The sequence below is a fragment of the Mycobacterium sp. NGS11 genome, from assembly GCF_059813315.1.
Genome location: NZ_JCALEJ010000006.1, coordinates 1 through 113607 on the forward strand (window position 1 = coordinate 1; position 113607 = coordinate 113607).

A 113607-nucleotide genomic window follows, 5' to 3' on the forward strand; every position below is an offset into this window, starting at 1 on the left:
GCAGGCCGGCGGCCCGCGCCGCGCCGTCGGCTATCCGGGCCAATCGTCTCCGCCCCGCGTGCCCCAGCCGCCGACCGAACGGCCCGCTCAGCCGGCGGCAAAAGGCCAACTGACCGAGATCGGAGCGGAGGCACTCGAAGCCGCGCAGTTCGATAGCACCAACCTGCGGCGGGCCGTGCAGCGGTCGCGGTCGACGCTCGCTGCGCCACCCACGGGCGCCGCCGTGATCGGTCGCGCCGAAGACAGCGACGTCGTCATCTCGGATGTCTTGGCGTCGCGCCATCACGCCTACTTGGTCTCCAGCGCGACCGGCACGGAGATCCACGACGCGCACAGCATCAACGGCACCTTCGTCAACGGCACCCGAATCTTGTCGGCGCCGCTGACGGAGGGCGACGTGGTCACCATCGGCAACGTCGACCTGGTGTTCAACGGCGAGATCTTGCTCCGCCGCGCCGAAGCGGCCACCCGCACCGGCGGGCTGGAGGTGCGCGAGGTCGACTTCGACGTCGACGGCAAACGGTTGATCCAGAAGGTATCCATGACGGCCAGGCCCGGCACGCTGACCGCCCTCATCGGTGGGTCCGGTGCCGGCAAAAGCACGTTGTCCCGGCTGATCGCCGGGGCCACCTGTCCCACCTCCGGCTCAATCACCTTCGAGGGCCACGACATTCACGCCAGCTTCGCGTCCTTGCGCAGCCGGATCGGGATGGTGCCCCAAGACGACGTCGTGCACCGCCAGCTGACCGTGACCCAGGCGCTGAGTTATGCGGCCGAGTTGCGGCTGCCGCCCGACACCAGCAAGCAGGACCGCGCACAGGTGGTCGCGCAGGTCATCGAGGAACTCGGGTTGACCAAGCACGCCGACACCCGGGTGGACAAGCTGTCCGGCGGACAGCGCAAGCGTGCCTCGGTGGCACTCGAGCTGCTCACCGGGCCGTCCCTACTGATCCTGGACGAACCGACGTCCGGCCTGGATCCGGCGCTGGACCTTCAGGTCATGACCATGTTGCGGCAGCTGGCCGACGCAGGTCGGGTGGTGTTGGTGGTGACGCACTCGCTGAGCTACCTCGATCTCTGCGATCAGGTGCTGCTGATGGCGCCCGGCGGCAAGACGGCGTATTGCGGCCCGCCCGACGAAATCGAAGCGACCATGGGAACCACCAACTGGGCCAAGATCTTTGGCATGGTCGGCGCGGACCCCGACGAAGCCAACCGCCGTTTTCTGGCCCAACTCAAACCACCCCCGGCCGCAGCCGAGGCGGACAAGCCGGCGGACCTGGGCGCCCCGGCCCGCTCCAGCACCCGCCGCCAGTTCGCGACGATCGCCCGCCGCCAAATTCGGTTGATTTTCGCCGACCGCGCCTACTTCATCTTCCTGGCGCTGTTGCCGTTTGTGATGGGCGCGCTGGCGCTCACCGTTCCGGGCTCGACGGGTTTCCGCGTCGCCGATCCAAACGGTGACGGCTCCGATGAGCCGGGCTCGGTACTGATGTTGCTCACCATGGCCGCCGTCTTCATGGGCACCGCGCTGACGATCCGCGACCTCATCGGCGAGCGCCCGATCTTCCGTCGGGAACAGGCGGTCGGCCTGTCCACCAAGGCGTACCTGCTCGCGAAGATGGCCGTGTTCTCCGTGTTCGCCGTCGTCCAGTCGGCGATCGCGACGACCATCACGATTCTGGGCAAGGGAGCACCGACGCGGCCGGCGCTGCTCCTCGGCAGCGCCACCCTCGAGCTGTACGTCGCGACCGCCGCGATGTGCGTCACCGCGGCGATGATCGGGTTGGTGCTGTCCTCCCTCGCCCGCTCCAACGAACAGATCATGCCGCTGCTGGTGGTTTCGCTGATGCTGCAGTTGGTGCTGTGCGGCGGGATGATCCCGGTCACCGACCGGCTCGGTCTCGACCAGATGTCGTGGGCGGTGCCCTCGCGCTGGGGTTTCGCGGCGCAGGCCTCGACCGTCGACTTGTGGACGATCGAGCCCGGACCGCTCGCCCCGAAAGACAGCCACTTCAAACACACTGCGCAGGCCTGGCTGTTCGACGTGGGCATGCTGGGGGTGCTGACGGTCGTGTACGCGAGTTTCGTGGGTTGGCGCAGCCGGCTCAAGCGCCATTGACCCACGTATCCGCTAGATGAAGTCCAACGCCTCGACCGTGGCCACCGGGCCTTCATGGGTGGGCCGGTTCGCCCCACCGATGCAGTAGACGGTGTTGCCCACCGTGGCGACCGCCTCGGCGTGGCGCGGAGTTGGCATGGGCGGCAACGTGTTCCACGTTCCATTGGCGATGTCGTACATCTCGGCCACGCCCACCACCTGCGTCGGTTGCTCACCGCCGACCGCCAGGATTCGGCCGTCGATCAAGGTGGCGCCGTAGCTGCCGCGAGGGGTCGGCATGTCGACCAGCTTGGTCCACGTCCCGGCCTGCGGGTCGAATCGTTCGAACGCCGCGGAGTTCTTGTCGGACGACAGGAACCTCCCGCCGACCGCGTACACGTAGGTTCCGTCGGACACCGCGGCCAGATGTTCACGCGGGGTGGGCATGTTGGCGGCGTCGTGCCACGAGCTGCCGTCGAAGACCTCGGTTTGGCCGACCAGCTGCTTGGCGTTCTGCCCGCCGACGACTACGAGTTTGTCGCCGACCGCAGCGGCGGCCAGCGCCGCGCGAGGGTGACCGAGGCTGGGCAACTCCACCCACTTGCCGGCGCGCAGCGCGAACACCTTGGCGGACGCCTGCGTGAGGTCGCCGCTGGCGCCCCCGAGCACCACCACCTCGCCGCGATAGGTTGCCGCCGCGGCGTGATGCAGCGGGACGGGCAATGCGGGTTGCGGCTGCCAGATGCCGGTGCGGGGGTCGTAGCTTTCGACCGTTTGCAGCGCGACCCCGTCGCGCAAGCCGCCCACGATCCAGATCTTGTCGTCGAGCACCGTCCACGCCGTCATCAATCTCGCCGTCGGTGCGTCGGGCAGGGAACGCCACTGCGCGGCCGGCTGCATTCGACGCGGCGGTAGTTGCAGCGCCTCCGCGGACGAGGTCGCTTGGCCGTCGCCGACATCGCTCGACCCGCCGATCGAGTACACGGCTTGCCCCACCGCGGCGACCGACATGCCGTGCCGCGCCGTCGCCATGTCCGGCAGGCCCGCCCACGTGTTGGTCGTCAGATCGAGCACCGACACGCTCTTGAGGACCTGCCCCGCCGACTGCCCCCCGACGGCGACCAGGCGCCGGTCGGCTATTGCCACGCCCAGGTCTCCGCGCGGTTGGGGAAGGTCCGGCAACCGCGTCCAGGTTTTCGCGGCAGGGTCATACGCCTCGACCGTCGCCAGCTCGGCGGTCCCGTTGGTGCCGCCGACCGCGTACACCACCTTCCCGTCCGACGCCGCGGCCAGCATCTGGCGGGGGGTCGGTATGGGGGTGCCGAGGGTCCAGGAATTGCCGTCGAAGATCTCGACGGTGTTCAGCAGCGCGCCATTCGAGTCGACCCCGCCGCTGACGATGATGCGGTCGCCCACCACCGCCGCCGCCGCTGCCGCCCGGGGCTGCAGCATATGGGGGAGTTCAACCCAATGGCTGTTGACCACCCGCCAAACCTGGTCGCTGGCAACCTTTTGCGCGCCCGCGGCGCGCCAGCCCCCGAGGACGATCGGATTGCCCTGCCACGTCACCGCCATCGCGTGTTGTACCGGAACAGGTAGATCGTCACCGCTTTTCCAGCTGTCGATGACCGGGTCGTAGCCCTCGTGGTTCGGGACGAGCGCACGGTTGCTGCCCATTCCGCCGAATATCCAGATGGTGCCGTCGGCTTGCGTGGTCGCCGCCGCTTGGCGAGCGATGCGGGCATTGGTGATCGGCTGCCATTTCACCGGTTGGCCGCCCGGTTGGTTCGCGGTGGTGCTGTGCTGCTTGTTGCCTTGCGAAAGCAGTACGTAGACACCGATGCCCAGCACCAGCACCGCCACCAGGATTCCCACGGCGATCAGTGGCGCCGTTACGCGGTTGCGCTTCTTTTTCGACGAGCCCATCCATGCCACCGCTCCGGCGGCCAGTCCGCGGCGCCCGACCGCGGGTGGGTCCGCCGGCGGGGCGATCGCCTCGGTCATGCTGGTGGCTTCGGCAATCGCTTGGGTCGGCTCAGATGTGTTCGGCGGGGCCGAATTTGGTCTGCGGGCGTCTACAAAGCGGCTGCGAGGACCGGAGGGTTGCGGACCGGTGGGCTGTGACGGCGACGCCGTATTCCCACGGCCTTTCAGCGGATTGATCAGCGAGGTGGCGTTTTCCGCGTCGGCACTGCGCGGGCCCGGCTTGGCGATTCTTGGCGGCCTTTGGGTCGACGCGCCCGCTTTACCGCCACGCCCGGCCGGCGATTGGGTCCGCGTCTCCGACAGACCCGCCGAGGTGCCCACCGTGCGTCCCGAACCGGCGGAGGCAGTGATGGCCATCGCATCGGGCTTGAGTCCGTTGCGGCGCTGCGTCTCCTGCAACCCGCGACCGAAATCCGCTGCTGATGGCGGGCGTTCCTCCGGGTCGGGCGACATCGCCATCTCGATCGCCGAGCACACCGCGTCCGGGATTCCGTTATGACGCAAGTCCGGGATCCGCGTGTTGTTGATCCGCGTGTAGTGGGCGAGCAGGTCTTCGTTTCCGCGGCGCTCGTAGGCGGCGTTACCGGCGATCAGCGCATAGATCGTGGCGCCGAGCGAGTAAACGTCGCTGCCAACCGTCGCGGGCTCGCCCGTCATTATCTCGGGCGCCAGGTAATCGATTGTGCCGGAGAACAATCCGGCCGCCGTCTCGTATCCGCCGGGGACGTGGGCGGTCCCGAAATCGGTCAATTGCGGTTCGCCGTAGTCGTTGACGAGTACGTTCGCCGGCTTGATATCGCGGTGCAGGGTGCCGCTCAGGTGTGCGGTTTCCAGCGCCCCGCACAACTTCACACCGATCCGCACGGCTTCGGGCCAGGCGATGGGTCCCTCGCGCTGCACCCGTAAGCCCAGCGAACCCGCGGGGCAGTACGACATGACGATGTAGGGACGGCCCTCGGGGGTGACGCCGACCCGCAGGATGTTGACGATGTTCGGATGCCCGGAGAGCCCACCCATCGCGTAACCCTCACGGAGAAATCGTTCGCGGCCCGCGTCATCGCTGAATGGCGGCAGCACCTTGATCGCAACGTTGCGCCCCAGCGCGGTCTCGCGACAGCAATACACCACTCCGGCGGCGCCTCGAGCGACCTGGCGCGCGTTGTCGAATCCGGCAGCGGCTAACTCCGCCACGACCTCGCGCCGTCCCGACGCCGGGGCGCGAGTCTTGGGTCTTTCAGCCATTACCTGGCCTCAACTTCCCAGGGATTTACGAATCGGGTCAAGCGTAGCGAACATCCGCGCGTCGTCCGGGCGGTTCAGGCGACGATCTTGAGAGGCGAGCGGCGCTACGATTTCTCCGTTGGCGTCGCCCCTGGTGAGTAGTTAGCGGGCATCCGTCGTCGACAGCGGCTGACGTTCGACGGAACGCCCGAGGACGACCTTCGCCGTGATCACACCCAACTTGGCCATGCCCAAGTACGTCGACGGGTTGAACAGCGTCGGCCACACCGTGCGGGTTTTGTGTTCGTCGACGGGCCGATCGGCGAATCGGTCGCGCAGCCACCTCAGCGTCATGGGCGCCGACAGTGGATGCAACAGCAGATGCCCACAGAACCGGTCGCGGTGATAGGTGACCGCCGCGCCGAGGCCTTCGTATTCGTCCACCAGCGCATCGATGTCGTCGACGCTGATGATTCCGTCGTGCACCGCCTGCACGACCAGCACCGCGGGTTTGGGCCTGGACTTGCCGAGCTTGGTCGCATCGAAGATGTGGCGCACGTCGGGTAGGTCCCACAGCTCGTCGGCCGTCATGTCGACGTAGGACCCGATGTCGACGTTGCGGAAGCGCCACACAGCCTGGGCCGTCGACATCGTCTGCAACTCGTCGAGCAACGCCTTGCCCTCGTTGGTCGCGTGCTCATCGACGACCCTCTGCGCGCCGGGGAAGACTTGCGTCAGCGCGGAGATCATCAGCGCGGCGAGGCCGGCGAAGAAGCTGCCATTGAGGCGGCGCGCCACACTGCCCGGGTCGCCGACGGGCGAACCGAGAACGGCGCCAACGATATTGAGCTCCGGTGCATACCGCTCACAGAGTTCGGCCGCCCACGCCGACGCCAGCCCTCCTCCCGAATATCCCCACAGACCCACCGCTGCAGACGGTGACAATTCCAAGCGCTCGCACCGCATCGCGGCCCGCAGCCCGTCCAGAATTCGGTAGCCGGGCTCGACCGGAGCGCCCCACATGCCGTGGCAACCTTCGTGATCGGGTACGCAAACCACCCAGCCCTCGGCCAGCGCGGCCGTCACCAACAAGTACTCGGCTTGGACGAACGCACCGATCGGTCCCGCGCCGCGGCGCATCGCAAACGAAGGGAAGCAGCGCGACGCAACAGCGTCGATCGCGCATTGGTAGGAGAGGACCCGATCAGCGACGTCCGACTCGCGCCGCGACGGGACAAGCACCGTCGTCACCGCGACTTCCGGTTCTTCGTGCAGATTCGTGGTGCGGTAGAGCAACTGAGTGGCCTTCACCGGCTGACTGATGAGACCCAGAAATCCGATCTGCACGTCGCGCGAGCGCAACACCGTCCCCGGCTCCGTGTGCTCGTAGCCCTGTGGCGCTCGGTAGAACGGATCATCGTCGGGTGAGATCGGACGTTCACCGCGTCGAAGCTCATCGTGTGGCGGGCTTGCGACTTTCACCGGCGTGGCGGAATGGCTATCCATTGATGTGGCGACCCCCTGGGCATATCGCAGGCGGGGCGCGCTCGCGCCGCCCGCGGTTTTGCATTACCCGCGATGCCCGTGTTCAACCCTGTTTGCGGTCGATCAATTTGTTGGGCTACCACGCTTTAGACCGGATTGGTCAACGCATCGTCGGTGAATCCGTAATATCGCGTCATGAGGCTTGTCGCGAGAACACCGGGCGAGCATCGTGTCTTCAACTTTGCGGCCGCCGGCCTGCTCGCCGCGGCTTTGGTGATCACCCTGGCAGCCATGCATTTTCCGGTATCGGCGCTGATTCCGGCGGCATCGGCGGCGTGCCCCGATGCCGAAGTGGTTTTCGCTCGCGGCCGAGAGGAACCACCCGGCGCCGGCGCAGTCGGCGACGCATTCGTCAATTCACTGCGTGGCAAGACGCGTATGTCGCTCGGCGTTTATGGAGTTAACTACCCCGCCAACATAACCACCGTCGGTGGCGCCAACGATATGAGCGCCCACGTGCAATTCATGGCCTCAAGTTGCCCGAACACCCGGATAGTGCTCGGCGGCTATTCGTTGGGGGCCGAGGTGGCTGATCTCGTGACCGGGGGCCGCGCGGCATTCGGGTTCACCAACCCACTGCCGCCAGGCGTGGATCAGCACATCGCGGCGGTCGCTTTGTTCGGTAACGGCACTCGGCGACTCGCCCCTGCCTTCGCCGGTAAGACGATCGACCAGTGCGCGGCCGGCGATCCCATCTGCGGGAGAGGAACGAATTGGCCGTCGCATCTGCAGCCCTCATACATCGACTCCGGATTGGTGGATCAGGCGGCTAGCTTCGTCGCCGGCAAGTTATAGGTGAAGCGTGCGGTGGGCTGCGCCAGCCGCGGGCTAGATTCGGCTCGTGCGCAGGACCATTGACTGGGACGGCGACGCCGTCACGATCATCGACCAGACCGCCTTACCGACGGAATACCGCGTTGTCAGTCTGCGCACCGTCGACGAGCTGATCGACGCGATCCGCCGCCTGGCGGTGCGCGGCGCCCCGGCGCTCGGCGCGGCGGGGGCGCTCGGCGTCGTGCTGGCGGCCCGCGAAGGAGGCGACATCCGGGCTGCGGCCGAGCGAGTTGCGAAAGCGCGACCGACCGCCGTCAACCTCAGCTGGGGGGCCGCGCGTGCGCTCGAGAAACTCGACGACGGCGCCGAAGCCGTGCTCGCCGAAGCGCTGAAAATCCTCGACGAGGACGAACGTCTCAACCGTGCGGCATCCGCCCACGCCGCCGAGATCGTGCTCGCACTATGTGATCGCCGCCCGCTGCGGCTGCTAAGCCATTGCAACGCAGGCCATCTCGCCACCGTGGCCTGGGGCAGTGCGCTCGGTGTCGTGTGGCATCTGCATGAGCGCGGACTGGTGGAGTCGGTGCTGGTCGACGAGACACGTCCGTTGCTGCAGGGCGCCCGGCTGACGGCGTGGGAGCTGGCGCAGGCGGGCGTGCCCTACCGGGTGCAGCCGGACGGCGCCGCCGCGGCGGCGATGGCACGCGGCCTCGTCGACTGCGTGCTCGTCGGCGCCGACCGAATCGCCGTCAACGGCGACGTCGCCAACAAGATCGGCACCTACGGCTTGGCCATCGCGGCCCATCATCACCACGTGCCGCTCGTCGTGGTCGCGCCTTCGTCCACGGTCGACGGATCGCTTGCCACTGGCGCCGAGATCGCCATCGAGGAACGCGCGCCCGACGAACTCAGGACGTTCAGCGGCACCACGATCACCCCGCCCGACGCGGACGTTTTCAATCCTGCCTTCGACGTGACCCCGGCCGGGCTCATCACCGCCGTCGTAACCGAGCACGGCCCCTACCGGCCCCAGGATGGCCAGCGTTAAGGGTGTGCTGCACGCGCCAACGCCCGCGGATCTTTTCATGCCGTCCACCCAGGAGGGCGTGCTCTGAAGGTCCTTCGCTCCTCCAGAGGCTTCATGATGTTGTCTATTTGAAGGGATTGAAGGTGCGGCCGAGGAAGTACTGAGTGCGCTGTGGGACCGGGCGTATGGCCGCGGCGGTGAGTTTGTTCACGGTGCCCGGTATGCAGACGGGCTTGCCGTTGGTCACGGCGGCCCATCCCTCGCGGACAACGGGATCAGGCTGTTGCCACAAGAAGCCCGGCAGGCGGTCGGCGGCATCGCGGGTGCCCATCACGTCGTGGAACTCGCTGTGGGTGAAGCCGGGGCAGAGCGCAGTCACATGGATGCCATGAGGTTTGAGTTCCATGTCGAGGGACTGGGACATGTTCAGTACGTAGGACTTGATGCCGGTGTACAGCAACCCTTCTCCCGGAGGGGACATCGCAGCCAATGAGGACAGGTTGATGATGCGTCCCCAGCCTCGTTGCTTCATGCCAGGGATGGCTCGGTGGATCAATTCGGTTAGTGCGGTGACCATCAGTTGAAGTTCTCCGGCGACCGAGTCCCAGGAGGTGTCGGAGAATTTTGTGCTGGCCGAAAGTCCTGCGTTATTGATAAGCACGTCGATGGGCAGGCCCAATTCCGTTGCGCGGGTGGTGATCGCAGCGGGTGCAGAGGGGTCGGTGAGGTCGGCGGCGAACACTTCGGCGCGCACGCCGTTTTGTTGGTGTAGTTGTGTGGCGAGTTCTTCGAGGCGCTCGGCGCGTCGGGCGACGAGCAGCACGTCGTAGCCCTCGGTCGCGAGGTGGCGAGCGAAGGCCGCTCCAATGCCGGCAGATGCCCCCGTGATCAGGGCGGCACGTCGGGTCGTGGTCATGGCTGGCTGTTCCTGTCTGTGTATGGCTCGGCCATCATGGCCGACGGATCGGGGGTGCGCGTGTGGCGCGCCGCGGGGTGGGATGTCTGCCGGATCGAGAGGCCGCCTGGCGGTGGGGTCACACCAGTGGGACGTGGCGATTGAGGAAGTCGATCTGGTCGGCCACGATCCCGTCGAAGTGCGGGTCCAGGTACGGCTCGAAGTGCGTGCAGTCATAAGAGCGGACTTCACCGTGGGGGATGCGCGCCACGATCTTCTTGGCTTTCGCGTACGGCGTCACGTCGTCACGTTCGGCGAGCTGCACCAGTGTCGGTGCGGTGATGTCTGCGACCTTGCGTCCCGGTGAGTACAACGGCACGCGCAGGGCGATGCGCGCGGCGACGTCGTTTTCGGCGAGGAGCTGCTCGCGCTTGTGCTCGGCCGCTTCGCCCCCGGCCATCTCCTCCACGAGCTCATAGGCGCCGGGTGAGGTCATCATCGCGACCTCGCCGGGCCTGCCGACGGACTTCACCCGGTGCGGTGCCCGCCCGAGCCATGCGCCGACCTGATCACGCAGAGCTGCGGCTATCAGGCGTGCGACCAAAGTGGGGGATTGGGAGAACGCGGATGCGGGTCCGGTGACGTGGGGCACCTGGACGATGGCGGCTGCGAGATCGTGGTCGTGGGCGGCCAAGTTGAGAACGTGGCCACCGCCGAAGGACGAACCCCATCCCACCACCCGGGTGGTGTCGACGTTGTCCAGGCTGCGGACGTAGGCGATGGCGGCCCGCCAGTCAGCGTGCTGTTTGGCGATGTCAAGGATGCGGCGGGGCTGTCCTTGGCTGGCGCCCCAGTGCCGGTAGTCGAACACCAGTGCGGCGTAACCTGCCTGGGCGAATCGTGCGGCGTAGGCGTCCAGGCGCAGTTCGCGGAAGGCGGCAAACCCGTGGGCCAGTACGACGATGGGCGGGTTCTTGACGCCTTCGGGACGGTAGAGCCACGCGGCGCAAGCTGTCTCCTCGGACAAAAAGGTCACGTCGTGTCGGACGTAGCTAAGTGGCTGGTTCATCGTCGCGGGTCTCCATCGGGTATCTTGAATGACGTTCAACAAAAGGTACCAAGCTCTTGAATGTCGTTCAACATAGTGTGATCTAGTCGATGCAGAGGGAGCCATGGCACGGAACAAGCGTCCACAGGCCGCCGAAGAGAAGCGGGCAGAAATCGTCGCGGCAGCACGACGGCTGTTCATCGATACTGGCTACGACGCCACCCCGATGAGTCGCCTCGCGAAGGAGGCCGGGGTGGCACCAAACACCATCTACTGGTATTTCGGGGATAAGGACGACGTCCTGATCGCTGTGCTCGATTCCGTGATGGCCGACATCTGGCCGCAGTACCAACAGGTTGCGACCGAACCGATCCCCGCTCGAGTGCTGTGGGTGGTTCGCCAGTTACACCAGATGAGCCGCCTGGTGACGACGGTGCACGCCCGCGTCGAACATTCGGCCGCCATCGCCGAATGGCATCGCAACTTCCATCTGATCACCGGCGGCATGTTCCGTTACGAATTGGAGACTGCGGGAGTCCCGACTTCGACCGTGGAAGCCGAAGTGATGATCGGCATCTTCACCGTCGAAGGACTCCTCATGCACGACCTGAATGAGGTTGAGCAACGCACCATTTGCGACACCCTGGCTTCACGCTGGACTGTGACCCAGCCGCGCCCGTCCTGAGCAGGCAAGTCTCCCTCAACGCTTCCCCCTCGACGCGCACCGGATAACTGCTCCGGGAAGCAGTTCGATTGGCAAGGGACTGTTACGGGACCGACCGTCGACCGAGGCGGAATGAGCGGACGAAATACCTGCTCAAACCTGGAGCCGATGACGGGAATCGAACCCGCGTATTCAGCTTGGGAAGCTGATGTTCTGCCATTGAACTACATCGGCACTTCTCGCCAAGGAAGGCTAGCACCCGACGGCAGCCGTCGAGGTCAGGACGGCTCATCGACGGGTATCGCCGCGCCGTTGTGCGCCGTCGCGCCCAAACGGCGTTATCCCTTTCACAAATTCGCGTATCCATATTTATTATTTCGTTATCGCACCGTAATGTGCTCCGGGTGGGCCGGCACAGATTAGCCAGGAAGCGACGTAAACCGTCAGTGGCCCTGGCAGCGGTGCTCGCCCCTGCCGCGGCGTTCTTCGCGGTGTCTGCGGACGTCCACCCATTTGCGCCCCGTACCGAGGCTAAGCCCGTTATCAACGACGTCGCCCCCTGCTGCATACAAATCGTCACCGCAACATCGAATCGGCTTATTAAAGAAGCCGCTGACGGCGAGCCGACCGCGGCGTCGCGCTATCACACCCGGGCCCGGTTCCTCACCGCCGACGTCGCCCCGGAACGGGGGCTGCAAATCCGGACGATCTTGACCGCGCGCAACATCACCGCGGAATTTCCGCAGATACACGAGATGGGGGGAGTGCGCCCGGATCCGTTGCCGTGGCACCCCCTAGGCCTGGCGATCGACGTGATGATTCCGAACCCGGAGTCGGCCGACGGCATCGCGCTGGGCAATGCCATCGTCGCCTACGTGCTGCAGAACGCCAACCGGTTCGGCATCCAGGATGCGATCTGGCGAGGCGTCTACTACACGCCGAACGGAGCGCAGGCGAGCCGGCTCGGCCACTACGACCACGTACACGTCACGACGACCGGCGGCGGATATCCCACCGGCAGCGAGGTCTATCTCCGCTGAGCTCAGTCGGGGAGAAGCTAGGCTCGTCGCGTGCTGCTCTCCGATCGCGACCTCAGGGCCGAAATCACCGCCGGGCGGTTGGGCATCGAGCCCTTCGAAGGCGGCCTGGTGCAGCCATCCAGCATCGACGTGCGGCTCGACACCATGTTCCGGGTGTTCAACAACACCCGCTACACCCACATCGATCCGGCCAAGCAGCAGGACGAGTTGACCAGCTTGGTCGAACCCGCCGCCGGGGAGCCGTTCGTCTTGCATCCCGGGGAGTTCGTGCTCGGCTCGACGCTGGAACTCATCACCCTGCCCGACGACCTCGCCGGTCGCCTGGAGGGCAAGTCGTCGCTGGGCCGCCTCGGCCTGCTGACACACTCAACGGCCGGCTTCATCGATCCCGGCTTCAGCGGACACATCACGCTGGAGCTGTCCAACGTCGCCAACCTGCCGATCACCCTGTGGCCCGGTATGAAGATCGGTCAACTGTGCATTCTTCGGTTGACGAGTCCTGCCGAACACCCTTACGGCAGTACGCAAGTTGGTTCGAAGTATCAGGGTCAGCGAGGACCTACGCCGTCGCGCTCCTATCAGAACTTCATAAGGACTACATAGGTTCTGCGGGGCTCTGACGCTCCCCGTGTGGGCGATACTTAGTTAGCCATGGTTTTTTCCTCCGCCCGGCCATGGTTCGTCGTGCAATACCTTTGGAGGGGTTTGTATTGGATATCGTGCTCGGGGTGTCGATGGCACCGTCGTCGATCCAAATGGTCGTCCTGGAAGGCGAATACGCAGACGGCGCCACGGTAGAAGAGGACAAGTTCGACGTCACCGATGTCGAAAATGCAGCCGCGACGACCGGGCCCGATCAGGTGATCTCCGCGATCCTGGGCACGCGCGAGGGTGCGGCTGATGCCGGCCTCGAGCTGTCGTCCATCGGCGTGACATGGACGGATCAACTCGAAGCCGCTGCGCTGCGCGACGCGCTGGCCGCTCACCGGATCGACAACGTGATGCTCGTCTCCGCGTTCTTGGCCGCCGCGGCGCTGGCGCAAAACGTCGGCGGGGCAATGGGTTACGAGCGCACCGCGGTGCTGCTGGTGGAGCCTGACACCGCGACTCTGGCGGTCGTCGAGACCTCCGACGGTTCCATCCCGGACGTCTACAAACAACAGCTCCACGCCGACTACTACGGCGATGTTGCGGAGCAGCTCAGCTCGATGGTCGCCGGGATGGAGAAGCTGGAACTTTTGCCGGGCGGCCTATTCTTGGTCGGCTCGGGGGTTGACGTCGCTCCGTTGATGCCGGTGTTGCAGTCGACGACGTTCCTCGACGTGAGTGTGGCCGAGGAGCCGGAGACGGCGCTGGCCCGTGGCGCGGCACTTGCGTCGGCGAACGCGCCGCTGTTCGCCTCGTCGACCGCCGCGCTGGCCTACGCGCAAGACCCTGGTACCGGCGCCGTCGACCAGTACTCCCTGCCCGAGTATCTCTATGTCCCGTTCGGGCAGCAGTCCGGCGACGACGAGCTCGCCTACAGCGCGGTGGGGGACGACGACGCCGATTCGCCGACCGTCGTCATCGAAAAGCTTTTCCTTCCCGAAGAAAGCCAACCCAAGCGGAGGCCGGTACTGCTCGTTGGCAGCGGGCTGGCGGTGGTCGGGATCAGCGCCGTGCTGGCGCTCGAGATCGCCCTGGCCATCGGCATCCGCACGACGGGAACCGTTGCCTTGCAGCCCACCCCTGGTCAGCACCTGATCGTCCCCGAGCAGGCGCCGGCCCCGGCGCCGGTGCAGGCGTCCGAACCGCTGGCGAAGGTCAGCCTGCCCGCCCCGGCGGCCGCGCCCCAGCCGTTGAACCCCCCGGTCGCCGCGCCGCTGCCCGCCGTTCCCCCGCCGGCGGCACCTCCGCCGCCCGCGGCCCCGGTTGCTCCGGTTCCCGTCGTGGTTGCTCCGGTGCCGATTCCGGTGCCCGTCCGCATCCCGATTCCCAACCCGGTCGAGAGTCCCCCGATGCTGGAGGCTCCGCGTTTGTCGATCCCACAGCCGGTGCAGCCCCAGCCGCCGGTGCGCCTGCCCCAGCCGCCGCAGGTCACCCTTCCGCAGGCACCACCGCAGGTCACCGTTCCGCAGTCGCCGCCGAAGGTCACCGTTCCGCAGTCACCACCGAAGGTCACCGTTCCGCAGTCACCGCCGAAGGTCACCGTTCCGCAGTCGCCGCCGCATCAGACGCCCCCCGGCGAGGGCATCCCTCCTAAGCCGACCGGTCCCGGCAACTACGGCGGCGGCCACAATCCCACGCCTGGGGAAAACGGTCCCGGCGGTTTGGGTGGTGGGCACGTTCCCGTCCCCGGTAGCGGTCCGGGCGGTTTGGGCGGCGGTCACGTGCCCACGCCTCCCGCAGGTGGCCCCGGCGGTGGCGGTCTCGGCGGGTTCGGTGGTGGCCCCGGCGGCTTTCCCGGCCTCGGCGGCGGTCATGCGCCGGCTCCCGGTGGTGGTGGCCCCGGCGGTTTTCCCGGTTTCGGTGGCGGTCATGCGCCGGCTCCTGGTGGCGGCGGTGGTCTCGGGGGCTTCGGTGGCGGCCACAGCGGTGGGGGCGGTGGTCTTGGGGGCTTCGGCGGCGGCGGTGGCTTTGGCGGCGGCCACAGCGGTGGGGGCGGCGGCGGTGGCGGCGGACATCACTAGTCCGATTGCCAACTAACCCACAGCGCTCCGCGCTCGCTGTCGAGATCACACGAGTAGGGTCGGGGTATTGAGGCTGGTCAAAAAATGCCGCCAGACCCGCCAGAATTTCATCAGCCCAGCATCGTGTGTGGGCTCGCAGCCCGCCCTCTGCTATCGGCACGAAATCACTGGTGATCGATTCAATAGTGGTGTTGGAGGAGCGTAAGCGGTGGTGGGCATCGTGCTCGGCGTCTCGATGACGCCGACGAAGGTGCGCATGGTGCTGGTCGAAGGCGAAAGCGCCGACGGGGTCACCGTCGACGAGGACGATTTCGACGTCGACACGCAACGCACCGCTCTGCCCGGCACCGCCCCCAACGAAGTGATCTCGGCGATCCTCGGCACCCGGGAAGGCGCCGCCGACGGCGGCTACCAACTGCTTTCGACCGGTGTGACGTGGACCGATCACGTCGAAGCGGCGATGCTGCGCGACGCCCTGATCTCGCACAAGGTCGAAAACGTCATGCTGGTCTCGGCTTTCATGGCCGCGGCCGCGCTGACGCAGGCCGTCGGTGACGCCACCAACTACGAGCGCACCGCCCTGCTCTTCGTGGAGCCCTACAGTGCAACCCTGGCCGTGGTCGACACCGCTGACGGCTCGGTCTCGGAGGTGCGGCGCAGAACGCTCGCGGACGACGAGGATCAAGCGGTAGCCGAACTCGTCGACATGGCGTCCAGCGCCGAGGCGCTCGAAACGCACCCGCAAGGACTGGTTCTCGTCGGTTCCGGGGTCGACATTCCGATGATCAAACCGGTCCTGGAGGCCGCGACCTCGCTCGAGTTGTCCGTGCCCGACGAGCCGGAGATGGCTCTGGCGCGAGGCGCCGCGCTGGCTTCAGCGAATGCGCCGCTGTTCGCGTCATCGACGGCCGCCCTGGCCTACGCGCTGGACCCGGGCACCGGCGAAGTGGACCCGCTGGCGCTCGCCGGACAACATCCCGGCCTGCTTGCCGCATATCAACCCGAATACCGCAGCCACATCGCGACCCTGGCCGCCGACGCCGACAAGGGCACGACCAACGTCGCGTACAGCGCCGTGGGCGACGAAGACGCCGACGCCAAAACCATGATCGCCCTTGATGAACGCGCGCGTCGGCGCAAGTCTGTGTTGCTGGTCAGCAGCTCGCTCGCGGTGATCTTCATCGCCGCGGTGGTGGCGCTGGAAATCGCGTTGGCGATCAGCATCCGTCCGACCGTCGCGCTGCGGCCCAGTCCCAACCAGAACATCGTCGCCCCAGCCCCCACGCCGGCCCCGCCCAATCCGGCGCCGCCCGTGCAGGCTCAACCGAAAGTCGCGCCGCCGCAGCCGCGGCCGTTGGCTGTGCCGCACCCGGTCGCGCCGGCGCCGCCCGCGGCTCCGCCCGCACCGGTCCTGCCGCCGCCCGTGTTCGTTCCGCCGCCGCGGCTGCCGGTGCCCGGCCTGGGCGGTGGCGGTGGGGGTCACGGCCCCTTGGGCGGTCATGGACCGTTCGGCGGTCACGGTCCATTCGGCGGTCACGGACCGTTCGGAGGGGGTCACGGACCGTTCGGCGGTGGCCACGGTTTCGGTGGTGGTCATGGATTCGGCGGCCACGGTTTCGGTGGTGGTCACGGATTCGGCCATCGATAGCGCGTTCACGGTTCGCGCGCGTGTCTGACCCGTCGGGCTAGGGTGGCGGACTAGGGTGTGGCCGCGGCCAGAACTGTGATTAGTCCGGCTGACTCGCGAATCGCGGGACCCCAAGGCGGTGGCAACGCAGCCGTACGGCATGGCGCAGCAACCAATTTGGACGATTTGGAGGAGCGGTGGACGTCGTACTTGGCGTGTCTATGGCACCTGAGACAGTCCGCATGGTGCTCATCGAAGGTGAAGCTGCCGGCGGGGTGACTGTCGATCAGGACGGTTTTGCGGTCGCCGACGATGAAACGCCCATTGTCGCAGCAAATCACATCGTCGCGGCCATTCTCGGCACGCGAGACAGCGCTGCTCAGGGTGGGTACCGGCTCAAATCCAGTGGAGTGAGCTGGACCGACCCCGTCAAGGCGGCGGCGCTGCGAGACGCGTTGGCAGCACGCAAGATTGAGAATGTGATGCTGGTCTCGGCGGTCATGGCAGCCGCGGCGCTGGCGCAGGCCGTGGGCAGCGCCACCAACTGGGCGCGAACCGCGTTACTGCTCATCGAGCCGGCCAGCGCCACCCTGGCGGTCGTCGACACCTCCGACGGAACGGTCACCGACTTGCATCGGCACCCGCTGCCCGGCAGCGACGACGCCGCGCTGGCGGAGCTGACCGCGATGATCTCGGGCGCCGAGTCGATGAGGGCGCGGCCGGACGGGGTGTTTCTGGTCGGCTCGGAGGTCGACATCCCGTCGATCAAGCCCACACTCGAGGCGGCGACCGCACTGTCGGTGACCACACCCGAGGAACCCGAGATGGCCCTGGCGCGGGGCGCCTCGTTGGCAGCGGCGAACGCGAACCTCGGAGCGCCGCGGACGGTATCGATCCCGGCCGCGCGGACTTCCCCGGCGGCTGCGGCCGAACGCGCCTACAGCGCCGAAGGCGACGCCGTCTCCGACCACCGGCTTACCGACACCCCGTCGCGCCGGCAGCCCAGCCGCAAGTCGGTGTTGACGATCGCCGCCGTCACGATGGTCTTCATCGCCGGCATCCTGGGGCTGGCGCTGGCGCTCGCCGTCGGTATCCGGCCGCACGCGGACCAGCGCCCGAACGTCGGCACGAACGTCGTCGCGCCGCAGAATCCCAATGCCGGCCCGCCCGGCCCACCCCGGCCGACGGACGCTCCAGTGGCGCCGCCCCAAGCGCCCCCGCCTCCGCCGCAACCTTCGCCACACTCCGGTGACCATCAACACTGGGAGGATTGGCTGCACCGCCACTTCGGCACTCAAATTCCGTCCCCGTAGCCGCGCCTGGGCCCGGCACCGAGCCACCGCCCGAGTGCCGAACGCGCGTAAAATCGGGTCTTTAGGGGAATACCGGTGGGATCTCGGAGAGGTCTCGCGTCACCGCAAAGTGCGACGAGCCTGCCGCCACCGTGAACGGCTAGCAACCGACTATTGGAGGAGCTTTGGACACCGTACTTGGTGTGTCGATGGCGCCGACCGCAGTCCGGATGGTGCTGGTCGAGGGGGAAAATGGCGACGGCGCGACCGTCGATGAAGACAACTTCGACGTCGCTGCGCCTGATGATGCAGCAACGGTAGCCGCCTCGGACCAGGTAGTGTCAGCCATCTTGGGCACGCGTCAGGGCGCAGCAGAAGGCGGCTATCAACTGGCATCGACCGGCGTCACGTTCACCGACCCGCTCGAGGCCGCCGCGCTGCGCGACAAGCTGGCCGCCCACAAGGTCGAAAATGTGATGCTTGTCTCGGCCTTTTTGGCCGCGGCGGCGCTTGCCCAGGCGGTAGGCCATCGGACCAACTACGCACAGACGGCACTGCTCTACATCGAGCCCGACACCGCGACGCTGGCGGTCGTCGACAGCGCGGACGGATCCATTTCCGACGTCCGGCGGCAGGTCCTGCCCGATGACGACGAGGCGGCCGTAGCCGAGCTGACTCGTCTGATCTCCGGCGCGGAGCACATGGAGACGCGCCCGGATGCGGTGTTCGTCGTCGGCTCCGGCGTCGACATCCCGCTGATCAAGCCCGCCCTGGAGGCGGCGACCACCCTGCCGCTGACGGCGCCCGAGGAACCGGACACCGCACTGGCCCGCGGCGCGGCCCTGGCGTCTGCGCATGCGCCCTTGTTCTCGTCGTCCACCGCGGCCTTGGCCTACGCGCAAGATCCCGGCACCGGTGCGATCGACCCGCTGGCCGTGGCACCCGGTTACTTCGAGACCCCGGGCCAGGCCGGCGTGGACGGGCTCGCGTACAGCGCCGTGCCCGACGACCCGGACGAGTTCTTCACCGGCTCGCAGACCGCCGCGACGGCACTGGTCGGAGCGGACTACAACGAGCGCAGGTCGTTCAAGACGGTTGGGGCCGCGGTGGCGGGGATCTTCGTCATCGGCGTCGTGGCGCTGGTCGTGTCGCTGGCCATCGCCATCCGGCCGACAGCCAATGTGCGGCCAAGCCCGAACCAGAACGTTGTCGTCGCGCCCACCCGGCCGGCTCCCGCTCCCGCGGCCCCGACACCCGCGCCGGCGGCACCCGCCCCGGCTCCGCAGGCTCCGGCACCTGCGCCCGAAGCCGCACCGCAGGCACCCGCTCCGGCGCCGGCGGCTCCCGCCCCCGCTCCAGTGCCGGAGGCTCCCGCGCCCGCTCCTGTGCCCGTGCCGGCGGCACCGCCGCCAGCACCCCCGCCGGTTGCGCCCGTCCCGGTACCAATTCCGCTGCCAATTCCAGGTCTCGGCGGGCCAGGCTTCGGTGGGCCGCCGGGAGGTGGGCACGGCGGCGGTGGTGGCCACGGGGACGACGGCGGCGGTTTCCCCGGCCGCGGGGGCGGCGGCGGCCATGGTCACGGAGGATTCGGCGGCGGCGGCCCGCACATTGGCATCCCGGGCATTCCCGGGCTGTAATCCGTGACGCAGACGCCACCTGTCATCTGCCGTTTGCCTTCCGCTTAGCCCCGCGATGCACTTAGCTCATCGCAGCCGCCTACACCGGACGTATGCGATGCACCGTGTTCGGCACGGGTTACCTCGGCGCCACCCACGCGGTTGGGATGGCGGCACTGGGACACGACGTGCTCGGGATCGATATCGACCCCGGCAAGGTGGCCAAGCTCGCCGGGGGTGACATCCCCTTCTACGAGCCCGGCCTGCGAAAGCTGTTGAGGGAGAACCTGGCTGCGGGCCGGCTGCGCTTTTCCACCGATTACGACATGGCGGCCGGCTTCGCCGACGTGCATTTCCTGGGCGTGGGCACCCCGCAGAAGAAGGGCGAATACGGCGCCGACCTGCGCCATGTCTACGCCGTCATCGACGCGCTGGTGCCGCGGTTGACGACTTCGGCGGTGCTGGTTGGCAAGTCGACCGTTCCGGTGGGCACCGCGGCCGAACTGAACCAGCGTGCCGCCGCGCTGGCACCGCATGGTGTCGACGTCGAAATCGCCTGGAATCCAGAGTTTTTGCGCGAGGGTTACGCGGTGCAAGACACCCTCAATCCGGACCGGATCGTGCTGGGTGTCAACCCGGATTCGACCCGCGCCGAGGCCGCCGTTCGTGAGCTGTACGGGCCGCTGCTCGAGGCCGGGGTGCCGTTTATGGTGACGGATCTGCAGACCGCGGAGCTGGTCAAGGTTTCCGCCAATGCCTTTCTGGCGACGAAGATTTCGTTCATCAACGCCATTTCCGAGGTATGCGAGGCCGCTGGCGCCGACGTCAGCCTCCTGGCGGATGCGCTCGGCTACGACCCCCGGATCGGACGCCAATTCCTCAATGCCGGTTTGGGTTTCGGCGGTGGCTGCCTGCCCAAGGACATTCGGGCGTTCATGGCGCGCGCGGGCGAGCTGGGCGCCGACCAAGCGTTGACGTTCCTGCGCGAGGTGGACAGCATCAACATGCGCCGCCGCACCCGGATGGTGGAACTGGCCAGCGCGGCCTGTGGTGGCTCGCTGCTGGGCGCCAACATCGCGGTGCTCGGCGCGGCGTTCAAGCCCGAATCCGACGATGTGCGTGACTCACCCGCGCTTAACGTCGCGGGCCAGCTGCAGCTCAACGGCGCGGCGGTGAATGTCTTTGACCCCAAGGCCCTCGACAACGCGCAGCGCCTGTTCCCGACGCTGAACTACGCCGTGTCGGTCGAAGAGGCCTGCGAACGCGCGGATGCGGTGCTGGTGCTCACCGAGTGGCGCCAGTTCGTCGACATGGACCCGAACGTCCTGGCCGACCGCGTGCGGGCCCGCGTCATCGTGGATGGCCGCAACTGCCTGGATGCCGCCGGCTGGCAGCGGGCGGGCTGGCGGGTATACCGGCTGGGCGCCCCGCGGCCCTAGGAGAACGGGTCGAAATCGGCGGGCCGGGGTGGGGGCGCCGGGTTGCTTGCCGGTGGATGCTGCGGTGTGGGGGCCCGGTTGCTTGCCGGTGGATGCTGGGGTGGCGCCGTGGCTGTCGGTCCGTGCTGCGCCGCGTTCACTATCTCGGCGAAAGTCGGAGGGGGAGGCGGCTTGTGGGCGTCCCGGTGCAGGTATGCGTTGGACGCGGGCAGGAATAGCAGGACGCCGGTGGCGACCGCGGTGACGGCCGCGGTGATAGCGCCCGCCTGCGTCAGGTGAGTGAACCAGGCCACCGCACTGCCGGGTCCGACGATGAGCCCGAATGCGGCGAGCGCCAAGGTCAGCCCGCACGCGAGCACGGCGACCGGCCGAGCGAGACGTCGATGCCTGACGATCCGGATCGCCTGCCAGATGATCGCCGCACCGAGCAGCACGCCGGCCGCCGCCGCTGACAGCGCAAGCCAGGTGTGGCTGCCGTAGTACCAGTCGAATTCGGGGATGGCCATCGCGACCGCGATGGCCAGCGTCAGCATGACCGCGCCGATGCCCGCGAACAACCAACTGGCGAACGCCACGGTGTCCGGCAGCTTGGAAGAGTCGACGGCCTGTGGCGCCGGGTTCGACCGCGCGGGCGCTGCCGGTGGTGGCGGAAGTGCTTGCGACGCAGGGCGTGCGCGACGGGGAGCCGCCGGGGGCGGCGGCGCGCTGTGGGCCTGCTGTTGGAGCCAGGCGGTGGCTTCGCTCCGGCCGAACGGATCGGAGCCGGGGCCAGCGAACGGATCGGCGCCGAACGGGTCGGATGCGGTGTTGCCGAACGGATCGCCACCGAACGGGTCGGACCCCGCCGCGTGCTGGTCTGGATGTTGCGGGCCGGCCATGTCAGCGCACCCCAGCCGGTCGTCGTCGGCGCCAGAGGAGATATCCGCCGCCGCCCAGCCAGGCCACCGCGGGCAGAATCACCAAGTAGAACAACGGCTTTGACGGCGCCGTTGCCGGAGCCACGAATGGCACCCACGGGCTCAGCTTCGACGGCCAGATCTGGTCCAACGGTACCGAGGTGACCACGTTGCCCAACCACACCTGCTTCGCGTTGTCCTGGACCAGCGGGCCGATGATCGAAGGCCCCGCTGTCTTTGCCACCGCGTCGTACTTCTGGGTGAACTCCGGCGCGCCGATGTCGTGCGTCTCCACCTTACTGAAATCGACTCCGCCCCAAGACCGTGTCCACGTTGTCCCCTTGGCGTCGGTCCAGCTGAATGTAGGCTCGGGGTGCTTTGTGGAATCCAGATAACGCTCCCACACCGCGCGCGGATCCCATGGCACCGTCAGGTCGTCGATGTTCCCGGAGTCGATGAGCTTCGCGTACTGAGTTGGCTTGTTGGCGTTGCGCTTTCGGTACCACTCGGCCGCCACCCGACTGGTGTAGACCCGGCGCAGGTCGGCGAAATCAGGGTTGTGATTCACCGCGTCGATGAGCGCGGGCATGATCATCTGCTGGTACAGCTGACCGTTGTGGTCCGTGACCGCCGGATCCTGGTCTTGGCACAGGTCTGTGCCCGGAGTGACGTCGCTTTGATCCGTCCCGATCTTCACCGTGAGCGGCGTGTCGAGAATGTAGAGCTGGTCGCCGTCTTCGTGGACTTCGGCCGGTTGCGGCACGATCCATAACCGCCTACCCAGATAGCATTTGTTGCCCTGCATGGCGTCGACGAAACGACGACCGAGTTCGGTGTCGGTCTTCTGCAGTCGGGCGGACACCAGTTTCATTTCCAGGTCTGCCTCGAGCAGCACCTCGCCGGCTTCGGTCCGGCCGAATGCGGCCTCGATGATGCGGTCAGGTTCGGTGGGCTTGAGGTTCACCCAGAAATTCTGCGGCGGCAGTGCCAGCCAGACATAAAAGGCGTCCAATGCCATCTTCGCGTTGCGTCGCCCACCGTAGGAGGTCTCCGTGGCCGGCAGGGTGTTCGCGCTGAACGCGTACTGCATGGCCGGTTTTCCGTTGACGGAGTCGGTGACGTAACGCATCTCCAGCGAGGTGAAGTCGATGCCGCCGAGACCAGGCGATGCCGAGACCGGCACGGGCGCGGCGGGAGCGGGTACCGCGGGCGCGGGAGCGGGAAGCGCGGGCGCCGGCAGGCGCGGTGGTGCGGGCGCCGCGGGTAGTTGTGGCGCCGGTAGGGCCGGTGCGGGCAGGCGCGGTGGCGCGGGTAACGCGGGCGCCGGCAGGCGTGGTGCGGGTAGGGCGGGCGCGGGCAGGCGCGGTGGTGCGGGCGCCGCGGGTAGTTGTGGCGCCGGTAGGGCCGGTGCGGGCAGACGTGGTGGCGCGGGAGCCGCGGGTGCCTGTGGTGCCGGCAGCGCCGGGGGCTGAGCGGGGACGGGTGCTTGCGGCGCGGGAGCCGGTGCTTGCGGCACCGGTGCTGGATTTGCACCAACCGGCATCGGCGCGTTGGTCGGTGCCTGCGCGGGCGTCTGCTGCTCGGTCGGGTTGTCCTCCGCCTCGAGCCCACTTGCTATCTGGTCCTCGAGCGCTTGGTCCTCGGGCGAATCCGCCGATTCATCCAGAACAGGATCCGGCGCGGGTCGCGGAGCCGAATTGCCCGCCGCCGAACCCGGATCCTGTCTCTCCTGAGGCTTGGCCGGTGTATAGCGAGCACAGAACGCCGGAGGCATCTTGACGCCGGCGGCCCTCAGATCGTCGATCGTTTGCTTCATCCACCGCTGCGTCGCGTCGGTGGGCCTGCCCGCGAACATCACCATGAGCGACGAGCCGAGCTGTCCCATTCTCTTGACGTGATCGACGAATTGGTTGCGGGCGTGCGCACCCAGCGTGGTGCCGGACTTGGCTTCGATCATGAGCCATTTCGAGACCGGAACACTGTCGGCGATGTTGAAGATGTCGAAGACGGGACCGTTCGGCGAAATGTTTTTGGGCAGTTGCTTATTGGTCTGCCAGCCGGCTTCGGGCGGCAACTTGTCCAGCTCCCAACCTTCGAAAATAAACTTCTCGAAGGCCGGACCGACGCGACGGTTCTGGAGCACGTTGATGTAGGCCTTTTTCCACTTGTCCCATGGCTTGGGGCCGCCGGCAAGGACGTACTTCTTCCAGCGCGCTTTCATGCCCTGCAACGTGTCCGCGTTTCCGCGCACCGCGCCCTTGTCGTCGATGTCGGCGAGTTCGGCTCGCGAAGGCTCTTGAGCGTTACGAACTTCCGGGCTCAAGGGGTCGTAATCATAGGTGTGCATTTCGCCGGGCGGAGCCATCTGCGTCGCGTCGTAGCCGGGCATGGGGACCCCGGGGTCGCAATCGCCGTAACCCCCGTAATTCGCGTGGGCGACCGGAAGAGCGTGGAACGCAAAGCAGACCAACAGCAGCGCAGCGATGAGCCCTCGGAATGCTGCCTTCACGATTGCGCCTCCCCGTGACCCACCCACTTGTCGTAAACGCTTCGCGCCTTTGGTTGCCCCGTCGTCAGGCACAATTCCAGCAGCAGGAACGGGTTTGTAGTGGCGGCTTCGTCATTGGTTTGAATGTGATAGCCGACGAGGGCGGGCTCGCCGTCTCGCACCATCTGTGGACGGTCCACCCAGCGGGCAGGATCGGCGCGGCACAACATCTCGCCCAGGTACCACGTCGCGCCATCGACGAAGTCCGCGTTGGCCGGGTCGTAAAGACTATCCACGGTCGGCGTGACGCTGTGTGTCAATTCGGTGAGCGCGTCAATGCTTTCCGGGCTGTTGTCCCACGTGCCCGGATAACGGGTTCCCCAAGCGGGAAAATCTCGCCGGCGCGCGGCGAGCCATGCGTCCAATTCGGTTGATGCGGCTGGACTGTCGTAGATGTCGATGCCGATCACCCCGCGCTTCGGCGGGGTGGTGACCTTTGCTTGCCATGCGGAGTAGGTGCGCGCCAGCGGCCCGCTGTCATCTTCCGGTCGGTCCGCGACTGTGGCCAGCAACAGGTGCAATGGGGAGACGGGTTCGAGGCCCAGCCCGTCGCCCGGGACCGCGACGGGAATCCCGGGCGCGGCGTCTTCGGCATCGGGCCACGTCCAGTTCTGGGTGGCGACCGCTTCGGCAAGCGGGGCGTCGGTCAGCGGCGGATGGGCCCGCTGTGCAAAGCCCGGTTCGTCGTCCCAGTCCCAGCGCCCGCCGGTGAGATGTATCAGGGTAAGCCCGATATAGCCCATCAATGCCTGAACTAGCGGCCGTTCCCCGGCGTGCAACACGTGTTCCGGTTCGTCGAACAGGGTTCGTATCACGGACTCCACAGCGCGCAGCGATCCGATCGAGTAGTCCAGCTGCAGGCCGCGCTCTGAGGCGTTGTCCTGCAGCCCGGCTACCGCCGGTGCGATCCCACTCTCCCAATCGGCGGCGAGCCCTTGGCGATCCACCCCAGTACTCCTCCCGACCCGTATTGGTTAGTAAGACTGCACTGTCGACCCAACGCGCTCAAGTCATGTAGTTGTACTAGACCCGCATGGCCGGTGGTTCTGCGATTAGTCGACCCACTCATCGTGAAGTCCGCGCGCCTCGTGCTCTTTTGTCGTGAGGCTGAGGCGCAATAACCGGAACGGCGATGCCGTGTCGGAGTCGTCGCTCGTCTGCACCTGATAACCCGCGACCGCCGGGGCTCCGTCGCGCGCCGCCATGTGGGGGCGATGCGCCCAACGTACCCCCACGCTGCGCAGCAGCACCTCACCCACGTACCAGGAGGCGCCCTCGACGAAGTCTGCGTTGGCCGGATCGTTGAATTCGTCAGTGGTCGGAGTGAGCTTGAAAGCCAGCTCGGTGACGGCGTCGATGCTATCGGGACTGTAATCCCAAGTGCCGGGGTAGCGGCTGGCCCACCCGGCAAATTCTTGCTGGCGTGCGGTCAGCCAGGAATCCAATTCCGTTGAGGCAGTAGGCGAATCGAAGATATCGATACCCGGTACCCCGGGCTTCGGTGCGGTGGACACCTTCGCTCTCCAAGCGGAGTAGGTTCGCGCCACCGGCCCGCTGTCATCTTCCGGTCGGTCCGCGACCGTCGCCAGCAACAGATGCAATGGAGAAACGGGTTCGAGGCCCAGCCCGTCGCCCGGGACCGCGACGGGAATCCCGGGCGCGGCGTCTTCGGCATCGGGCCACGTCCAGATCGGGGTGGCGACCGCTTCGGCAAGCGGGGCGTCGGCCAGCGCCGGACGGGCCCGCTGCGCGAAGCCCGGTTCGTCATCCCAGTCCCAGCGCCCGCCGGTGAGACGTATCAGGGAAAGCCCGACGTAGGCCATCAACGCCTGGACGAGCGGACGTTCCTCGGCGTGCAACACGTATTCCGGTTCGTCGAACAGGGTTCGTATCACGGACTCCACAGCGCGCAGCGACTCGATCGAGTAGTCCAGCTGCAGGCCCCGGGCTGTGGCGTTGTCCTGCAGCCCGCCTACGGCCGGTGCGATCCCACTGTCCCAATCGGCGGCGAGCCCTTGGCGATCCACCCCAGCACTCCTCCCGACCCGTATTCGTTAGTAAGACTGCACTGTCGACCCAACGCGCTCAAGTCACAGCGGCAAAGCGCCGGCGGGCACGCCGTGCGGGTAGCGTGACCGGCGTGGACTTCGCCGGCGCATTCCTCGACGAGAATCGGGCATTCGCAGAGCTTTTTCAGGACGCCGATGAGTCGACGCCCGTGCCGACCTGCCCGGGCTGGACCCTGCGGCAACTGTTCCGTCACGTCGGCCGCGGCGATCGCTGGGCGGCGCAGATCGTGCGCGAGCGACTCGATAGCTACCTCGATCCCCGCACGGTGGAAGGCGGTAAGCCGCCGCCCGATCCGGCCGGAGCGATCGCCTGGCTGCACGGCGGTGCCCAGCGGCTGATCGACGCCGTCGAGCTGACCGGGGTGGAAACGCCGGTCTGGACCTTCCTGGGTTCGCGCGCGGCGAACTGGTGGGTCCGGCGCCGGTTGCACGAGGTCGCGGTGCACCGCGCCGACGCCGCGATCGCGCTGAGCCGCGACTTCACCCTGGAACCCGCCGTGGCCGCCGACGGCATCACCGAATGGCTGGAGCGGGTGGCGATCCAGGCGGGTGGCGAAGGGACGCCGCTTCCGCTGGAGGAGGGCGACACCCTGCATCTGCACGCCACCGATGCCGGGCTGGGCGACGACGGCGAGTGGACGATCGGCGTCGAGCAGGGCCGGATCGCCTGGTCGCATCAGCACGGCAAGGGCAGCGCCGCGCTGCGCGGTGGCGCGACCGAGTTGCTGCTGGCGATACTGCGCCGCCGGCCGCTGGCCGAGACGGGCGTCGAGCTGTTCGGTGACGACGCCGTGTGGGAGCGCTGGTTGGCCCGTACTCCTCTCTAGCCGGGGAGCCGCACGGTAATTTGCACACCATGACCACATCGGAGATCGCCACCGTACTGGCATGGCACGACGCCCTGAACTCTTCTGACCTGGCCACCCTGGAGTCCCTGTCCAGCGAGGACATCGAGATCGGCGACGCGCACGGAGCCGCGCAGGGCCACCAAGCGCTGCGTAACTGGGCTACCTCGCACCGGTCTCCCGCGCAGCTCGGCCAGATGTATGTGCACGACGGCGTCGTCGTCGCCGAACAGAAACTGGGCAGCCCTGACGGCTCGGGGGCGGGCGCCGACGCGCTGGCATTTCGCGTTGTGCGCGACCATGTCACCTCCGTTTTCCGGCACGACAGCTTGGCGACGGCGCTGGCGGCGACCGAGCTGACCGAGTCCGACGCCGTCGAATAGGGCAGACCAAGGCATCAGGAGCCATCCAATGCGCGGAATCATCCTGGCGGGCGGATCGGGCACTCGCCTGCATCCGATCACCACGGGCATCAGTAAGCAGCTGCTGCCGGTCTACGACAAACCGATGGTTTACTACCCGCTGTCCACCCTGATGATGGCCGGCATCCGCGACATCCTGGTGATCACCACTCGACACGACGCGCCCGGATTCCAGCGACTGCTGGCCGACGGCTCGCAGTTCGGGGTCAACATCAGCTATGTGACGCAGGAACGGCCCGATGGTCTGGCCCAGGCATTCGTCCTGGGCGCCGGGCACATCGGGAACGAGCCGGTGGCTTTGGTGTTGGGAGACAACATTTTCTACGGCCCGGGCCTGGGCACCAGCCTGAGTCGATTCCAATCCGTCAGCGGGGGAGCGGTTTTCGCGTACTGGGTCGCCAACCCATCGGCATACGGCGTCATCGAGTTTAGCGATGACGGTAGGGCGCTGTCATTGGAGGAGAAGCCCAAGACGCCGAAATCCAACTACGCGGTGCCGGGTTTGTACTTCTACGACAACGACGTGGTCGAAATCGCGAAGGGCCTGAAGAAATCGGCACGCGGTGAATACGAGATCACCGAGGTCAACCAGATCTACCTGAGCCGGGGCAGGCTCTCGGTCGAGGTGATGACCCGCGGCACCGCGTGGCTGGACACCGGGACGTTCGACTCGCTGCTGGACGCAAGCGATTTCGTGCGCACCCTGGAGCGGCGGCAGGGCCTGAAGGTCAGCGTCCCAGAGGAAGTGGCGTGGCGGCGCGGCTGGATCACCGACGACGAGCTGGCCGAGCGCGCACAGGGCTTGCTCAAGTCCGGCTACGGCGGCTATCTGCTGGACCTGTTGGAGCGGAGTCGATTTTAGGTTTGGCAAGCACCGCGGCGATTGCCGTCGTCAGCGGCACCGACAGCGCCAGCGCCATGCCGCCCACCGCCGAGCGGGCGATCTCGATCGCCACGCTCTCGCTGGTCAGCACGTCGGTCAACGAGCGGTTGGCGACGCTGAACAGCAACAGCAGCGGCAGCGAACTGCCGGCGTAGGCCAGCACCAGCGTGTAAACCGTGCTGGCGATGTGATCGCGGCCGACCCGGATCGCGCCCACAAAGATCGCCCGCCGCGAGCCGCCGAGGTGGGCGAGCTCGAACACCGTCGAGGCCTGGGTCACCGTCACATCGTTGAGCACACCCAACGACCCGATGATGAAGCCGGCGAGCAGCAGGCCGCTGATCGACACGCTGCCCAGATACGCGCTGACGGTGCTGTTCTGTTCGTCCGATAAACCGGTCAAGTGCGCCAGTTGTATTGCCGCCCATGATAATCCGGCCGCCAACAGCAGCGCCGACAGGGTGCCCAGCAGTGCGGCGCTGGTCCGCAGGTTCACCCCGTGCGCGAGATAGATGACCGCGTACAGGATCGCCGCCGCCGCCACCAGCGCCACCGGAACAGCCGGTGCGCCGTCGCGCAGCGCCGGCAGTAGGAACGTCACCAGCACCACGAACGCGACCACGATGCCCACCAGCGCGAGCAGCCCGCGCCAGCGCGCCACGGCCACGATCACCACCGCGAACGCGATCGCCAAACCGCCTAGCGCCCAACCACGTTCGAAGTCGTAGAACGCATAGCTGGTCGCGCCCTGATCGTCGACCTGACGGACGAGTCGAATGTGGTCGCCCACCGCGAATTTCGGTTGGCCGGGGCCAGGGGAGGACTCCAGTAGTGTCTGGGCCCCGGCATTGGGTCCGGAATCGATCGAGACCTGGGTCAAAACGCACCGTCCCGCGCCGGGCAGGGCCTGCTGCGGCGCGCCGGTGAGGACTTGGCTGGCCGAAGGGCTGCCGCAGTCGCCCACCGCGCTGGACAGCACGTGCCCGGCCTGCGTGCTCACCGCGCCGCCCGCCGCGTTCTGCAGCGGCATCGGGATGTCGACGTGCTGGCGGCTGGGCCAGAGCACGATCGCGCCGACGGCTACTGCCACGCCGATAGCGACCAATAACCCGACGACGATCCTGGCGGGCAACGGATCGACCCCGGACGGGCCCTCCGATGAGCGGGCCATGCTGTGCGAGTGGGAGTGCGTCACCCGCTCCACCGTAGAGGCGGCCGCGCGGATGCTTACGGCCGATAGCCGACGAGGAAGTTGCCCAGCCGCTCGATCGCGGCCGCCAGATCGCGGGCCCACGGCAGCGTCACGATGCGCAGGTGATCCGGTGCCGGCCAATTGAAACCGGTGCCTTGGGTGACCAAAATCTTCTCCTGCAGCAGCAGGTCGAGGACGAGCTGTTCGTCGTCTTCGACGTCATAGACCTCGGGGTCAAGCCGAGGAAACGCGTAGAGCGCGCCGGCGGGCTTGACGCAGGACACCCCCGGGATCTCGTTCAGCTTGGTCCACGCGACGTCGCGCTGCTCGAGCAGCCGCCCGCCCGGTAGGACCAAGTCGTCGATGCTCTGGTGACCGCCCAGGGCCACCTGAATCGCGTGCTGCGCCGGAACGTTGGGACACAGCCGCATGTTCGCCAGCAGGTTGATGCCCTCGATGAAGCTGCTGGCGTGGTCCTTGGGCCCGGTGATCGCCAGCCAGCCGGCCCGATAGCCGGCCACCCGGTAGGCCTTGGACAGGCCGTTGAACGTCAGGCACAGCATGTCCGGCGCCAGCGTGGCCAGGTTGATGTGCTTGGCGTCGTCGTAAAGGATCTTGTCGTAGATCTCGTCGGCGAGCAGCAGCAGCTCGTGCTTGCGCGCCAGATCGACGATCTGGGTGAGCACTTCGCTGGTGTAAACCGCGCCGGTCGGGTTGTTCGGGTTGATCACCACCAGCGCCTTGGTGCGGTCGGTGATCTTGGACTCCATGTCGGCGATGTCCGGCTGCCAGCCCTGCGTCTCGTCGCACAGGTAATGCACCGGCGTGCCGCCCGCAAGGGAGGTCGACGCCGTCCACAGCGGGTAGTCCGGCGACGGGATCAGCACCTCGTCGCCGTTGTCGAGTAGGGCCTGCAGCGTCATGGTGATCAGCTCGGACACCCCGTTGCCCAAATAGACGTCGTCGACGTCGAAGCGGGGGAATCCGTCGATCACCTCGTAGCGGGTGACCACCGCCCGGCGGGCGGGCAGGATGCCCCGCGAGTCGGAGTATCCCTGGGCGTACGGCAGGGCCTGGATCATGTCGCGCATGATCACGTCGGGAGCCTCGAAGCCGAACGGCGCCGGGTTGCCGATGTTGAGCTTGAGAATGCGATGCCCCTCGGCCTCCAGCCGCGCGGCGTGTGCGTGCACCGGCCCGCGGATTTCGTACAGGACGTCCTGAAGCTTCGACGACTGCGCGAAACTGCGCTGCGGCCGGTGATGAGCCGACGCGTGCAGAGGCAGCTGATGGGTGGTCACACCACCAATGGTGCCATCACTGTCCACTGATATTTGCTACGAAGCCGCAACGATGCAGGTCACCGCTTCCCGGGGGGACGCGCCCCACGGGCGATGCCCAGGCCCTTGACCGGTGGCTGCGACGGTGCGCCGTCGCCGTCGGTCTGCTCTGCCGGCTCGGCCTTCGGCGCCGGCTCGGGTTCGGCGTCCGCCGGGCCGGCGGGCGCAGCCTCGGCCTTGGGCTCCTCGGCCTTGGGCTCCTCGGTCTTGGGGGCCGCCGCCGGTGCCGACTTCTTGGCGCCGGGCCGTTTGGCGCCCGCGGCGATGCCCAGGCCCTTGACCGGGGCGGCGGATGCCTTGGCTTCGGTTTTGGTCTCGGTCTCCGCTTCAGGGGTCGCGTCCGCGGTTGCCTCGGCCTTGGCCGCGGCAACCGGGGCGGACTTCTTGGCGCCGGGCCGTTTGGCGCCGGCGGCCAGACCCAGGCCCTTCGCCGGTGCGGCGGATGCCTTGGCTTCTCCGCCGTCGGCCGGCGCCTCGGCCTTCGCCGGCTCGGCGGCCGGGGCGGCCTTCTTGGCGCCGGGCTTCTTCGCGCCGCCGGCGATGCCCAGCCCTTTAGCGGGCGCGGCGGGAGCCGCGGTGGCCTCGGACTTCGGCGCGGCCTCGGCCTTGGCGGGTGCTTCGGCCTTGGCGGGTGCTTCGGCCTTGGCGGGTGCTTCGGCCGGCGCCTCAACCGTGGCTGACGAGGCCTTGGGCGCCTCAGCCGCCCGCTTCTCGGCCTCCTTGGCGGCCGTGCCCTTCTCCGGCAGCGTGGCCTTGTCGTACTCGAGGGACCCGAGCAGGATCTGGGCGACGTCGAGCACCTCGACGCCGCTGCGTCCGGCTTCCTCCTGGCGGTCGTTGACACCGTCGGTGACCATCACCCGGCAGAAGGGGCAACCCGTGGCGATCGTGGCGGCCCCGGTGGCCAGCGCCTCGTCGACGCGCTCGTGGTTGATGCGCTTGCCGATGTGTTCTTCCATCCACATCCGCGCGCCGCCGGCGCCACAGCAGAAGCTGCGCTCGGCATGCCGCGGCATCTCGGTCAGGGTCGCTCCCGCGGCCCCGATCAGCTCGCGCGGCGCCTCGTAGACCTTGTTGTGCCGGCCCAGGTAGCAGGGGTCGTGATAGGTGATGTCCTGCGACACCGGCGTCACCGGCACCAGTTTGTTGTCCCGGATCAGCCGGTTGAGCAGCTGGGTGTGGTGCAACACCGAATAGTTCGCGCCGAGCTGGCGGTACTCGCGGCCCAGGGTGTTGAAGCAGTGCGGGCAGGTGACGACGATCTTGCGGTCGACGGTCTCGGTGCCCTCGAAAAGGCCGTCCAGGGTCTCGACGGCCTGGGCGGCCAGCTGCTGGAACAGGAACTCGTTGCCCGAGCGACGGGCGGAGTCGCCGTTGCAGGTCTCGCCGGTGCCCAGCACCAGGTACTTCACGCCGGCGATCGCCAGCAGCTCGGCGACGGCCTTGGTGGTCTTCTTGGCCTTGTCGTCGTAAGCGCCGGCACAACCCACCCAGAACAAGTACTCGTAGCCGTCGAAGCTGTCGACGTCCTCGCCGTAGACCGGCACGTCGAAGTCGACCTCGTCGATCCAGCTGGTGCGGTCCGAGGCGTTCTGGCCCCACGGATTGCCCTTGGTCTCCAGGTTCTTGAACAGCACGGACAGCTCGGAGGGGAACTCCGACTCCATCATCACCTGGTAGCGCCGCATGTCGACGATGTGATCGATGTGCTCGATGTCCACCGGGCACTGTTCGACGCAGGCGCCGCACGTCACGCAGGACCACAAGACGTCCGGGTCGATGACGCCGCCCTGTTCCTCGGTCCCCACCAGCGGACGGGTGGCCTGCTCCGGCCCGGAACCCATCACGCGGCCGAAGCCGGACTCCGGGACGTGGTGCGCTTCGGCGTGCTCTTCGCCGGCCAATTTGTCGCCGAGTCCGCCCTCCGGGGTGCTTTCGGTCGGAGATTCCTTGCTGCCCAGGATGTAGGGCGCCTTGGCCATCCAGTGGTCGCGCAGGTCCATGATGACGAGCTTGGGCGAGAGCGGCTTGCCGGTGTTCCACGCCGGGCACTGCGACTGACAGCGCCCGCACTCGGTGCAGGTGGCGAAGTCGAGCGCGGCTTTCCAGCTGAAGTCCTCGATCTTGCCGCGACCGAATTCGGCGTCGTCGGGCGGGTTTTCGAAGTCGATCGGCTTGCCGTCGTGTTCGAGCGGCAGCAGCGGGCCGAGGCCGTTGGGCAGCCGCTTGAAGATGACGTTGATCGGCGCCGTGAAGATGTGCATGTGCTTGGAGTGCAGCACGATGATCAGGAACGCGAGCATTACCAAGATGTGCAGCAGCAGCGCGGTCGTTTCGATGATCTCGTTGGCGGGCTGGCCCAGCGGTCGCAGGATGGCGCCGAACAGCTGGGACAGGAAGGCGCCGTTGCCGTAGGGCAGCGTGCCGTTGTTGACCGCTGCTCCGCGCACGAACACGTAGGTGAAGACGACGTTGAAGATCATGAACAGCACCAGCCAGGCACCGCCGGTGTGCGAGCCGTAGAACCGTGACTGGCGCCCGATCTCCTTCGGGCTGCGCATCAGCCGGATGATGGCGAAGGTGACGATGCCCAGGAAGACCGCGGTCGCGAAGAAGTCCTGCAGGAAGCCGAGTGCGTCCCAGCGCCCGATGATCGGGATGTGGAAGTTGTCCTGGAAAAGCAGACCGTAGGCCTCGATGTAGACCGTGAGCAGAATGAAGAAGCCCCACATGGTGAAGAAGTGCGCCAGCCCGGGGATGGACCACTTCAACAGCTTGCGCTGACCGAATACTTCGGACACCTCTGCCCAGACGCGTTTGCCGGGATCGTCGGTGTGACCCGGGGCCGGCTTGCCGGACGTGATCAGCTTGAACAGCCACAGGACACGCCGTGCGGCGAGTGCGGCCACGACCAGCGTCATGCCCATGCCCACGATCAGCCTGATGAGCATCTGCGTTGTCACAGAAGGTCTCCCCAATGCATAGATAAATTCGGCTGTGCTTATTTGCCTGCTAAAGCCCCGCTCATAGTTACATCTTTGCGGCTTTCAGCGCGAGAAAGGCTGCCCTAACTTAAGACGCGACGCTCGCCGAAGTGATGAGCGCCACCATGCTTCGCTGAATGGCCCTTCGACGGCCACCGCTTGGCGGCCATCCGTGTCTGGTGCGTCAGCGCCCGAAGATGGGCGGCAGGGGCCACCCGCGCGTGGTCGTCGGCGCGGCGGTGGTGGCCGTCTGCGACGTTGTGGTGGGCGCCTGCGACGTCGTGGTGGGCGCGGCGGTCGTGGTTGTGGTCGTGCTCGGCGGCGCCGTGGTGGTGGTCGTCGTCGTCGACGGCGCCGGCCCCGGCGTCGTGGTGGTGGCCGACGGCTCGGTGGACGGCGGCGGCGCCGGGATCACGGTGACGGTGGTGCTGTCGTTCGGCCCGGTGATGGTCACCGTTTGCGGGGGCTGGGTAGGCGGCGACGTGGGACTGACCGGCGTTGACTTGGTCGACAACAGGTTGATCGCCAGGATCAGGGCCACCAGCACCGCCGCGGCCGCCCCCGCCACGCTCAACACCAGCGCCGTGCGTTTGTACCAGGGCAGTCGCGCCTGGGGGGCAGCGTAGCGGCTGCCGGTCGCGCCGTCGAATTCCCTTGCCTCGTTGGCATATTCGCCGGTGGCGTCGCGTCCGGTATAGGGCACCGGCTCGTCGTTGTCGGCGTCCTGCGACCACGCCAGGGCGTCGTCCACGTCGGTGGCCTGGGCCCCCCATGCGGCCTGGGTCATGTCGAGCCCGGCGGTGCCGACCAGTTCGGTCGGTGTTTCCACGGCGGCGGCCGCGGCGGTCGGAGCTCCTCCCGACGTATAGTGCGGGCCGAGCACCGCCGCGCCGAGGGCGGCGCTGAGCGCCGGCTGCACGGTGCTGTGCACCGGCACCCCGAAGCGCTGCGACAAGCGCGCTTTGAGCAACGGGATGTTCGCACCGCCGCCGGCTATCGCCACGGCGCTCAGCCCTGCGTTCGGAATCGCGTTGCGGCGCAACGACTCCTCGACAAATGAGAGGAACCGGTCCAGCGGCGCGGAGAGCAGTTGGTCGAATTCGGTGCGGGAGAGCTGGGCACCCTCACCGGAAGCCCCGGCGATCGTACTCACCGCGGCCGTCGACAGCTGCTCCTTGGCGCGCCGGCATGCGCCGAGCAGGCGGGCCTGCGGGCCGACCCGCGCGGTGCCGCCCAGCATGGCGGTGCTGACGTCGGAGGCCAGCAGGTGGTCCAGGATGAGCTGATCGATCGCGTCGCCGGAGAAATCGGTGTACCGCGCGGCCGGGCCGACGGACGCAAAGCCGGCCTTGGCGTCCATCAACGTGACGGTGGTGCCGCCCGCGCCGAAGTCGCACAAGGCGATAACGCCGTCGGCCCTGAAGCCCGGCGTGCCGCGCAGCGCCGCGAGCGCGGCAGTGGCATCGGAAACCAGCATGGGCGCCACCCCGCCGCGCGCCAGGTCCGACTGCGCGAAGAACTCCTCACGCAGCGCCGTGAACTGGTCGTGGGACCAGTAGGCGGGCACCGCGATGGTGATCGGTGTCCCGTAGCCGACCGCGCGAGCCATGGCCTCGATCGCCTCGACCGTCAGCGCCGCGCCGAGGTATTTGGTGCCGTCGGCCGCCACCAATGGCGCGCGGTCGCCGACGCGTTCGACGAATCCCCGCAGCACCAGTCCGGGTTCGGTCAGATTCGGATTCTCTTCCGGCAGGCCGACTTCGGTAGGTCGCTGTTCGAACAGGGTGACCACCGAGCTGCGGGTTATCGGAGCGCTGCCCGCGCGGGCGGCGACCAGGTTGGCCACCCCGATCGATAGCCCGAGCGATTCGCTCATCTGCTGCACCCCTGTGTCAGTTGTCCCGTTGCCCTCGCGCGGTCGCCCTCACCGCAGCGACCGTGGATTGCAGCGAGTGTAGGGCTTCGCCCGCGCTGCGCGGCGCAACCGTGATCGAGGCTGCCACCGACTCGCTACCGCAGCCCGGGGGGCACCGTGACCGGATTCGGCACCCCCGGAACGGTGATCACCGGCGGCAGCTGCGGCAAATGGTGGTGATGCGACGGCTGCTGCGTCTGCCCGCCCGTGGGTTGCTGTTGCGGCGGCTGCGCCGGTGGCTCTTGCGTCGGTGACTCTTCGCTGCTGGGCGAGGACGTGGTGGTCGGGGTCGTCGTGGTGGTGGTCGTCGTGCTCGTCGTCGTCTTCGGGACGTGGTTGACGGTCTGCTGTCCGTGAGTGAGCTCGATGACTCCGAAGACGATCAACGCGATCAGGACGACGACGGAGATCAGCCAGGCGATCAGCATCGCGGGCTTGCGGTACCAGGGAGTGGGCTCGGTCTCCTGGTCAAACGGGTCGACATCGCCGGGCCCCTCGGGCTCCCGGGGCGGGTTCGGCGGCGGACCGGAGGACGGAACCTGGCCGGTCGGCGGCTGTTCGGGTGCGCCGAACTCGCCATGCTGGGTCGGCTGGTTGTGGAAGTCGTCGCGTGGGCCATTGGATGCCACGGCACCGATGGTACTAACCGCACCTGCCAATCTGCTGATGCCGGCCCGTGTAGTGGTTAGGTCGAGGTCGTGGATTCCCTGGTGAAGTTGTTGCGAGACACGGTCGCGGTTCGGATATCGGTCTGCGTGGCCCTCGGAGTGGCGGTCGCCGTCGTGGTCGGCAACACCGCCGGATGGCGTTATGCGCTGGCCGGCTGGATCGCCACCGCCGGAATGTATGCGGCATGGACGCACCTCACCCTGCTCGGCATGGATGCCGAGCAGACCTGCCGCTGGGCAACGCGGGAGGACCCCACCCGATGGGTCGCCGACGCCGTCATCCTGTCGGCGAGCGTCGCGAGCCTGGGCGGCGTCGGCTACGTGGTGGCCGCGGGCTCACGCTCGGGCCACGAAGCCCTGGCCGCCGCCGTCGTCGGCGTCCTGACCGTCGCCGCGTCCTGGGTCGCCGTGCACACGCTGTACTCCGTGCACTACGCGCGGCTCTACTACTCGGATGACCCGGGTGGCATCAACTTTCACGATCCCGAGCCGCCACGCTTCCGGGATTTCGCCTATCTCGCATTCACCGTCGGCATGACGTACCAGGTGTCGGACACCGAGATCGGGCTGGCCTCGATCCGGGCGACGGTCCTGCGCCATGCGTTGGTGTCCTACCTGCTCGGGGCGGTGGTCCTGGCGGTGACGATCAATCTGATCGCGGGGCTGGGCTCCAAGCTCTGATCGGTCCCGTCACACGCCGGGCGTTGAGCGGCCTCGGAGAATCCCTTCGATGCGATCCAGCAGCTCGCCCGGGTCGTCGCGGGCGCCGTCTCGCCAGGCGATGAGTGCGTTGAGCAGGTTGACCGGTTGAACCGTCAGCCGCAGGCCGAGCAGCACCGTCTTGGTAGTGCCGTCGCCGATCTCCGCGGGGCGGTAAGCGATTGCGACTTGCAACGACTGAGCACGCGGCGGCAGCGGGACGAGCTTGGGCTCGATCGACGCAACCAGCTCACGCCGAATTTCGGTCAACTGGCTCCCACGCTCGGCCAACCGCACGGTCAACATCGACGGGCTAAAGCAGAGAAGAGAACGCAGCCACATACGAACGATGCCCCAGAGGGACAGCGGGGTCACACCCGCCAGGAGGATGACGCCGCCGTACAGCAGCCATCTCGGATTGCCGGGTGCGAGCCCCAGGGCCACCATGGCAACCCCCATCAGCGGGAGGAGCACTAACGCGCTGTAGGCATTGCCCTCGTACCAGGGAATGTAGCGGCAGACGATCTCGTCACCAGTTCGGCTGACCCCGGCGCGAAAGATCCGGCGGTGACCGATGAGGATGATTCCGCCGGTCACAGCGCCGCCGAGAGCTAGGGACCATGGCGCTCCGACCAGCACGTTAATGACCGCCAGCAGGCACAGGGCGCCACCTATGGCGTAGCGCAGCATCCGCCGCCAACGGCCTCTCTTCCCGCTATCGGCCATCAGAGCCCTTTCGTATTTCCGGTCAGCGGGGCGCGGTGACCCGCGAGCGCTGGACTTACCACCGGCCCCGGAACGGCCTTCAGCCAGATGTGTGCCCGGTCCACCAGCGAATCGGTGAGGGCCGTCATCGTGAGTTGCGCAATCAACGTCTCGTGCTCCGTCGTGATGATCCGGGACTTCGACTCGCTGTCGATCGTGCCGAGTTCATGTGCGATCTTCATTGCGAGCAACCCCGTGACGCCGGCACCTTCGGTGGCCGCACCCAGTTCGCGGCTTTGCTCTCGACAGCCCGGCGCCGCCTGCAACTGCTGTTCGACCAACATCGCGAAAACGCCGGCTGGGTCCAAAGCAGCCTCGACGCGATGCATCGTCAACACCGCGTTAGCGCAAAACACTTCGATGCACGGGTCGTTGCGCCAGGCCCACACCCACGCCCCGATAGCCGAGTCGAAGGGTTCCCAACCCGGTGGTACTCCCACCTCAACCACAAACCCGGCAAATCGATCGACCGGGTACACAGCCAGGCTGTGCTCCTGCACGAAGTCATCGAATCGCATCGAAGTCGCTCCTACCCGAACCCGAAGACGGATTCCACGCCGTGCACCGCGCTGCCGACGGCATCGGCGACCGGCTCCCAGGACACTTCGACTGCTTTGGACGCCACCCAGGCGGCGCCCGCTCCCACGACGGCGCCTGCCACCAGACCGACCGCGGTCCCGGCACCGGGAACGACCGAACCGATCAGCGCGCCAGTTTCTGCGCCCGCGGCCAGCCCGGCGGCGACACCAGCAGTCTCGCGGGTTATGGCCTCTGGCACCGAGTTTCCGTCATGGATGTCGGACAGGACGGCGGGCACCGCGCTGGCCACCCCAACCACCCCGCCGATACGGGTGAATCCCGGGAGTTCAACTCCGGCGACCTTGGGATCCTCGAACCACTTCAACAGCCACGGATCAGCCTTGCCGGGACCCGTACCCGGGGACTCGGCGAGCAGGTTGAGCGTCGTCTGACGCACACCGTCGGCGGTACCGCCGGCGATCGCACCCGCGCTCCCGATCGCCACTTCCCCCGGTGACGGGGTCAATGCGGGACCCCCGCCGGGTTGGCCGGGTGGCGCCGGGCCGGGACCCCCGCCGGGTTGGCCGGGTGCCGGGCCGGCTGCCGGCTGACCGGGTGCCGGCCCGGCACCGGGAGCGTCGTATCCGTCCGCGTGCAGAGTCCCCATCGCGTCCTGAAACGACTTGGAGTAACCGTCGCGTGTCGCCTGCAGCTGGCCCAGCGCCGACTTGGTTGCCCGGACGGCATCGTCTTCGCATGTGGCGATAAACGCCTCCAGCGCATCGAAATCGGCCTGGCTGAGGTCCTCGTCGTCCTCCATCTCGTCGGCTTCGCCGATCAAATCGTCGAGCTCTTGCAGCCTTGCTTCCAGCGACGCGATCTGACCGGCCGCGGCTTTCTGCGCCTCGGCCAGCGTCGCGGCGATGTTCTCCAGGTCCGCACCGATCTTCGGTATCTGCAGGGACTGCGCCCCAAGCGCTTTCGTCACCCGCTGAACTTCGTCGGAGTCGTTGATCGGATGACCGCCGTCCTGGTGATTCCAGGCGGCTTCGAAGCGGGTACGGGCCTGCTCGAACGCGTTGCTGGCCTCCGTCGTGCACCGGCCCGCGCGAAGAAATGCCTGGGCAAGATTGGAAATCTGCAGCGGGCTGCCGGCTTGCAGGCTGGCATTGATCGCCCATGGGTCGCCGCCGGCCGCGCCGATCAGCGCCGGGATGCTCAGGTATCGCAGTTGCATGAGATCGTCAGGTGCTCGCCCGACTTCGGATCCACCCGGTTCCGGAGGTGGCGGGCAGTGCGCGGGGCGCCTGGGAAACCGACCCCTGCCTACCGGCACCGACAAGCATCGCCGCCCCCTCCCGAGCTCATCGGCAAGATTACCGACGCCGGGTTGGCAATCAATTCACGCGCGCTCGGGCTCCCGCGATGGAGCCCGCTCAGAAGGTGCTGACCTTCTCGACGCTCACGAACATGCCGTGCTTGGTCTGGTCGTTCGTGAAGCGGGTGCCGTCGGCGTTGGCGACGATCGTCCAGCCCTGCGCCGCGTAGGTCTTGTAGTCGATGGTGACCGTCGGGATGGCCCCCAGGTTGCCCAGCACCCACTGCACCTTGCCGCCGGTGTTGATGCTGACGCCGTTGGCGTGCTCACCGTCCTGCAGCGGGGAGTTGGTGAACGGTGCCTCGCAGCCGACGGTGTCCTTGTTGATCTGGCAGCGCGTCACGCCGGATTTCGTCTCGATGAAGACGTAACCGTTCTGGTCGGGTGGCAGCGGGATGGCGCCCGCCGGAGTGGTCGGGTTCGCCGGCGCGGCGGACGGGCCAGGGCCGGGGGCCGGGGCGGCGGTGGCCGACGGCGGGGTGGATCGGGGCGTGGGGAAAGACGGCTCGGTGGGCCCGGCTCCCGGCGACGCCACCGGGCGGCCCCCGATGATGGAGCTGCAGCCCGAGAGCGGCTCCGTACCGGCCAGCAGGGCCACGAGCAGCAGCGAACCACCGGCCAGGCTCCGCCGCCCATTCTCCGAAAACCGCACCCGCCGCTCCCCAGACGATTCGAATAGCGGCACTTAGGTTACGCACCGAGAAGCGGACCTAGCTGCCCCGACGCGACGATCGATGCAGAGCCGATGGCCGGGGTTTATCTCCGCGTGACCGCCGATCCTCGGCAGCGCCGAAGTTTTTTGCCACCCCCGGGAACAAGGCGGGACGGACCGCCGTTAACATGAACGACAAGTTGAGCGAACCGCACTCAATGCTGGGTTGACAGCCCACCGGCCCCAGGGGCAGGCTTGAGCGGGGTTCACTCAGCATAGTGGCACCAAACAAGCTCTACACATTCAGGAGGAATCACTATGGCTCGTGCGGTCGGTATCGACCTCGGGACCACCAACTCCGTCGTCGCAGTTCTCGAGGGGGGCGACCCTGTCGTCGTCGCCAACTCCGAGGGTTCGCGGACGACGCCGTCCATCGTCGCCTTCGCGCGCAACGGCGAGGTGCTCGTCGGCCAGCCCGCCAAGAACCAGGCTGTCACCAACGTCGACCGCACCATCCGTTCGGTCAAGCGGCACATGGGCACCGATTGGTCCGTCGAGATCGATGACAAGAAATACACCGCTCAGGAGATCAGCGCCCGCGTGCTGATGAAGTTGAAGCGCGACGCCGAGGCATACCTGGGCGAGGACGTCACCGACGCCGTCGTCACCGTGCCCGCGTACTTCAACGACGCACAGCGTCAGGCGACCAAGGAAGCCGGCCAGATCGCCGGCCTGAACGTGCTGCGCATCGTCAACGAGCCGACCGCGGCCGCGCTGGCCTACGGCCTGGACAAGGGCGAGAAGGAACAGACCATCCTGGTCTTCGACCTCGGTGGCGGTACCTTCGACGTCTCGCTGCTCGAAATCGGCGAGGGTGTGGTCGAGGTCCGCGCAACCAGTGGTGACAACCACCTCGGCGGGGACGACTGGGACGACCGCGTCGTCGAGTGGCTGGTCGATAAGTTCAAGGGCACCAGCGGAATTGACCTGACCAAGGACAAGATGGCGATGCAGCGGCTGCGTGAGGCCGCCGAGAAGGCCAAGATCGAGCTGTCGAGTTCGCAGAGCACCTCGATCAACCTGCCTTACATCACCGTCGACGCGGACAAGAACCCGCTGTTCCTCGACGAGCAGCTGACCCGCGCCGAATTCCAGCGCATCACACAGGATCTGCTGGACCGCACCCGCAAGCCCTTCCAGTCCGTGATCAAGGACGCCGGCATCTCGGTCTCCGAGATCGACCACGTGGTGCTGGTGGGTGGTTCCACCCGCATGCCCGCGGTGACCGAGCTGGTCAAGGAGCTCACCGGGGGCAAGGAGCCCAACAAGGGCGTCAACCCCGACGAGGTTGTCGCCGTGGGCGCTGCCCTGCAGGCCGGTGTGCTGAAGGGCGAGGTGAAAGACGTTCTGCTGCTTGACGTTACGCCGCTGAGCCTGGGTATCGAGACCAAGGGTGGCGTGATGACCAAGCTCATCGAACGCAACACCACCATCCCCACCAAGCGGTCGGAGACCTTCACCACGGCCGACGACAATCAGCCGTCGGTGCAGATCCAGGTCTATCAGGGTGAGCGCGAAATCGCTTCGCACAACAAGCTGCTCGGCTCATTCGAGCTGACCGGCATCCCGCCGGCTCCGCGCGGCGTCCCGCAGATCGAGGTCACCTTCGACATCGACGCCAACGGCATCGTGCACGTCACGGCCAAGGACAAGGGCACCGGCAAGGAGAACACGATCAAGATCCAGGAGGGCTCCGGCCTGTCCAAGGAGGAGATCGACCGGATGATCAAGGACGCCGAGGCGCACGCCGAGGAGGACCGTCAGCGTCGCGAAGAGGCCGACGTCCGCAACCAGGCCGAATCGCTGGTCTACCAGACGGAGAAGTTCGTCAAGGAGCAGCGCGAAGCCGAGGGCGGTTCGAAGGTCCCCGAGGACACACTGTCCAAGGTCGACGCCGCGATCGCCGAGGCCAAGTCGGCCCTCGCCGGCACCGACATCACCGCGATCAAGGCGGCGATGGAGAAGCTGGGCCAGGAATCCCAGGCGCTCGGACAGGCGATCTACGAGGCCACCCAGGCCGCCGGCGAGCAGGCCGGCGGCGGTGCGGCCGGCGACGGGTCTGGCTCCGCTGACGACGTCGTGGACGCGGAGGTGGTCGACGATGACCGGGAGTCCAAGTGACGGAAAGCAACCCACAAGAACAGGTGACGGTCACCGACAAGCGGCGAATCGATCCGCAGACCGGTGAAGTGCGGCAGGTCCCTCCCGGCGACGCGCCGGGAGGGGCGCCGGCCGCCGAGCCAGCGGACCAGGGCGACGGCAAAGTCGCCGAGCTCACCGCCGATCTGCAACGGGTGCAGGCCGACTTCGCGAACTACCGCAAGCGGGCGCTGCGCGACCAGCAGGCCGCGGCGGATCGGGCCAAGGCCGCGGTTGTCAACCAATTGCTGGGCGTGCTGGACGATCTCGACCGGGCGCGCAAGCACGGCGACCTGGAGTCCGGACCGCTGAAGTCGGTGGCCGACAAACTGGAAAGCGCGTTGACCGGCCTCGGCCTGTCGGCGTTCGGCCAGGAGGGCGAGGACTTCGACCCGGTGCTGCACGAAGCCGTCCAGCACGAAGGTGACGGCTCCCGGCCGGTGATCGGCACCGTCATGCGACAGGGCTACAAACTGGGCGATCAGGTGCTGCGCCACGCTCTGGTCGGCGTCGTCGACACGGTCGACGACGAGGGCGACGCCGGGACCGGTGAGTCGGCCGCGGCGGCCGGGGAAACCGGGCCGGCCGAATCGGACGATAACGCCGGCACATCCGGTGACTAGACCACACAATCAGCACAACAAACGAAAGGTGAGGGGGTGACGCGACATGGCCCAGCGCGAATGGGTCGAAAAGGACTTCTATAAGGAGCTGGGCGTCTCCTCCGACGCCAGCCCCGAAGAGATCAAACGCGCCTATCGCAAGTTGGCGCGCGATCTGCACCCTGACGCCAACCCCGACAACCCGGCCGCCGGCGAACGCTTCAAAGCCGTTTCCGAGGCGCACAACGTCTTGTCGGATCCGGCCAAGCGCAAGGAATACGACGAAACCCGAAGGCTGTTCGCCGGCGGTGGTTTCGGCGGGCGCCGGTTCGACGGCGGCGGGTTCGGGGGCTTCAACGTCGGCGGTGACGGCGCTGAGTTCAACCTCAACGATTTGTTCGATGCCGCCGGCCGAAGCGGCGGCACCAACATCGGTGACCTGTTCGGCGGGTTGTTCGGGCGCGGTTCGGGCGCCCGTCCCAGCCGGCCGCGCCGCGGCAACGACCTCGAGACCGAAACCCAGCTGGATTTCGTCGAGGCGGCCAAGGGCGTGGCGATGCCGCTGCGGCTGACCAGCCCGGCACCGTGCACCAACTGCCACGGCAGTGGCGCGCGGCCGGGCACCAGCCCGAAGGTGTGCCCCACCTGCAACGGCTCCGGCGTGATCAACCGCAACCAGGGCGCGTTCGGCTTCTCCGAACCGTGCACCGACTGCCGGGGCAGCGGCTCGATCATCGAGCACCCCTGCGACGAGTGCAAGGGCACCGGCGTCACCACCCGCACGCGCACCATCAACGTGCGGATCCCGCCGGGCGTCGAAGACGGACAACGGATTCGGCTGCCCGGCCAGGGCGAGGCGGGTTTACGCGGTGCGCCGTCGGGTGACCTGTACGTGACCGTGCATGTGCGCCCGGACAAGGTGTTCGGACGCGACGGCGACGACCTCACGGTGACGGTTCCGGTCAGCTTCACCGAGTTGGCCTTGGGCTCAACCATTTCGGTGCCCACGCTGGACGGCAAAGTCGGTGTGCGGGTGCCCAAGGGCACGGCCGACGGTCGGATCCTGCGGGTGCGCGGACGCGGTGTGCCCAAGCGCAGCGGCGGCAACGGCGACTTGCTGGTGACCGTAAAGGTCGCCGTACCACCCAATGTGGAGGGTGCCGCCCAGGAGGCGCTGGAGGCCTACGCCGCCGCGGAGCGTTCCAGCGGCTTCGATCCGCGGGCCGGATGGGCGGGTAATCGCTGATGGCCAAGGGTTCGAGCAATTCACGAAAAGAGGACGCGCGGACCTTTTTGATCTCGGTGGCCGCCGAGCTGGCCGGCATGCACGCCCAAACGCTGCGCACCTACGACCGGCTCGGCCTGGTCAGCCCGCGCCGGACTTCCGGTGGGGGACGGCGGTATTCGGAGCACGACGTCGACCTGCTGCGTGAGGTGCAACGGCTCTCCCAAGACGAGGGGGTCAACCTCGCCGGCATCAAGCGGATCATCGAGCTGACCAATCAGGTCGAGGCGCTGCAGGCCCGGGTCAAGGAATTGACCGAGGAGCTGGCGCAGACGCGGGTCAGCCAGCGCCGCGATGTGGCGGTGGTGCCCAAGAGCACCGCGCTGGTGGTGTGGCAACCGCGGCGGGGACGCTGATCACACCCGGATCGAAAACTGCGTGACCGCCGGTTCGCCCGGGCGCGCGCAGCGGTAGTCGCCCCGGCGCAACGCGTCGGTGGGTGCGGTCATGGGCTCGAAGCACACGATGGTCTTCGTGGGGTCGTCGGGCGCCGGCGCGAAAATCTGCGCAGCCGGGTAGCCCTGCTCGAAATGCACCTCGATGCGCCGCCCGCCGCCGGACACCGCGAACACCGCGCCTTCGGCGACCTGGTCGTAAGCGTCGTCGAAAGTGTTGTCGCCCAATGCTTCTCGGCGCGCCGGCTGCGACTCGGAAACACCGGTCGGCAGGCCCTTGTCGTCGAGCCCCAGATGCCGCAACGGGGGTGTCTCGATGACCCAGTCGGTCCGCGGGGCGTCGGGCAGTTGCAGGTAGGGATGAAACCCGAAGCACAGCGGCACCGCCCGGTCGCCCGTCGCCGTGACCGTGGTCCGAACCGTCAGCGTCCGGTTGCTCAGCCGCGCCGTCACCTCCAGCACATGCGGGTACGGGAAGCTGGCCAGCAGTCGGGGATCGGCGCCGAAATTCAGTTCGGCGGTCAGCTCCTCAGCGTTCTCGGCCGTCACCCGCCACCCGGGGTAGGCGGCCAAGACCCCATGGATGGGTAGCCCGTTGGGGTCGGCACGCACGCCGTTTTCCCCCGGCGTCAGGGTGACCGTGACGTCCTGCGCGGTATAGGTGTTCTCGCCCAGCCGATTCGCCCACGGATACAGAATCGGGATGCCCATCGTCTTGCCGTCGGAGATGTAGGCGTCCAGGCCGCGGCGCTGGCCCAGCAGCTCGACGCCGGCGTCGCGCAGCGACGTGCCGATCATCCCCGCCCCGGGGACGAACTGGGCGACCAGCGGGGCCGAGGGATCGCGCAGGGTGACGATGTGCATGGCTACCTCCATAACGGGTCATGCTGAATGTGTTGGGGCGGAGCACCTTTGGCGGTCAGCGCGGCCTTGGTGGCGTTGACCATCGCCGGCCCGCCGCACACCAGGATCTGCCGGTCACCCCAGGCGCCGTACTTGGTCACCACGTCGGGCAGCCGCCCGATCTGGTGCACGTGCAGGCCACGCGGCGGCGTGACGTCGGGATAGTCGGCGGCCCACAACGGGTCGCTGTTGTACTCCGAGACCGGCGATACCGACAGCCACGGATTGTGCGAGGCGATCTGCCACAGGGTCGGCAGATCGTAGAGTTCGCAGCGGTATCGGGCACCGAAGAAGAGATGTATCCGCGGGTTCACCGCGAACCGCGACAGGTCCATGATCAGCGCCCGCAGCGGCGCCAGGCCCGTGCTGCCGGCGACCATCAGCACGTCCTCCCCGTCGCGGTCGACCCGCAGGCCGCCGTGCGGGCTGGACAGCCGCCACCGGTCGCCGCCGCGCGTTTCGTTGACGATCGCGGTGCTGACCAGGCCGCCGGGGACCAGGCGGACGTGAAACTCGATCCCGCCGCTCGGGTCGGCCGGAATCGCCGGGCTCAGGTACCGCCAGCGGTGCGGGCATTGGGGCACATGGACGTTGACGTATTGGCCGGGGTGGTAGTGCATCGGTTGATCGAGCTGCAGCCGGACCACCGCCAGATCCCGCGACACCCGCAGGTGCTCGATCACGGTGCCGTCCCACCAGGCGGGCCCCTCCTCGGCGTCGGCGGCGCCGCTCATCACCCCGGTGATCAGGTTCAGCGACTGCACGGCCGCCTCGTCGAGGGCATCGGTCCAGGCCGCGCCCACGTGGGCGCGCAGCGTCACCAGCAACGCCCGCCGCAGCGTCTCGTAATGCGGTGACAGCACACCGTATTTGCGGTGATCGCGGCCGAGTTGGGCCAGGAAGGCCACCGGCTCCTGCGTGCGCCGCGCGATCAGCTCGCCGTACACCCAGTGCATCGCGTGGCCGAAAGCTCGCCGCTGGGCGGCCATTTCGGGCGGGAACAGGTCGCGTACCGAGCCGTCGAGGGCGAACCAATGGGTGTAGAAGCGGTGGACGAGCTCGCCGGAACCACCGGCCGGCCCGGCACCCTCAGATGCGAAGGCATCGCGCAGCACCCGCAGTGCGTCGACGTCCTCCAGGCCCACGGGCCCCGATTCTAGGCTCGGCCGACGCTGACTCAGCCCTGTCGGACGATGTTGGTCGTCCCGACGTCGTCGATCTTGGGCGAACCCCAGTGGTACAGAACGACGTTGCCGGTGCCCGACGCGTTTACCGCATCGGTGCTGTCGACCGAGACGTGGTTCCCGCTGCCGGAGACGCTGACGCTGGTGCAGTGCCCGGTGAGGGTGACGGTGTTGTTCTTCCCGCTGACCGAGAGGTAGCCGGCGTGACAGGGGATGGTCTTCGTGGTGCCGGTCCCGCTGACCTGCAGCGTGCCGGCTTGAGGCACGGTGGTCGACGGGCTATCGCCGGTGAGATCGGTGTGCAATCCGACGATGACCAGGCCCGCGAGCGCCAGTCCGGCGGCCATCGCGGCGAGCCAGAACGCCCGCGGAACGCGACGCGGAGGTCTGGCGGGCTCGGCGTCGGCGTGGTCAGGTGGCTGCGTCGTCTGCGTCATCGGTACCGGGGTACCCCGAAGGGCATATTGCTCAAAACTCGGTAGAGTTGAGCGGAACAGACTCAACCTTGACGGCGTTGAACATGCGGACAAGCATTTTCTTCTACGAACGGAGGTGTCGTGGACTCTTTCAACCCGACCACCAAGACCCAAGCGGCGCTGACTTCGGCGCTGCAGGCGGCCTCGGCCGCCGGCAACCCCGAGATCCGGCCGGCGCACCTGCTGATGGCCCTGCTGACGCAGGCTGACGGCATCGCGGCTCCGCTGCTCGAGGCCGTCGGCGTCAACCCGGCCACCATTCGCGCCGAAGCCGAGCGCATCGTGGAACGCCTGCCGCAGGCCAGCGGCGCCAGCTCGCAACCGCAACTGTCGCGCGAGTCGCTGGCCGCCGTCACCACCGCGCAGCAGCTGGCCACCGAGATGAACGACGAATACGTCTCGACCGAGCACCTGCTGGTGGGGCTGGCCACCGGTGATTCCGATGTCGCCAAGCTGTTGACCGGCCACGGCGCCTCGCCCCAGGCGTTGCGCGACGGGTTCGTCAAGGTGCGCGGCAGTGGGCGGGTCACCAGCCCGGAGCCGGAGGCGACCTATCAGGCGCTGGAGAAGTACTCGACCGACCTCACCGAGCGGGCCCGCGAAGGCAAGCTCGACCCGGTCATCGGGCGGGACAACGAGATTCGCCGCGTCGTGCAGGTCTTGAGTCGTCGCACCAAGAACAACCCGGTGCTGATCGGTGAGCCCGGCGTCGGCAAGACCGCGATCGTGGAGGGCCTGGCCCAGCGCATCGTCGCGGGCGATGTGCCCGAGAGCCTGCGCGACAAGACCGTCATCAGCCTGGACCTGGGATCGATGGTGGCCGGGGCGAAGTACCGCGGCGAGTTCGAGGAACGGCTCAAGGCCGTCCTCGACGACATCAAGAACTCCGCCGGACAGATCATCACCTTCATCGACGAGCTGCACACCATCGTCGGCGCCGGAGCGAGCGGCGAGGGCGCGATGGACGCCGGCAACATGATCAAGCCGATGCTGGCCCGCGGCGAGCTGCGGCTGGTCGGCGCCACCACGCTCGACGAGTACCGCAAGTACATCGAGAAGGACGCCGCGCTGGAGCGCCGCTTCCAGCAAGTGCTGGTGGGCGAGCCCTCGGTGGAGGACACCGTCGGCATCCTGCGCGGGCTGAAGGACCGCTACGAGGTGCACCACGGGGTGCGCATCACCGACTCGGCCCTGGTGGCCGCCGCCACGCTGTCCGACCGCTACATCACCGCCCGCTTCCTGCCGGACAAGGCCATCGACCTGGTCGACGAGGCCGCTTCGCGTTTGAAGATGGAGATCGACTCGCGGCCCGTCGAGATCGACGAGGTCGAGCGGTTGGTGCGCCGCCTCGAGATCGAGGAGATGGCGCTGGCCAAAGAAGAGGACGAGGCGTCCAAGGAGCGGCTGGACAAGCTGCGCTCCGAGCTGGCCGACCAGAAGGAGAAGCTGTCCGAGCTCACCACCCGCTGGCAGAACGAGAAGAACGCCATCGACGTCGTGCGTGAGCTCAAGGAGCAGCTGGACACGTTGCGCGGGGAGTCCGAGCGCGCCGAGCGCGACGGCGACCTGGCCAAGGCCGCCGAGCTGCGCTACGGGCGCATCCCCGAGGTCGAGAAGAAGCTCGACGCCGCGCTGCCGCAGGCTCAGGCCCGCGAGAACGTGATGCTCAAGGAGGAGGTCGGTCCCGACGACATCGCCGACGTGGTGTCGGCGTGGACGGGCATCCCGGCCGGACGGATGCTCGAGGGCGAGACCGCCAAGCTGCTGCGCATGGAGGACGAACTGGGCCGGCGCGTCATCGGCCAGAAGAAGGCCGTGACAGCGGTCTCGGACGCCGTGCGGCGCTCCCGGGCCGGCGTCGCCGACCCCAACCGGCCCACGGGATCGTTCATGTTCCTCGGCCCGACCGGCGTCGGGAAGACCGAGCTGGCCAAGGCGCTGGCGGAATTCCTGTTCGACGACGAGCGCGCGATGGTCCGCATCGACATGAGCGAATACGGCGAGAAGCACTCGGTGGCCCGGCTGGTCGGCGCCCCGCCCGGATACATCGGCTACGACCAGGGCGGTCAGCTGACCGAGGCGGTGCGGCGGCGCCCGTACACCGTCATCCTGTTCGACGAGATCGAAAAGGCGCACCCGGACGTGTTCGACGTGCTGCTGCAGGTCCTCGATGAGGGCCGGCTGACCGACGGGCAGGGCCGCACCGTCGACTTCCGCAACACCATCCTGATCCTGACCTCCAACCTGGGATCCGGTGGCAGCGAGGAGCAGGTGATGGCCGCGGTGCGCTCGGCGTTCAAGCCGGAGTTCATCAACCGGCTCGACGACGTGATCATCTTCCACGGCCTGGAGCCCGGAGAGCTGGTGCAGATCGTCGACATCCAGCTGGTTCAGCTGCAGAAGCGGCTGGCTGCGCGCCGCCTCACGCTGGAGGTGTCGCTGCCGGCCAAGCAGTGGCTGGCCCATCGCGGATTCGACCCGGTCTACGGCGCCCGGCCGCTGCGCCGCCTGGTGCAGCAGGCCATCGGTGACCAGCTGGCCAAGATGTTGTTGGCCGGCGATGTGCACGACGGCGACACCGTTCCGGTGAACGTCAGCCCGGACGGCGACTCGCTGATCCTGGGCTGACCCCCGGGGGGACCATCGGCGGTCCGGCGATAGGTGGCTGGTGCCAGCTGTGATTGGGTTGTGACCTGGTCGCCTTCTATCTTCTTGGCCAATAGCAGATACCCTGTTTTGGATGGTCCCCCTCTGGTTCACGCTCTCCGCGCTGTGCTTTGTCGGCGCGGGGGTGTTGCTGTACGTCGACATCGATCGGCGGCGCGGGCGCAGCAGGCGCCGCAGGTCGTGGGCCCGGTCGCACGGGTTCGACTACGAAAACGAATCAGCCGACATCCTCAAGCGGTGGAAGCGGGGGGTGATGTCGACCGTCGGCGACGTCGCCGCCCAGAACGTGGTGCTGGGTCAGATCCGCGGCGAGGCCGTCTACATCTTCGACCTGGAAGAGGTCGCCACCGTCATCGCGCTGCACCGCAAGGTGGGCACCAACGTCGTGGTGGACCTGCGGCTCAAGGGGCTCAAAGAGCCACGGGAAAGCGACATTTGGCTGTTGGGTGCGATCGGGCCGCGGATGGTTTACTCCACCAATCTCGACGCCGCCCGGCGCGCCTGCGACCGCCGCATGGTCACCTTCGCGCACACCGCACCGGACAGCGCCGAGATCATGTGGAACGAGCAGAACTGGACGCTGGTGGCCATGCCGATCACCAGCACCCGCACCGAGTGGGACGAGGGATTGCGCACCGTGCGCCAGTTCAACGACCTGCTGCGGGTGCTGCCCCCGCTGCCGGAGGAGGCCCCGCAGGAGGCCGGGGCACCGTCGGGTCCGCGCAACGCCTCACCGAGCCGGCCGTTGGCGCCGGCGGGCCGCGCGGAGCTGCCGCCCCGGCGCGCGCAGCAGGACGTGGCGGGACTGCTGGGCCCCGACCTGCAGCCGGGTCGCCGCGCCGCCGAGCCGGTCCGGCGCGACCAGCCCCGGCCGGCCGATGGGCGCTCGGAAACCATCCGCCGTCCACCTCCCGCCGGGCGCAACGGCCACCAGGCCAACAACTATCAGCGCTGACGCCGGGCCCCGGGCACCTCAGGGCCCAATGCAGCCGCCGTCATTAGGATGTCGCTCATGCCCCGCCCCGTAGCCCTGATCACCGGGCCTACGTCCGGGATCGGCGCCGGATTCGCGCGACGCTACGCCGGCGACGGCTACGACGTGGTCCTGGTCGCCCGCGACGTCGACCGCCTGACCAAGTTGTCCGACGAGCTGCACCAACACTCCGGCAACGTCGAGATCCTGCCCGCGGACCTGGCCGATGCCGCCGGCCGTCAGCGCGTCTGCGACCGGCTCGCGGCCGGGGGAGTGCGCGTCCTGGTCAACAACGCCGGCTTCGGCACCTCCGGCGACTTCTGGTCGGCCGATCCCGCGCTGCTGCAGTCCCAACTCGACGTCAACGTCACCGCGGTCATGCACCTGACCCGCGCCGCCCTGCCGGCCATGCTGGATGCCGGCGAGGGCACCGTCATCAATATCGCCAGCGTCGCCGGGCTGGTGCCCGGGCGTGGGTCGACGTATTCGGCATCCAAGGCGTGGGTGATCTCGTTCAGCGAGGGCCTGTCGGTCGGCCTGCAGGGCACCGGCGTCTCCGTGCACGCGGTGTGCCCGGGCTACGTGCGCACCGAATTCCACGACCGCGCCGGGATCGACATGGCCAAGTCGCCGTCGTTCATGTGGCTCGAGGTCGACGACGTGGTCAGCCAGAGCATGGCCGATATCGCCCGCGGCAAGGTCATCAGCATTCCGGGACTGCAGTACAAAGCGATCATCGCCGCCGAGCGCCTGATTCCGCGGCCCCTGATGCGGGCGGTCACCAAACGAATCGGGAGCGGTCGTGGCCGGACCTGACCGCAAAGAGCTGGCCGAGCTGGTGTCCCGCCTGTCGGTGGTGCACGGGCGGGTCACGCTCTCCTCCGGCAAGGAGGCCGACTACTACGTCGACCTGCGGCGGGCCACGCTGCACCACCGCGCCTCGGCACTGATCGGCGCGCTGATGCGCGAACTGACCGGCGACTGGGACTACGACGTGGTCGGCGGCCTGACGCTCGGCGCCGACCCGGTGGCAACGGCCGTCATGCACGCACCGGGCCGCCCGATCGACGCCTTCGTCGTACGTAAATCGGCGAAAACCCATGGGCTGCAACGTCTTATCGAGGGTTCCGAGGTGTCCGGCAAGCGGGTGCTGGTGGTCGAGGACACCAGCACCACCGGCAACTCGGCGCTCACCGCAGTGCGCGCCGTCCAGGAGGCCGGCGGCGAAGTGGTGGGGGTGGCCACCGTGGTGGACCGCGCCACCGGGGCGGCCGAGGCCATCGAGGCCGAAGGCCTGCCCTACCGAAGTGTGCTCGGCCTCGCCGATCTGGGGCTGAGCTAGTTGCCGGCTGATCTTCGTAGCCCGGGCGGCTGACTCATGCGCGCCTTCCTTGCGCTCGCAGCCTGTTTAACGCTGTGCCTGGCCGGCTGCTCCTCCTCAGGCCAACCCGTGCGCCCCTTCGGCGCCCAGGGCGCGCGGCTCGGCGAATCGCTGGCCCTGCTGGGGTGGAACATGTCGGTGTCGAACCTGCGCTGGGACGGCGATTACGTGCTTGTCGACGTCGACGCCAGCGCGGCCTCGGCCAACGACCCGCACGCGAAACCCGAAGACATCCGCTTCGGGCTCTACGGCGCGCTGGCCCACCCCCTGGAGGCCGCCGGCCTGGGCAGCTGTGACACCGCGAAGACCAGCGTGCGCGACATTCCCGCGCCCCTGTCGGCGCCGCGTGACCGGCTCACGGGCACGGTTTGCCTTGGGCCGCTGAAGGATCGGAGTCAGGTGCGCGGTATCTACGCCTACTCGCCGCGCGACCGGATTCCGAACAGCTCGTCGGCCTACCCGGTTGCCTTCCCGGTCGGACTGCTGCCCACCAACGCCAACGACAGCGGCGGCCTGGCCGTCAAGACCATCAGCCTGTCGGCGTGGCGGGCCGACGGCATCCCGGTGACCAAGGCGCAGCTGGGCGACCCGGGAGCGTTCACCGGCAACGGCTACATGCTGCTCGGGCTGGAAGCCACCGCCGTCGCGGCCCGCTACCGCGACGAGTCCGTCAAACGCGGGGGGCCCATGATGCTGCTGGCATCGCCGACCCTGCCCGCCCCGGGACTGAACCCGGCCTGCGCGACCTACGGGTCGTCGGTGCTGATCCTGTCCGACGCCTCGTTGGACGCGGTGCACGTCAACGCGTCGCTGTGCACCCAGGGCGAGATCAACGACGCGTTGCTCTACGCGACGCTGGCCATCGACGGCACGCACGCCGGCGTGTGGACGCCGCGATGAGCGGCCCGGGCCCCACCGAGTGGGCGCCGACACCGCCGGCCGGCGTCGGGCCGTGGCCGGGCGAGCCGCCGGACGACCCGCGGTATGACCCAGTCCTGTTGCGCGAGGGCGACACCCGCAACGTCGTCGACGCCTACCGGTACTGGACCCGGGAAGCGATCATCGCCGACATCGACCGGCGCCGGCATCCGCTGCACGTGGCGATCGAGAACTTCGGTCACGACGCCAACATCGGGTCGGTGGTGCGCACCGCGAACGCCTTCGCGGTGCACACCGTGCACATCGTGGGGCGCCGCCGCTGGAATCGCCGGGGTGCCATGGTGACCGATCGCTATCAACGCTTGTGCCACCACGACAGCACCGCCGAGCTGCTGGACTTCGCGACCGCCGCCGGCCTGACCGTGGTCGCCGTGGACAACGTCCCGGGCGCGGCGCGGCTCGAGGAGGCCGCGCTGCCGCGCGAGTGTCTGCTGGTGTTCGGCCAGGAGGGGCCGGGCATCACCGACGACACCCGCACGGGCGCGACGCTGACGGTGTCGATCGCGCAGTTCGGCTCCACGCGCAGCATCAACGCCGGCGTCGCCGCCGGCATCGCCATGCACGCCTGGGTCCAGCAGCACGCCGACCTGTCCCGCGCCTGGTGAAACCCGATGGGGCAGGATCGACAGCTATGGATCAGCTCTGGGTCAACCGCGCGGCCAGCTGCGAAGCCGCTGTCACGCAACGACATCTGAAGCGGTTGTGGGGGCTGCCCGCCACTCAGCTGGGGGTGGTGGCCTGGCCGCCGACGCGGCGTGACCGCTGGTTCGGCACCTGGCACTACTGGTGGCAGGCCCACCTGCTGGATTGCCTGATCGACGCCCAGGCGCGCGATCCGCAGCCGCACCGGCGTGCCGAGATCAACCGGCAGGTCCGCTCGCACCGGCTGCGCAACAACCTCTCGTGGATCAACAGCTACTACGACGACATGGCCTGGCTGGCACTGGCGCTCGAACGCGCCGCCCGGATCGCCGGCGTGCAGCGCCGGCGCGCCTTGCCCAAGCTGGCCAACCAATTCGTCCGGGCATGGGTGCCCGAGGACGGCGGCGGCATCCCGTGGCGAAAGTCCGACCAGTTCTTCAACGCCCCGGCCAACGGCCCCGCCGGAATCTTTCTCGCCCGCTACGGGGACCATCTGAAACGTGCTGAGCAGATGGGCAATTGGATCGACCAGACGCTGATCGACCCGGAGACGCACCTGGTGTTCGACGGCATCAAAGCCGGCTCGCTGGTGCGCGCGCAGTACACCTACTGCCAGGGCGTGGTGCTGGGCCTGGAGACCGAACTCGCCGCCCGCACCGCGGTCGAGGTCAGGCAGCGCCACGCCGCCCGGGTGCACCGGCTGGTCGCGGCGGTGGACGAACAGATGGCGCCGGCCGGGGTGCTGGCCGGGGCCGGCGGCGGGGACGGCGGCCTGTTCGCCGGGGTGACCGCGCGGTACCTCGCGCTGGTGGCCACGGCGCTGCCGGGGGAGGCGGCCGACGACGTGCTGGCCCGCGACAACGCCCGGCGGATCGTGCTGGCCAGCGCGAAGGCGGCCTGGGACAACCGGCAGACGGTGGACGGGCTGCCGGTGTTCGGCCCCTTCTGGGACCGCGACGCCCAGCTGCCCACCGCGGGCGGCAAACAGGCGGAGTTCGTCGAGGGAGCGGTGATGGCGTCCGAGGTCCCCGAGCGGGACCTGTCGGTGCAGCTGTCGGGCTGGATGCTCATGGAGGCCGCCTGTAACGTCTCCGCCGAGTCGAAGAACAGGAGCCCCGGTGAGCAATAAAGTCCACCCCGACGCGGAGTCGGCCCTGCACGGCCTGCTGAAAGACGGCATCACCGTCGCCGCGGGCGGGTTCGGCCTCTGCGGCATCCCCGAGAAACTGATCCAGGCTCTGGTCGACAGCGGCATCAAGGACCTCACCATCGTCGGAAACAACGCCGGCGTAGACGATTTCGGCATGGGTCTGCTGCTCAAGGGCCGGCAGGTGAAGAAGGTGATCGCCTCCTACGTGGGCGAGAACAAGGAGTTCGAGCGCCAGGTGCTGGCCGGCGAGCTGGACCTGGTGCTGACGCCGCAGGGCACGCTCGCGGAGAAGCTGCGCGCCGGCGGCGCGGGCATCCCCGGCTTCTACACCCGCACGGCCTTCGGCACCAACCTCGCCGACGGCAAGGACACCAGGGTCTTCGACGGCACCGAATACGTTCTGGAAGAAGGCATCCGGGCCGACGTCGCGATCGTCAAGGCGTGGAAGGGCGACACGGCCGGCAACCTCGTCTACCGCAAGACGGCACGCAACTTCAACCCGATGATCGCCACCTGCGGCGCGATCACGGTGGCCGAGGTGGAAGAGCTGGTCGAGGTCGGCGAGCTGGACCCAGACTTGATCCACACCCCCGGCATCTACGTCGACCGCATCATCGCGGGCACCGGCTACGAGAAACGCATCGAGTTCCGCACCACGAGCGGTGGCGCCGCGCTGAAGAACGACAGCCCCATCCGCGAGCGGATGGCCCAGCGCGCCGCCCAGGAATTGCGCGACGGCTTCTACGTGAATCTGGGCATCGGCATTCCGACGTTGGTCGCCAACTTCATCCCCGCGGGCATCAAGGTCACGCTGCAATCAGAAAACGGCTTGCTCGGCATCGGGGCCTACCCGAGCGAGGACACCGTCGACCCCGATCTCATCAACGCGGGCAAGCAGACCATCACCAGCCTGCCCGGGTCCAGCTTCTTTTCCAGCGCCGATTCCTTCGCGATGATCCGCGGCGGCCACATCGACCTGTCCATCCTGGGCGCCCTCGAGGTCGCCGAAAACGGCGACCTGGCCAACTGGATGGTGCCGGGCAAGATGGTCAAAGGGCCGGGCGGCGCAATGGATTTGGTCTCCGGCGTCAAGCGCGTGATCGTGTTGATGGACCACACCGCGAAAGACGGCAGCCCGAAAATCCTCAGTCAGTGCACGCTGCCACTGACCGGCAAGAACGTGGTCGACATGATCGTCACGAACCTGTGTGTGTTCGACGTCGAGCCGGGACGGGGGCTGGTGCTCACCGAGTTGCAGCCCGGCGTCACGGTGGAGGAAGTACGCGCCAAGACGGGCTGTGACTTCAACGTCGCGGTCTGACCCCGCGGCAGGCTACTCGGCCGCCGGCAGCCGTTCGGCTTCCCGGTCGTCTGTGTTCTGCGCGCGCCGTCGCCCCCGATAGCTTCGCCAGGCGGCGATGAACGCCGGCATCAGGGAGACGAAGAGGATGGCCAACAGGATCTTCTGCAGGTTGTGGTGCACGAACGGCACGTTGCCCATGAAGTAACCAGCGAGCGTGACACCGCCGCCCCACAGGACGCCGCCGACGATATCGAAGCCCAAAAACACCGGGTAGCGCATGTAGGAGACCCCGGCGACCGGCGGGACGAACGTCCGCACGAAGGGCGCGAACCGGGCCAGGATGATCGCCCAGGGCCCATATCTCTCGAAGAACGCGTGCGACTCCGTCACGTAGTGCTTCTTGAAGAACCGCGAGTCTTCCTTCTTGAACAGCGCCGGGCCGATCCGCCGCCCGATCCAATACCCCGTCTGGTCGCCGAGTATGGCGACGGTCGCGACGGCGGGGGCCAGCACCCAGATGCTGGCCGGCGGGTTCGGGTGCGCGGCCAGCAGGCCGCCGGTGAACAGCAGCGACTCGCCGGGCAGCAGCGGAAACAGCAGCCCGGTCTCGATGAAGACGATGACCAGGATGCCGGGCAGCACCGCGGACCCGAAGACGCCATCGGCGCCCAACCAATACATCGGGTCGAAGATGTCGGGCAGGGCCGTCACGGCGGTGCTCATGATCCCTCAACATACCGGCCCCGGGTGAGCCGCCGAGCCACCTGGACGATACTGAGGGGACCCGGCCGCAGAAGGGGGTTGCCATGCCCATCGCCACGCCCGAGGTTTACGCCGAGATGCTGCGACGCGCCAAGGAGCATTCGTACGCCTTCCCGGCGATCAACTGCACGTCGTCGGAGACCGTCAATGCGGCCATCAAGGGGTTCGCCGACGCGGGCAGCGACGGGATCATCCAGTTCTCCACCGGCGGCGCGGAATTCGCGTCCGGGCTGGGCGTCAAGGACATGGTGGCCGGTGCGGTGGCGTTGGCCGAGTTCACCCGTTCCATCGCGGCCAGGTACCCGATCAACGTTGCGCTGCACACCGACCATTGCCCCAAGGACAAGCTGGACACGTATGTCCGCCCGCTGCTGGCGATTTCGGCCGAACGGGTGGCCGGGGGCCAAGATCCGCTGTTCGGGTCGCACATGTGGGACGGTTCGGCCGTGCCGATCGACGAGAATCTTCACATCGCTCGGGAACTGCTCAAGGACGCGGCGGCGGCCAAGATCATCCTGGAGATCGAGATCGGCGTGGTGGGTGGCGAGGAGGACGGCGTCGCCCACGAGATCAACGACAAGCTCTACACCTCGCCGGACGACTTCGAGAGGACCATCGATGCGCTGGGCCACGGCGAGCACGGCAAGTACCTGCTCGCCGCCACCTTCGGCAACGTGCACGGTGTCTACAAGCCCGGCAACGTCAAGTTGCGCCCCGACATCCTGGCGCAGGGGCAGAAGGTGGCGGCCGCCAAGCTGGGGCTGCCCGGGGACGCCAAGCCGTTCGACTTCGTCTTCCACGGCGGTTCCGGTTCGCTGGCGTCGGAGATCGAGGAGTCGCTGCGCTACGGGGTGGTGAAGATGAACGTCGACACCGACACCCAGTACGCGTTCACCCGGCCCATCGCCGGCCACATGTTCGCCAATTTCGACGGCGTGCTCAAGGTGGATGGCGAGGTCGGCGTCAAGAAGGTCTATGACCCGCGCAGCTACCTGAAGAAGGCCGAGGCGTCGATGTCCGAGCGAGTGGTCCAGGCCTGCACCGACCTGCACTGCGCCGGAAGGTCTGTCAGCTGATCAATCGCTTGAGCGTGAAGTCAGCTTCACGCTCGGCGCCCACTGTGAAGCCAGTTTCACGCTCGGCGGAGCGACCTGGCAGCACCTAGCTGGCGGACTGGCAGACCTTCCACTGGTCGTCGCGATATTGCAGATCCATGCTGCGGGTCGAGCGTAGCTGCGGGTCGTAGGCCATGAACGTGGTGACGTTGGCCTCGGCGTGCTGGCCGTTGACCACCACCTGGTCGATGCTGGCGATCACCGGATACTGCTTGGCCGCCGACACCCGGCGATAGGTTTCGTCCCACGCGTGTTCGTCGTAATCGGCGTAGCCGTCGCGGGTGGTGCCGCACGTGATGGTGCGCAGCGTGGTCAGATCACCCCGCTGGATCGCGACGTCGAAGTTCTGAATGGTTTGCCGAACCTGGTCTTCCCGCGAGGCATTCGAGTGTTTGCCCCGGGTGAGCAGCACCGTGCCCAGGATCGCGATGGCCGCCAACGCCAAGACGATCACGACCAGCGCCAGTATCCAGCCCCAGTTGAATTGCCGCGACGTGCGCAGCTTCCCGCCGAGCCGGGGTGGGATCGATTGCGGGACAGCGGCTTTGGGCGGCACGCCGAACTGCGCGGTGCCGTCCTGTCCGGGCGGGGCCCCGAAGACCTCGGTGGCGGGCTCCGGCGTGGTGGCGATGACGGTGGTCTCTTTGGCGTCGAAGCCCGGCGCGGTGAAGCGACGTTCGCGCTGCGGCCCGTCCGGTGTTTCTTCGGGGCCGCTCTGCGGCTCGGGCCTGTTGATGACCTCGGTTTCGGTCTCGGGATCGCTGGGGACCAGGGGAACGCCCTCGGTGGCGTCGTCTCCGGTTTCGAAGCCGGACTCGGCCCCCCACTCGTCGCCCGGTTCGCTGCGAGACTCGCGTGGGTCGAACCCGGGCCGTTTCGGTGCGCCGCCGCGGTCGGGATCGGATCGTTTGGGCATGAGTACTACTGTCCTCCCGCTTCGTCGGGTAGTTGCAGAGCTTAGCGACCGGGTACCCCGCTTCCGGCGTTGGCCGAGGTGCGTCACGCGGGCAAAAGGGGCGAGCTGCAGAATAGAGCCATGTCGCCGATGGGAGACCTGCTAGGACCCGACCCGATCCTGCTGCCCGGGGATACCGATGCCGAGGGGGAACTGCTCGCTGGGGAGGAGGCCGGCATCGTGGCCGCCGCGCATCCGACGGCGTCGGTGGCCTGGGCGATGCTGGCCGAGGAGGCGCTGGCCGACGAGCGGGCCATCACCGCGTACGCCTATGCCCGCACCGGCTACCACCGCGGCCTGGACCAGTTGCGGCGAAACGGCTGGAAGGGCTTCGGCCCGGTGCCTTATTCGCACGAACCCAACCGCGGGTTCCTGCGGTGCGTGGCGGCCCTGGCGCGCGCCGCCGACACCATCGGTGAAACCGACGAGTACTCGCGCTGCCTGGACCTGCTCGACGATTGCGACCCCGAAGCGCGTAAGGCGCTGGGGCTCTAACGCCTTAAAAGCTGTCCGAACAATCGTTGTCGTCCGGGCAGTCGATCTGGACGGTGGCGTGCTCCAGTCCGCGAGCCGATAACACCGCGCGCGCGTCATGCAGCACCCGCGCGGAGTCGCCGGCGCTGATCAAGTGTGCGGTGCACATGTCCTTGCCGGGCGAAAGCGTCCACACGTGCAGGTCGTGCACGTCGCTCACCCCGTCGACGGCGCCGAGCGCGGCGCGCAGTTCCTCGACGTCGATATGGGCCGGCGACGATTCGGACAGGATCCGCAGCGCGTCGCGGGCCAGCGCGACGGCCCGGGGCAACACCCAGAGCGCCACCAGCACCGCCACCACCACATCGGCGTAGGGCCAGTGCGTGGTCACGGTGACCACCCCGGCGATCAGGACGCCCAGGCTGCCCACGGTGTCGGCGACGACCTCCAGGTAGGCGCCCTTGACCGCCAGGCTGCCCGACGAATGGGAACGCAACAGCAGCGCGACCACGAAGTTGGCGGCGAGCCCGGCCAGCGCGACGACGATCATCGGCACACCGGGGACGGCGGGCGCTTCGCGCAGCCGCCGGATGGCCTCGTACAGGATGAACAGCGCCACGCCGATCAGCAGGCCGGCGTTGGCGACGGCCGTGAACACCTCGGCGCGATGCCAGCCGTAGGTGCGGGCGGGCGACGAGCTGCCGCGGCGCGCCAGGCTCACGGCGGCCAGTCCCATGAAGACGGCCACGACGTCGGTCAGCATGTGGCCGGCGTCGGCCAGCAGCGCGATCGAGTTGATCAGCAGCGAGGTGACCAGCTCCACCACGAAGAACGCCGCCAGGATTGCCGCGGCCGTGATCATGCGCGGGATCAGCCGAGCATCGTCCGCGCCGGCGGGGGTGTGGTTGTGGCCTGCGCCCATGGGCCGAAATATATGCGCAGAAACGCATATATGGCAAGGGTCAGAACCAGCGGCTCCAGAAGCGGGTCAGCGCGTTGCCCCAGCCCACCAGCACATCCGGCACGCCGGACAGGTCGAACAAGGACAACACGAGCCCGAAGAACCATTGGTTGAGCACCGGCGCCAGCAGCAGGAACAGCAGGATGACGAAGCCCCACTGCTTGGCCGGCGCCAGCGCCCGCTGGGTCTGGGGACTCAGATGCGGTTCCAGCGCGTCGTATCCGTCCAGGCCGGGGATGGGCAGCAGGTTCAGCAACACGGCGGTGAGCTGAAGAAACGCCAGGAACGCCACCCCCGACCACAGCACCACGTGCGTGGGGTCGAAGAACAACCGCGTCGTCACCAGCAGCAGCACCGCCAGCACCAGGTTGGCCGCCGGGCCCGCCAGGCTGACCATGGTGCGCCGTGCAGGGGTCATGAACCAGGTCCGCACATAGACCGCCGCGCCGGGCAGGCCGATCCCGCCCAGCAGGATGACCACCATGGGCAGCAACAGCGACAGCGCGGGATGGCTGTAGCGGCGCGGGTCCAGCGTCAAATAGCCGCGCACCGCGGCGTCGTGATCGCCGAACCGCCAGGCGGTCACCGCGTGCCCGAATTCATGCAGACACAGCGACACCAGCCAGCCGGCGATGACGAAGATGAACACGCCGGCATAGGCGAGCGGCCGGGTGCTGATCCCGGCCGACCAGGCGAGTGCGGCGCCGACGCCAGTCAGCCCGATCAGGCCCAGGAAGATCGGGCTGGGCCGTACCGATTCGTGTTGGGAGGCAGGGATGCTCACCGATCGAAACTAGCCGACCAACAGCCAGCCTTCGACGTTGCGGTAGAACGCCGAGCGGCGGGCGGCACGCGCCGCGGGAACGCCGTCGCGCAGCACGGCGACACCGGTGCTCCCCAGCTGGGCGGCCCGGCCGGTGACCCATCGACGCCAGAGTCGGCCTGGGCCGCGGCCCGCGACCGCCGCGCGCAGGCCCGGCGCGGCCGGCATCGGCTCGATCCACACGCCGCCGACGTCGCCGTCGAACAGCGTGGTGTCGTCGACCACCGCCTCGCCGTGGATCCAGCGCGCGCCATCCGGCGGCAGCCAGCAGGCCCGCCCGACCACCACCGACCCGGTCTCGTCGCGGATCAGCGTCACCCGCCGGGCCGAGCCGCGCCGGGCCCGCCGCGCGGCCCGGAATCCGGCCGGCAGGCGGTAGATCCGGGTCGCCCGGGTACGGCGGCGCGGCACGTAGGCCACCTCGACGTCCAACCGCTCGGCCCGCAGCAGCCGGGTCAGCACGGCGGCCAGCTCGGCGTCGCCGCCCAGCACGACCAGCCGCCGGAACGCCCCGATGGCGGCATCGATGGCTTCCGGGTCGCCGGTGCCGTCGGCGCGGACGAGGGCCAGGCCGGCGAGCGGCCGTGGCACCCGGCGGTCGCCGAACACCACCACGGCCATGTCCGCGATGTCGGCGCCCGCCTCGACCGGCTCGGTCATGCCTTTCTCGCCACCTCCTGGCTTAAGCTGATTTGCCCGGCTCCACAGCCGGCCACCGGTGGCCCGCGCGGTCACCAGGCTAGGGTGGGTCACCGGCTGGACCACAATACGCAGGCGAGATCAGGTGGGAGCGTGTCATGCCGGCAATCGTCCTCATCGGCGCCCAGTGGGGCGACGAGGGCAAAGGTAAGGCCACCGATTTGCTCGGTGGGCGCGTTCAGTGGGTGGTGCGCTACCAGGGCGGCAACAACGCCGGGCACACCGTCGTCTTGCCCACCGGCGAGAACTTCGCGCTGCACCTGATCCCGTCGGGAGTGCTGACCCCCGGTGTCACCAACGTCATCGGCAACGGCGTGGTGGTCGACCCCGGCGTGCTGCTGGACGAGCTGAAGGGCCTCGAGGACCGCGGCGTCGACACCTCCAAGCTGCTCATCTCCGCCGACGCGCACCTGCTGTTGCCCTACCACGTGGCCATCGACAAGGTCACCGAGCGCTACATGGGAAACAAGAAGATCGGCACCACCGGCCGCGGCATCGGTCCCTGCTACCAGGACAAGATCGCGCGCATCGGCATCCGGGTCGCCGACGTGCTTGATCGGGAAGTGTTGACGCACAAGGTCGAGGCCGCGCTGGAACTGAAGAACCAGATCCTGGTCAAGATCTACAACCGCAAGGCGCTGGATCCGCACCAGGTGGTCGAGGCCCTGCTCGAGGAGGCCGAGGGCTTCAAACACCGCATCGCCGACACCCGGCTGCTGCTCAACACCGCGCTGGAGGCCGGGGAGACCGTGCTGCTGGAGGGCTCGCAGGGCACGCTGCTCGACGTCGACCACGGCACGTATCCGTATGTGACGTCGTCGAATCCGACGGCCGGCGGCGCCGCCGTGGGTTCCGGAATCGGTCCCACCCGGATCACCGCCGTGCTCGGGATCCTCAAGGCCTACACCACCCGCGTGGGCTCGGGGCCGTTCCCCACCGAGCTGTTCGACGAGAACGGCGAATACCTGTCGAAGACGGGCGGCGAATTCGGCGTCACCACCGGACGGCGCCGGCGCTGCGGCTGGTTCGACGCCGTCATCGCCCGCTACGCCACCCGGGTCAACGGCATCACCGACTTCTTCCTGACCAAGCTCGACGTGCTGTCCAGTCTGGAAACGGTCCCGGTGTGCGTCGGCTACCGGATCGACGGTCAGCGCATCCACGAGATGCCGATGACGCAGAGCGACCTGTCGCGCGCCGAACCCGTCTACGAGGAACTGCCCGGCTGGTGGGAGGACATCTCGCAGGCAAGGGAATTCGACGACCTGCCCGCCAAGGCGCGCGACTACGTGCTGCGGCTGGAAGAGCTTGCCGGAGCGCACATTTCGTGCATCGGTGTGGGACCCGGACGCGAACAGACCATCGTGCGCCGCGACGTCCTGGCGGCCCGTCCGTGACGGATGCCGCTGCCGATCCCAAGGACCTCGACCCCGAATACACCCATCACGGCGGCTTCCCGGAATACGGGGTGGCCGACCCCGGCCCGGGATTCGGGCGATTCGTGGCGGCCATGCGGCGACTGCAGGACCTCGCCGTGTCGGCCGACCCCGGCGACGAGCTTTGGGACGACGCCGCCGATCGCGTCACGGCCCTGACCGACCTGCTCGGCCCGTTCCAGGCCGCCGTCGAGGGTCAGGCCCCGGCCGGGCGGACGCCGGGCTTGCCCGGCATGGGCAGCCTGCTGTTGCCGCCGTGGACGTTGACGCGATACGAGCCCGACGGCTGCGAAATGCGCGGCCATTTCACCCGGTTTCACGTCGGGGGCAACCACGCGGTGCACGGCGGCGTGCTGCCGCTGTTGTTCGATCACATGTTCGGGATGGTCTCGCACGCCTCGAACCGCCCGATCAGCCGGACGGCATTCCTGCACGTCGACTACCGCAAAATCACCCCGATCGACGTGCCGTTGGTGGTGCGCGGACGGGTTACCAGCACCGAGGGGCGCAAGGCGTTCGTGTCCGCGGAACTCCTCGACGACGCCGGCGCGCTGCTGGCCGAGGCCAATGGCCTCATGGTGCAGCTACTCCCAGGCCAGCCCTAGCTCGGCGGTGCATCGCGGGAACCGACCTATCCTTGAGCCGTGACTGACGGCGTGAGCGACGGACGGGACGACGAAACGACGGTACTCGCCGTACCCCAGCCGGCTCCCGCGCCCGGTGAAGCCGGGCCCGCCCCGGCCGACGACAGGCCGACGGTGGTGCTGCTGGGTTCCGGCGAGACCAGCCGGGAGCTGGCGATCGACCTGGGCCGCCTCGGAGCGCGGGTGGTCGCCGTCGACCAGGATCCGCACGCGCCCGCGCACGGCGTGGCCGACCAGGCCCTGGTGCTCCCGCTGACCGACGCCGCCGAGTTGTCCGCTGCGCTGCAGCGGCTGCGACCCGACTTCGTGGTGACCGCGACGGACACCGTCGCCGGCCCAGCCATTGAGGCCCTTGAGAGCCTCGAGGCCTCCGGTTCCGGCGGGAACCACACCGAGCTGGTCCCCAGCGCCCGCGCCGTGCGGCTCAGCGCCGACCGTGAGGGCCTGCGCCGGCTGGCGGCCGACGAGTTGGGGCTGCCCACCGCGCCGTTCTGGTTCGTCGGGTCGCTGGGCGAGCTCGAGGCGGTGGGCGCGCACGCCGGCTATCCGTTGTTGGTGAAACCGGTGTCCGGGCCGACCGGGCCGGGGCAGTCGGTCGCCGCGCGCCGCGAAGACCTCGGACCGGCGTGGCAACGCGCGGTAGCTGGTCACGCGGGCCCCGGACAGCCGCGGGTGCTGGCCGAGACGGTGGTCGAGGTCGAGTTCTACGTGACGCTGCTGGCCGTGCGCAGCGACGGGCCGGCGGGTCCGGTGATCGAATTCTGTTCGCCCATCGGTCATCGCGACTCCGGCGGGCGCGTGCTGGAATCCTGGCAACCCCAGAAAATGAGTGCGGCGGCGACGGACGCCGCGAAGTCGATCGCCGCGCGAATGGTGAAGGCGCTGGGTGGACGCGGCGTCTTCGCCGTCGAACTGATGATCAACGGCGACGAGGTGTACTTCGCCGACGTCACCTCCCGCCCCACCGACACCGTCTGGGTGACGCTGCGCAGCCAGCGGCTGTCCGCGTTCGAACTGCAGGCCCGCACGATCTTGGGCTTGCCGGTGGACACCATGATGGTTTCCCCGGCCGCCGCCCGCGCGATCGACGCCGTCGCCCACGGTCCCGCGCTGACCGGCGCCCTGAGCGTGCCCGAAAGTGACCTGCGGGTGGTCGGGCGCGGCTACCGCGCCCTGGCCACGGCCCCGGAAGTGACGGCCGCCCGCGAGCGGGCCGGCCAGGTCGCTGCTCGGCTCGCCGGTCCAGATCCACAGGGCTGAGCCCGCGCGGCCGTTCGGGCGAATCGACCGCCCCCAGCCGGGCGCGGCGACGGCCTCGATACCATCGCAGGTCAGATACCGCTGCCGGGCCGGGGGGCGCTCCGGCCGGGGCTTGACCGCCCGGGCGCGGATAGGGTGGCTGACGACGGACGATGAGGGAAACGAGCATGAGCACAGAGCACGCACACTCCTACGCCGGGGACATCTCGCCCCTGGAGGCCTGGAAGTTGCTCAGCGACAACCCCGACGCCGTGCTGGTCGACGTGCGCACCGACGCCGAATGGCGCTTCGTCGGTGTGCCCGATCTGTCCAGCCTCGGCCGCGAGGTGTTGTTCCTGGAGTGGAATTCCTCCGACGGACAGCGCAACCCGAATTTCGCCGACCAACTGCGCGAGCAGGTGGCGCCGGCCGAAACCGGTGCGCAGCGTCCGGTGCTGTTCTTGTGTCGCTCCGGAAACCGCTCCATCGGCGCCGCCGAGGTCGCGACCGAGTTGGGCATCACGCCGGCGTACAACATCCTGGACGGCTTCGAGGGTCAACTCGACGTCAATGGCCACCGCGGCGAAACGGGTTGGCGGGCCATCGGATTGCCGTGGAAACAGGGCTGAGCCGGCGATGACCCCGGCCGACAACGATTCCGTTCGCGTGCCCGCGACGCTGCCCGACGGCGTCAGCCAGGCGACCATCGGCGTGCGCGGCGGGCTGTTGCGTTCGAATTTCGACGAGACCGCCGAGGCGATGTTTCTGACGTCGGGCTACGTCTACGAGTCGGCGACGGTCGCCGAGGGGTCGTTCACCGGCGAGGTGGACCGCTTCGTCTACTCGCGCTACGGCAACCCGACCGTGTCGATGTTCGAGGAGCGGTTGCGCCTGCTCGAAGGGGCCCCGGCGGCCTTCGCCACCGCGAGCGGCATGGCGGCGGTGTTCACCTCGTTGGGCGCGCTGCTGGGCGCGGGGGATCGACTGGTCGCCTCGCGCAGCCTGTTCGGCTCGTGCTTCGTGGTGTGCAACGAGATCCTGCCGCGGTGGGGCGTCGAAACCGTCTTCGTCGACGGCGACGACCTGGCGCAGTGGGAGCAGGCGTTGTCCGTGCCCACCACCGCGGTGTTCTTCGAGACGCCGTCGAACCCCATGCAGTCGCTGGTGGACATCACAGCGGTGAGCGAGCTTGCGCACGCTGCGGGCGCAAAAGTGGTGTTGGACAACGTGTTTGCGACACCGCTTCTGCAGCAGGGCATTCCGCTCGGCGTTGACGTGGTGGTGTACTCCGCCACCAAGCACATCGACGGTCAGGGCCGGGTGCTCGGCGGGGCCATCCTGGGCGACAAGGAGTACATCGACGGCCCGGTGCAGAAACTGATGCGGCACACCGGCCCCGCGATGAGCGCCTTCAACGCCTGGGTGCTGGTGAAAGGGCTCGAGACCATGGCGCTGCGGGTCGAACACAGCAACAACTCGGCCTTCCGGATCGCGGAATTCCTGGAGGACCATCCGGCGGTGAGCTGGGTCCGCTACCCGTATCTGTCCTCGCACCCGCAATACGACTTGGCCAAGCGCCAGATGTCCGGCGGGGGAACGGTGATCACGTTCGCACTCGACTGCCCCGCCGACAAGGCCAAGCAACGGGCCTTCGAGGTGCTGGACAAGCTTGCGCTGATCGACATCTCGAACAACCTCGGCGACGCCAAATCCCTTGTCACGCATCCCGCGACCACCACGCACCGGGCGATGGGCCCGGAGGGTCGCGCGGCGATCGGGCTCGGTGACGGCGTGGTGCGGATCTCGGTCGGCCTGGAGGGCACCGACGATCTGATCGCGGACATCGACCGGGCGCTGAGCTAACCGGCCTGTTTCTCGGCCGCGTCGAGGCGGTCGGCCGCCGCCAGGGTTCCCTCTTGCGCCTGCTGCTCCACCCAGTCCACCACCGGCCGGGCGTACATCATCTGGCTGGTGATCGCCATCTGGCCGCGGGTGCGGCCCAGGAACGAGATTCCCCAGGAGAACATGGCGGCGATGCGGTTGCGGTGGCCGACCAAGTAGTACAGGTGCAGCAGCAGCCAGGCGAGCCAGGCGATGAAGCCGCCGAACTCCAGCTTGCCGACCTGCGCGACGGCGCTGTACCGGGAAACCAGCGCCATGCTGCCCTTGTTCAGGTACTTGAACGGCTTGCGGTTGGCGGGATCGTCCTGGCCCTTCACCGCCTGCTTGATGAGCTTGGCGACGTAGTGCGCCCCCTGGATCGCGCCCTGCGCCATGCCGGGCACGTCGGGCACCGACATCAGGTCGCCGACGACGAACACGTACGGATGCCCCTTGATGGACAGGTCGGGCTCGACGATCACCCGGCCGGCGCGGTCGGTCTCGGTTCCGTCGGACTGCTCGGCGAGCATCGCGCCCAGCGAGCTGGCCTGCACGCCCGCGGCCCACACCTTGCACGCACATTCGATGCGCCGCTCGCCGCCGTCCTTCTCCTTGACGGTGATGCCCATGTAGTCCACCGCGGTCACCATCGCGTTGAGCTGGATCTCGACGTCCATCTTCTGCAGCCGGCGTTGCGCCTTGAGACCCAGCTTGGAACCCATCGGCGGCAGCACCGCGGGCGCCGCGTCGAGCAGGATGACGCGACATTCGCTGGGGGTGATCGTCCGGAACGCCCCGGCCAGGGTGCGCTCGGCGAGCTGGACGATCTCGCCGGACAGCTCGACCCCGGTCGGCCCGGCGCCGACCACCACGAACGTCAGGCGCCGTTGCCGTTCGTCCGGGTCGGTGGCGACCTCGGCGGCCTCGAACGCACCGAGGATGCGCGCCCGCAGTTCGAGGGCGTCGTCGACGCTTTTCATGCCGGGGGCGAAGGCCGCGTACTGGTCATTCCCGAAGTACGACTGCTGCGCGCCCGCGGCGACGATGAGGCTGTCGAAGGGCGTCACGGTATGCATTCCCATCAGGTGTGACGTGACCGTCTTCGCCGTCAGGTCGATCTCGTTGACCTCGCCCCACAGCACGCGGACGTTCTTCTGCCGCCGCAGGATCAGCCGGGTGGTCGGGGCGATGTCGCCCTCGGACAGGATGCCGGTGGCCACCTGGTACAGCAACGGCTGGAACAGGTGGGTCGTCGTCTTCGAGATGAGGGTGACGTCGACGTCGGCCCTCCTGAGCGCCCTGGCGGCGTTCAGCCCGCCGAATCCGCTTCCGATGATGACGACGTGATGACGCGACATGCTCACCCCTTCTGTCTTTCCGCAAGCCCCCTGCGGCGCATACCCAGCCTATGACTCCGCTGCCCTAGAAAGGCCAGCCGTTGGAGTTGTCCCTGAATTTCGCGTTGACCGCGCTGCAGAAGTCGTCGGCGGTTCCGGCGAGCATGACGTAATAGGTCTCGCCGCGGCGGCTCTCGAAGGTGTTCGGGGTGCTCCACCCGGAGTTGCACAGCGAACTCGGCGTGCCGGCCGTGGCTCTGCGCCAATTGGTCTTGGCGCAGGCGACCAGGCCGTCGGGATTCGGCGTGGCGCTTTTGGCGGCGACCACCATCGCGCCTCCCCATTGCCCGTCGCTGCGCCGGAAGGCCCGCGCCCCGAATCCGGCGTTGTTGGTCTGGCACGCCAGCGCCCGGCGCATCAGCGAAAAGGGCGCGGCCAGTTGCGAATTCGTGCTCGCGGCGGCGGTCGTGACGAATTGCGCGGCGTCCGAGCCGTCGACCTCCTGCACGTCGGGCTTGCCGAAGCTGAACAGCTGCTGCGCGATCCCGGCGTTGATGCCGCCGCCGATGATCGGGCCGGCGCCGCTGGACGTCATCGCGGGCAGCGTCGCATCGGCGCCCGCCGTGGGCATTCCGGCGGCGGCGCCCAGGGCCAGCAGCGCGATCGCGCCGCGAATCGGGCGGGCGGTGCGTCTCATGACCCTTATTTCAGCACGTGGGCGTAGTCGGCGCGGCGGTCGTCGGCGATCAATCCGGTCAGCACGTGGCGGGTCTGCAACGCGATGTATTGATCGATGCCGTAAATCGTCCCGAAGTGCCAGTGTTTGAGCGCCCAGCCGTGGGCGAGCAGCATGATGTCGAACACGATGAGGTCGACGTCGACGGCACGAAAGACCCCCCGGGCGATGCCGTCCTCGATCACCGCGCGCAGGGGTGCGGCGCTGGCGATTTCGAGGTCCTTGATCTGGGCGCGGCCGGGCGCCCCGAGGGTGCGGCTCTCCCGGTAGGTCAGCACCACGCCGTCGAGGTTCTCGTCCACGATCTGCACGTAGCGGCGCACGCCCGCGGTCAACTGGTCGACGACGTCGTCGCCGGCGGCCGCGATGACCGGTGCCAGCTGATCGCGGAACACGTCCAGGATCCGCACGATCGTCGCGAGCAGCAGGTCCTCCTTGCCGCCGAAGTACTTGTAGATCAGGCCGACGCTGACCTTGGCCTCGGCGGCCAGATCCTGCATGGACATCTGGTGAAACCCGTTGCGGCCCATGACCTTCACGGCGGCGTCCAGCACCTGGCGGCGCCGCGAACTCGCCCGGGCCGCGCGCACGGCCTCGTCGGCGGGAAGATCGCTGTAATCGGTGACCATGACAACCTCAGATGCCCAGGTCCTTGGCGATAATCGTCTTCATGATCTCGTTGGTGCCGCCGTAGATTGTTTGAATGCGGGCGTCGACGAAGGCGCGCGCCACGCCGTATTCGCGCATGTAGCCGTACCCGCCGTGCAACTGCAGGCAGCGGTCGGCGGTGCGCACCTGCAGGTCGGTGGTCCACCACTTCAGCCGGGCTGCGCGCGCGGCGGTCAGCTCACCCGCCAGGTGCTGGGCCAGGCAGTCGTCGAGATAGGTTCGGGCGATGTCGATTTCGGTCGCGAGCTCGGCGAGCACGAATTGGCTGTTCTGGAAGCTGGCGATCGGTGAGCCGAACGCCGTGCGGTCGCGCACATAGTCCAGGGTCTCGGCCAGAATGCCTTCGGCGGCGGCCACCGCCCCCACCCCGAGCGCGAGCCGCTCCTGGGGCAGGTTCTTCATCAGCTGGTAGAAACCCCTGCCTTCGCCTTCGAGCAGATTGGCCCTCGGCACCCGCATATCGGTGAAGGTGAGCTCGCTGGTGTCCTGGGCGTGCAGGCCGATCTTCTCCAGGTTGCGGCCGCGGGCGAAGCCGGGTGTGGCCGGGTCGACGACCAGGAGCGAGAGCCCCTGATGGCGGTCCGGCGAGGTGCGCACCGCGATGACGAACAGGTCGCCGATCTGCCCGTTGGAGATGAACGTCTTGGCGCCGTTGACGACGTAGTCGTCACCGTCTCGCACCGCCGTCGTGCGGATTCCGGCCAGATCGCTACCGGTGCCGGGCTCGGTCATCGCGATGGCGAGCACCGTCTCGCCGGTGACCACGCCGGGCAGCCAGCGCTGTTGCTGTTCGGGCGTGGTCAGGTCGGTGAGATAGGGCAGCACCACGTCGTTTTGCAGAGTGAAGGCGATGGCCTCGGCCGCCGCACCCGCGCGCTGCAATTCGTCGATCACGATCGCGTTGTAGCGGAAGTCGCGCACGCCCGGGCCGCCGAGACGCTCGGGCACCGAGAAGCCCAGCAGCCCGAGTCTGCCCGCCTCGATGAACAGCGAGCGATCCCACTGGCCGTCCCGCTCCCACTTCTCGTGATTGGGCACCACCGTCTGCCGCACGAAATCGCTGACCAGTTCCCGGAACTGGTGATGCTCGGTGGTGTACTCCAGGCGGGCGGTCATCGGTGCTCGGAGTCAGCGGAAGGCGTCGCTGCCGGTGAACGCCTGGCCGAGGACCAGCTGATGCATCTCGGGCGTGCCCTCGTAGGTCAGCACCGATTCCAGGTTGACCATGTGCCGGATCACGGGATACTCCAACGATATTCCGTTGCCGCCCAATATGGTTCGCGCGGTGCGGCAGATCTCGATCGCCTCGCGGGTGTTGTTGAGCTTGCCGAAGCTCACCTGCTCGGGCCGCAGCCCGCCGCTGTCCTTGAGCCGCCCGAGGTGCAGCGACAGCAGCTGGCCCTTGTGCAGCTCTACCGCCATGTCGACGAGCTTGGCCTGGGTCAGCTGGAAACCGGCGATGGGCCGGCCGAATTGGGTGCGTTGCATGGCGTAATCGAGCGCGGCCTGCCACGCCGAGCGCGCCGCACCCATCGAGCCCCAGATGATTCCGTAGCGGGCCTCGGACAGGCACGACAGCGGCCCGCGCAGCCCCTTGGCCTCGGGCAGCATCGCCCCGGCCGGCACCCGCACGTCGTCGAGCACCAACTCGCTGGTGATCGAGGCCCGCAGCGACAGCTTGTGGTGAATCGTGTTGGCGCTGAATCCGGGCGTCTTGGTGGGCACGACGAAACCGCGGATCCCGTCGTCGGTGGCGGCCCAGACGACGGCGACGTCGGCGACCGAGCCGTTGGTGATCCACAGCTTGCGTCCGTTCAGCACCCAATCCGAACCGTCTTGGCGCGCCCGGGTTTTCATCGCGGCGGGATCGGAGCCGACGTCGGGTTCGGTCAGGCCGAAGCAGCCGAGCAGCTCGCCGGTGGCCATGCCGGGCAGCCATTCCTGCTTCTGCTCCTCGGACCCGAAGTTCCAGATCGCGAACATCGCCAGCGAGCCCTGCACCGAGACCATCGATCGGATGCCGGAATCGGCGGCCTCGAGCTCGGTACAGGCCAGGCCGTAGTGCACCGACGACGCCCCCGCGCAGCCGTACCCGTCCAGGTGCATGCCCAGCAGGCCGAGTTGCCCGAACCCCTTGGCCAGCTCGCGGACCGGAAGGTCCCCGATCTCGAACCACTCCGCGACGTGCGGCAGGACGTGCTCGGCGCAGAACCCCCGCACGGTGTCGCGGACCGCAAGCTCGTCGCTGGATAGCGAGGCGTCCAGGCCCAGCGGGTCGTCGCGGTCGAAGGCCGGTGGCGTGTGAGTGCTCATGTCATCAGCCTGCCATCGTCAGGCCGCCGCTGACACTGATCACCTGTCCGGTGATGAACGAGGCGGCCTCGGACGCGAAGAACAGCACGGGCGCGGCGACCTCCTCGGGCCGGGCCAGCCGGCGAAACGGGATGGCCTTGATCAGTGCTTCCCGCAGTTTCTCGGGTTGCGCATGAAACAGCGGGGTGTCGGTCGGGCCGGGGCACACGCAGTTGACCGTGATGTGGTGGCGGGCCATTTCGCGGGCCAGCGACTTGGTCAGGGCGATCACGCCGCCCTTGGCGCCGGCGTAGATGCTCTCGCCCGCGCTGCCTACCCGGCCGGCGTCACTGGCCAGGTTGACCACGCGCCCGCCGCCGTCCGTCTCGATCATCCCCGGCAGGAACGCCGAGCAGACGTGCACCGGCCCCAGGTAGTTGATGGCCACCACCTTCTGGGCGAATTCCGGTGTGGCGTTGAGGAATTGGTCGGTGCGGTCCCATCCGGCCGCGTTGACGACGATGTTGGGCACGCCGAGGTCGGCGTGGATCCGGTCCCGCAGGGCGCCAACCTGTTCCGGGTCGGCCACGTCCACCGGTAGCGCGGTGATCTTCTCGGGGCGTTCGCCGGCGGTGGCCGACGCCGCCGCCGAGTCTAGGTCGGCGGCGACCACGCGCTCGCCGCGTGCGGCGAGCCCCAGCGCTATTGCCTTGCCGATGCCGGAGCCGGCGCCGGTCACCACCGCCAGGCCGCCGTGTGAATGCACATTCATCGCTGACGAATCTAGATTCACCGCGGCCGGGCGGTCAAGGATCGCGCGGCGCCCCGGTAGTCTGCCTGAATGCTTAGGCTCCAGCGGCCTGCCTGGCTCGCGGTGGATGTCGTCGGTGTGCTGGTCTTTTGCGCCGTGGGGCGCCGCAGCCATGACGAAGGCCTCGATGTCACCGGAATCGCCGCGACGGCGTGGCCGTTTCTCACCGGCACGGTCGTCGGATGGCTGGTCTCTCGCGGGTGGCGGCGGCCGACCGCGGTGGCGCCGACCGGGATAGTCGTGTGGTTGTCCACCGTCGTCGTCGGCATGCTGCTGCGCAAGGCGACGTCCGCGGGTGTGGCGGCGAGCTTCGTGGTGGTCGCGGCGACGGTCACCGCGCTGTTGCTGTTGGGCTGGCGAGTGGCCGCCGGGCTGACCATGCGGCGTCGCTCCGGCGTCTGAGGCGACCATGGTGCAGACGGCCGACGTGGCGGCAACCGCAACCTTCGGTGCGGCCGCGCGGGCGGTGGCCACCGACCAGGGGCTGCTGAACGACCCGTTCGCCGAGCCGCTGCTGTGCGCCGTCGGGATCGACTTCCTCACCCGGGCGATCAAGGACCGCGTGTTCGCCGAAGACGACGGCGACGACCCGGCGTTGACGGCGCTGCTGCACGTGCTGGCGGCGCACACGCGATTCGTGGACGAATTCCTGGCCGATGCGGTCCGGGCGGGCATTCGGCAGGTGGTGATCCTGGCGTCGGGCCTGGACACCCGGCCCTACCGGCTGTGGTGGCCGCGCGGGACCACGGTGTATGAGGTCGATCAGCCGCAAGTGCTCGATTTCAAAGCCGAGGTGCTGCGCGGGCTGGACGCCGAATTGGCCACCCACCGGTGTGCGATCGGCATTGATCTGAACCACGATTGGCCGGCGGCGCTGCGGCGGGTCGGGTTCGACGCCGCGGCGCCCACGGTCTGGGTCGCCGAGCAGTTGCTCGCCGGCTACCTCTCGCCCGGCGAGCAGAAACGATTGCTGGACGCCGTGACCGCCGCGAGCGCCGCGGGCAGCCGGTTCACCGCCGATCACATGCCCACCTGGAATCCGTTGCGGCTCGGGGCCGAGCGCGCCTTCGTCGACGGCTGGCGCCGGCGCGGCCTGGACGTCGACCTGGCCAGCCTGACCCACCCCGGCGAATACCATTATGTGCCAGAGTATTTGGCGTCGAACGGCTGGCAGACGGCCGGCCTGGGCAGCACCGAACTGCTGGGCGCGGTGGGGATGGGCAGGCGGCGGCGGACGGCCCCCGGCGACGCGGAGTTCGTCCCGGAATACCTCACCGCCACCCGCGTTTGAGCTGTCGTGATGCCGGAATCAAGCTCTAGACCACTGCGGTTCGTGTCGGCAACCCACGACGACCCGCTGGCACAACCGCTGCTGGCCGAACTGGCCGTCGAGTACGCGCAGCGATACGGCGGCACGCCGAGCACCCACCTGACCTGGCTGCCGGTGCCACGGGCGGAGCTGGCGCCGCCGGACGGCGGCCTGCTGATCGGTGTGCTGGACGGCGTGCCGGTGACCGGCGGGGCGTTTCGCCGTTACGACGCCAACACCGCTGAGCTCAAGCGGATCTGGACAGACGGTGCTCATCGGCGCCGCGGTTATGCCCGCGCGCTGCTGGCGGCGCTGGAGGCCGAGGCCCTGGCACGGGGGTATCGGCGGCTCTACCTGATCACCGGCAATCGCCAGCCCGAGGCCGCGGCGCTCTATGACGCGACGGGGTATACCCGGATACCGCCGGACCCGCTGCCCGACTGGGGACCGTTCATTCCGATCGCGTTCGAGAAGTGGCTGGCTTAGGGCAAGGTCTGAAGCGTCGAGGGTGAATCGTCGGCGTTGAGTGTGAACCCTGGGCGGCGACACGCCGACAATCCCCCACCGCACTTTCCCACTCAAAGCCGTTGGTTCACAATCGGTTCGAGCAACACTTCTCCTCTACTGAGCCAACGAGATGGCCCGCGCGGTCGCTTCCTGGATCGGGCCGCGCCACACGTCGCCGTGCCCGGGCAACAAGATCTCGGTGTCCAGCAGGGCCAGGGTGTCCAGGCTATGCAGCGCATCCTGCTGGCTGCGGCTGAACACCGCCGGCAGCAGCTGCGGCCCACCGCGGCGCAGCAGCGGGTGCCCGGTGATCAGCGCGTCGCCACTGACCAGCACGCCGTCGACCACGTACGAGCAGTGCCCGCTGGTGTGCCCGGGGGTGAACACCGCCGTCGGGCGGCCGGGCAGCGCGGCGGCCACCTCGTCGGTCAGCGGCCGGGTGGACGCGATGCCGTCGCGGATCAGGCCTCCGCTGCGCAGCACATGCAGTCCCCAGGTCGCCCAGCGCGGCCGCCAAATGCGCAGGGCCACATCGAAAACCGACGCCTGTTCCAGATACTCGCGCTTGGCGTGGCCCACTTCCTGGGCGTGGCAATAAACGTCGGTGCCGTATTCGTTGGCGAGCCAGATCGCCGAGCCCAAATGGTCGATGTGGGCGTGCGTGAGCAGGACGGCGCGCACGTCGCCGGGCCCGTAACTCAGCTCCCGCAGCGACGACAGCACACCCTCGCGGTCGCCGGGATATCCGGCGTCGATCAGCATCACACCGGTGCCGTCGACGACCAGCGTCCAGTTCACGGCCTCGCCCTGCGCGAGGTACACCGTGTCGGTCACTTGAACGAGAGTTGGCGCCGATCCCATGCCCGCGAGTGTAGAAGCCAGCCCGTCGCGACCATCGAGACAGGAGTAGAAAGAACGGGTGGCTGAACTGAAACTCGGATACAAAGCGTCCGCCGAACAATTTGCACCGCGCGAGCTCGTCGAACTCGCTGTCGCCGCCGAGGGGCACGGCATGGACAGCGCAACCGTCAGTGACCACTTCCAGCCGTGGCGACACGAGGGCGGGCACGCACCGTTCTCGCTCGCGTGGATGACTGCCGTCGGCGAGCGCACCAAGCGCCTCCAGCTGGGCACCTCGGTGCTCACGCCGACCTTCCGGTACAACCCCGCCGTCATCGCGCAGGCGTTCGCCACGATGGGTTGTTTGTACCCGGACCGCATTTTCCTCGGCGTCGGCACCGGCGAGTCGCTCAACGAGATAGCCACCGGATACGAAGGCGAATGGCCGGAGTTCAAGGAACGCTATGCCCGGCTACGCGAATCGGTGCGGCTGATGCGCGAACTGTGGCTGGGCGACCGCGTCGACTTCGAGGGTGAGTACTACCACACCAAGGGCGCCTCCATCTATGACGTGCCGGAGGGCGGCATCCCGATCTACATCGCCGCGGGCGGCCCGCAGGTGGCCAAATACGCGGGTCGCGCCGGCGACGGCTTCATCTGCACCTCCGGCAAGGGCGAGGAGCTGTACAAGGACAAGCTGATGCCCGCCATGAAGGAGGGCGCGGAGGCGGCCGGAAAAAACCCCGACGACATCGACCGGATGATCGAGATCAAGATCTCCTACGACACCGACCCGGACAAGGCGCTGGAGAACACCCGGTTCTGGGCGCCGCTGTCGCTGACGGCCGAACAGAAGACCAGCATTCACGACCCGCTTGAGATGGAGAAGGCCGCCAACGAGCTGCCGATCGAACAGGTCGCCAAGCGCTGGATCGTGGCGTCCGACCCCGACGAGGCGGTCGCGAAGGTGAAGGACTACGTCGACTGGGGCCTCAACCACTTGGTGTTCCACGCGCCCGGCCATGACCAGCGTCGCTTCTTGGAACTCTTCGAGAAGGACCTGGCGCCGCGGCTGCGGCGGCTGGCCGGATAGGCGCACGGGGTGGCCACCGGTTCCGTGTCTGCGATCTATATCGCCGCCCCCGAGCCGGAGACCGGCAAGTCAACGATCGCGCTGGGGCTGCTGCACCGGTTGACCGCGACGGTCGCCAAAGTCGGTGTGTTCCGGCCCATTACGCGCACCGATTCAAACGAGCGCGACTACATCCTGGAACTGCTCCTGACGCGGACCACCGCGGATCTGTCGTACGAACAGTGCGTGGGCGTCACCTATCAGCAGCTGCACGCCGAGGGCGACGCCGCGATCGCCCGCATCGTCGACGCCTACCACGCGGTGGCCGAGGCGTGCGACGCGGTGGTGATCGTCGGCAGCGACTACACGGACGTGACCCGGCCCGCGGAACTCGCGACCAACGCGCGCATCGCGGTCAACCTCGGTGCGCCGCTGCTGCTGACGGTCAGCGGCAAGGGGCGCACGGCCGCGGAGATCGCCGGCGTCGTCGACGTCTGCCTGGCCGAGCTGGACGCCCAGCACGCCCACACCGCGGCGGTGGTGGCCAACCGGTGCGAACCGGCCGAGCTGGCCGACGTGGCCGAAGCGCTGCGCAGATTCTCCCAGCGCAGCTATGTGCTGCCCGACGAGCCGCTGCTGTCCGCGCCGACGGTGGCCGAGCTGGAGAAGGCGGTCGGGGGAACACCGGTCAGCGGCGAAGAGTCGCTGCGCGAACGCGAGGTCACCGGCGTGCTGGTCGCGGGGATGACCGCCGACCACGTCCTGGAGCGGCTGCGCGACGGCATCGCGGTCATCACCCCCGGCGACCGCTCCGATGTGGTGCTCGCCGTCGCCAGCGCCCATGCCGCGGAAGGCTTTCCGTCGCTGTCGTGCATCGTGCTCAACGGCGGCTTCGCGCTGCACCCGTCCATCGCCGCGCTGGTCGCCGGACTGCGGCTGCGGTTGCCGATCGTCGCCACCGCACTGGGCACCTACGACACCGCCGGCGCGGCGGCGGCGGCGCGGGGCAGGGTCACGGCGGCCTCGCAGCGCAAGATCGACACCGCGCTGGCGCTGATGGACAGCCATGTCGATATCGCCGATCTGTTGGCGCAGCTTGCCATCCCGATCCCCACCGTCATCACGCCGCAGATGTTCATCTACCAGCTGACGCTGCAGGCGCGGTCGGATCGCAAGCACATCGTCCTTCCCGAAGGCGACGACGACCGCATCCTGCAATCCGCCGGCCGGGTGCTGCAGCGCCGCGTCGCCGAGCTGACCATCCTGGGCGACGAGGCCCGAATCCGCCAGCGCGCCGGAGAACTCGGGGTCGACCTGGGCGACGTCACGGTGATCGACCCGCGTAACAGCCGGCTGCGCCACGAGTTCGCCGAGCAGTACGCGCAGTTACGCAAGGCGAAGGGCGTCACCGTCGAGCAGGCCCGCGACGTCATGCGCGACGGCACATATTTCGGCACCATGCTGGTACACACCGGGATGGTGGACGGCATGGTGTCCGGCGCCGCGCACACCACCGCCCACACCGTGCGGCCCGCGTTCGAGATCATCAAGACGGTCCCGGATGTCGCTACGGTGTCCAGCGTCTTCCTGATGTGCCTACCCGATCGCGTGCTGGCATACGGCGACTGCGCGATCATCCCGAATCCGACACCCGAGCAGCTGGCCGACATCGCGATCTCGTCGGCGCGCACCGCCGCGCGGTTCGGCATCGAGCCGCGGGTCGCGATGCTGTCGTACTCGACCGGCGACTCGGGTGCCGGCGCGGACGTCGACAAGGTAAGGACGGCAACCGAATTGGTGCGGAAACGGAATCCCGACCTGCCGGTCGAGGGACCCATCCAGTACGACGCCGCGATCGAACCATCGGTCGCCGCCACCAAACTGCGTGACTCGCCGGTGGCCGGCCGCGCCACCGTGCTGATCTTCCCCGACCTCAACACCGGCAACAACACCTACAAGGCGGTCCAGCGTAGCGCCGGCGCGCTGGCCATCGGGCCCGTGCTACAGGGCTTGCGCAAGCCGGTGAACGATCTGTCCAGGGGCGCATTGGTCGAAGACATCGTGAACACCGTGGCCATCACCGCGATCCAGGCCCAAAGGCAGCCATGACGGCCAATGGCGACGCCCGCCTGGTGTTGGTGATCAACTCCGGCTCGTCATCCCTGAAATATCAAGTGGTCGACGCCGATTCGGGTGAAGCCCGGGCGACAGGTCTGGTGGAGCGAATCGGAGAGGATTCGTCGTCTGTTCCCGACCATGATGCCGCGCTGCGCCGCGCGTTCGACACGCTGGCCGACGACGGTATCGACCTGCGGTCGAGCGGCATCGTCGCGGTGGGCCACCGAGTGGTGCACGGCGGCAACACTTTCTATCAGCCCACGCTGCTGGACGACGCGGTGATCGGCAGGCTCCACGAATTGTCGGAGCTGGCCCCGCTGCACAATCCGCCCGCGCTCAAGGGAATCGAGGTCGCGCGCAAACTGCTGCCAAACCTCGCCCACGTCGCCGTGTTCGACACCGGGTTCTTCCACGACCTGCCGCCGGCGGCGGCCACCTACGCCATCGATCGCGACCTGGCGCGGCGGTATCAAATTCGCCGCTACGGGTTTCACGGGACCTCGCACCGCTACGTCAGCGAGCAGGCCGCCGCGTTCCTGGACCGATCGGTCGGCGACCTGAAACAGATTGTCCTGCACCTTGGTAACGGTTGCTCCGCCTCGGCGATCGCCGGCACCCGGCCGCTGGACACCTCGATGGGCTTGACGCCGCTGGAGGGCTTGGTGATGGGCACTCGCAGCGGCGACATCGATCCCAGCGTCATCGGCTACCTGTCCCACACGGCCCAGATGGGCGTCGACGACGTCGAGTCCATGCTCAACCAGCGCTCCGGTGTGCTGGGTCTGTCCGGCGAGCGCGACTTTCGCCGGCTTCGGGAGATGATCGAATCCGGCGACGAGTCAGCGCAATTGGCCTTTCATGTGTTCACACATCGGCTGCGCAAGTACATCGGCGCCTACCTGGCGGTGCTGGGGCACACCGATGTCATCAGCTTCACCGCCGGAATCGGCGAGAACGACCCGGCGGTGCGCCACGACGCGGTCGCCGGCATGGAGGAACTGGGCATCGTCCTCGATCAGCGCCGCAACCTCGGCGGCGGCAAGGGTGCGCGCCAAATCTCCGCGGACGATTCACCGATCGCCGTGCTGGTGATCCCGACCAACGAAGAGCTGGCCATCGCCCGCGACTGCGTGAACCTGCTAGGCCGATAGGAAGCCCAGGCTGCTTCGTCCGGTGCCCACCGCCGGGGCGGGATCGGTCCCGATCGTTCGCGCCAGCAGCTCGGCGTAGATGTCACGAAAATCGGTGGTGTACTTCAAGTCTCCATTGTCGAGGTCGGTGAGGCTCGGCTGTTCGCCGTAGAAACCGCCCTTGACGGGTGAGCCCGCGATGAAAACGGGACCGGCCGTGCCATGGTCGGTGCCCTGCGAGGCGTTGGCGTGCACCCGGCGCCCGAATTCGGAATACGCCAGCAGCACCACGTCACGGCCCGCCGTCTCCTGGACGAACGCGCTAACCGCCTCGTCGAATGTCTGCAGGAGTCGCTGCTGGGTGCCGCGTTCGCCGGCGTGGGTGTCGAAGCCGCCCAGCTGCACCGTGTAGACCCGGGTGGGCACGCGGGCCTTGATGGCTTGAGCCACCGTGCTCAGCTGGGCCGCCAGTGAATTAGGTTCCTTGGCATTGGGTTTCACCGGTGCGAACGTGGTGTCGGCGGTGCGTGCGGCTCGGTAGGCCTTGCACACCGCGGCCATCGCCGGGGTGTCGTCGGGATCGTCGTCGCCCAGCGCGGTCATCACCGCGTCGAACTTCTCCGCCTTGCCCGGTGCGCCGCCCGGCGAAAGGGCTGCGGCCGTGCACTTCGCGCCGACGGCCAGCGGAGGAAGGACGGCGCCGATGTTGACCGCTCGCAACGGATCATCTCCGGTCGCGTCGAGCCAGCGGCCGATCCAGCCGGTCGCCACCGGCTCGGCCGGTGACGCCGTCTGCCAGATGTCCATGGACCGAAAGTGGCTGTGGTCGGGCTTCGGGTAGCCCGCGCCGCGCACGATGGCGAGCTGCCCCCGGTTCCACAGGCCCGCCAATCCCTTCATCGCCGGGTTGAGGCCCAGCTGCTGATCGAGGTGCAACACGTCGCCCGGTGCGTAGGCGAGTTCGGGGCGAGCGTCGTGATAGGCGTTGTCCGCGTAGGGGATCACGGTGTTGATGCCGTCGTTGCCGCCATACAGCGTGGCGATCACCAGGACACCGGAGCCATCGGCCAGCGGCCGGTCCCTGGCCGCACGCATCAGGTCGGGCCAGCTGACCGCTGACAGCAGGCCGGCCGCCCCGACGCCAGCGCTGGCGATCAGGAATCGGCGACGGTTCATCTGGGGCATGGCTGTCTCGCTAGGACGTCAGGTATTCGGGAGTGTTGACGGCGGCCGCCACCAATTGCGCCGGTTGCCGCACCAGCGGCTGTAACGCGTGGGCGGTGCGGTCCGACCAGGAGCCGACGCCGATCAGATAACCGACCGCGTCGACGCGGTCGCCGGCGGCGGTGTCCTCGATGCCGGAGAGGTCGCCCGCGCGGGCCAGTTCGGTCGCGGCGCGCAGGCGGGTCCCTGCGCTGGCGGTGGACTGCCACAGCTGGCCGCTGGGCCAGCCTCCGACGCTGGGCGGATAGAACGGTCGCTGGCCCAGCGCGCGCAATGTGCCGTCGATCATCTTCAGGCGCTTGGTGTCGTCGACCGGCACCCGCAGCGCCCTGACGACGCCGACGAGCCACTCGACCGGGGTGTTGACCACCGCGGCGCGGCTGCTGGTGAATTCGCTGTCGGTGAGGATCGCCCGGGTCAGCGCGCGCAGGTCGCGGTTGGGTCCGTAGGCGGCGACCAGGCGCTCGAGCACCTGCGGTGACGGCGGGTCGTCGGACGCCAATTGCCGCCACAGGCGTCCCGCGACGTATTCGGCCGATTTCGGTTGCGCCAGCACGGTATCGCAGAACCCGGCGGCATCGAAGTTGCGGCTCTGCCCGAACAGCGTCTTGGCGCCCGCGTCATGGCGTTTGGGCGTCATGGAGGTTTCGCCCCCGGGGCCGATGACCCATCCCGTCAGGGCCCGCGCACCGTTGCGCACGTCGCTTTCGGTGTAGCCGTTGCCATGTCCCAACGCGAACAGCTCCATGAATTCGCGGGCCAGGTTTTCGTTGGGCGCCTTGGCGGTGCTGCGCGACGCGTCCAGCCAGCGCAGCATCGCGGCGTCGGTCAGCATCGCGTACGCCAGGGCGCGAAAATCGCCCAGCGACCCGGCGCGCAGTTTCTGATTCTGTGCGGCCAGGTACGACGCGACCCGCACCTTCTGCGCCGAGGTGGCAAAGTGGTTGTGCCACAACAGCGTCAGCTTTTCGTGCACCGGCTGCCCCACGTCGGCCATGCGGCGTATCCACCAATTCGACAGCACGTCCAACTGTTGGGTCACCCGCTGGTTGTACTGCTGGCGCGCGGTCGGCGTAGCGCCCTTGCCCGGCGGCCTGGGTGCGTCGAGGGCGGGCATCGGCGTGGCCGCCGCGCCCGGGTCGGCGTCGGGATCGGTGGCCAGCATCGCGTCCACGTAGCCCGGCCAGTCCCGGCCGACGACCGCGTCGACCTCGGGCCCGGTCACTCCGAACCCGGCCCGGCGCAGCATGCGGGCCGTGCTGACCCACCTGGTGGACTGGCCTGCCATGAGATAACTGTGCGGCGTGCAACTGAGATTTTGCTGTGTTTTGTTGTGATTTGCGTGAGAGTGGGTGCTTTTCATCAGTGTGCGGTCGGTGGTCTCATGTTCCTTGGGGGCGGCCCAGCGCATCTCGGTGGGCTTTGCTTCTGGGCTGGCCCCGCCGCGCCAATAAGTAGCCGTGGGGGTACCGCGGTCGGCGACAAGGCCGATCGTGCCGGTGCCCAGGCGCCGGTGGCACCAGGTTTTTGGCTGTCGCGAGCGTGCCGATTCAACGTGAAGCCCGCGACCCGAACCAGACACTCGCCTGGGCGCGGGGAATCCTGGGTCGGGCCCTCGAGCACCACCATGACGGGCCCGACGGCTCTTTCAGCTGGCCGGCGCCGCAGCCGGCAACGCAAGCGCTGCCAGCGCTAGCACCCCGCCGGAACTTTGTCTCCAGATGACGACTCTCGCGCATCTGTGGATTCTCTGCGCCCATCGAAATTACTGACGGAGTCCGTGCGGAGGTAAGTTCACTCTCCGTCCGGCGCTGCCCGCGAGGGTCAGTCACGGACGTGGCCTCGTGGCCCTGTGCACAGATGTACTCGCGCACCGTGGCAGACATGCGATGGTCGCGGCGTGGAGGAGCCGTTTGTCGGCAGCGAGGTGCTGCGCTGTGGGGCGTTGAGCCGACACCAGCTGCGGACGCGATACCGCGCGGTGTTTCCCGATGTCTACGTCTCGAACGACGCCAGGCTCTCTCTTGACGTGCGCATCACCGCTGCATGGCTGTGGTCTGGTGGCCGAGCCGTTATCGCAGGGGCTGCCGCCGCTTTCCTGCACGGCGCCAAGTGGATTCCCGACGGTGTGCCGGTTGAGCTGATACACAGCAACAATCGTCCGCCGGACGGGGTACTGACGCGTCGGGCAACGCTGTGTGCCGGTGAGATGCAGCTGCGTGACGGGCTGGCCCTCACCACACCGGAGCGAACCGCCTTCGATATCGGGAGGCGCGGGGCGATCCGCTCGGCGGTTGTTCGGCTCGATTCGCTCGCGCGTGCAACGGGTTTCAAAGTGGAAGACGTACTGGGTGTCGCCGGGTCACACCCACACGCGCCCGGACTACGGCGACTAGAGACCGCGCTCGACCTGGTCGACCCTGGCGCACAGTCGCCGCGCGAAAGTTACCTGCGGCTACTGCTCATCGACGCTGGCCTGCCCCGGCCGCAGACCCAGATCCCAGTGCCGGGCGTTGACGGCTTTCCGATCGCATACCTGGACCTGGGCTGGCCGGAGTCGATGGTCGCTGTGGAGTATGACGGCGACCAACATCGCACCGACCGAAGGCAATACGTCAAAGACATCAAGCGCACGGAGATGCTCGAGCAGCTGGGGTGGATCATCGTCCGGGTCGTCGCGGAGGACCGGCCCGAAGGCATCGTCCGCCGCGTGCGGGCGGCGCTGGCGAAATCGAGAGTGAAGCAACGGCTTTGAACGTGAACCTACGGCGGGGGTTGTCGGCGTGTCGCCGCCCAGCGTTCACACCGAAAGCCGACGATTCACACTCAACGAAGCCGGCCCGAAACGCCCGGGGCCGAAACGCCCGAGACGCCCCCAGCCCTAGAACGTACTGGTGGGGCGCACCCGGTTCGCCATGTCCACCAGCGCGTAGCGGTGCCGCTGGGTCGGGGCGACGCGGGCGAGGTTGCGCAGCGAGGCCTCGACGCCCAGCCGCAGCCCGTGCTCGGTGAACGGGAAGCCGAGGATGTGGTTGGTGCTGGCCTTGTTGTCCTCCAGCCAGTCCATCGCACAGCCCAGCACCAGGGCGCGGATCTGCAGCACGCGCGGTTCGGTGGGCGGCAGCGCCTCCACCCGCCGGGCCGCGTCGCGGATGTCCTCCTCGGTGATCTCGCTCTTGGTGCGGCCGGACAGCAGCGTCACCGCGCTGGTCAGTCGCGCGGTGGTGAAGTGCCGGGAGGTGGCCGGCACCTCGTCCAGCGTGCGAACCGCGGCGGCCCGATCCCCTTCCGCGGACAGCGTTCTGGCTAATCCGAACGCGGCCGAGATCACCCCGTCATTCGTCTTCCACACGGTCTCGTAGAACTTGTGGTCGTCGACATCGCCGGCCAGTTCGGCGGTGGCGGCCAACGCAAGCTTGGGCGCCAGCTCGCCGGGGAACGTGTCCAGAACTTCGATGAAATGCTTTGTGGCCGAATCGAAGTCGCCGGTGAGCAACTCGGCGACGGCCTTGTACCACACCAACCGCCATTGCCAGCCGACCCGCTCCGCGAGGTCGTCGAGCTTGCGGGTGGCCTTGGCGACGTCGCCGAGATCCAGCAGCGCGCGGACCTCCATCAGCGGCAGCTCCACCGACTCCGACACCTCGACGCCGTCGGCGTCCAGCGTCCCGTGCCGGGCCGCGCGCAACGAGTCCAGGGTCTGCACCGGCTGGGACAACACGGTCGCCTGCAGGACGGGAGCGGCGACGTCGGCGGGGTCGACCAGCGGAACCTGCAGTGCGGTGACGATTTCGCGAGCGGTGAGCTTCTCCGAGTGGACCTGGCCGTCCAGGTACACGTCGGTGTGGGCGACCAGCAGGTCGACCCCGAACGTCGAGCGGCTGGGGGAAAAGATCGTCGACAGCCCGGGTCGCGGCGCCCCGCTGTCGTGGGCGACCACCTCGCGCAGCACCCCCATCAACTGCGCCGACATCTCCTCGGTGCTGCAGAACCGGCGCCGCGGGTCGGGGTCGGTGGCGCGGCGCAACAACCGGCGGAAGGAGTCGTAGATGGCCAGCACCGGGTCGTGCTCGGGCAGACCGTCGACGTAGCGGCCGTTGCGGGTCTGCAGATTGAGCGTGAGCGCGGCCAGTGTGCGGCCCACGGTGTAGATGTCGGTGGCGACCGTCGGGCCGGTGCGCACGATCTCGGGTGCCTGGAAACCCGGTGTGCCATAGAGGTATCCGAAGGAGTTGATCCGCGACACCGCACCCAGGTCGATCAGCTTGAGCTGCTCTTCGGTGCGCATGATGTTCTCCGGCTTCAGGTCGTTGTAGACCAGGCCGATGGAGTGCAGATAGCTGAGCGCGGGCAAAATCTCCAGCAGGTAGGCCACGGCCTCGGCGACGGGTAGCTTCTCGCCCTTCCCGTGCTTGAGCGGCTGACCGCCGACGTACTCCATGACGATGAGGCCGACCGGATTCCCGTGCTGGTCGACGTGCTCGACGAAATTGAAGATCTGCACGATCTGCGGGTGGACCACTTCGGCCAGGAACTGCCGTTCGGCCATCGCGATCGCCTGTGCCTCGGCGTCGCCGGAGTGCACCAAACCCTTGAGCACCACCGGCCGGTCGTTGACGTTGTGGTCGACCGCCAGGTAGACCCAGCCCAGACCGCCGTGCGCGATGCAGCCCTTGACCTCGTACTGGCCCGCGATGATATCGCCGGGATTCAGTTGTGGCAGAAAGGAATACGGGCTACCGCAGGACGGACACCAGCCCTCCGACGTGCCTTTGGATTTCTTGCTGGACCGGCCCACCGGCTTCCCGCAGTTCCAGCAGAAACGCTTGGACTCCGGCACCACCGGATTGGTCATCAGGGCTTCGCGCGGATCGATGTCGCGCCCACGCGGGATCTCGACCAGGCCACCGCCGAGCTGTCGGACCGCGGGCAGCGACCGCGTCGCGACCGTCAAGCGGTCCTGCGGATCGGTGTCGAGGGCACCCAGCGAGATGTGCGGAAAGTCGTCATCGTCGTCGTCGAAATCGGGACGGAACAGCGCCTGGGTGGCCTGCAGCCGCCCGGTCGCCGCGCCGGTCTGCACGTCGGCCGGCTGGGTGCCCGGCGCCACGTCCGCCACGTCCTCGGCGCCGGTTTCCGGCTGCTCGGTTTGCTTGTCCGGCTCGGCCATCAGTCCAGATACCTCGGCGTGGGTGGGGCCGGCGCGGGCCCCAGCACCGTCAACCACTTGCGGTACAACGTGTTCCACGTACCGTCCCGGCGGATCCGTTCCAGGGTTCCGTTGACGAACCGCACCAGTCCCGTGTTGTTCAGATTGACCCCGATGCCATAGGGCTGAGTGGCCATGTTGGGGCCGACGATGTGCAAGTAGGGGTCCTCTTCGACCAGCCCGGCCAGGATCGAATCGTCCGTGCTGACCGCGTCGATCTCGCGCTGCTGCATCGCCACCAGGCAATCGGCCCAGTTGACCACCGAGACCACGACCGGTGGCGGATCGATCTGCTGGATCCGGTGCAGCGACGTCGTGCCCTTGGCCACGCAGACGCGCTTGCCGGACAGGTCGGAGACCTTGACGATCGGCGAGTCGCGCGGGGCGAGGATGCGCTGGTTCGCGTCGAGGTAGACGGTCGAGAAGTTCACCAGCTTGCGCCGGTCGCAGGTGATGGTCATGGTCTTCACCACGACGTCCACCTCGGAGTTCTGCAACGCGGTGACCCGCTCGTCCGACGACAGGATCCGGTACTCGACGTGCGAGGGCGCCCCGAAGATGTCGCGCGCGATCTCGCCGGCGATGTCGACGTCGAAACCGGTGATCTCGCCGGTGATCGGGTCGCGGAAGCTGAACAGGTTGCTGCCGATGTCCAGCCCGACGATCAGCCGACCGCGGGCCCGGATGTCGGCGACGGCCGCATCCGCCTCCGCCTTGGTGGGGAAGGGCCGCAGGCTAGCCGTCAGGTCGCAGCCCTGGTTCGGCCCGTCGGGCGGCAGCGGCGGCTGTGGCGGCAACTGCTCCATGCCGACCGGTGTCGGCGGCGGCAACGTCGGCACGCTGGCCACCCGCAGCGATTCCGTGTGTCCGCAACCCGCCAGTACCACCACCGCGCCGGCCACGGCGCACACCCGGCGAAGCAGCGGCAGCCGGGCCATTATCGGTACTCTTTCAGCCTCGGCCACAGCCCGAGCGCCACCGCGATCGCGGCGCCGAGGCTGAGCACCACGCCACCCACCTGGGCGCCGGACAACCCGCTGCGGGCGTTGATGACGTCGTTGCGCAGGGTGATGCGGCCCTGATCCATGGCCTTGACCAGCTCGCCATCCAGCTTGTCGAACGCCGGGGTGGAGTCTTCTTCGCTGCTGCCGAGGGCCACCTGCGTCGCGGCGCGGTAGTTACCCACCGAGATGTAGGAGGTGATCCGGTCGTTGGCCTGCCGCCAGCGCAGCAGCAGCTGATCGGCGCCTTCCAGGTCCGGCTTGTCCACCGCGTCGCTGCGCGACATGTACTGGTCGAGCTGCCGGTGCATGGAGTCGATGCGCTGGTAAAACGACTGCTTGCGTTTCTCTTCGTCCCCGCGACGGATCAGCGACAGCGTCTCGTCGGCGCGCGCCTGCTGGGCGGTGATCGCGACGTTCGTGACGGTCTTGAGGGATTCGGCGGCAGTGTCCTTCGCGCTACGACTGGCCGTCGTAGAAATGGTGAGCGCAGTCCCAACCCAAACCACCATGACGAGAATAGCGAGCGCGCCGACCACCAGGCCCGGGTTGATTCGGCGCCGCGTGCGGCGCGCCAGCCAGCGGTGGGAGAACGCGCCGAAGATCACGGTGGCGCCGACCACCATGATGACCGGCGCGGGGATCTGCGTCGACGCGGTGGTTTCGGCGTCCACCCGCTCCGAAGTCGCTTTGTAGAGCCGCGCCGCGTCGGGCAGGATCGTCGATTGCATCAGCCCCGACGCCTCCGACAGGTACGAGGAGCCGACCGGATTGCCCTCCCGGTTGTTGGTGCGGGCGATCTCGATGAGGCCGGTGTAGACGGCCAGCTCGGCGTTGATCCGGCCCAGCAACTGCACCAGCGGTTCGTCGGTGAGCCCGCTCGACGCCCTGGTCACCGCCACCGCCGCGTCGGTGATGGCCTGCTCGTAGCGCTGGCGAACGGGCTGCGGTTCCGCCTCGGCGATGAACGCGGTGGCCGCCGCCGCGTCGGCCACCGACAGGGTGGTGTAGAGGCGCCCGGCGGCGAAGGACAGCGGCTCGGTGTGGTTGAGCACCGTGGTGAGCACCTGCTGCCGGTGGTTGATGGTGGTCGAGGTGGCGAAGGCGCTGATCCCGCCGAGCGCGGCCAGCACGATGCCGATGGTCAGGATGCGGCCCGGCGTCGTCGAGATGAACCACCAGCGTGGATGGGCTGGTTCGGCCGGTGACCGCGATCCCTGCGGCTCGGTCGACGGGTGCGCCAGCTCAACCGTCACGTCTTATCAGCCCTCGTCTCTCGGCCACCGGATTTCGCTGCACGGACCTCTATAAGCGAAGTCTAAGAGCATGTTCGGGTGGATGGGTGGAGGCGGACGCAATTCGCGACGCCTCAACCAAGTCTGCATATCCTGAGTCGGTGCAGGGCGACGGTGACGGCTGGGTGATCTCCGACAGCGGCGCCCACTACTGGGGTCGCTTCGGCGCGGCGGGTTTGCTGCTGCGGGCCCCGCAGGCCGATGGCACGCCCGCGGTGCTGCTGCAGCATCGCGCGGTGTGGAGTCATCAGGGCGGGACCTGGGGCCTGCCGGGCGGCGCCCGCGACAGCCACGAAACGCCGGAGGAGACGGCGGTCCGCGAAGCGAACGAAGAGGCCGGGCTTCCGGGTGACCGACTGGCCGTGCGTGCGACCGTCGTCACGGCGGAGGTCGCCGGGATGGCCGGCACGCACTGGAGCTACACCACCGTCGTCGCCGACGCCGAGGAGTTGCTGCACACCGTGCCTAACCGGGAGAGCGCCGAGATGCGTTGGGTCGCCGAAGACGAGGTGGCCGACCTGCCACTGCATCCCGGCTTCGCGGCCAGCTGGCAGCGGCTGCGCACCGCACCGACGGTGTTGCCGCTGGACCACGGCGACGAACGACGCCAATACCTGCCGCGCACTATCGAAATAGAGGCCGGCGTCTTCGTCTGGTGTATGCCCGGCGAGGCCGGCGGGGCCGGTCAGGAGCCCTCGCAGCTGACCCGTCGGATCAGCTCGCTGCTGCCAGCGCCGAACTGAGCCGTTCGGCCGCGGCCCGTGGGTCGGCGGCCGCGGTGATCGCCCGAACCACCACGATGCGCCGGGCACCGGCCGCGAGCACCTCGGGTAGGCGCCGCTCGTCGATGCCGCCGATCGCGAACCACGGCTTGCCGGTTCCCAGCTCGGCGGCGGCCCGCACCAATCCCAAGCCCGGCGCCTGGCGTCCCGGTTTGGTGGGCGTGGGCCAACAGGGGCCGACGCAGAAGTAGTCGGCCTGGCCGGCGGCCGCGGCAGCCGCCTGCTCGCGGTCATGGCTGGACAGTCCGAGCAGGACGTCCGTCCCGACGAAGTCGCGGGCGACGTCCAGCGGCAGGTCGCCCTGCCCGAGGTGCAGCACGTCGGCGCTGGCCGCGCGGGCGATGTCGGCGCGGTCGTTGACGGCGAACAAGGCGCCGTGCCGGCGGGCCGCGTCGGCCAGGATCCGGCACGCCGCCAGCTCCTCGCGCGCTTCGAGCGGGCCGAACCGCTGCTCACCGGCCGACCCCTTGTCGCGCAGCTGGATGATGTCCACGCCGCCGGCCAGGGCGGCGTCCGCGAACTCGGCCAGGTCGCCGTGCTCACGGCGCGCGTCGGTGCACAGATACAGCCGCGCCGCCAACAGGCGGGTACCACGTGGATGCACACCGAGACGCTAGCGCGCTAGCGTGGAGCGCAGAGAATTACCAGACACGGGAGTCCCGGGAGCGGGGCTGAGAGTGGGCACCACCGGGATTGCACCCGACCGGCCCTTACCGTCACACCTGATCCGGATAATGCCGGCGAAGGGAGGTTCAAGCATGACCGGGACGCCCTCGGGCCCGCCGCCGGGGTCGCTGGCCGTCATCGGCGGCGGCGTCATCGGGCTCGCGGTGGCGCGCCGCGCCGCGCAGGCCGGGTGGTCGGTGCGGGTGCACCGCAGCGACCACAAAGGCGCATCCTGGGTCGCCGGCGGCATGCTGGCGCCGCACAGCGAGGGCTGGCCCGGCGAAGAACAGTTGTTGCGTCTCGGCCTGGAATCGCTGCGGCTGTGGCGCGAGGGAGGCTTCCTGGACGGGTTGCCGGCCGAGGTGGTCACGGCGCGCGAGTCGTTGGTGGTGGCCGTCGACCGCGCCGATGCCGCCGATTTGCGCACCGTCGCGGAGTGGTTGTCCGCCCAGGGGCACCCGGTGGTCTGGGAGTCGACCGCCCGCGACGTCGAGCCGCTGCTGGCGCAGGGCATCCGGCACGGCTTTCGGGCGCCCACCGAGCTGGCCGTGGACAACCGGGCGGTGCTGGACGCCTTGATTGACCAGTGCGAGCGCCTCGGGGTGTCGTGGGCGCCGCCGGTGCACGAATTGTCGCGCGTCGCGGCCGACGCGGTGGTGATCGCCAACGGCATCGACGCGCCGGCGTTGTGGCCCGGCCTGCCGGTTCGCCCGGTGAAGGGCGAAGTGCTGCGACTGCGGTGGCGCAAGGGCTGTATGCCGTTGCCGCAGCGGGTCATTCGCGCCCGGGTGCACGGACGGCAGGTGTACCTGGTGCCACGCGCCGACGGGGTGGTGGTCGGGGCCACCCAATACGAGCACGGGCGCGACACCGCCCCGGTCGTGTCGGGGGTGCGTGACCTGCTCGACGACGCGTGCGCGGTGCTGCCCGCCCTGGGCGAATACGAGCTGGCCGAGTGCGCCGCCGGGTTGCGCCCCATGACACCCGACAATCTGCCGCTGGTGCATCGCCTGGATGCGCGAACGCTGGTGGCCGCCGGCCACGGCCGATCGGGATTCCTGTTGGCGCCCTGGACGGCTGAACAGATCGTGTCCGAACTGTCCCCGGTGGGAGCACGCCAATGATCGTCATGGTCAACGAGCAGAAGGTCGACGTCGACGCGCACATCACGGTCGCCGCGCTGCTGCACTCCATGGGTTTTCCGGACCGCGGCGTCGCGGTGGCCATGGACGACGCGGTGTTACCGCGATCCCGTTGGAGCACAGAACTTTTCGACGGCGCCCGGCTCGAGATAGTGACGGCGGTGCAAGGTGGCTGATGCAAAACTGACCATCGGCGACCGCAGTTTCGCGTCGCGCCTGATCATGGGGACCGGGGGAGCCGGCAACCTCGCGGTGCTCGAGGAGGCGCTGGTGGCCTCGGGCACCGAACTGACCACCGTCGCCATCCGCCGGGTCGACGCGGAGGGCGGCACCGGCCTGCTCGATCTGCTCAACCGGCTGGGCATCACGCCGTTGCCCAACACCGCGGGATGCCGCGGCGCGGCCGAGGCGGTGCTCACCGCGCAGTTGGCGCGCGAAGCGCTGGACACCAACTGGATCAAGCTCGAGGTGATCGCCGACGAACGCACGCTGCTGCCCGATGGAGTCGAATTGGTGCGAGCCGCAGAGCAATTGGTCGATGACGGGTTCGTCGTCCTGCCCTATACCAACGACGATCCGGTGCTGGCACGCCGGCTCGAAGACGCCGGCTGCGCGGCCGTCATGCCGCTGGGTTCGCCGATCGGCACCGGGCTCGGTATCACCAATCCGCACAACATCGAAATGATCGTCGCCCGGGCCGGCGTTCCGGTGGTGCTCGACGCGGGCATCGGAACGGCCAGCGACGCGGCGCTGGCCATGGAATTGGGTTGCGACGCCGTGCTGTTGGCCACCGCGGTGACCAGGGCCGCCGATCCGGCCGCGATGGCCGCCGCGATGGCCGCCGCCGTCACCGCCGGGTATCTGGCGCGGCGCGCCGGACGGATCCCGAAGCGGTTCTGGGCGCAGGCGTCGAGCCCGCAACCATGAGTCGGTATGTGGCGCTGGGCAGTTCGATGGCCGCCGGTCCCGGCATCCGCCCCCGCGCCGCCGGGGCCCCGCGTTGGTCGGGCCGATCCGCACGCAACTATGCGCACCTGATCGCGCAGCGATACCGGCACGACTTGACCGACGTCACCTTCTCCGGGGCGACCACCGCGCACGTGCTCACCGAGCGCCAACACGGCGCGCCACCCCAGATCGCCGCCCTGGACGGCACCGAGAGCCTGGTCACCGTGACCATCGGCGGCAATGACGTCGGCTACGTTCCGCTGTTGATGGCCGCGGCACTGCCGCATTCGCTGCGTCACCTGCCGCTGCTGGGTGATCGCATCTCCGAACTGCTGGATCGCCGGGCGCGGGATCGCGCCCTGGACGCGGTGTTTGAATCGCTGTGCGCGGTCGGCCGGGCGCTGCGCCGCCGATCGGCGCGGGCACGGATCTTCTTCGTCGACTACCTGACGTTGCTGCCGCCGCCGGGCGTGCCGGCCGAGCCGCTCTCGCCGTCCGACGCCGACCTGGGCCGGCACGTGGCCGCCACGCTGGAGACGATGACGGCCGACGCCGCCGCGGCGACCGGCTGCGAGGTCATCCGCGCCGGCGCGGCGGGTCGCGAGCATCACGCATGGTCGGCAGAACCGTGGACGACGCTGCCCGCACGCTTCGGTACTGGCTTGCCGCGCCGCCCCGCCCCCTTGCACCCGAACGCGGCCGGGATGCGGGCGGTGGCGGATCTGATTGCGGCCCAGCTGTAAACGTCAGCCGTTCGTGCGCCACCACTGATAGAGCGCGTTGACGTCCGAATTGGACGCGGTCAGGTGGCCCAACACGTTCTTGGCGTCGGTGGTCCAGGTCAAGGTGGCGTAGTTCTTGTAGGTGCCACAAGCGATCTGGCCGCCCGTCTGGCCGTTCTGTTTCCACGTTCCCGGCGACGCCCCGGCGTCCCCACACGCGGCCAGGGACACGTCTTTGATGGTGGAGCTGAAGGCGGAGCCCAGGTTCGTGCTGTTGGAGAAGAGCGCGTAAACGCCGGAGCCGGGTCCGTTGGAGTCTGGGCTTTGCCCACACACCAGTTCGGCCAGTTCACCGGTCTCGGAAAGCTCTTGCGGCTTGCAGTTGTTCAGGCCGTAGCCCTTCGACAGCGAGGCGGCCAACGTGTTCATGTCCGTCGCGTTGCCGGTGTTGGGTTCGGCGTTCGCGGCGCCGACGCCCGCGAAAGCCAGACTGCCCGTTATGGCTGCGGCCGACGCGACTCGCAGTGCGGTGTTCCGATGTGACATTTTCCTGACTCCCTGCGGTTGATGGAAATAAAGAGGGGCGAACGTTTCTCGGATCTCGGTTCGAAGAATCGGCTGCGGCGCAGCGGGAGCGTCACCCGTTTGCACGCCACCACTGGTAAAGCGCCGCAACGTCGGTGTTGGACGCGCGCAGGTAACTCAATGTGTTCTTTGCGTCCGTGGTCCAGATGATCTCGGCGCCGTTTCGATAGGTGCCGCAGGCCGCCTGACCGGCGCTGGCGGTCGAGCCGTCCTTGTGCCAGCTCGAGGGCGACTGGTGGGCGTCCCCGCAGGGGCTGAGCACGTCCTCGTTGATGGTGGCCCTGAACGAGGTGGCCAGATGGTCGGCATTGGTGAACAGGACGTACTTGGCCTGCGCCGGTCCGCGTGGATCGGGGCTCTGCCCGCACGTGAGCACGGCCAGTTCTGTGCTGCGGTCGATGTTCTGGGCGGTGCAGTTGTTCAGGCCGTAGCCCTTCGACAGCGAGGCCGCAAGCGCATTGATATCCGAAGAGCTCCCGGTGGTCGCGGGATCCGCGCTCGCTGGGGCGCCGCCCGCTAAGGCCAAACCCGCGGTGAGTGTCGTTAAGATCGCCGCCCTCAGCGCGTTGCTGAACTCAGACATGAATGGCTCCTTAACGGCCGCTTCTAAACACGGATAGTAGGGCTATGTCGCGGTAAAGCAACACATTCCGTTGGCAATTGTCTGTGTGGGCATCCTTCCTCGGCTCAACCCGCGGACGACCAGGCAGACGGTGATGACACGCCCGTCGTCGCGCGGAATCGCGAATTATGTTGAGGCGCCGCGGTATTTCAGACTTTTGGCGAGGCGGGGGCCTTGCCGGCGCGTCGTGCGCGGGGCGGACTAAACCAAGATTTTTTCATTGCTGGTGCCGATCAGAGCCCGCTCGGGTATGGTTAGCACCGCTTTACGTCAGCTAACTTCTCTTGACTGGAGAATCCATGACACAGCCCCCTCCTCCTCCGCCCGACTATCCGCCGCCGTCTCCGGGTTATCCGCCGCAGCCGCCGGCCGGCCAAGCGCCGAATAACTATCTGGTGTGGTCGATTCTGGCGACCCTGTTCTGCTGTCTTCCCTTCGGAATCGTGGCGATCGTCAAGTCGAGCCAGGTCAATGGTTTGTGGGCGCAGGGACGCTATGCGGAGGCGCAGGCGTCCGCCGAGAGCGCCAAGCGATGGGTGATCTGGTCCGTGGTCATCGGCGTCGTCGCAGGCATCATCTACGGCATCTTGCTGGCGATCGGTGCGCTGAACACGAACACCAACGCGGCACTCGCCGCGATGTTCTAAAGACTCGGATCATGGTGACCCGCTGGGGGGCGGCGCACGCGAATCTGGGTGCACCACTGGTGGTGGCGGCATCCACGACGCTGATGTGCGCCGCCATCTGGGCGGGCGATCCGACCACCCCGAACGGCCCGCTGCCCGTATGCCCCACCAAGGCGTTGCTGGGTATCGACTGTCCAGGGTGCGGCAGCTTGCGCATGGTGTATTCGCTCATGCACGGCAATCTGTTGGCGGCCGCCAGGTTCAACGCATTGGGCCTGGCGGCTGTCGCGCTGTTGGTGTGGGCGTATGTGTCCTGGACCTACGGCCGCGTGGTGGGCCGGCGGGTCCGCAGTTGGCAGCACCGACGTTGGGCCGCCGTCGTGACGCTGTCGTTGGTGCTGGCCTGGTTCGTGGTGCGCAACATCCCCGTTTCGCCCTTCAGCGCGCTGTATGTCTGATACCGCCGTGTCCTGAACCCGGCCGCCTGGGCCGCGGTCTAACCTGGGGCGCGATGGTGAACAAATCCACGACGATTCCGGCGTTGCTCGCCGTGGTCGCCCTGACCGCATTGTCGACCGGCTGCTTCCATCGGTCGTCTGACTCGCAGCAAACACATCCCGCCGCGGGCGAATTCGCCTCCGCATTGCGCGACAAGGTCACGACGGACGCGATGATGGCACACCTGTCCAAGCTGCAAGACATCGCCAACGCCAACAACGGCACCCGGGCGGTGGGCACACCCGGATATGAGGCCAGCGTCGACTACGTGGTTAAAGTTCTGCGCGGCAGTGGGTTTGACGTGCAGACCCCCGAGTTCTCGGCGCGAGTGTTTCACGGCGACAAGCCGGACGTCACCGTCGGCGGCAAGCCGGTGGAGGCGCACGCGCTGGACTTCAGCCTGGGCACCGCGCCGGACGGCGTGACCGGGCCGCTGGTCGCCGCGCCGGCGAACAACCTCGGTTGCGCGGCCTCCGATTACGCCAACTTGCCGGTGCGCGGCGCGGTGGTGCTGGTCGATCGCGGCACCTGCCCGTTCGCTCAGAAGGAAGAGGCCGCGGCACAGCGTGGCGCCGTGGCGATGATCATCGCCGACAACGTCGACGAACAACAGATGGGCGGCACGCTGGGGCCAACCACTGACGTGAAGATTCCGGTGCTGAGCGTGACCCGATCGGTGGGGCTGCAGCTGCGCGGGCAACCGGGACCCACCACGATCAAGCTCAATGCCACCGCCCAAAGCTTCCGGGCGCGCAACGTGATTGCGCAGACCAAAACCGGATCGGCGACCGACGTGGTGATGGCGGGGGCGCATCTGGACAGCGTGCCGGAGGGGCCGGGCATCAACGACAACGGATCGGGTGTCGCTGCTGTGCTGGAAACAGCTGTGCGGCTGGGGAGTTCGCCGCCGGTGCACAACGCGCTGCGGTTCGGCTTCTGGGGCGCCGAGGAACTCGGGTTGATCGGGTCGCGCAACTATGTCGAGTCCCTGGATCTGACGGCGCTGAAAAACATTGCGCTGTACCTGAACTTCGACATGCTCGCGTCGCCGAACCCCGGCTATTTCACCTACGACGGCGACCAGTCGCTGCCGCTGGACGCTCGTGGCCAGCCGGTGGTGCCGGAGGGTTCGGCAGGCATCGAGCGGACGCTGGTCGCTTACCTGAAGGCGGCCGGAAAGACGGCGCAGGACACCTCGTTCGACGGCCGGTCTGACTACGACGGATTCACGCTGGCCGGGATTCCCGCCGGCGGCCTGTTCTCGGGCGCCGAGGGCAAGATGTCCGCGGATCAGGCCAAGTTGTGGGGCGGGACGGCCGATCAACCGTTCGACCCCAATTACCACCAGAAAACCGACACCCTCGACCACGTCGACCGCACCGCGTTGGGGATCAACGGCGGCGGTGTGGCTTACGCGATCGGTCTCTACGCGCAAGACCTCGGTGGCCACAACGGCGTTCCCGCGATGGCGGACCGCACCCGGCACGTGCTCGTCAAGTCATGATTTCCCGGCTGGGCGCGACGCTGCTGTCGATCGCGATGGTGGCCGGTTGTTCGTCGACGCGGCTGGCGCTGCCGACAACGACACCGGACCTGGGGCACAGCCTGGCCAAGAAGGTGACTGCCGAGGGCATGCTGACGCACCTGCGTGCGTTGCAGGACATCGCCAACGCCAACGGCGGCAACCGCGCGGACGGCACGCCGGGTTTCAACGCGAGCGTGGACTACGTCGCTAAAGCCTTGCGCGACAGGGGTTTCGACGTTCAGACGCCGCAGTTCGACCGGCTCTACACCGTCTCGTTGGGCAAGCCGGCGGTGACCGTTGCCGGCCGCACCTATCCCGTCGACCAGGCCTCGCTGCTGGTACAGACCCCGCCCGGCGGACTGACCGGGCAGCCGATCCGTCCGGCGCAGCCGTCGGGTTGCCGGGCCAGCGATTACCCGGCCGTGGTGCCCAAGGGGGCGATCGCCGTGGTCGACGACGCCCAGTGCTCGGTGGTCGACAAACAGAACAGCGCGGTGGCCAGGGGTGCGAGTGCGGTGATAGTGCTCAGCTCCCCGACCGGGCGCGGAGCTCCACCCACTTTGTTCACCACCGGCTACTTCAAACAGTTGACCGTGCCGGTCGCCGTGCTGGGATCCTCCGGCGCCGCCGCGCTGACGGGCGCGACCGCACCGGTACGGCTGGTGCTGGATGCGCAGAACGTCAAGATCACCTCCCGAAACGTCGTGGCGCAGACCAAGTCCGGGTCGGCCAACGACGTCGTCGTAGTGGGTGCGCATCTGGACGCCTCGCGCGCCGGACCCGGGATCAACGACGACGGCTCCGGGGTGGCCGCCGTGCTGGAGACGGCGCTGCGACTGGGCCCGCTGGCGCCGGTGAACAACGCGGTCCGGTTCGTGTTCTGGGGTGCCGACGAGGACGGGCGCAACGGCGTCATGGATTTCGTGTTCGGCATGGACCGTGAGCAACTCAATGACATCGCGCTGTACTTGAACTTCACGATGCTGGGTTCGCCCAACGCCGGATTCTTCACCGACGACGGCGATCAGTCCGGGCCACCCGGACCCGGCGTCTCGGCCGCGGATGTGCCCGAAGGCTCGGCCGGCATCGAACGCACGCTCGCCGGTTATCTGAACCTCGCCGGCAAGCGGCCCGCGGACATGCCGTTGGACACCAGGGCCGACTACCACCCCTTCATGGTTGCGGGCGTGCCCGTCGGGGGCATGACCACCGGAGCTTCGCAGCCGAAAACTCCCATCCAGGCCCGGTTATGGGGCGGACAGGCCGGCGTGGCGTTCGATCCGAACTTCCAGAGCCCTCGCGACACCGTCGACAACATCAACCGGGATGCGTTGGCGGTCATGGGTTCTGGCGTCGGGTTCGCCGTCGGCAGCTACGCGGAGTCGATCGGTGGGATCAACGGTGTGCCGCCGCACAACAAGAGGCATCGCACACGCGTGCCCTGACGACTTCCGGCCGCGGCATTTATCCACAAGCCGCGACCCTGCCAAATAGTTTGAGTCAGTAGATCGCGCTAGTATCGAACCTATGTTCGAATGGTGGTATGCCTCGCGGGAGACCCCGGAGTCGGCCGCGCTGCTCGACCGGGTGCGTGACGCGGGGCGCGCGGAGGCACGGGCGGCCGCCGAGCGACTGGTGGCCGCCGGCGACTTGCTGGTATTGCGCTGCCGCGAGTCGGGGGAGCGCGCGGAGTGGTCGGCGGACGCGTGGGATGCGGTGGCTGCGCAGTTGGGCGCGGCGTTGGGGTGCAGTGTGGCGATGGGCCACAGTTACTTGCGCTACGCCATGGCGATGCGGGAGCGGCTGCCCCAGGTGGGCAAGGTTTTTCAGAACGGCGATATCGACTACCGGGCGTTTCAAACGATCGTGTTTCGCACCGATCTGATCACCGATGCCGAGGTGTTGGCTCGGGTCGACGCGCGGTTGGCGGTGCTGCTGTCGCGGCGTCCCTCGCTGACCAAGGGTGGGTTGGCCGCGGCGGTGGATCGGGTCGTGGCATTGGTGGACGCCGATGCGGTGCGCCGCGCCAAGGACGCGGTCGCCGACCGCTATGTGGATGTCTTGGCCAATGAGTCGGGGATGGCGTATGTGGAGGGCAGTGTCTTTGGCCCCGACGGCCTAGCGCTGGACCGGCGACTCGACCAATTGGCCGCCACGGTGTGCCAGGCCGATCCGCGCACCGCCGCGCAGCGGCGCGCGGATGCGTTGGGGGCGTTGGCCGCCGGAAGTTCGCGGCTGGTGTGCGGCTGCGGGCGTGCCGAGTGTGCTGCGGGTGAGCCGAGCGTGAGCAAGCCCAAGAGCAATGTCGTGATCCACGTGATCGCTGAGCAGGCCAGCGTGGAGGGCAGGGTATCGACGCCTGGTGCCCTGCCCGGCGTCGAGGGACTCATCCCGGCAGAGGTGCTCACCGAGCTGGCCAAGTCGGCGCGGCAGGTACCACTGACGACGCCGACAGGCGCCGAACCCCGCTACGCCCCCTCGGCCGCGCTGGCCGACTTCGTGCGCTGCCGGGATCTGACGTGCCGGGCGCCGGGCTGTGACCGTCCGGCCACCGAATGCGACCTCGACCATACGGTCCCCTACGCCGACGGCGGCGCGACGCACGCCTCGAACCTCAAGGCGCTGTGCCGTCTTCACCATCTGATGAAGACGTTCTGGGGCTGGCGCGACCGGCAGCTGCCCGACGGGACCGTGATTTGGGGCCTGCCCGACGGGCAGACCTACGTCACCGCTCCGGGTAGCGCGCTGTTGTTTCCCCAGCTGTGCACGGCCACCGGCGCCGCGCCCGCACCAGCCCCGCCAAGACCAGACCCTTGCGCCGACCGCACCGCCATGATGCCCCGACGCGAGCGCACCCGCGCCCAAAACCGGGCCGCACGCATCGCCGCCGAGCGGCGGCAAAACCACCATGCCCGGCAACCCGAACGTCAAGAGCGCGAGGCCGCGTGCCTCGGTCCCGCCCCGCCGGCCGAAGGCGACGGCGAGCCGCCGCCTTTCTAGTGCCTTGCCGCAAGTTTGCTGGGTCCCTCGATTTGTGCTGCCGTGTAGGGTCAATGCCTCTAGGATGAGTTTCCTTGATGCTGCCCTGTAGCCGGTCGGGATGAGGTTGGTCATGAATAGGCATGCGCTCAGGTCGGCAGTTGTGTGGGCGGCGGCGGTGCTCGTGGTCGCCGGATGCACGACGTTCGTCGGCGGGCGCGCGCTGTCGATGCTCAACGACCCCTTTCTGGTGGGTGGTCTGCCCGCGACCAACGGGCCCAGCGGAACCCGTTCGAACGCACCCATTCCCAACGGCAAGGTGCTCAACACCGACAACGGGCCCATCGACACCTTGGCGCTGCTGTCGGTCAACGACATCGAGGACTACTGGCAGTCGGTGTACGACCAATCGCTGAAGGGCAAGTTCGTTCCGGTCAGCAAGATGGTGTCGTACAACTCGAGCGATCCGCGCAGCCCGATCGTGTGCAACAACGACACCTACAAGCTCGTCAACGCGTTCTACACCGGCCGATGCAACCTGATCGCTTGGGACCGCGGCGTATTCATGCCCATCGCGCAGAAGTACTTCGGCGACATGTCCGTCACCGGTGTGCTGGCGCACGAATTCGGCCACGCGCTGCAGCAGATGGCGAAGCTGGTGACCAGACGGGACGCGACCATCATCCGCGAACAGCAGGCCGACTGCTTCGCGGGTGTCTATCTGTACTGGGTCGCCGACGGCAAGTCGCCGCGCTTCACGCTGAGCACCGCCGACGGGCTCGACCACGTGCTGGCGGGCATCATCACCACCCGTGACCCCGTGATGGACAGCGAGACGCAGAACGACGACGCGCACGGCTCGGCCCTGGACCGCGTCAGCGCCTTCCAGATGGGTTTCCTCAACGGCGCCTCGGCCTGCGCGGCCATCAACCGCAACGAAATCGAGAAGCGCCGCGGCGATTTGCCAAACGCCTTGCGGGTCGACAACTCCGGGGCGACGGAGACCGGTGAGGTGCCGATCAACAAGGACACCTTGTCGAATCTGATGGACCTGCTGGGAAAGATCTTCGCTCCGACGAATCCGCCGGCGCTGTCCTACGAGCCGGCCGATTGCCCGGACGCCAAGGCGACGCCGCCGGCGTCCTACTGTCCGAGCACCAACACGATCGTGGTCGACCTGACCGGGCTCGCCGAAATGGGCGCGGTCGCCGACGAGAAGCAACACACCCTGCCGCAAGGCGACGACACCGCGCTGTCCGTCGTGATGTCGAGATACGCGCTGGCGGTGCAGCACGAGCGCGGTCTGGCGATGCAGAGCCCATGGACCGCGCTGCGGACCGCATGCCTGACGGGTGTGGCGCATCGCAAGATGGCCGAGCCGATCGACCTCCCCTCGCACAACCAATTGCTGCTCACCGCAGGAGATCTGGACGAGGCGGTCGCCGGTCTGCTCACGAACCATCTGGTCGCCAGCGACGCCGACGGCACCAGCGTGCCGGCCGGTTTCACTCGGATCGCGGCGTTCCGCGGCGGCGTGACCGGCAACGCGGACGCCTGCTATTCCCGCTACCCCGGATGACGAATACCGAACGCCGTCAGCCTATTTCGGCGATCCGCGGAATCACCTCGTCGCCCAGGCGGCGGACGAACCCGACCGGATCCGGAGTGCCGGGCATCGGGCCGATGTTGATCATGTCGACACCCAGCGCGGCGTAGCGTTCGACGATCTTCAGGAATTCGTCCGTGTTGTCGAAGGGGTCGGCACCGGCCAGGCCACCGGACGTCCTGCGGACCTCACCAGGATCCCTGCCCACCGCGTCGCAGTGCCGGTTCAGCACCTCGATCTTGTGCTGGAGCTCCTCGACATCGTTCGACATGCTGTTCCAGATGTCGGCGTACTGCGCGACCAGGCGCAGCGTCTTCTTCTCGCCGTCACCGCCGATCAGGATCGGGGGTCGCCGAATCGGTTGCGGCTCACAGATTGTCTCGTCCAGCCGGTAGTGCGTGCCGGTGTAGGGCCCGTCGTCCGCACTCCACATCTGCCGGCAGATCTGCAGCGTCTCTTCCAGCATTTCGAAGCGGGCGCTCAGTGGCGGATACGGAATGCCCAGCGCGGTGTGCTCGCGTTCGTACCAGGCCGCGCCCAAACCCAGCATCGACCGGCCCTGCGACAGCACGTCCAGGGTGGTGACAGCCTTGGCCAACAAACCGGGATAGCGATAGGTCACGCCGGTGACCAGCAGGGCCAGGTCGATCGTCGTGGTCTGGCCGGCCAGGAAGCCCAGTGATGTGTAGCCCTCCAGGAATGGATTCTGCGCGGGCGCAAGCTCCTCCATCTGGAAGAGGTGGTCGGCGAGGGTGAACAGGGTGGCGCCGCCCTGCTCGGCGGCCTTGGCCGCGTCGGCCAGCGTCGGGCCCAGCCTTGCTGGGTCTCCGGGTAGAAAGTCGATGAAGTGCAGTCCTACTTGCATTGTGGCACCTGTCCTTTCATTGCTCGGTCAAGCGCTCGAGTAGCGACAGCGCGTCGACGATGACGCGCCGCTCTGCCTCGGTGTAGCGCTCCTGGATGGCGCAGGCCAACCACTCCTCGCGGGCGCGCCGGTCGCTTTCGGCGCGCCGCTTGCCCGCAGGGGTCAGCGAAACAATCTGGCGCCTACCGTCATTCGGATCCGGTGTGCGCTCAATGAGCCCGCGTTGGCCCAGGGCGGCCAGGATGGTGGCCATCGACTGCGGGCGCACCTGTTCGGCGCCGGCCAATACGCTGGCCGACGACGGCCCCTCTTTCCAGAGCCGGGTGAGCACCGCGGTCTGTGAAGGCGTCAGACCATCGGTCGCGATGCCCTTCAGCCGGCGCCGTAGCCGGCTGAACACCACCCTGATGTCGCGCGCCGCCGCCACCGCGGAGTCGCTGATGCCATCCACGCCACCACCCTAATCTAGACAGTTGAAACTGTCCAGCTTCAGCTGTCTAATTCCGCCCCAGCAGCTGCAGGGCGGCATCGACGGCCAACGCCGGGACGTTCAACGTCTTCGATCGCAGATCGTGTCGGGCACTGGCGATCTCGACGACGGCGGTCGTCCCGGTGATCAGCGCGGCGGCGGCACGCAATTCGTCGGGAGTGCCGAACGGGTCGGATGTGCCGTGCGTGAACACCGTCGGCACCGTGATGTCGGGCAGGTGTTCGGTGCGGGCGCGTTCGGGTTTGCCCGGGGGATGCACCGGATAGGAGAACAGCGTCAGCGCATCCACCACGGCCTCCCCGGCCGCAACCACCATGGACGTCTGCCGACCGCCATAGGAATGCCCACCGGCGATCAGCGGGCCGCCGGCAAGGCCGCGGCACACCGTGATCGCCTCGACGATGCCGGCCCGGTCGGTGGTGGCCGAGCCCGACGGCGGGCCGGTCGGCCGGCGGCGCCGATAGGGCAGGTTGTAGCGCACCGCCAGCCAGCCGCGCCGCGCCCACTCATCGCAAACCTGTTGCAGCAGAACCGCATCGCGGTTACCGCCGGCGCCGTGGGTCAAGACGACCACGCCCTTGGGGGCACCGTCCGGTTCGTGCGCGATGCCCGCGATCTGATCCAAATTCATGACAGCCGAAACAAGGGGGAGACGGGGCCATGGCCATGGCCCAGCGGATAGGCGGCGCGCAAAGACTCAGTAACCCAACGCTTCCCGAACCCGACGGCGTCCGGCACGGTGAACTCGTGCGCCAGTGCGCACGCGACGGCGCTGGCGAGCGTGTCGCCACCGCCGTGGTCGTTACCCGTGGCGATTCGCTGGGTGTCGAACTCGTGGAAATCGGCGCCGTCATAGAGCAGGTCGCAGCTGCGATTCGATGACCGCAGGTGACCGCCCTTGACCAGCACCCATTGCGGGCCCAGCGCATGCAGTGCCTTGGCCGCCGCCCGCTGCGACACCGGGTCAACCACGTCGATGCCGACCAGCAGCCGCACCTCGTCGAGGTTCGGTGTCACCAGCGTCGCCAACGGAAACAGTTGACTGCGAAGCGAATCCAGGGCGGCGGGTGCCATCAGCGCATCGCCGTGCATGGAGGCCGCCACCGGGTCCACGACGAGCGGAACCGTCAACCCGAGCCGGGTCCAGGTGCTGGCCACGGTGTCGATGATCCGCGGCGACGCCAGCATCCCGGTCTTGGCGGATTGGATGCCGATGTCACCGACCACGGCCTCGATCTGTCCGGCGACGACGTCGGCGGGCACCTCGTGAAAGCTCTGCACTCCCAACGTGTTCTGCACGGTGACCGCGGTGACCGCGACGCACGCGTGCACACCCAGCAGAGCCATCGTGCGCATGTCGGCTTCGATGCCGGCGCCGCCCCCGGAGTCCGACCCGGCGATGGACAGCACCCGCCGCGGCGTCGTGCCCGGAGCGGGCAGCGGCAGGAACGTCACTGGGCTAAATGGTGGCGACCCGCTATACCCGCGCTTGCGATCACTGCTGGGCCAGCGGTAGATACACCCGGTTGCCGTGCTCGGCGAACTCACGCGACTTCTCCGCCATGCCCTCGGACATGGCCGCCTCGATCGCTTCCTCGCTGTCCAGGCCGTGCTTGGCGGCGTAGTCGCGGACATCCTGGGTGATACGCATCGAGCAGAACTTGGGCCCACACATCGAGCAGAAGTGCGCGGTCTTGGCGGGTTCGGCGGGAAGCGTCTCGTCGTGGTACTCCCGCGCGGTGTCCGGGTCGAGCGACAGCGCGAACTGGTCGTTCCAGCGGAACTCGAATCGCGCCGTGCTCAATGCGTTGTCGCGTTCCTGCGCGTGGGGGTGCCCCTTGGCCAGATCGCCTGCGTGCGCGGCGATCTTGTAGGCGATGACGCCGTCCTTGACGTCTTTGCGGTCCGGCAGCCCCAGGTGTTCCTTGGGGGTGACGTAGCAGAGCATCGCGGTGCCGGCCTGGGCGATGATGGCCGCGCCGATCGCCGACGTGATGTGGTCGTAGGCCGGCGCGATGTCGGTGGCCAGCGGGCCCAGCGTGTAGAACGGAGCCTCCTCACACCACTCCTCTTCCAGGCGCACGTTCTCGACGATCTTGTGCATCGGGACGTGCCCCGGCCCCTCGATCATCACTTGCACGCCATGGGATTTCGCGATCTTCGTCAACTCGCCCAGGGTGCGCAGCTCGGCGAACTGCGCCGCATCGTTGGCGTCGGCGATCGATCCCGGCCGCAGGCCGTCGCCGAGGGAGAAGGTGACGTCGTAGCGGGCGAAGATCTCGCAAAGCTCGTCGAAGTTGGTGTACAGGAACGACTCCCGATGATGCGCCAGGCACCAGGCCGCCATGATCGAACCACCGCGCGAGACGATGCCGGTGACCCGCTTGGCGGTCAGCGGCACATAGCGCAACAGGACGCCGGCGTGCACGGTCATGTAGTCGACGCCCTGCTCGCACTGCTCGATCACGGTGTCGCGGTAGAGCTCCCAGGTGAGCTCGGTCGGGTCACCCTTGGTCTTCTCCAGGGCCTGGTAGATCGGCACCGTGCCGACCGGCACCGGGGAGTTTCGCAGGATCCACTCACGGGTTTCATGGATGTTCTTGCCGGTGGACAGGTCCATGATGGTGTCGGCGCCCCACCGGGTTGCCCACACCATCTTGTCGACCTCCTCGGCGATCGACGACGTCACCGCCGAGTTGCCGATGTTTGCGTTCACCTTGGTTGCAAACGCCTTGCCGATGATCATCGGCTCGATCTCGGGGTGGTTGTGGTTGGCCGGGATCACCGCGCGGCCCCGCGCGACCTCGTCGCGAACCAGCTCGGCGGGCATGCCCTCGCGGGCGGCGATGTAAGCCATCTCGGCGGTGATCTCGCCGGCGCGGGCGCGCTGCAGCTGGGTGCCGCGATCGCGGACCACCCCGGGCCGCGCCGGCAGCCCGGCCGTCAGATCGATCGTCGCGTCCGGATCGGTGTACGGGCCCGAGGTGTCGTACAGGTCGAAGTCGTCGCCGGTCGACAGGTGCACGCGCCGCAGCGGCACCCGCAGGGTGACCCCGTCCGGGCCGGCGATCTCGCGGTAGGCCTTGCTGCTGCCCGCGATCGGGCCCGTGGTCACGGCCGGCTCAACATTGGGCGAAGCGGTGCCCGACGCAGTTCCGGAAAGGACATCAGTCATTTTTCATCTCCCTACGCCGGCATTACCCGGTCAGGTTCGTACGGTCGACGGCCCCGAGCCGTCCTCTCAGCGCACTCGGCGTGCGCTCCCGCGTCGTATGGATGGGTCCGCACGCGACGTTACCCCCACAAGACACCGCGTGGCACGATCGACGGCCATTTCCGCCGGGGCGGTAGCCGAGGGCATTCCCGTAGTGGAAAAATGCAAACGTGCAACAGCGCAGGCGAACAGGGGAATCGTCATCCAACGGGGACGGCGCGCGGTTTTCCGATCCCGTCGAGCCCGCCCCCGGATACCTGAACGTCGGCGCGTTCCGCTTCTGGTTCGTGGGTCAGCGCTGGGAGTGGTCGGACGAGGTCGCCAGGATGCACGGCTACGAACCGGGAGAGGTCGTGCCGACGACCAAACTGCTGATGTCGCACAAGCATCCCGACGACCGCGCGCATGTGCAGGAGCTGCTCGACTACGCGCTGCAGTCCGAGGAGTCGTTCTCGAGCAGGCACCGGTTCCTCGACACCGCGGGCACGGTGCACGACGCCATCGTCGTCGCCGACCGCATGCGCGACGAGTCGGGCGCCATGCTGGGCACCGAGGGTTACTACATCGACCTCACCAACACCTTCGACGAGACCAGGCAAGAAGTGCTCGACGAGGCGCTGCCGGACCTGTTCGAGAGCCGCGCGGCCATCGAGCAGGCCAAGGGCGTGCTGATGTTCGTCTACCGGGTGAGCGCCGAGCAGGCGTTCCGCGTGCTGCAGTGGCGCTCGCAGGAGACCAACATGAAACTTCGCGCACTGGCCAAGCAGTTGCTTGCCGAGGTGCCCACCTTGCCCGCGCCGGCGGCCGCTCTGCAGGGTCAATTCGACCATCTACTGCTGACCGTGCACGAGAGGATCCCCCCCGAGCCCAGCGGGTAACCAGCCAATCGGTAAACGGGCAGTTCGGGTAGGGGATAATGTCTGGTGGTCTGCGATGCGCGACCGCGCATACCGCCGCGTCATCGGGCTTCGCGGCTGCAGACCTCACGTTGGCTGCGGCGAAAGGCATGAAGTTGTTGGCGGTCGAACACGAGGCCCACGACGATGCAGTGATCGTGCGCGTCAAAGGCGATGTCGACTCCAGTACCGTCGCTGAGCTCGCCGCTCAGCTGAGCAACGCGCTCGGCCTGGCGTCGGCGCAGCCGGTCCGACCCGTGGTCATCGATCTGTTGGCTGTCGACTTCTTCGGAAGCGCTGCGCTGAACGCCGTGCTCGACTGCCACGAAGGCGGGAAAGCCGGCGGGACGCCCGTTCGCCTGGTCGCCGACCACGACCAGGTGCTGCGACCGATTCAGGTCACCGAACTGGACCGCGTCTTCGACATCTACCCCACGCTTTCCGCGGCGTTGCAACGAAGACGACAGTGACGGATTCGCGACTGCCGGCTGACCTGGCCGCTGCTGTTTCTCTGGGCGGTGAGATGGGCCGGCGGTTCGCCGAATTCGACTGGGACGGTCATCCGCTGGGCCCGCCGCAACAATGGCCGGCCGAGTTTCGCGTGGCGGTGGTGACGGCGTTGACGTCACGGTTTCCCATCGTGTTGTGGCTGGGGCCGCAGGATCTCTTCCTCGTCTACAACGATGCCTACATACCTGCTCTGGCCGACAAGCATCCGGCCGCGCTGGGGCGGCGCGGCCGGGAGGTGTGGTGGGACATCTGGGACTCCATCGCGCCGATGCTCGCCGGGGTCGTCGCAACCGGTGAGGCGACGTGGGCGCGCGACCTCTTGCTGACCATGGTGATAGAAGGCCGACGGCAAGACCGGTATTTCACCTTCACTTACGGCCCGATGATCGCCGCTAACGGCGATGTCTCCGGGATCTTCTGTGCGGTCACCGAGACCACCGAGCGGGTGATGGGGGAACGGCGGCTGCACGTGCTCAACGCCGTCGCGTCCGCAGTGATGGAAACCCAGACCATTGATGACGCGGTGAACGTGACCGTCGAGATATGTGCGGCACAACCGGCGGATCTCCCGTTGATCGCCGTCTATGTCGCCGACCCCGAAGGTGACGCCACGCTGCGGGGCGCTACAGCCTCGACGCTGGCATTCCTGCCGGATTCGCTCGCGCGGTTGACCCACTCGGACCGGGCGTCGTGGTCCCGGGGCGATGTACAAGAAATCGGCGGCATCGCGGCAAGGTTTCCTCGCATCAAGGAAGTCCTGGGCGACGACTGCCCCGAGAGCGCGCTGGTGCTGCCGGTGGGTAGGCAGGCGAGGCCTGGGGCGTTGGTCGTCGGCACGAACCCGCGCTGTCCCCTCGACACGCAGTACCGCGGCTTCTGCCAACTGCTGGCCGACCAGCTGTCGTCGGCATTCGCTTCGATCGTCTCCTACGAGCAGCAACGGCAGCGAGCCGATGCGCTGGCCGAACTGGACCGGGCGAAGACGGCATTCTTGACCAACGTCAGCCATGAGTTCCGCACCCCGCTGACCCTGCTGCTGGGGCCGCTGGACGACGCGCTGTCGGACGCGGCACCCGAAAGCGTGCTCGCGGAGCGGCTTACCACCGCCGGACGCAATGCGCGGCGGCTGCAGCGCCTGGTCGACTCGCTGCTCGACTTCTCCCGCATCGAGGCCGGCCGGGCCAACGCGAGGCTGGTGCGCACCGACGTCGGTGCGCTCACCGCGCAGATCGCCTCGTCGTTCACGGAGCTTTGTCACCGGGCCGGGCTCGAGCTCGAGCTGGACTGCGGGCCGGCCCTGGCCGACGTCGATCCGGGCATGTGGGAGACGATCCTTCTCAACCTGCTGTCCAATGCCGTCAAATACACGCTGCACGGCACGATTTCGGTGCAGGTACGAACCGAGGCGGGGGACTGCGTGATCGCCGTGCGCGACACCGGGGTCGGCATCGGCGCCGAGGATCTGAAGCAGTTGTTCGAGCGCTTCTACCGCGCCGACAACGTTCGTGGCCGCAGCGTCGAGGGCACCGGGATCGGTTTGTCTCTGGTCCGGGGCCTGGTCGAATTGCACGGCGGCACTACGCAAATCGACAGCGAGTTGGACCGCGGGACCATCGTGACCGTCAGGGTGCCGCGATCGCTGTCGGGCGCGGTCGTCGGCCCGTCGCCCGCCGGGCCCGATGCGACCAATCCGTATGTCGCCGAGGCCAGTCAGTGGGTGATGACGGCCGCCGAACCCGTCGCCGCCGGGCCCGAGAGGACCCGCCAACTGGTGCTGATAGCCGACGACAACGCGGACATGCGGGCGCACCTGAACCGGGTGTTGTCGGCCCGCTGGGAGACGGCTCTGGTCGGCGACGGCGAGTCGGCGCTGGCCGCGACCCGGAAGTTACGCCCGGACGCGATCGTCACCGACGTGATGATGCCCGGGCTCGACGGCTTCGGCTTCGTCGCCGCCGTACGCGCCGACCCGGAATTGGCCGCGACGCCGATCCTGATGCTGTCCGCCCGCGCCGGCGCCGAGGCCGTCGACGAGGGCTACGCCGGCGGGGCCGACGACTATCTGCCCAAGCCGTTCCGGTCCCAAGAGCTGATCGACCGGCTGGCGTCGAGGTTGTCCGCCGTCGGCCGCGAGCGTGACCGGCAGCGTCGCGAGGCACAGTCGGGCCTGGCCGCCGAACTGGTGCACCTCGACTCGGCGCTGCAGGGCGCCGGCTCGGTCGGCGAGATCATGGACGCCCTGCTGGGTTCCTCCTTCGGCTCGGGCGACGCCGGTGCGGTCGCGATCGGAGTCGTCGACTCCGAGCAGTCCGTGCGCTTCGAATACGCCGGCGATCTGCCCTCGGAGTTCCGCGACCGCTACCACGTCGTCGCCCACGACGCCCCGCTGATCGGAGCCGATGTCGTGCGCACCGGTGAGCCGATGGTCGTCACCGACACGTTCGACCTGCCCCCGCGCTACGCGCACGCCGTGCAGGACAGCGCCGCGAGCATCCGCGCCTGCGTAGCCCACCCGCTGCGTGATGGCGCCGACCGCATCCTGGGTGTGCTGGTGTTGCTGTGGCCCGCGCCGCGCCAATTCGACGCCGCCGACCTCGAAGCCTTCGCCCGCATGGGCGAGCTGACCTCCGCTGCCCTGGACCGGGTCCGTCTGATGGCCCGTGAACACGAGATCGCCGTCGACTTCCAAGAGCACCTGCTGGAGCTGGATCGCGGCTCCACCGCCGCGGTCGTGTCGGCCGTCTATCAGCCGGCGGCGGAGGCGATGCGGGTCGGCGGTGACTGGTATTCGGTCACGCCGCTGGATCACCCCGGCAGGATCGCGATATCGGTCGGTGATGTGGTCGGGCACGGCCTGGCCGCGGCGATCGTGATGAGCAGGCTGCGTGCCGCGGTCGCCGCCTCCGCGCTCACCGCGGGCGAGCCGGACGCGGTGCTGGGCGCCCTGGACCGATATGCCGCGAGCGTCGCCGGAGCGCGCTGCGCGACGGTGGCGTACGCCCAGATCGACACCGAAGCCCGCGGCGGCGCTGCCACCATCAGCTACAGCTGCGCCGGACACCCCTATCCGCTGCTGGTGCTGCCCGACGGGCGCGCGGTCTACCTGGAGTCCGGCCGGCGTGCGCCGGTGTCGGTGAAGGCAAACAGTGTGCACGGGGCGTCGGACCAACCGCACGGTGACACCGCGACGGCCGAGCTGCCGGCGGGCGGTTTGATTCTGCTCTACACCGACGGACTCATGGAACGGGCCGGCGAGTCGCTCGACGACGGATTCGACCGCCTGCGGGCGGTCGCGGCGCAGTGCGTCGGCCTGCCCGTGGAACAGATCTGCGCGGAGCTGCTGGCCCGAATGGCCCCGCCGTCCGGCTACCGCGACGACGTCGTGGTGCTCGCGCTGCGGCCAAGCCACGCGGCCGCGGGCAGCTTCGCCACGGTGGTGCCGGCCGCACCCGCACAGATTCCCGTCGCACGCCACCAGCTGCGGGATTGGCTGGACTCAATCGTCGTCGCGCCGGGGCGCAAAACCGACATCCTGTTGGCAACCGGCGAGGCGGTCACCAACGCGATCGAACACGGCAGCCGCAACGAGCCACGCGAGACGGTGTCGATCGAGGCCTTCCTGCGAGACGACGCCGTCGCGATCACCGTCAGTGACACCGGCCGGTGGGTCGGCGATTCGTCGGCCAGCCTGCGCAGCCGCCGCCGCGGGCGCGGCCTCACCCTGATGAGCGGGCTGGCCGACCACGTCGAAACGCGTCGCACCCCGGCCGGCACCCGGGTCACCTTGCGGTTCGACCACGCGGTCGCGGAAAGCTCAGCCGCGAGCTGACCGGCTCTAGGCCTCCTCCATCGCCTCGCCGAGCTCTTCCAGCAGCTTGTTGTGGTGGTTGCTGGCCAGGAAGTGTCCGGCGGCGACGACCAGGGCCACCGGCCAGTCGATGAGTTCGAGGGCGGCCAGGGCCGCCAGCCCACCGAAGTAGGCCAGCTGCTCTGGCCTGGGGATTTCCACCTGGCCGATCGCGGGCAGGTTCACCGCGAAGGTCTCACCTTCGCGGACCTTCGCCACCGCCTCGCGCTGGGATGTGCCGCGCCGCGACTTCTTTTCCGCCATCATTTGCCTTTCGGTAACGAAGGGTTTCCCATCTCGCTGGGTCGCGCGTCCACCGTCGGACTTATGTCGACGATGACCGGCACCGGGGGCGATCCGCTAGTTTCGTCGTTTGCTTCGGTGCTGAGGGTGCCGCTACTCGAACTCTATGCGCTGTTGTGGCGCGCCGGGGTTGTCGAGATCCGGCACAACGATCGTGCGCCGCGTCGCGGCGCGAAGGCGCACTCCCGGGTGGTTCGGGGCCCGATTTGTCCGGATCCATCCGCCCACTCCGACGGTCGCGTGGTGCGCCTGCCGTTGCCGGAGTCGGCCTCCGCGGTGTACGGCCGGGCAACCGGCTGATCGGCAGCGGGCGCTAGTTGGTGCTGCGCAACTTCGTGGTGCCCGCTCGGCGTCCGGCCGTCTTCTTGGCCGTGGCCTTCGTGGGGGCTTTCGCGGGCGCCGCTTTGCGCGGCGCCGGCTGGGCGGGCACCGCCTTGAGGTTCGCCTTGACCGCGCGGGTCTCGCCCTCCTGGTGCCGGCTCAACTTCTGTAACAGCAGAGCGCTGCCGCCGACCGCCAGCAGCAGCGGCCACTCGACCAATCCGGCGACGCCGAGCGCGCCGATAGCCAGCGCCGCCGCGGGCGCCGAGTGGCTACCGCTGCTCATGCCGCGCTTGACGCCCTCCGCGGCTCCGGTGACGCCACCGATGACCCCGTTGACCGCCGCGCCGCCCACGGCACCGGCGGCCGCGGTCGTCGCGGTCGCCGCGCGGTTCACCGCCTGACTCACGCCTCGGACTGCTCCGCCGATGACACTCATGATGACTCCCTGCCATTGTTTCTAATCCTCAAAGCCTGCCACCATGTCTTCGCGCAGACAACGAGAAGCCGCATGAGAATTGCGTGAGCTTGATGTGAGGCGGGGTTGAACCCGGCCGTCATGGATTCGGCTCGGCGCGCCTCACATCGATGAGCACCGGCGCGTGATCGCTGGCCGCCTTGCCTTTGCGTTCTTCGCGGACGATCTGCGCGTCGATCACGCGGCCCGCCAAAGCCGGTGAGCCCAGGATGAAATCGATGCGCATGCCTTGTCGCTTCGGAAACCGCAACTGGGTGTAGTCCCAGTAGGTGTAGACACCGGGACCAGGCGTGAAAGGTCGCACCACATCGGCGAATTGCGCCTCGACAATGGCTTGGAAGGCGCGGCGCTCGGGCTCCGAGACATGCGTGGCGCCGGTGTAGAACTCCATACTCCAGACGTCGTCGTCCTGCGGGGCGATATTCCAGTCACCGGCCAGCGCGATCGCCGCGGTGGGATCGTCGCGCAACCAGCCCGACGCCGAATCGCGCAGTGCGGCAAGCCATTCGAGTTTGTATGTGTAATGCGGATCGCCCAGGGACCGGCCGTTGGGAACGTAGAGGCTCCACATCCGGACGCCACCGCACGTGGCGGCCAAAGCCCGGGCTTCCGCGGTGGCCGCGAC

102 protein-coding genes, 1 tRNA gene, 2 pseudogenes and 1 riboswitch (1 of these 106 only partly in view) are annotated in these 113607 nt (G+C 68.1%); of the genes and pseudogenes, 56 read left to right on the forward strand and 49 right to left on the reverse strand.

Annotated features, from left to right (window positions below; translation table 11 throughout):
* Positions 1 to 2122: ATP-binding cassette domain-containing protein (locus AC5Y4T_RS10080; protein WP_499952897.1), on the forward strand; the 2122-nt coding region annotated here is incomplete at its 5' end.
* A 12-nt stretch (positions 2123 to 2134) separates the two neighbouring features.
* Here the strand turns inward: AC5Y4T_RS10080 and AC5Y4T_RS10085 are convergent.
* Together AC5Y4T_RS10085 and AC5Y4T_RS10090 are read right to left on the reverse strand one after the other, a co-directional pair.
* Positions 2135 to 5329 (reverse strand): Kelch repeat-containing protein, encoded by a 3195-nt coding sequence (locus AC5Y4T_RS10085; protein WP_499952898.1) that lies wholly within the window; start codon positions 5327 to 5329, stop codon positions 2135 to 2137.
* A 141-nt stretch (positions 5330 to 5470) separates the two neighbouring features.
* Positions 5471 to 6814: a lipase family protein gene (locus tag AC5Y4T_RS10090; RefSeq protein WP_499952899.1), complete on the reverse strand. Its 1344-nt coding sequence runs from the start codon at positions 6812 to 6814 to the stop codon at positions 5471 to 5473.
* 174 nt (positions 6815 to 6988) lie between these two features.
* Between AC5Y4T_RS10090 and AC5Y4T_RS10095 the strand changes: the two genes are divergently transcribed.
* Positions 6989 to 7648 (forward strand): cutinase family protein, encoded by a 660-nt coding sequence (locus AC5Y4T_RS10095; protein ID WP_499952900.1) that lies wholly within the window; start codon positions 6989 to 6991, stop codon positions 7646 to 7648.
* Between the two features lie 46 nt (positions 7649 to 7694).
* On the forward strand, positions 7695 to 8675 hold the full coding sequence (gene mtnA, locus AC5Y4T_RS10100) for an S-methyl-5-thioribose-1-phosphate isomerase (protein WP_499917851.1): 981 nt from the start codon (positions 7695 to 7697) through the stop codon (positions 8673 to 8675).
* Between the two features lie 103 nt (positions 8676 to 8778).
* Here mtnA and AC5Y4T_RS10105 read toward each other — a convergent pair whose 3' ends face one another.
* Positions 8779 to 9570 carry an SDR family NAD(P)-dependent oxidoreductase gene (locus tag AC5Y4T_RS10105; protein ID WP_499952901.1) on the reverse strand — a complete coding sequence of 264 codons (792 nt, stop codon included), beginning with the start codon at positions 9568 to 9570 and terminating at the stop codon, positions 8779 to 8781.
* Positions 9571 to 9688: 118 nt separating this feature from the next.
* Complete coding sequence (locus tag AC5Y4T_RS10110; protein WP_499952902.1) at positions 9689 to 10618, reverse strand: alpha/beta hydrolase; 930 nt, start codon at positions 10616 to 10618, stop codon at positions 9689 to 9691.
* 103 nt (positions 10619 to 10721) lie between these two features.
* On the opposite strand from AC5Y4T_RS10110, the gene AC5Y4T_RS10115 reads away from it, so the two are divergent.
* A complete protein-coding gene (locus tag AC5Y4T_RS10115) occupies positions 10722 to 11282 on the forward strand; it encodes a TetR/AcrR family transcriptional regulator (RefSeq protein ID WP_499952903.1) in 561 nt (186 codons plus the stop codon).
* Between the two features lie 139 nt (positions 11283 to 11421).
* Here the strand turns inward: AC5Y4T_RS10115 and AC5Y4T_RS10120 are convergent.
* Positions 11422 to 11495 (reverse strand) — tRNA-Gly (locus AC5Y4T_RS10120).
* Positions 11496 to 11665: 170 nt separating this feature from the next.
* On the opposite strand from AC5Y4T_RS10120, the gene AC5Y4T_RS10125 reads away from it, so the two are divergent.
* The 7 genes and pseudogenes from AC5Y4T_RS10125 to AC5Y4T_RS10155 all read left to right on the forward strand — a co-directional run bounded on the left by AC5Y4T_RS10125 (position 11666) and on the right by AC5Y4T_RS10155 (position 20944).
* Positions 11666 to 12301 carry a VldE C-terminal domain-containing protein gene (locus AC5Y4T_RS10125; protein WP_499952904.1) on the forward strand — a complete coding sequence of 212 codons (636 nt, stop codon included), beginning with the start codon at positions 11666 to 11668 and terminating at the stop codon, positions 12299 to 12301.
* 30 nt (positions 12302 to 12331) lie between these two features.
* Positions 12332 to 12904, forward strand: a complete 573-nt coding sequence (gene dcd, locus AC5Y4T_RS10130; protein WP_499952905.1) for a dCTP deaminase — start codon at positions 12332 to 12334, stop codon at positions 12902 to 12904.
* Between the two features lie 152 nt (positions 12905 to 13056).
* A pseudogene (locus AC5Y4T_RS10135) lies at positions 13057 to 13653 on the forward strand (DUF7159 family protein); the annotation flags it as partial.
* A 1525-nt stretch (positions 13654 to 15178) separates the two neighbouring features.
* Positions 15179 to 16618: a DUF7159 family protein gene (locus AC5Y4T_RS10140; protein ID WP_499952906.1), complete on the forward strand. Its 1440-nt coding sequence runs from the start codon at positions 15179 to 15181 to the stop codon at positions 16616 to 16618.
* 176 nt (positions 16619 to 16794) lie between these two features.
* Entirely contained in the window at positions 16795 to 17910 is a 1116-nt protein-coding gene (locus AC5Y4T_RS10145; protein WP_499952907.1) for a DUF7159 family protein, read from the forward strand.
* 164 nt (positions 17911 to 18074) lie between these two features.
* Positions 18075 to 19526, forward strand: coding sequence for a DUF7159 family protein (locus AC5Y4T_RS10150; RefSeq protein ID WP_499948162.1), 1452 nt, complete (start codon positions 18075 to 18077; stop codon positions 19524 to 19526).
* 92 nt (positions 19527 to 19618) lie between these two features.
* Positions 19619 to 20944, forward strand: coding sequence for a UDP-glucose dehydrogenase family protein (locus tag AC5Y4T_RS10155; RefSeq protein ID WP_499952908.1), 1326 nt, complete (start codon positions 19619 to 19621; stop codon positions 20942 to 20944).
* On the opposite strand, the gene AC5Y4T_RS10160 is transcribed toward AC5Y4T_RS10155, so the two are convergent.
* The 4 genes from AC5Y4T_RS10160 to AC5Y4T_RS10175 form a co-directional block, all read right to left on the reverse strand.
* Positions 20941 to 21822 (reverse strand): hypothetical protein, encoded by an 882-nt coding sequence (locus AC5Y4T_RS10160; RefSeq protein ID WP_499952909.1) that lies wholly within the window; start codon positions 21820 to 21822, stop codon positions 20941 to 20943. The two genes, AC5Y4T_RS10155 and AC5Y4T_RS10160, sit on opposite strands and share 4 nt — an antisense overlap.
* Before the next feature lies 1 nt (position 21823).
* Complete coding sequence (locus tag AC5Y4T_RS10165; RefSeq protein WP_499952910.1) at positions 21824 to 24349, reverse strand: hypothetical protein; 2526 nt, start codon at positions 24347 to 24349, stop codon at positions 21824 to 21826.
* A complete protein-coding gene (locus tag AC5Y4T_RS10170; RefSeq protein ID WP_499952911.1) occupies positions 24346 to 25335 on the reverse strand; it encodes a hypothetical protein in 990 nt (329 codons plus the stop codon). Before AC5Y4T_RS10170 ends, AC5Y4T_RS10165 begins: the two co-directional genes overlap by 4 nt.
* A gap of 105 nt (positions 25336 to 25440) precedes the next feature.
* The gene (locus tag AC5Y4T_RS10175; protein ID WP_499952912.1) at positions 25441 to 26415 is read right to left on the reverse strand and encodes a hypothetical protein; all 975 of its coding nucleotides are present in this window, start codon (positions 26413 to 26415) and stop codon (positions 25441 to 25443) included.
* A gap of 113 nt (positions 26416 to 26528) precedes the next feature.
* Here AC5Y4T_RS10175 and AC5Y4T_RS10180 point away from each other — a divergent pair, with 113 nt between their 5' ends.
* The 3 genes from AC5Y4T_RS10180 to rfbA are packed head-to-tail and all read left to right on the forward strand — an operon-like array spanning position 26529 to position 28586.
* Positions 26529 to 27284: a maleylpyruvate isomerase family mycothiol-dependent enzyme gene (locus AC5Y4T_RS10180; protein WP_499952913.1), complete on the forward strand. Its 756-nt coding sequence runs from the start codon at positions 26529 to 26531 to the stop codon at positions 27282 to 27284.
* A gap of 29 nt (positions 27285 to 27313) precedes the next feature.
* Complete coding sequence (locus tag AC5Y4T_RS10185) at positions 27314 to 27685, forward strand: nuclear transport factor 2 family protein (RefSeq protein ID WP_499952914.1); 372 nt, start codon at positions 27314 to 27316, stop codon at positions 27683 to 27685.
* 28 nt (positions 27686 to 27713) lie between these two features.
* A complete protein-coding gene (gene rfbA / locus AC5Y4T_RS10190; RefSeq protein WP_499952915.1) occupies positions 27714 to 28586 on the forward strand; it encodes a glucose-1-phosphate thymidylyltransferase RfbA in 873 nt (290 codons plus the stop codon).
* Here the strand turns inward: rfbA and AC5Y4T_RS10195 are convergent.
* The 5 genes from AC5Y4T_RS10195 to AC5Y4T_RS10215 all read right to left on the reverse strand — a co-directional run bounded on the left by AC5Y4T_RS10195 (position 28531) and on the right by AC5Y4T_RS10215 (position 36667).
* The gene (locus tag AC5Y4T_RS10195) at positions 28531 to 29778 is read right to left on the reverse strand and encodes a YibE/F family protein (RefSeq protein ID WP_499952999.1); all 1248 of its coding nucleotides are present in this window, start codon (positions 29776 to 29778) and stop codon (positions 28531 to 28533) included. The genes rfbA and AC5Y4T_RS10195 overlap by 56 nt on opposite strands.
* A gap of 56 nt (positions 29779 to 29834) precedes the next feature.
* Positions 29835 to 31127: a pyridoxal phosphate-dependent aminotransferase gene (locus tag AC5Y4T_RS10200; RefSeq protein WP_499917869.1), complete on the reverse strand. Its 1293-nt coding sequence runs from the start codon at positions 31125 to 31127 to the stop codon at positions 29835 to 29837.
* A gap of 32 nt (positions 31128 to 31159) precedes the next feature.
* On the reverse strand, positions 31160 to 34102 hold the full coding sequence (locus AC5Y4T_RS10205) for a heterodisulfide reductase-related iron-sulfur binding cluster (RefSeq protein ID WP_499952916.1): 2943 nt from the start codon (positions 34100 to 34102) through the stop codon (positions 31160 to 31162).
* A 205-nt stretch (positions 34103 to 34307) separates the two neighbouring features.
* Positions 34308 to 35999 carry an Hsp70 family protein gene (locus AC5Y4T_RS10210; RefSeq protein ID WP_499952917.1) on the reverse strand — a complete coding sequence of 564 codons (1692 nt, stop codon included), beginning with the start codon at positions 35997 to 35999 and terminating at the stop codon, positions 34308 to 34310.
* Positions 36000 to 36133: 134 nt separating this feature from the next.
* The gene (locus tag AC5Y4T_RS10215; protein ID WP_499952918.1) at positions 36134 to 36667 is read right to left on the reverse strand and encodes a hypothetical protein; all 534 of its coding nucleotides are present in this window, start codon (positions 36665 to 36667) and stop codon (positions 36134 to 36136) included.
* 69 nt (positions 36668 to 36736) lie between these two features.
* Between AC5Y4T_RS10215 and AC5Y4T_RS10220 the strand changes: the two genes are divergently transcribed.
* On the forward strand, positions 36737 to 37387 hold the full coding sequence (locus tag AC5Y4T_RS10220) for a DUF1345 domain-containing protein (protein WP_499917874.1): 651 nt from the start codon (positions 36737 to 36739) through the stop codon (positions 37385 to 37387).
* Positions 37388 to 37396: 9 nt separating this feature from the next.
* Here AC5Y4T_RS10220 and AC5Y4T_RS10225 read toward each other — a convergent pair whose 3' ends face one another.
* From AC5Y4T_RS10225 to AC5Y4T_RS10240, 4 genes and pseudogenes are all read right to left on the reverse strand, one after another.
* Entirely contained in the window at positions 37397 to 38131 is a 735-nt protein-coding gene (locus tag AC5Y4T_RS10225) for a hypothetical protein (RefSeq protein WP_499952919.1), read from the reverse strand.
* The gene (locus tag AC5Y4T_RS10230) at positions 38131 to 38688 is read right to left on the reverse strand and encodes a hypothetical protein (RefSeq protein WP_499952920.1); all 558 of its coding nucleotides are present in this window, start codon (positions 38686 to 38688) and stop codon (positions 38131 to 38133) included. The genes AC5Y4T_RS10225 and AC5Y4T_RS10230 overlap by 1 nt, the downstream gene beginning before the upstream one ends.
* 578 nt (positions 38689 to 39266) lie before the next feature.
* A pseudogene (locus AC5Y4T_RS10235) lies at positions 39267 to 39926 on the reverse strand (putative alpha/beta hydrolase); the annotation flags it as partial.
* Positions 39927 to 40125: 199 nt separating this feature from the next.
* Entirely contained in the window at positions 40126 to 40719 is a 594-nt protein-coding gene (locus tag AC5Y4T_RS10240; protein ID WP_499952921.1) for a hypothetical protein, read from the reverse strand.
* Positions 40720 to 41037: 318 nt separating this feature from the next.
* Between AC5Y4T_RS10240 and dnaK the strand changes: the two genes are divergently transcribed.
* From dnaK to AC5Y4T_RS10260, 4 genes are read left to right on the forward strand one after another with little or no spacing between them, the layout of a single operon-like run.
* On the forward strand, positions 41038 to 42900 hold the full coding sequence (gene dnaK, locus AC5Y4T_RS10245) for a molecular chaperone DnaK (RefSeq protein ID WP_499952922.1): 1863 nt from the start codon (positions 41038 to 41040) through the stop codon (positions 42898 to 42900).
* Positions 42897 to 43541, forward strand: a complete 645-nt coding sequence (grpE, locus tag AC5Y4T_RS10250; protein ID WP_499948134.1) for a nucleotide exchange factor GrpE — start codon at positions 42897 to 42899, stop codon at positions 43539 to 43541. The genes dnaK and grpE overlap by 4 nt, the downstream gene beginning before the upstream one ends.
* A 46-nt stretch (positions 43542 to 43587) precedes the next feature.
* Entirely contained in the window at positions 43588 to 44766 is a 1179-nt protein-coding gene (dnaJ, locus tag AC5Y4T_RS10255) for a molecular chaperone DnaJ (protein ID WP_499917881.1), read from the forward strand.
* On the forward strand, positions 44766 to 45161 hold the full coding sequence (locus tag AC5Y4T_RS10260) for a heat shock protein transcriptional repressor HspR (RefSeq protein WP_067358310.1): 396 nt from the start codon (positions 44766 to 44768) through the stop codon (positions 45159 to 45161). The genes dnaJ and AC5Y4T_RS10260 overlap by 1 nt, the downstream gene beginning before the upstream one ends.
* Here AC5Y4T_RS10260 and AC5Y4T_RS10265 read toward each other — a convergent pair whose 3' ends face one another.
* Genes AC5Y4T_RS10265 through AC5Y4T_RS10275 form a run of 3 tightly spaced genes read right to left on the reverse strand, consistent with a single transcriptional unit; the run spans position 45162 to position 47724 of the window.
* Positions 45162 to 46064: an aldose 1-epimerase gene (locus tag AC5Y4T_RS10265; RefSeq protein ID WP_499952923.1), complete on the reverse strand. Its 903-nt coding sequence runs from the start codon at positions 46062 to 46064 to the stop codon at positions 45162 to 45164. It lies immediately after the preceding gene.
* A gap of 2 nt (positions 46065 to 46066) precedes the next feature.
* Complete coding sequence (locus AC5Y4T_RS10270) at positions 46067 to 47248, reverse strand: FAD-binding oxidoreductase (protein ID WP_499952924.1); 1182 nt, start codon at positions 47246 to 47248, stop codon at positions 46067 to 46069.
* Positions 47249 to 47280: 32 nt separating this feature from the next.
* Positions 47281 to 47724, reverse strand: coding sequence for a DUF3060 domain-containing protein (locus AC5Y4T_RS10275; protein ID WP_499952925.1), 444 nt, complete (start codon positions 47722 to 47724; stop codon positions 47281 to 47283).
* Positions 47725 to 47844: 120 nt separating this feature from the next.
* Between AC5Y4T_RS10275 and clpB the strand changes: the two genes are divergently transcribed.
* From clpB to AC5Y4T_RS10315, 8 genes are all read left to right on the forward strand, one after another.
* Entirely contained in the window at positions 47845 to 50391 is a 2547-nt protein-coding gene (gene clpB / locus AC5Y4T_RS10280; protein WP_499952926.1) for an ATP-dependent chaperone ClpB, read from the forward strand.
* 112 nt (positions 50392 to 50503) lie between these two features.
* On the forward strand, positions 50504 to 51385 hold the full coding sequence (ttfA, locus tag AC5Y4T_RS10285; RefSeq protein WP_499917887.1) for a trehalose monomycolate transport factor TtfA: 882 nt from the start codon (positions 50504 to 50506) through the stop codon (positions 51383 to 51385).
* Positions 51386 to 51442: 57 nt separating this feature from the next.
* Positions 51443 to 52219, forward strand: coding sequence for an SDR family NAD(P)-dependent oxidoreductase (locus tag AC5Y4T_RS10290; RefSeq protein ID WP_499948126.1), 777 nt, complete (start codon positions 51443 to 51445; stop codon positions 52217 to 52219).
* On the forward strand, positions 52206 to 52745 hold the full coding sequence (gene pyrE, locus AC5Y4T_RS10295) for an orotate phosphoribosyltransferase (RefSeq protein WP_499917889.1): 540 nt from the start codon (positions 52206 to 52208) through the stop codon (positions 52743 to 52745). The genes AC5Y4T_RS10290 and pyrE overlap by 14 nt, the downstream gene beginning before the upstream one ends.
* Before the next feature lie 36 nt (positions 52746 to 52781).
* Positions 52782 to 53684: a hypothetical protein gene (locus tag AC5Y4T_RS10300; protein WP_499952927.1), complete on the forward strand. Its 903-nt coding sequence runs from the start codon at positions 52782 to 52784 to the stop codon at positions 53682 to 53684.
* A complete protein-coding gene (locus AC5Y4T_RS10305) occupies positions 53681 to 54328 on the forward strand; it encodes a TrmH family RNA methyltransferase (protein ID WP_499917891.1) in 648 nt (215 codons plus the stop codon). Before AC5Y4T_RS10300 ends, AC5Y4T_RS10305 begins: the two co-directional genes overlap by 4 nt.
* A 26-nt stretch (positions 54329 to 54354) precedes the next feature.
* Positions 54355 to 55494 carry a glycoside hydrolase family 76 protein gene (locus AC5Y4T_RS10310; protein WP_499917892.1) on the forward strand — a complete coding sequence of 380 codons (1140 nt, stop codon included), beginning with the start codon at positions 54355 to 54357 and terminating at the stop codon, positions 55492 to 55494.
* Entirely contained in the window at positions 55484 to 56836 is a 1353-nt protein-coding gene (locus AC5Y4T_RS10315; protein WP_499952928.1) for a 3-oxoacid CoA-transferase, read from the forward strand. Before AC5Y4T_RS10310 ends, AC5Y4T_RS10315 begins: the two co-directional genes overlap by 11 nt.
* Before the next feature lie 12 nt (positions 56837 to 56848).
* Here AC5Y4T_RS10315 and AC5Y4T_RS10320 read toward each other — a convergent pair whose 3' ends face one another.
* Positions 56849 to 57541 carry a VTT domain-containing protein gene (locus AC5Y4T_RS10320; RefSeq protein ID WP_499952929.1) on the reverse strand — a complete coding sequence of 231 codons (693 nt, stop codon included), beginning with the start codon at positions 57539 to 57541 and terminating at the stop codon, positions 56849 to 56851.
* Between the two features lie 83 nt (positions 57542 to 57624).
* Here AC5Y4T_RS10320 and fbaA point away from each other — a divergent pair, with 83 nt between their 5' ends.
* Positions 57625 to 58656 (forward strand): class II fructose-bisphosphate aldolase, encoded by a 1032-nt coding sequence (fbaA, locus tag AC5Y4T_RS10325; protein ID WP_499952930.1) that lies wholly within the window; start codon positions 57625 to 57627, stop codon positions 58654 to 58656.
* Between the two features lie 85 nt (positions 58657 to 58741).
* On the opposite strand, the gene AC5Y4T_RS10330 is transcribed toward fbaA, so the two are convergent.
* Positions 58742 to 59611 (reverse strand): Rv0361 family membrane protein, encoded by an 870-nt coding sequence (locus AC5Y4T_RS10330; protein WP_499917897.1) that lies wholly within the window; start codon positions 59609 to 59611, stop codon positions 58742 to 58744.
* 120 nt (positions 59612 to 59731) lie between these two features.
* On the opposite strand from AC5Y4T_RS10330, the gene AC5Y4T_RS10335 reads away from it, so the two are divergent.
* Complete coding sequence (locus AC5Y4T_RS10335; RefSeq protein ID WP_499952931.1) at positions 59732 to 60145, forward strand: DUF3151 domain-containing protein; 414 nt, start codon at positions 59732 to 59734, stop codon at positions 60143 to 60145.
* Between the two features lie 4 nt (positions 60146 to 60149).
* Here the strand turns inward: AC5Y4T_RS10335 and AC5Y4T_RS10340 are convergent, their stop codons facing one another.
* From AC5Y4T_RS10340 to AC5Y4T_RS10350, 3 genes are read right to left on the reverse strand one after another with little or no spacing between them, the layout of a single operon-like run.
* Positions 60150 to 61046, reverse strand: coding sequence for a cation diffusion facilitator family transporter (locus AC5Y4T_RS10340; protein WP_499952932.1), 897 nt, complete (start codon positions 61044 to 61046; stop codon positions 60150 to 60152).
* A 40-nt stretch (positions 61047 to 61086) separates the two neighbouring features.
* Entirely contained in the window at positions 61087 to 61869 is a 783-nt protein-coding gene (locus AC5Y4T_RS10345) for a site-2 protease family protein (RefSeq protein WP_499952933.1), read from the reverse strand.
* Positions 61870 to 61878: 9 nt separating this feature from the next.
* Entirely contained in the window at positions 61879 to 62529 is a 651-nt protein-coding gene (locus AC5Y4T_RS10350; RefSeq protein ID WP_499953000.1) for a peptidase M50, read from the reverse strand.
* Positions 62530 to 62705: 176 nt separating this feature from the next.
* On the opposite strand from AC5Y4T_RS10350, the gene AC5Y4T_RS10355 reads away from it, so the two are divergent.
* From AC5Y4T_RS10355 to AC5Y4T_RS10375, 5 genes are all read left to right on the forward strand, one after another.
* Positions 62706 to 64004, forward strand: coding sequence for an adenylosuccinate synthase (locus AC5Y4T_RS10355; protein ID WP_499952934.1), 1299 nt, complete (start codon positions 62706 to 62708; stop codon positions 64002 to 64004).
* Positions 64001 to 64648, forward strand: a complete 648-nt coding sequence (locus AC5Y4T_RS10360; RefSeq protein WP_499952935.1) for a PaaI family thioesterase — start codon at positions 64001 to 64003, stop codon at positions 64646 to 64648. Before AC5Y4T_RS10355 ends, AC5Y4T_RS10360 begins: the two co-directional genes overlap by 4 nt.
* Before the next feature lie 39 nt (positions 64649 to 64687).
* Positions 64688 to 65947, forward strand: coding sequence for a formate-dependent phosphoribosylglycinamide formyltransferase (gene purT, locus AC5Y4T_RS10365; protein WP_499952936.1), 1260 nt, complete (start codon positions 64688 to 64690; stop codon positions 65945 to 65947).
* Between the two features lie 167 nt (positions 65948 to 66114).
* Positions 66115 to 66555: a rhodanese-like domain-containing protein gene (locus AC5Y4T_RS10370; protein WP_499917904.1), complete on the forward strand. Its 441-nt coding sequence runs from the start codon at positions 66115 to 66117 to the stop codon at positions 66553 to 66555.
* A 7-nt stretch (positions 66556 to 66562) separates the two neighbouring features.
* Entirely contained in the window at positions 66563 to 67789 is a 1227-nt protein-coding gene (locus AC5Y4T_RS10375) for an O-succinylhomoserine sulfhydrylase (protein WP_499952937.1), read from the forward strand.
* Here the strand turns inward: AC5Y4T_RS10375 and AC5Y4T_RS10380 are convergent.
* The 6 genes from AC5Y4T_RS10380 to AC5Y4T_RS10405 form a co-directional block, all read right to left on the reverse strand.
* Positions 67786 to 69165 (reverse strand): NAD(P)/FAD-dependent oxidoreductase, encoded by a 1380-nt coding sequence (locus tag AC5Y4T_RS10380; protein WP_499952938.1) that lies wholly within the window; start codon positions 69163 to 69165, stop codon positions 67786 to 67788. The two genes, AC5Y4T_RS10375 and AC5Y4T_RS10380, sit on opposite strands and share 4 nt — an antisense overlap.
* A gap of 64 nt (positions 69166 to 69229) precedes the next feature.
* On the reverse strand, positions 69230 to 69841 hold the full coding sequence (locus AC5Y4T_RS10385; RefSeq protein ID WP_499952939.1) for a hypothetical protein: 612 nt from the start codon (positions 69839 to 69841) through the stop codon (positions 69230 to 69232).
* A 5-nt stretch (positions 69842 to 69846) separates the two neighbouring features.
* Positions 69847 to 70509 carry a TetR/AcrR family transcriptional regulator gene (locus AC5Y4T_RS10390; protein WP_499948122.1) on the reverse strand — a complete coding sequence of 221 codons (663 nt, stop codon included), beginning with the start codon at positions 70507 to 70509 and terminating at the stop codon, positions 69847 to 69849.
* Positions 70510 to 70516: 7 nt separating this feature from the next.
* Positions 70517 to 71665 (reverse strand): acyl-CoA dehydrogenase family protein, encoded by a 1149-nt coding sequence (locus tag AC5Y4T_RS10395; protein ID WP_499952940.1) that lies wholly within the window; start codon positions 71663 to 71665, stop codon positions 70517 to 70519.
* Positions 71666 to 71677: 12 nt separating this feature from the next.
* Positions 71678 to 72862 (reverse strand): acyl-CoA dehydrogenase family protein, encoded by a 1185-nt coding sequence (locus AC5Y4T_RS10400; RefSeq protein ID WP_499952941.1) that lies wholly within the window; start codon positions 72860 to 72862, stop codon positions 71678 to 71680.
* A 4-nt stretch (positions 72863 to 72866) separates the two neighbouring features.
* The gene (locus AC5Y4T_RS10405; RefSeq protein ID WP_499952942.1) at positions 72867 to 73613 is read right to left on the reverse strand and encodes an SDR family NAD(P)-dependent oxidoreductase; all 747 of its coding nucleotides are present in this window, start codon (positions 73611 to 73613) and stop codon (positions 72867 to 72869) included.
* Positions 73614 to 73682: 69 nt separating this feature from the next.
* Between AC5Y4T_RS10405 and AC5Y4T_RS10410 the strand changes: the two genes are divergently transcribed.
* The 3 genes from AC5Y4T_RS10410 to AC5Y4T_RS10420 are packed head-to-tail and all read left to right on the forward strand — an operon-like array spanning position 73683 to position 75447.
* Positions 73683 to 74054 carry a DUF3054 domain-containing protein gene (locus AC5Y4T_RS10410; protein ID WP_499948116.1) on the forward strand — a complete coding sequence of 124 codons (372 nt, stop codon included), beginning with the start codon at positions 73683 to 73685 and terminating at the stop codon, positions 74052 to 74054.
* Between the two features lie 7 nt (positions 74055 to 74061).
* Positions 74062 to 74943, forward strand: coding sequence for an SAM-dependent methyltransferase (locus AC5Y4T_RS10415; protein WP_499952943.1), 882 nt, complete (start codon positions 74062 to 74064; stop codon positions 74941 to 74943).
* A gap of 9 nt (positions 74944 to 74952) precedes the next feature.
* Positions 74953 to 75447 carry a GNAT family N-acetyltransferase gene (locus AC5Y4T_RS10420; RefSeq protein WP_499952944.1) on the forward strand — a complete coding sequence of 165 codons (495 nt, stop codon included), beginning with the start codon at positions 74953 to 74955 and terminating at the stop codon, positions 75445 to 75447.
* Between the two features lie 135 nt (positions 75448 to 75582).
* On the opposite strand, the gene AC5Y4T_RS10425 is transcribed toward AC5Y4T_RS10420, so the two are convergent.
* Positions 75583 to 76329: an MBL fold metallo-hydrolase gene (locus tag AC5Y4T_RS10425; protein WP_499952945.1), complete on the reverse strand. Its 747-nt coding sequence runs from the start codon at positions 76327 to 76329 to the stop codon at positions 75583 to 75585.
* Between the two features lie 58 nt (positions 76330 to 76387).
* Here AC5Y4T_RS10425 and fgd point away from each other — a divergent pair, with 58 nt between their 5' ends.
* The 3 genes from fgd to AC5Y4T_RS10440 are packed head-to-tail and all read left to right on the forward strand — an operon-like array spanning position 76388 to position 80649.
* Entirely contained in the window at positions 76388 to 77401 is a 1014-nt protein-coding gene (gene fgd / locus AC5Y4T_RS10430; protein ID WP_499917917.1) for a glucose-6-phosphate dehydrogenase (coenzyme-F420), read from the forward strand.
* Between the two features lie 24 nt (positions 77402 to 77425).
* A complete protein-coding gene (gene pta, locus AC5Y4T_RS10435) occupies positions 77426 to 79489 on the forward strand; it encodes a phosphate acetyltransferase (RefSeq protein ID WP_499918242.1) in 2064 nt (687 codons plus the stop codon).
* Positions 79486 to 80649 (forward strand): acetate kinase, encoded by a 1164-nt coding sequence (locus AC5Y4T_RS10440; protein ID WP_499917918.1) that lies wholly within the window; start codon positions 79486 to 79488, stop codon positions 80647 to 80649. Before pta ends, AC5Y4T_RS10440 begins: the two co-directional genes overlap by 4 nt.
* Here AC5Y4T_RS10440 and AC5Y4T_RS10445 read toward each other — a convergent pair.
* Positions 80638 to 81813: a DUF1501 domain-containing protein gene (locus AC5Y4T_RS10445; RefSeq protein ID WP_499917919.1), complete on the reverse strand. Its 1176-nt coding sequence runs from the start codon at positions 81811 to 81813 to the stop codon at positions 80638 to 80640. The genes AC5Y4T_RS10440 and AC5Y4T_RS10445 overlap by 12 nt on opposite strands.
* A gap of 10 nt (positions 81814 to 81823) precedes the next feature.
* Complete coding sequence (locus AC5Y4T_RS10450; protein WP_499917920.1) at positions 81824 to 83140, reverse strand: DUF1800 domain-containing protein; 1317 nt, start codon at positions 83138 to 83140, stop codon at positions 81824 to 81826.
* A gap of 612 nt (positions 83141 to 83752) precedes the next feature.
* On the opposite strand from AC5Y4T_RS10450, the gene AC5Y4T_RS10455 reads away from it, so the two are divergent.
* Positions 83753 to 84607, forward strand: a complete 855-nt coding sequence (locus AC5Y4T_RS10455; RefSeq protein WP_499917921.1) for an endonuclease domain-containing protein — start codon at positions 83753 to 83755, stop codon at positions 84605 to 84607.
* A 126-nt stretch (positions 84608 to 84733) separates the two neighbouring features.
* Here AC5Y4T_RS10455 and AC5Y4T_RS10460 read toward each other — a convergent pair whose 3' ends face one another.
* Genes AC5Y4T_RS10460 through glnX form a run of 3 tightly spaced genes read right to left on the reverse strand, consistent with a single transcriptional unit; the run spans position 84734 to position 89318 of the window.
* A complete protein-coding gene (locus AC5Y4T_RS10460; RefSeq protein ID WP_499952946.1) occupies positions 84734 to 87022 on the reverse strand; it encodes a serine/threonine-protein kinase PknG in 2289 nt (762 codons plus the stop codon).
* Positions 87022 to 87999 carry a glutamate ABC transporter substrate-binding protein gene (locus AC5Y4T_RS10465; RefSeq protein ID WP_499917923.1) on the reverse strand — a complete coding sequence of 326 codons (978 nt, stop codon included), beginning with the start codon at positions 87997 to 87999 and terminating at the stop codon, positions 87022 to 87024. Before AC5Y4T_RS10465 ends, AC5Y4T_RS10460 begins: the two co-directional genes overlap by 1 nt.
* Positions 87999 to 89318, reverse strand: coding sequence for a protein kinase G-activating protein GlnX (gene glnX / locus AC5Y4T_RS10470; protein WP_499917924.1), 1320 nt, complete (start codon positions 89316 to 89318; stop codon positions 87999 to 88001). The genes AC5Y4T_RS10465 and glnX overlap by 1 nt, the downstream gene beginning before the upstream one ends.
* A gap of 140 nt (positions 89319 to 89458) precedes the next feature.
* Here glnX and AC5Y4T_RS10475 point away from each other — a divergent pair, with 140 nt between their 5' ends.
* A complete protein-coding gene (locus tag AC5Y4T_RS10475) occupies positions 89459 to 90100 on the forward strand; it encodes an NUDIX hydrolase (RefSeq protein WP_499952947.1) in 642 nt (213 codons plus the stop codon).
* On the opposite strand, the gene thiE is transcribed toward AC5Y4T_RS10475, so the two are convergent.
* Complete coding sequence (thiE, locus tag AC5Y4T_RS10480; RefSeq protein ID WP_499952948.1) at positions 90072 to 90743, reverse strand: thiamine phosphate synthase; 672 nt, start codon at positions 90741 to 90743, stop codon at positions 90072 to 90074. The genes AC5Y4T_RS10475 and thiE overlap by 29 nt on opposite strands.
* 154 nt (positions 90744 to 90897) lie before the next feature.
* Between thiE and thiO the strand changes: the two genes are divergently transcribed.
* From thiO to AC5Y4T_RS10500, 4 genes are read left to right on the forward strand one after another with little or no spacing between them, the layout of a single operon-like run.
* Positions 90898 to 91929: a glycine oxidase ThiO gene (gene thiO / locus AC5Y4T_RS10485; RefSeq protein ID WP_499917928.1), complete on the forward strand. Its 1032-nt coding sequence runs from the start codon at positions 90898 to 90900 to the stop codon at positions 91927 to 91929.
* Positions 91926 to 92123: a sulfur carrier protein ThiS gene (thiS, locus tag AC5Y4T_RS10490; protein ID WP_499952949.1), complete on the forward strand. Its 198-nt coding sequence runs from the start codon at positions 91926 to 91928 to the stop codon at positions 92121 to 92123. The genes thiO and thiS overlap by 4 nt, the downstream gene beginning before the upstream one ends.
* Complete coding sequence (locus tag AC5Y4T_RS10495; RefSeq protein ID WP_499917930.1) at positions 92116 to 92874, forward strand: thiazole synthase; 759 nt, start codon at positions 92116 to 92118, stop codon at positions 92872 to 92874. Before thiS ends, AC5Y4T_RS10495 begins: the two co-directional genes overlap by 8 nt.
* Positions 92871 to 93638 carry an SGNH/GDSL hydrolase family protein gene (locus AC5Y4T_RS10500; protein ID WP_499952950.1) on the forward strand — a complete coding sequence of 256 codons (768 nt, stop codon included), beginning with the start codon at positions 92871 to 92873 and terminating at the stop codon, positions 93636 to 93638. The genes AC5Y4T_RS10495 and AC5Y4T_RS10500 overlap by 4 nt, the downstream gene beginning before the upstream one ends.
* A gap of 3 nt (positions 93639 to 93641) precedes the next feature.
* Here AC5Y4T_RS10500 and AC5Y4T_RS10505 read toward each other — a convergent pair whose 3' ends face one another.
* On the reverse strand, positions 93642 to 94163 hold the full coding sequence (locus AC5Y4T_RS10505) for a serine/threonine protein kinase (protein WP_499948100.1): 522 nt from the start codon (positions 94161 to 94163) through the stop codon (positions 93642 to 93644).
* Positions 94164 to 94254: 91 nt separating this feature from the next.
* On the reverse strand, positions 94255 to 94785 hold the full coding sequence (locus tag AC5Y4T_RS10510; protein ID WP_499952951.1) for a serine/threonine protein kinase: 531 nt from the start codon (positions 94783 to 94785) through the stop codon (positions 94255 to 94257).
* A 338-nt stretch (positions 94786 to 95123) separates the two neighbouring features.
* On the opposite strand from AC5Y4T_RS10510, the gene AC5Y4T_RS10515 reads away from it, so the two are divergent.
* The 6 genes from AC5Y4T_RS10515 (at position 95124) to AC5Y4T_RS10540 (ending at position 102031) form a co-directional block, all read left to right on the forward strand.
* A complete protein-coding gene (locus AC5Y4T_RS10515; RefSeq protein ID WP_499917936.1) occupies positions 95124 to 95471 on the forward strand; it encodes a CD225/dispanin family protein in 348 nt (115 codons plus the stop codon).
* A gap of 11 nt (positions 95472 to 95482) precedes the next feature.
* Positions 95483 to 95908: a DUF2752 domain-containing protein gene (locus AC5Y4T_RS10520; protein WP_499917937.1), complete on the forward strand. Its 426-nt coding sequence runs from the start codon at positions 95483 to 95485 to the stop codon at positions 95906 to 95908.
* Between the two features lie 53 nt (positions 95909 to 95961).
* Positions 95962 to 97452, forward strand: coding sequence for a M28 family metallopeptidase (locus AC5Y4T_RS10525; protein WP_499917938.1), 1491 nt, complete (start codon positions 95962 to 95964; stop codon positions 97450 to 97452).
* Positions 97449 to 98918, forward strand: a complete 1470-nt coding sequence (locus AC5Y4T_RS10530) for a M28 family peptidase (protein WP_499917939.1) — start codon at positions 97449 to 97451, stop codon at positions 98916 to 98918. The genes AC5Y4T_RS10525 and AC5Y4T_RS10530 overlap by 4 nt, the downstream gene beginning before the upstream one ends.
* Positions 98919 to 99000: 82 nt before the next feature.
* Positions 99001 to 100473, forward strand: a complete 1473-nt coding sequence (locus AC5Y4T_RS10535; RefSeq protein ID WP_499917940.1) for an HNH endonuclease signature motif containing protein — start codon at positions 99001 to 99003, stop codon at positions 100471 to 100473.
* Between the two features lie 112 nt (positions 100474 to 100585).
* Positions 100586 to 102031, forward strand: coding sequence for a neutral zinc metallopeptidase (locus tag AC5Y4T_RS10540; RefSeq protein ID WP_499952952.1), 1446 nt, complete (start codon positions 100586 to 100588; stop codon positions 102029 to 102031).
* Between the two features lie 16 nt (positions 102032 to 102047).
* Here the strand turns inward: AC5Y4T_RS10540 and AC5Y4T_RS10545 are convergent, their stop codons facing one another.
* The 5 genes from AC5Y4T_RS10545 to thiC all read right to left on the reverse strand — a co-directional run bounded on the left by AC5Y4T_RS10545 (position 102048) and on the right by thiC (position 106588).
* On the reverse strand, positions 102048 to 102923 hold the full coding sequence (locus tag AC5Y4T_RS10545) for an LLM class F420-dependent oxidoreductase (protein ID WP_499917942.1): 876 nt from the start codon (positions 102921 to 102923) through the stop codon (positions 102048 to 102050).
* A 16-nt stretch (positions 102924 to 102939) separates the two neighbouring features.
* Entirely contained in the window at positions 102940 to 103374 is a 435-nt protein-coding gene (locus AC5Y4T_RS10550) for a MarR family winged helix-turn-helix transcriptional regulator (protein ID WP_499948087.1), read from the reverse strand.
* Between the two features lie 46 nt (positions 103375 to 103420).
* Complete coding sequence (locus AC5Y4T_RS10555; RefSeq protein ID WP_499952953.1) at positions 103421 to 104044, reverse strand: alpha/beta hydrolase family protein; 624 nt, start codon at positions 104042 to 104044, stop codon at positions 103421 to 103423.
* The gene (thiD, locus tag AC5Y4T_RS10560) at positions 104041 to 104868 is read right to left on the reverse strand and encodes a bifunctional hydroxymethylpyrimidine kinase/phosphomethylpyrimidine kinase (RefSeq protein WP_499952954.1); all 828 of its coding nucleotides are present in this window, start codon (positions 104866 to 104868) and stop codon (positions 104041 to 104043) included. Before thiD ends, AC5Y4T_RS10555 begins: the two co-directional genes overlap by 4 nt.
* 40 nt (positions 104869 to 104908) lie before the next feature.
* Positions 104909 to 106588 (reverse strand): phosphomethylpyrimidine synthase ThiC, encoded by a 1680-nt coding sequence (gene thiC, locus AC5Y4T_RS10565; protein WP_499917946.1) that lies wholly within the window; start codon positions 106586 to 106588, stop codon positions 104909 to 104911.
* A riboswitch (TPP riboswitch) is annotated at positions 106580 to 106690 on the reverse strand. Its footprint overlaps the gene before it by 9 nt.
* A 107-nt stretch (positions 106691 to 106797) precedes the next feature.
* On the opposite strand from thiC, the gene AC5Y4T_RS10570 reads away from it, so the two are divergent.
* From AC5Y4T_RS10570 to AC5Y4T_RS10580, 3 genes are all read left to right on the forward strand, one after another.
* Positions 106798 to 107505 carry a PAS and ANTAR domain-containing protein gene (locus AC5Y4T_RS10570; protein WP_499952955.1) on the forward strand — a complete coding sequence of 236 codons (708 nt, stop codon included), beginning with the start codon at positions 106798 to 106800 and terminating at the stop codon, positions 107503 to 107505.
* Between the two features lie 128 nt (positions 107506 to 107633).
* A complete protein-coding gene (locus AC5Y4T_RS10575) occupies positions 107634 to 107993 on the forward strand; it encodes an STAS domain-containing protein (RefSeq protein ID WP_499952956.1) in 360 nt (119 codons plus the stop codon).
* Positions 107990 to 111862 (forward strand): ATP-binding protein, encoded by a 3873-nt coding sequence (locus tag AC5Y4T_RS10580; RefSeq protein WP_499952957.1) that lies wholly within the window; start codon positions 107990 to 107992, stop codon positions 111860 to 111862. The genes AC5Y4T_RS10575 and AC5Y4T_RS10580 overlap by 4 nt, the downstream gene beginning before the upstream one ends.
* A gap of 6 nt (positions 111863 to 111868) precedes the next feature.
* Here the strand turns inward: AC5Y4T_RS10580 and AC5Y4T_RS10585 are convergent, their stop codons facing one another.
* Positions 111869 to 112144 (reverse strand): hypothetical protein, encoded by a 276-nt coding sequence (locus tag AC5Y4T_RS10585; RefSeq protein ID WP_499918243.1) that lies wholly within the window; start codon positions 112142 to 112144, stop codon positions 111869 to 111871.
* 63 nt (positions 112145 to 112207) lie between these two features.
* Between AC5Y4T_RS10585 and AC5Y4T_RS10590 the strand changes: the two genes are divergently transcribed.
* Positions 112208 to 112483: an Rv1535 domain-containing protein gene (locus AC5Y4T_RS10590; RefSeq protein WP_499917951.1), complete on the forward strand. Its 276-nt coding sequence runs from the start codon at positions 112208 to 112210 to the stop codon at positions 112481 to 112483.
* Between the two features lie 13 nt (positions 112484 to 112496).
* Here the strand turns inward: AC5Y4T_RS10590 and AC5Y4T_RS10595 are convergent, their stop codons facing one another.
* Together AC5Y4T_RS10595 and AC5Y4T_RS10600 are read right to left on the reverse strand one after the other, a co-directional pair.
* Positions 112497 to 112943, reverse strand: a complete 447-nt coding sequence (locus AC5Y4T_RS10595; protein ID WP_499917952.1) for a hypothetical protein — start codon at positions 112941 to 112943, stop codon at positions 112497 to 112499.
* A 118-nt stretch (positions 112944 to 113061) separates the two neighbouring features.
* Positions 113062 to 113607, reverse strand: the 3' portion of a protein-coding gene (locus AC5Y4T_RS10600) for an exodeoxyribonuclease III (RefSeq protein ID WP_499918244.1). Its footprint extends 273 nt past the window's final position; only the last 546 of its 819 coding nucleotides appear in the window; its start codon lies off the right edge, out of view; it ends in the stop codon at positions 113062 to 113064.

What these genes read in the sequence shown, in the direction of transcription:
- AC5Y4T_RS10155 (WP_499952908.1), top strand. Translation starts at nt 19,619, where the DNA reads ATGCGATGCACCGTGTTCGGCACGGGTTACCTCGGCGCCACCCACGCG.
- rfbA (WP_499952915.1), top strand. Translation starts at nt 27,714, where the DNA reads ATGCGCGGAATCATCCTGGCGGGCGGATCGGGCACTCGCCTGCATCCG.
- AC5Y4T_RS10515 (WP_499917936.1), top strand. Translation starts at nt 95,124, where the DNA reads ATGACACAGCCCCCTCCTCCTCCGCCCGACTATCCGCCGCCGTCTCCG.
- AC5Y4T_RS10465 (WP_499917923.1), bottom strand. Translation starts at nt 87,999, where the DNA reads ATGGCCCGGCTGCCGCTGCTTCGCCGGGTGTGCGCCGTGGCCGGCGCG.
- AC5Y4T_RS10415 (WP_499952943.1), top strand. Translation starts at nt 74,062, where the DNA reads ATGGTGCAGACGGCCGACGTGGCGGCAACCGCAACCTTCGGTGCGGCC.
- AC5Y4T_RS10095 (WP_499952900.1), top strand. Translation starts at nt 6,989, where the DNA reads ATGAGGCTTGTCGCGAGAACACCGGGCGAGCATCGTGTCTTCAACTTT.
- thiC (WP_499917946.1), bottom strand. Translation starts at nt 106,588, where the DNA reads ATGACTGATGTCCTTTCCGGAACTGCGTCGGGCACCGCTTCGCCCAAT.
- AC5Y4T_RS10520 (WP_499917937.1), top strand. Translation starts at nt 95,483, where the DNA reads ATGGTGACCCGCTGGGGGGCGGCGCACGCGAATCTGGGTGCACCACTG.
- AC5Y4T_RS10510 (WP_499952951.1), bottom strand. Translation starts at nt 94,785, where the DNA reads ATGTCTGAGTTCAGCAACGCGCTGAGGGCGGCGATCTTAACGACACTC.
- AC5Y4T_RS10340 (WP_499952932.1), bottom strand. Translation starts at nt 61,046, where the DNA reads ATGGGCGCAGGCCACAACCACACCCCCGCCGGCGCGGACGATGCTCGG.
- AC5Y4T_RS10500 (WP_499952950.1), top strand. Translation starts at nt 92,871, where the DNA reads ATGAGTCGGTATGTGGCGCTGGGCAGTTCGATGGCCGCCGGTCCCGGC.
- AC5Y4T_RS10540 (WP_499952952.1), top strand. Translation starts at nt 100,586, where the DNA reads ATGAATAGGCATGCGCTCAGGTCGGCAGTTGTGTGGGCGGCGGCGGTG.
- dnaJ (WP_499917881.1), top strand. Translation starts at nt 43,588, where the DNA reads ATGGCCCAGCGCGAATGGGTCGAAAAGGACTTCTATAAGGAGCTGGGC.
- AC5Y4T_RS10185 (WP_499952914.1), top strand. Translation starts at nt 27,314, where the DNA reads ATGACCACATCGGAGATCGCCACCGTACTGGCATGGCACGACGCCCTG.
- AC5Y4T_RS10195 (WP_499952999.1), bottom strand. Translation starts at nt 29,778, where the DNA reads ATGGCCCGCTCATCGGAGGGCCCGTCCGGGGTCGATCCGTTGCCCGCC.
- AC5Y4T_RS10450 (WP_499917920.1), bottom strand. Translation starts at nt 83,140, where the DNA reads ATGGCAGGCCAGTCCACCAGGTGGGTCAGCACGGCCCGCATGCTGCGC.
- AC5Y4T_RS10590 (WP_499917951.1), top strand. Translation starts at nt 112,208, where the DNA reads ATGTCGACGATGACCGGCACCGGGGGCGATCCGCTAGTTTCGTCGTTT.
- AC5Y4T_RS10230 (WP_499952920.1), bottom strand. Translation starts at nt 38,688, where the DNA reads ATGCGATTCGATGACTTCGTGCAGGAGCACAGCCTGGCTGTGTACCCG.
- AC5Y4T_RS10585 (WP_499918243.1), bottom strand. Translation starts at nt 112,144, where the DNA reads ATGGCGGAAAAGAAGTCGCGGCGCGGCACATCCCAGCGCGAGGCGGTG.
- AC5Y4T_RS10110 (WP_499952902.1), bottom strand. Translation starts at nt 10,618, where the DNA reads ATGAACCAGCCACTTAGCTACGTCCGACACGACGTGACCTTTTTGTCC.
- AC5Y4T_RS10445 (WP_499917919.1), bottom strand. Translation starts at nt 81,813, where the DNA reads ATGCCCCAGATGAACCGTCGCCGATTCCTGATCGCCAGCGCTGGCGTC.
- thiS (WP_499952949.1), top strand. Translation starts at nt 91,926, where the DNA reads ATGATCGTCATGGTCAACGAGCAGAAGGTCGACGTCGACGCGCACATC.
- fbaA (WP_499952930.1), top strand. Translation starts at nt 57,625, where the DNA reads ATGCCCATCGCCACGCCCGAGGTTTACGCCGAGATGCTGCGACGCGCC.
- AC5Y4T_RS10535 (WP_499917940.1), top strand. Translation starts at nt 99,001, where the DNA reads ATGTTCGAATGGTGGTATGCCTCGCGGGAGACCCCGGAGTCGGCCGCG.
- AC5Y4T_RS10085 (WP_499952898.1), bottom strand. Translation starts at nt 5,329, where the DNA reads ATGGCTGAAAGACCCAAGACTCGCGCCCCGGCGTCGGGACGGCGCGAG.
- AC5Y4T_RS10225 (WP_499952919.1), bottom strand. Translation starts at nt 38,131, where the DNA reads ATGGCCGATAGCGGGAAGAGAGGCCGTTGGCGGCGGATGCTGCGCTAC.
- AC5Y4T_RS10115 (WP_499952903.1), top strand. Translation starts at nt 10,722, where the DNA reads ATGGCACGGAACAAGCGTCCACAGGCCGCCGAAGAGAAGCGGGCAGAA.
- AC5Y4T_RS10555 (WP_499952953.1), bottom strand. Translation starts at nt 104,044, where the DNA reads ATGAATTTGGATCAGATCGCGGGCATCGCGCACGAACCGGACGGTGCC.
- AC5Y4T_RS10310 (WP_499917892.1), top strand. Translation starts at nt 54,355, where the DNA reads ATGGATCAGCTCTGGGTCAACCGCGCGGCCAGCTGCGAAGCCGCTGTC.
- AC5Y4T_RS10530 (WP_499917939.1), top strand. Translation starts at nt 97,449, where the DNA reads ATGATTTCCCGGCTGGGCGCGACGCTGCTGTCGATCGCGATGGTGGCC.
- AC5Y4T_RS10305 (WP_499917891.1), top strand. Translation starts at nt 53,681, where the DNA reads ATGAGCGGCCCGGGCCCCACCGAGTGGGCGCCGACACCGCCGGCCGGC.
- AC5Y4T_RS10335 (WP_499952931.1), top strand. Translation starts at nt 59,732, where the DNA reads ATGTCGCCGATGGGAGACCTGCTAGGACCCGACCCGATCCTGCTGCCC.
- AC5Y4T_RS10320 (WP_499952929.1), bottom strand. Translation starts at nt 57,541, where the DNA reads ATGAGCACCGCCGTGACGGCCCTGCCCGACATCTTCGACCCGATGTAT.
- AC5Y4T_RS10390 (WP_499948122.1), bottom strand. Translation starts at nt 70,509, where the DNA reads ATGGTCACCGATTACAGCGATCTTCCCGCCGACGAGGCCGTGCGCGCG.
- ttfA (WP_499917887.1), top strand. Translation starts at nt 50,504, where the DNA reads ATGGTCCCCCTCTGGTTCACGCTCTCCGCGCTGTGCTTTGTCGGCGCG.
- AC5Y4T_RS10160 (WP_499952909.1), bottom strand. Translation starts at nt 21,822, where the DNA reads ATGGCCGGCCCGCAACATCCAGACCAGCACGCGGCGGGGTCCGACCCG.
- AC5Y4T_RS10260 (WP_067358310.1), top strand. Translation starts at nt 44,766, where the DNA reads ATGGCCAAGGGTTCGAGCAATTCACGAAAAGAGGACGCGCGGACCTTT.
- AC5Y4T_RS10265 (WP_499952923.1), bottom strand. Translation starts at nt 46,064, where the DNA reads ATGCACATCGTCACCCTGCGCGATCCCTCGGCCCCGCTGGTCGCCCAG.
- AC5Y4T_RS10425 (WP_499952945.1), bottom strand. Translation starts at nt 76,329, where the DNA reads ATGGGATCGGCGCCAACTCTCGTTCAAGTGACCGACACGGTGTACCTC.
- AC5Y4T_RS10575 (WP_499952956.1), top strand. Translation starts at nt 107,634, where the DNA reads ATGAAGTTGTTGGCGGTCGAACACGAGGCCCACGACGATGCAGTGATC.
- AC5Y4T_RS10400 (WP_499952941.1), bottom strand. Translation starts at nt 72,862, where the DNA reads ATGAGCACTCACACGCCACCGGCCTTCGACCGCGACGACCCGCTGGGC.
- AC5Y4T_RS10410 (WP_499948116.1), top strand. Translation starts at nt 73,683, where the DNA reads ATGCTTAGGCTCCAGCGGCCTGCCTGGCTCGCGGTGGATGTCGTCGGT.
- AC5Y4T_RS10275 (WP_499952925.1), bottom strand. Translation starts at nt 47,724, where the DNA reads ATGACGCAGACGACGCAGCCACCTGACCACGCCGACGCCGAGCCCGCC.
- AC5Y4T_RS10395 (WP_499952940.1), bottom strand. Translation starts at nt 71,665, where the DNA reads ATGACCGCCCGCCTGGAGTACACCACCGAGCATCACCAGTTCCGGGAA.
- AC5Y4T_RS10505 (WP_499948100.1), bottom strand. Translation starts at nt 94,163, where the DNA reads ATGTCACATCGGAACACCGCACTGCGAGTCGCGTCGGCCGCAGCCATA.
- AC5Y4T_RS10370 (WP_499917904.1), top strand. Translation starts at nt 66,115, where the DNA reads ATGAGCACAGAGCACGCACACTCCTACGCCGGGGACATCTCGCCCCTG.
- AC5Y4T_RS10460 (WP_499952946.1), bottom strand. Translation starts at nt 87,022, where the DNA reads ATGGCCGAGCCGGACAAGCAAACCGAGCAGCCGGAAACCGGCGCCGAG.
- AC5Y4T_RS10300 (WP_499952927.1), top strand. Translation starts at nt 52,782, where the DNA reads ATGCGCGCCTTCCTTGCGCTCGCAGCCTGTTTAACGCTGTGCCTGGCC.
- AC5Y4T_RS10355 (WP_499952934.1), top strand. Translation starts at nt 62,706, where the DNA reads ATGCCGGCAATCGTCCTCATCGGCGCCCAGTGGGGCGACGAGGGCAAA.
- AC5Y4T_RS10525 (WP_499917938.1), top strand. Translation starts at nt 95,962, where the DNA reads ATGGTGAACAAATCCACGACGATTCCGGCGTTGCTCGCCGTGGTCGCC.
- thiO (WP_499917928.1), top strand. Translation starts at nt 90,898, where the DNA reads ATGACCGGGACGCCCTCGGGCCCGCCGCCGGGGTCGCTGGCCGTCATC.
- AC5Y4T_RS10595 (WP_499917952.1), bottom strand. Translation starts at nt 112,943, where the DNA reads ATGAGTGTCATCGGCGGAGCAGTCCGAGGCGTGAGTCAGGCGGTGAAC.
- AC5Y4T_RS10105 (WP_499952901.1), bottom strand. Translation starts at nt 9,570, where the DNA reads ATGACCACGACCCGACGTGCCGCCCTGATCACGGGGGCATCTGCCGGC.
- AC5Y4T_RS10290 (WP_499948126.1), top strand. Translation starts at nt 51,443, where the DNA reads ATGCCCCGCCCCGTAGCCCTGATCACCGGGCCTACGTCCGGGATCGGC.
- AC5Y4T_RS10210 (WP_499952917.1), bottom strand. Translation starts at nt 35,999, where the DNA reads ATGAGCGAATCGCTCGGGCTATCGATCGGGGTGGCCAACCTGGTCGCC.
- AC5Y4T_RS10350 (WP_499953000.1), bottom strand. Translation starts at nt 62,529, where the DNA reads ATGGCCGTGGTGGTGTTCGGCGACCGCCGGGTGCCACGGCCGCTCGCC.
- AC5Y4T_RS10090 (WP_499952899.1), bottom strand. Translation starts at nt 6,814, where the DNA reads ATGGATAGCCATTCCGCCACGCCGGTGAAAGTCGCAAGCCCGCCACAC.
- AC5Y4T_RS10545 (WP_499917942.1), bottom strand. Translation starts at nt 102,923, where the DNA reads ATGCAAGTAGGACTGCACTTCATCGACTTTCTACCCGGAGACCCAGCA.
- AC5Y4T_RS10330 (WP_499917897.1), bottom strand. Translation starts at nt 59,611, where the DNA reads ATGCCCAAACGATCCGATCCCGACCGCGGCGGCGCACCGAAACGGCCC.
- AC5Y4T_RS10380 (WP_499952938.1), bottom strand. Translation starts at nt 69,165, where the DNA reads ATGTCGCGTCATCACGTCGTCATCATCGGAAGCGGATTCGGCGGGCTG.
- AC5Y4T_RS10405 (WP_499952942.1), bottom strand. Translation starts at nt 73,613, where the DNA reads ATGAATGTGCATTCACACGGCGGCCTGGCGGTGGTGACCGGCGCCGGC.
- AC5Y4T_RS10440 (WP_499917918.1), top strand. Translation starts at nt 79,486, where the DNA reads ATGACGGCCAATGGCGACGCCCGCCTGGTGTTGGTGATCAACTCCGGC.
- dnaK (WP_499952922.1), top strand. Translation starts at nt 41,038, where the DNA reads ATGGCTCGTGCGGTCGGTATCGACCTCGGGACCACCAACTCCGTCGTC.
- AC5Y4T_RS10375 (WP_499952937.1), top strand. Translation starts at nt 66,563, where the DNA reads ATGACCCCGGCCGACAACGATTCCGTTCGCGTGCCCGCGACGCTGCCC.
- AC5Y4T_RS10385 (WP_499952939.1), bottom strand. Translation starts at nt 69,841, where the DNA reads ATGAGACGCACCGCCCGCCCGATTCGCGGCGCGATCGCGCTGCTGGCC.
- AC5Y4T_RS10420 (WP_499952944.1), top strand. Translation starts at nt 74,953, where the DNA reads ATGCCGGAATCAAGCTCTAGACCACTGCGGTTCGTGTCGGCAACCCAC.